The sequence below is a fragment of the Streptomyces sp. NBC_01306 genome (assembly GCF_026340465.1).
In the GTDB taxonomy this organism is placed as follows: Bacteria; Actinomycetota; Actinomycetes; order Streptomycetales; family Streptomycetaceae; genus Streptomyces.
Window position 1 is genome coordinate 3170687 of record NZ_JAPEPC010000001.1, and the last position, 114772, is coordinate 3285458.

103 protein-coding genes and 1 tRNA gene (2 of these 104 cut by a window edge) are annotated in these 114772 nt (G+C 70.9%); 32 read left to right on the forward strand and 72 right to left on the reverse strand.

Translation table 11 applies throughout. The annotated features are described in order from the left end of the window. From OG385_RS13765 to OG385_RS13775, 3 genes are all read right to left on the reverse strand, one after another. Positions 1-378 carry the 5' portion of a DUF5063 domain-containing protein gene (locus tag OG385_RS13765; RefSeq protein WP_266854897.1) on the reverse strand. It extends 279 nt beyond the left edge of the window, so 378 of the gene's 657 nt are visible here — the first part of the coding sequence; its start codon is at positions 376-378; the stop codon falls past the left edge of the window. After that, positions 371-970 (reverse strand): recombination mediator RecR, encoded by a 600-nt coding sequence (gene recR, locus OG385_RS13770; protein WP_266854898.1) that lies wholly within the window; start codon positions 968-970, stop codon positions 371-373. Before recR ends, OG385_RS13765 begins: the two co-directional genes overlap by 8 nt. 117 nt (positions 971-1087) lie before the next feature. Next, the gene (locus OG385_RS13775; protein WP_164262774.1) at positions 1088-1423 is read right to left on the reverse strand and encodes a YbaB/EbfC family nucleoid-associated protein; all 336 of its coding nucleotides are present in this window, start codon (positions 1421-1423) and stop codon (positions 1088-1090) included. 626 nt (positions 1424-2049) lie between these two features. On the opposite strand from OG385_RS13775, the gene OG385_RS13780 reads away from it, so the two are divergent. Next, positions 2050-2772 carry an SLATT domain-containing protein gene (locus OG385_RS13780; RefSeq protein ID WP_266854899.1) on the forward strand — a complete coding sequence of 241 codons (723 nt, stop codon included), beginning with the start codon at positions 2050-2052 and terminating at the stop codon, positions 2770-2772. Positions 2773-2865: 93 nt separating this feature from the next. Here the strand turns inward: OG385_RS13780 and hemC are convergent, their stop codons facing one another. Beyond that, complete coding sequence (hemC, locus tag OG385_RS13785; RefSeq protein WP_266854900.1) at positions 2866-3810, reverse strand: hydroxymethylbilane synthase; 945 nt, start codon at positions 3808-3810, stop codon at positions 2866-2868. A 98-nt stretch (positions 3811-3908) separates the two neighbouring features. On the opposite strand from hemC, the gene OG385_RS13790 reads away from it, so the two are divergent. Both OG385_RS13790 and OG385_RS13795 read left to right on the forward strand, forming a co-directional pair. Beyond that, complete coding sequence (locus OG385_RS13790; protein ID WP_266854901.1) at positions 3909-4229, forward strand: PLP-dependent transferase; 321 nt, start codon at positions 3909-3911, stop codon at positions 4227-4229. Between the two features lie 226 nt (positions 4230-4455). Further along, positions 4456-5634, forward strand: a complete 1179-nt coding sequence (locus tag OG385_RS13795) for a benzoate/H(+) symporter BenE family transporter (RefSeq protein ID WP_266860838.1) — start codon at positions 4456-4458, stop codon at positions 5632-5634. A gap of 241 nt (positions 5635-5875) precedes the next feature. Here OG385_RS13795 and OG385_RS13800 read toward each other — a convergent pair whose 3' ends face one another. The 4 genes from OG385_RS13800 to OG385_RS13815 form a co-directional block, all read right to left on the reverse strand. After that, complete coding sequence (locus OG385_RS13800; protein ID WP_266854902.1) at positions 5876-6940, reverse strand: NAD(P)-dependent oxidoreductase; 1065 nt, start codon at positions 6938-6940, stop codon at positions 5876-5878. A 114-nt stretch (positions 6941-7054) separates the two neighbouring features. Beyond that, entirely contained in the window at positions 7055-7705 is a 651-nt protein-coding gene (locus OG385_RS13805) for a hypothetical protein (protein WP_266854903.1), read from the reverse strand. 230 nt (positions 7706-7935) lie between these two features. After that, on the reverse strand, positions 7936-10374 hold the full coding sequence (locus tag OG385_RS13810; RefSeq protein WP_266854904.1) for a dolichyl-phosphate beta-glucosyltransferase: 2439 nt from the start codon (positions 10372-10374) through the stop codon (positions 7936-7938). Further along, a complete protein-coding gene (locus OG385_RS13815) occupies positions 10371-11117 on the reverse strand; it encodes a GntR family transcriptional regulator (protein ID WP_266854905.1) in 747 nt (248 codons plus the stop codon). The genes OG385_RS13810 and OG385_RS13815 overlap by 4 nt, the downstream gene beginning before the upstream one ends. 308 nt (positions 11118-11425) lie before the next feature. Between OG385_RS13815 and OG385_RS13820 the strand changes: the two genes are divergently transcribed. After that, positions 11426-12661 carry an MBL fold metallo-hydrolase gene (locus OG385_RS13820; RefSeq protein ID WP_266854906.1) on the forward strand — a complete coding sequence of 412 codons (1236 nt, stop codon included), beginning with the start codon at positions 11426-11428 and terminating at the stop codon, positions 12659-12661. 46 nt (positions 12662-12707) lie between these two features. Here the strand turns inward: OG385_RS13820 and OG385_RS13825 are convergent, their stop codons facing one another. After that, the gene (locus OG385_RS13825) at positions 12708-14096 is read right to left on the reverse strand and encodes a hypothetical protein (protein ID WP_266854907.1); all 1389 of its coding nucleotides are present in this window, start codon (positions 14094-14096) and stop codon (positions 12708-12710) included. Positions 14097-14550: 454 nt separating this feature from the next. Here OG385_RS13825 and OG385_RS13830 point away from each other — a divergent pair, with 454 nt between their 5' ends. Continuing rightward, positions 14551-15936 carry an FAD-binding oxidoreductase gene (locus tag OG385_RS13830; protein WP_266854908.1) on the forward strand — a complete coding sequence of 462 codons (1386 nt, stop codon included), beginning with the start codon at positions 14551-14553 and terminating at the stop codon, positions 15934-15936. A 79-nt stretch (positions 15937-16015) separates the two neighbouring features. On the opposite strand, the gene OG385_RS13835 is transcribed toward OG385_RS13830, so the two are convergent. Further along, entirely contained in the window at positions 16016-17008 is a 993-nt protein-coding gene (locus OG385_RS13835) for a DUF2599 domain-containing protein (protein ID WP_266854909.1), read from the reverse strand. Positions 17009-17347: 339 nt separating this feature from the next. After that, on the reverse strand, positions 17348-18715 hold the full coding sequence (locus OG385_RS13840) for an aspartate aminotransferase family protein (RefSeq protein WP_266854910.1): 1368 nt from the start codon (positions 18713-18715) through the stop codon (positions 17348-17350). A 227-nt stretch (positions 18716-18942) separates the two neighbouring features. Here OG385_RS13840 and OG385_RS13845 point away from each other — a divergent pair, with 227 nt between their 5' ends. From OG385_RS13845 to OG385_RS13865, 5 genes are all read left to right on the forward strand, one after another. Next, positions 18943-19260: a hypothetical protein gene (locus tag OG385_RS13845; protein ID WP_266854911.1), complete on the forward strand. Its 318-nt coding sequence runs from the start codon at positions 18943-18945 to the stop codon at positions 19258-19260. Positions 19261-19327: 67 nt separating this feature from the next. Then, positions 19328-19606, forward strand: a complete 279-nt coding sequence (locus OG385_RS13850; RefSeq protein WP_266854912.1) for a type II toxin-antitoxin system Phd/YefM family antitoxin — start codon at positions 19328-19330, stop codon at positions 19604-19606. Between the two features lie 35 nt (positions 19607-19641). Continuing rightward, positions 19642-20007: a PIN domain-containing protein gene (locus OG385_RS13855; RefSeq protein ID WP_266854913.1), complete on the forward strand. Its 366-nt coding sequence runs from the start codon at positions 19642-19644 to the stop codon at positions 20005-20007. A gap of 150 nt (positions 20008-20157) precedes the next feature. Further along, on the forward strand, positions 20158-20583 hold the full coding sequence (locus OG385_RS13860; protein WP_266854915.1) for an SRPBCC family protein: 426 nt from the start codon (positions 20158-20160) through the stop codon (positions 20581-20583). 20 nt (positions 20584-20603) lie between these two features. Further along, entirely contained in the window at positions 20604-21791 is a 1188-nt protein-coding gene (locus tag OG385_RS13865) for a methyltransferase (RefSeq protein WP_266854917.1), read from the forward strand. Between the two features lie 126 nt (positions 21792-21917). Here the strand turns inward: OG385_RS13865 and OG385_RS13870 are convergent, their stop codons facing one another. From OG385_RS13870 to OG385_RS13890, 5 genes are all read right to left on the reverse strand, one after another. Beyond that, positions 21918-23051 carry an NAD(P)/FAD-dependent oxidoreductase gene (locus tag OG385_RS13870; RefSeq protein WP_266854919.1) on the reverse strand — a complete coding sequence of 378 codons (1134 nt, stop codon included), beginning with the start codon at positions 23049-23051 and terminating at the stop codon, positions 21918-21920. A gap of 2 nt (positions 23052-23053) precedes the next feature. Next, positions 23054-23758 carry a TetR/AcrR family transcriptional regulator gene (locus OG385_RS13875; protein ID WP_266854921.1) on the reverse strand — a complete coding sequence of 235 codons (705 nt, stop codon included), beginning with the start codon at positions 23756-23758 and terminating at the stop codon, positions 23054-23056. A gap of 57 nt (positions 23759-23815) precedes the next feature. Beyond that, a complete protein-coding gene (locus OG385_RS13880) occupies positions 23816-24160 on the reverse strand; it encodes a DUF6191 domain-containing protein (protein WP_266854923.1) in 345 nt (114 codons plus the stop codon). A gap of 132 nt (positions 24161-24292) precedes the next feature. After that, positions 24293-25879 (reverse strand): hypothetical protein, encoded by a 1587-nt coding sequence (locus tag OG385_RS13885; RefSeq protein ID WP_266854925.1) that lies wholly within the window; start codon positions 25877-25879, stop codon positions 24293-24295. A gap of 275 nt (positions 25880-26154) precedes the next feature. Further along, positions 26155-27438 (reverse strand): adenylosuccinate synthase, encoded by a 1284-nt coding sequence (locus tag OG385_RS13890; RefSeq protein ID WP_266854927.1) that lies wholly within the window; start codon positions 27436-27438, stop codon positions 26155-26157. A 165-nt stretch (positions 27439-27603) separates the two neighbouring features. Here OG385_RS13890 and OG385_RS13895 point away from each other — a divergent pair, with 165 nt between their 5' ends. After that, the gene (locus OG385_RS13895) at positions 27604-28455 is read left to right on the forward strand and encodes a diacylglycerol kinase (RefSeq protein ID WP_266854929.1); all 852 of its coding nucleotides are present in this window, start codon (positions 27604-27606) and stop codon (positions 28453-28455) included. Positions 28456-28482: 27 nt separating this feature from the next. Here OG385_RS13895 and OG385_RS13900 read toward each other — a convergent pair whose 3' ends face one another. Beyond that, positions 28483-29007 carry a GbsR/MarR family transcriptional regulator gene (locus OG385_RS13900; RefSeq protein WP_266854931.1) on the reverse strand — a complete coding sequence of 175 codons (525 nt, stop codon included), beginning with the start codon at positions 29005-29007 and terminating at the stop codon, positions 28483-28485. A gap of 110 nt (positions 29008-29117) precedes the next feature. Between OG385_RS13900 and OG385_RS13905 the strand changes: the two genes are divergently transcribed. Then, on the forward strand, positions 29118-30101 hold the full coding sequence (locus OG385_RS13905; protein WP_266854932.1) for an ABC transporter ATP-binding protein: 984 nt from the start codon (positions 29118-29120) through the stop codon (positions 30099-30101). Positions 30102-30223: 122 nt separating this feature from the next. Further along, entirely contained in the window at positions 30224-31738 is a 1515-nt protein-coding gene (locus tag OG385_RS13910; protein WP_266860839.1) for an ABC transporter permease, read from the forward strand. Positions 31739-31772: 34 nt separating this feature from the next. On the opposite strand, the gene OG385_RS13915 is transcribed toward OG385_RS13910, so the two are convergent. The 15 genes from OG385_RS13915 to OG385_RS13985 form a co-directional block, all read right to left on the reverse strand. Beyond that, on the reverse strand, positions 31773-32384 hold the full coding sequence (locus OG385_RS13915) for a Uma2 family endonuclease (protein ID WP_266854934.1): 612 nt from the start codon (positions 32382-32384) through the stop codon (positions 31773-31775). A gap of 89 nt (positions 32385-32473) precedes the next feature. Further along, positions 32474-33145, reverse strand: coding sequence for a response regulator transcription factor (locus OG385_RS13920; RefSeq protein ID WP_266854935.1), 672 nt, complete (start codon positions 33143-33145; stop codon positions 32474-32476). Then, positions 33142-34488: a sensor histidine kinase gene (locus tag OG385_RS13925; protein ID WP_266854936.1), complete on the reverse strand. Its 1347-nt coding sequence runs from the start codon at positions 34486-34488 to the stop codon at positions 33142-33144. Before OG385_RS13925 ends, OG385_RS13920 begins: the two co-directional genes overlap by 4 nt. A gap of 216 nt (positions 34489-34704) precedes the next feature. Next, entirely contained in the window at positions 34705-35571 is an 867-nt protein-coding gene (locus tag OG385_RS13930) for an alpha/beta hydrolase (RefSeq protein ID WP_266854938.1), read from the reverse strand. Between the two features lie 55 nt (positions 35572-35626). Continuing rightward, the gene (locus OG385_RS13935; protein ID WP_266860841.1) at positions 35627-36793 is read right to left on the reverse strand and encodes a kynureninase; all 1167 of its coding nucleotides are present in this window, start codon (positions 36791-36793) and stop codon (positions 35627-35629) included. A 166-nt stretch (positions 36794-36959) separates the two neighbouring features. After that, positions 36960-37862 carry a tryptophan 2,3-dioxygenase family protein gene (locus OG385_RS13940; RefSeq protein ID WP_266854940.1) on the reverse strand — a complete coding sequence of 301 codons (903 nt, stop codon included), beginning with the start codon at positions 37860-37862 and terminating at the stop codon, positions 36960-36962. 158 nt (positions 37863-38020) lie between these two features. Then, positions 38021-38434: a DUF3151 domain-containing protein gene (locus OG385_RS13945; protein WP_266854942.1), complete on the reverse strand. Its 414-nt coding sequence runs from the start codon at positions 38432-38434 to the stop codon at positions 38021-38023. A 112-nt stretch (positions 38435-38546) separates the two neighbouring features. After that, entirely contained in the window at positions 38547-39707 is a 1161-nt protein-coding gene (locus OG385_RS13950) for a MalY/PatB family protein (protein WP_266854944.1), read from the reverse strand. Positions 39708-39863: 156 nt separating this feature from the next. Then, positions 39864-40895 (reverse strand): class II fructose-bisphosphate aldolase, encoded by a 1032-nt coding sequence (fbaA, locus tag OG385_RS13955; protein WP_266854946.1) that lies wholly within the window; start codon positions 40893-40895, stop codon positions 39864-39866. 170 nt (positions 40896-41065) lie between these two features. Next, entirely contained in the window at positions 41066-41608 is a 543-nt protein-coding gene (gene pyrE, locus OG385_RS13960; RefSeq protein ID WP_266854948.1) for an orotate phosphoribosyltransferase, read from the reverse strand. Positions 41609-41673: 65 nt separating this feature from the next. Further along, positions 41674-42477, reverse strand: a complete 804-nt coding sequence (locus OG385_RS13965; protein WP_266854950.1) for an aldose 1-epimerase — start codon at positions 42475-42477, stop codon at positions 41674-41676. 31 nt (positions 42478-42508) lie between these two features. Beyond that, positions 42509-43411 carry an SRPBCC domain-containing protein gene (locus tag OG385_RS13970; protein ID WP_266854952.1) on the reverse strand — a complete coding sequence of 301 codons (903 nt, stop codon included), beginning with the start codon at positions 43409-43411 and terminating at the stop codon, positions 42509-42511. Between the two features lie 137 nt (positions 43412-43548). Continuing rightward, positions 43549-45102 (reverse strand): polyamine aminopropyltransferase, encoded by a 1554-nt coding sequence (locus OG385_RS13975; protein ID WP_266854954.1) that lies wholly within the window; start codon positions 45100-45102, stop codon positions 43549-43551. A gap of 54 nt (positions 45103-45156) precedes the next feature. Further along, complete coding sequence (locus OG385_RS13980) at positions 45157-45675, reverse strand: DUF2617 family protein (RefSeq protein WP_266854956.1); 519 nt, start codon at positions 45673-45675, stop codon at positions 45157-45159. Positions 45676-46243: 568 nt separating this feature from the next. Then, positions 46244-46546, reverse strand: coding sequence for a hypothetical protein (locus OG385_RS13985; RefSeq protein WP_266854958.1), 303 nt, complete (start codon positions 46544-46546; stop codon positions 46244-46246). A 150-nt stretch (positions 46547-46696) separates the two neighbouring features. Between OG385_RS13985 and OG385_RS13990 the strand changes: the two genes are divergently transcribed. Both OG385_RS13990 and OG385_RS13995 read left to right on the forward strand, forming a co-directional pair. Then, positions 46697-47893 (forward strand): pyridoxal phosphate-dependent aminotransferase, encoded by a 1197-nt coding sequence (locus OG385_RS13990; RefSeq protein WP_266854959.1) that lies wholly within the window; start codon positions 46697-46699, stop codon positions 47891-47893. Positions 47894-48192: 299 nt separating this feature from the next. Further along, positions 48193-49257, forward strand: coding sequence for a hypothetical protein (locus OG385_RS13995; RefSeq protein ID WP_323183759.1), 1065 nt, complete (start codon positions 48193-48195; stop codon positions 49255-49257). Between the two features lie 85 nt (positions 49258-49342). Here OG385_RS13995 and OG385_RS14000 read toward each other — a convergent pair whose 3' ends face one another. Then, positions 49343-49879 (reverse strand): YbjN domain-containing protein, encoded by a 537-nt coding sequence (locus tag OG385_RS14000; RefSeq protein WP_266854961.1) that lies wholly within the window; start codon positions 49877-49879, stop codon positions 49343-49345. Positions 49880-50183: 304 nt separating this feature from the next. Next, the gene (clpB, locus tag OG385_RS14005; RefSeq protein ID WP_266854962.1) at positions 50184-52784 is read right to left on the reverse strand and encodes an ATP-dependent chaperone ClpB; all 2601 of its coding nucleotides are present in this window, start codon (positions 52782-52784) and stop codon (positions 50184-50186) included. A 256-nt stretch (positions 52785-53040) separates the two neighbouring features. Between clpB and OG385_RS14010 the strand changes: the two genes are divergently transcribed. Next, positions 53041-53445 (forward strand): pyridoxamine 5'-phosphate oxidase family protein, encoded by a 405-nt coding sequence (locus OG385_RS14010; RefSeq protein WP_266854964.1) that lies wholly within the window; start codon positions 53041-53043, stop codon positions 53443-53445. 112 nt (positions 53446-53557) lie between these two features. On the opposite strand, the gene OG385_RS14015 is transcribed toward OG385_RS14010, so the two are convergent. Further along, positions 53558-53887 carry a (2Fe-2S)-binding protein gene (locus OG385_RS14015; protein WP_266854966.1) on the reverse strand — a complete coding sequence of 110 codons (330 nt, stop codon included), beginning with the start codon at positions 53885-53887 and terminating at the stop codon, positions 53558-53560. Positions 53888-54286: 399 nt separating this feature from the next. Here OG385_RS14015 and OG385_RS14020 point away from each other — a divergent pair, with 399 nt between their 5' ends. After that, a complete protein-coding gene (locus tag OG385_RS14020; RefSeq protein ID WP_266854968.1) occupies positions 54287-55264 on the forward strand; it encodes a helix-turn-helix transcriptional regulator in 978 nt (325 codons plus the stop codon). A 196-nt stretch (positions 55265-55460) separates the two neighbouring features. Further along, positions 55461-56444, forward strand: coding sequence for a LuxR C-terminal-related transcriptional regulator (locus OG385_RS14025; protein ID WP_266854969.1), 984 nt, complete (start codon positions 55461-55463; stop codon positions 56442-56444). Between the two features lie 52 nt (positions 56445-56496). Here OG385_RS14025 and OG385_RS14030 read toward each other — a convergent pair whose 3' ends face one another. The 4 genes from OG385_RS14030 to dnaK form a co-directional block, all read right to left on the reverse strand. Continuing rightward, entirely contained in the window at positions 56497-56964 is a 468-nt protein-coding gene (locus OG385_RS14030) for a helix-turn-helix domain-containing protein (RefSeq protein ID WP_266854971.1), read from the reverse strand. A 1-nt stretch (position 56965) separates the two neighbouring features. After that, a complete protein-coding gene (gene dnaJ / locus OG385_RS14035; protein ID WP_266854973.1) occupies positions 56966-58156 on the reverse strand; it encodes a molecular chaperone DnaJ in 1191 nt (396 codons plus the stop codon). Positions 58157-58227: 71 nt separating this feature from the next. Further along, positions 58228-58881, reverse strand: a complete 654-nt coding sequence (grpE, locus tag OG385_RS14040) for a nucleotide exchange factor GrpE (protein ID WP_266854975.1) — start codon at positions 58879-58881, stop codon at positions 58228-58230. After that, positions 58878-60740, reverse strand: coding sequence for a molecular chaperone DnaK (gene dnaK, locus OG385_RS14045; protein WP_266854977.1), 1863 nt, complete (start codon positions 60738-60740; stop codon positions 58878-58880). Before dnaK ends, grpE begins: the two co-directional genes overlap by 4 nt. 424 nt (positions 60741-61164) lie before the next feature. On the opposite strand from dnaK, the gene OG385_RS14050 reads away from it, so the two are divergent. Further along, positions 61165-61458: a chaplin gene (locus tag OG385_RS14050; protein WP_266854979.1), complete on the forward strand. Its 294-nt coding sequence runs from the start codon at positions 61165-61167 to the stop codon at positions 61456-61458. Positions 61459-61599: 141 nt separating this feature from the next. Here the strand turns inward: OG385_RS14050 and OG385_RS14055 are convergent, their stop codons facing one another. Beyond that, positions 61600-62460, reverse strand: a complete 861-nt coding sequence (locus tag OG385_RS14055; RefSeq protein WP_266854981.1) for a tyrosinase family protein — start codon at positions 62458-62460, stop codon at positions 61600-61602. A gap of 19 nt (positions 62461-62479) precedes the next feature. Beyond that, the gene (locus OG385_RS14060; RefSeq protein ID WP_266854983.1) at positions 62480-62989 is read right to left on the reverse strand and encodes a tyrosinase family oxidase copper chaperone; all 510 of its coding nucleotides are present in this window, start codon (positions 62987-62989) and stop codon (positions 62480-62482) included. Positions 62990-63305: 316 nt separating this feature from the next. Here OG385_RS14060 and OG385_RS14065 point away from each other — a divergent pair, with 316 nt between their 5' ends. Beyond that, positions 63306-64595, forward strand: coding sequence for a cytochrome P450 (locus tag OG385_RS14065; protein WP_266854985.1), 1290 nt, complete (start codon positions 63306-63308; stop codon positions 64593-64595). Between the two features lie 44 nt (positions 64596-64639). Here the strand turns inward: OG385_RS14065 and OG385_RS14070 are convergent, their stop codons facing one another. Then, complete coding sequence (locus tag OG385_RS14070) at positions 64640-65134, reverse strand: DUF5949 family protein (RefSeq protein ID WP_266854987.1); 495 nt, start codon at positions 65132-65134, stop codon at positions 64640-64642. Positions 65135-65470: 336 nt separating this feature from the next. Here OG385_RS14070 and OG385_RS14075 point away from each other — a divergent pair, with 336 nt between their 5' ends. After that, on the forward strand, positions 65471-66745 hold the full coding sequence (locus tag OG385_RS14075) for a glycoside hydrolase family 26 protein (RefSeq protein WP_266854989.1): 1275 nt from the start codon (positions 65471-65473) through the stop codon (positions 66743-66745). A 57-nt stretch (positions 66746-66802) separates the two neighbouring features. On the opposite strand, the gene OG385_RS14080 is transcribed toward OG385_RS14075, so the two are convergent. The 8 genes from OG385_RS14080 to OG385_RS14115 all read right to left on the reverse strand — a co-directional run bounded on the left by OG385_RS14080 (position 66803) and on the right by OG385_RS14115 (position 76587). After that, complete coding sequence (locus OG385_RS14080; RefSeq protein WP_266854991.1) at positions 66803-68020, reverse strand: GNAT family N-acetyltransferase; 1218 nt, start codon at positions 68018-68020, stop codon at positions 66803-66805. Beyond that, positions 68020-68715: a lipopolysaccharide biosynthesis protein gene (locus OG385_RS14085; protein WP_266854993.1), complete on the reverse strand. Its 696-nt coding sequence runs from the start codon at positions 68713-68715 to the stop codon at positions 68020-68022. Before OG385_RS14085 ends, OG385_RS14080 begins: the two co-directional genes overlap by 1 nt. A gap of 84 nt (positions 68716-68799) precedes the next feature. Further along, complete coding sequence (locus OG385_RS14090) at positions 68800-69963, reverse strand: glycosyltransferase (protein ID WP_266854995.1); 1164 nt, start codon at positions 69961-69963, stop codon at positions 68800-68802. Continuing rightward, positions 69960-70751, reverse strand: a complete 792-nt coding sequence (locus tag OG385_RS14095) for a polysaccharide deacetylase family protein (protein ID WP_266854997.1) — start codon at positions 70749-70751, stop codon at positions 69960-69962. The genes OG385_RS14090 and OG385_RS14095 overlap by 4 nt, the downstream gene beginning before the upstream one ends. Further along, positions 70741-72444 carry a murein biosynthesis integral membrane protein MurJ gene (murJ, locus tag OG385_RS14100; protein ID WP_266854999.1) on the reverse strand — a complete coding sequence of 568 codons (1704 nt, stop codon included), beginning with the start codon at positions 72442-72444 and terminating at the stop codon, positions 70741-70743. The genes OG385_RS14095 and murJ overlap by 11 nt, the downstream gene beginning before the upstream one ends. A gap of 5 nt (positions 72445-72449) precedes the next feature. Continuing rightward, a complete protein-coding gene (locus OG385_RS14105; protein ID WP_266860845.1) occupies positions 72450-73895 on the reverse strand; it encodes an O-antigen ligase in 1446 nt (481 codons plus the stop codon). 29 nt (positions 73896-73924) lie between these two features. Further along, entirely contained in the window at positions 73925-75418 is a 1494-nt protein-coding gene (locus tag OG385_RS14110) for a sugar transferase (RefSeq protein WP_266855001.1), read from the reverse strand. Continuing rightward, positions 75415-76587, reverse strand: a complete 1173-nt coding sequence (locus OG385_RS14115; RefSeq protein ID WP_266855003.1) for a glycosyltransferase family 4 protein — start codon at positions 76585-76587, stop codon at positions 75415-75417. Before OG385_RS14115 ends, OG385_RS14110 begins: the two co-directional genes overlap by 4 nt. A gap of 773 nt (positions 76588-77360) precedes the next feature. Here OG385_RS14115 and OG385_RS14120 point away from each other — a divergent pair. The 3 genes from OG385_RS14120 to OG385_RS14130 all read left to right on the forward strand — a co-directional run bounded on the left by OG385_RS14120 (position 77361) and on the right by OG385_RS14130 (position 78786). Further along, positions 77361-77774 (forward strand): rodlin, encoded by a 414-nt coding sequence (locus tag OG385_RS14120; protein WP_266855005.1) that lies wholly within the window; start codon positions 77361-77363, stop codon positions 77772-77774. 244 nt (positions 77775-78018) lie between these two features. Continuing rightward, the gene (locus OG385_RS14125) at positions 78019-78252 is read left to right on the forward strand and encodes a chaplin (RefSeq protein ID WP_323183760.1); all 234 of its coding nucleotides are present in this window, start codon (positions 78019-78021) and stop codon (positions 78250-78252) included. A gap of 240 nt (positions 78253-78492) precedes the next feature. Beyond that, positions 78493-78786 (forward strand): hypothetical protein, encoded by a 294-nt coding sequence (locus tag OG385_RS14130; protein WP_266855007.1) that lies wholly within the window; start codon positions 78493-78495, stop codon positions 78784-78786. A 123-nt stretch (positions 78787-78909) separates the two neighbouring features. Here OG385_RS14130 and OG385_RS14135 read toward each other — a convergent pair whose 3' ends face one another. After that, the gene (locus tag OG385_RS14135) at positions 78910-79149 is read right to left on the reverse strand and encodes a chaplin (protein ID WP_266855009.1); all 240 of its coding nucleotides are present in this window, start codon (positions 79147-79149) and stop codon (positions 78910-78912) included. 270 nt (positions 79150-79419) lie between these two features. On the opposite strand from OG385_RS14135, the gene OG385_RS14140 reads away from it, so the two are divergent. After that, complete coding sequence (locus tag OG385_RS14140; RefSeq protein WP_266855011.1) at positions 79420-79833, forward strand: rodlin; 414 nt, start codon at positions 79420-79422, stop codon at positions 79831-79833. Between the two features lie 138 nt (positions 79834-79971). Here the strand turns inward: OG385_RS14140 and OG385_RS14145 are convergent, their stop codons facing one another. Continuing rightward, positions 79972-81189 carry a WecB/TagA/CpsF family glycosyltransferase gene (locus tag OG385_RS14145; protein ID WP_266855013.1) on the reverse strand — a complete coding sequence of 406 codons (1218 nt, stop codon included), beginning with the start codon at positions 81187-81189 and terminating at the stop codon, positions 79972-79974. A gap of 282 nt (positions 81190-81471) precedes the next feature. Between OG385_RS14145 and OG385_RS14150 the strand changes: the two genes are divergently transcribed. The 3 genes from OG385_RS14150 to OG385_RS14160 all read left to right on the forward strand — a co-directional run bounded on the left by OG385_RS14150 (position 81472) and on the right by OG385_RS14160 (position 86563). After that, the gene (locus tag OG385_RS14150; RefSeq protein WP_266855015.1) at positions 81472-83739 is read left to right on the forward strand and encodes a (Fe-S)-binding protein; all 2268 of its coding nucleotides are present in this window, start codon (positions 81472-81474) and stop codon (positions 83737-83739) included. Between the two features lie 280 nt (positions 83740-84019). Continuing rightward, positions 84020-85468 (forward strand): FG-GAP-like repeat-containing protein, encoded by a 1449-nt coding sequence (locus OG385_RS14155; protein WP_266855017.1) that lies wholly within the window; start codon positions 84020-84022, stop codon positions 85466-85468. 138 nt (positions 85469-85606) lie between these two features. After that, entirely contained in the window at positions 85607-86563 is a 957-nt protein-coding gene (locus OG385_RS14160; protein ID WP_266855019.1) for a Yip1 family protein, read from the forward strand. A 137-nt stretch (positions 86564-86700) separates the two neighbouring features. Here OG385_RS14160 and OG385_RS14165 read toward each other — a convergent pair whose 3' ends face one another. The 12 genes from OG385_RS14165 to OG385_RS14220 all read right to left on the reverse strand — a co-directional run bounded on the left by OG385_RS14165 (position 86701) and on the right by OG385_RS14220 (position 100904). Further along, positions 86701-88134: a zinc ribbon domain-containing protein gene (locus OG385_RS14165; protein ID WP_266855021.1), complete on the reverse strand. Its 1434-nt coding sequence runs from the start codon at positions 88132-88134 to the stop codon at positions 86701-86703. Then, complete coding sequence (locus tag OG385_RS14170; RefSeq protein ID WP_266855023.1) at positions 88131-88706, reverse strand: phage tail protein; 576 nt, start codon at positions 88704-88706, stop codon at positions 88131-88133. Before OG385_RS14170 ends, OG385_RS14165 begins: the two co-directional genes overlap by 4 nt. Then, entirely contained in the window at positions 88703-90661 is a 1959-nt protein-coding gene (locus tag OG385_RS14175) for a putative baseplate assembly protein (RefSeq protein WP_266855025.1), read from the reverse strand. The genes OG385_RS14170 and OG385_RS14175 overlap by 4 nt, the downstream gene beginning before the upstream one ends. Beyond that, positions 90661-91098, reverse strand: coding sequence for a GPW/gp25 family protein (locus OG385_RS14180; RefSeq protein ID WP_266855027.1), 438 nt, complete (start codon positions 91096-91098; stop codon positions 90661-90663). The genes OG385_RS14175 and OG385_RS14180 overlap by 1 nt, the downstream gene beginning before the upstream one ends. Position 91099: 1 nt before the next feature. Further along, the gene (locus tag OG385_RS14185) at positions 91100-92983 is read right to left on the reverse strand and encodes a VgrG-related protein (RefSeq protein ID WP_266855029.1); all 1884 of its coding nucleotides are present in this window, start codon (positions 92981-92983) and stop codon (positions 91100-91102) included. Then, the gene (locus OG385_RS14190; RefSeq protein WP_266855030.1) at positions 92983-93720 is read right to left on the reverse strand and encodes a LysM peptidoglycan-binding domain-containing protein; all 738 of its coding nucleotides are present in this window, start codon (positions 93718-93720) and stop codon (positions 92983-92985) included. The genes OG385_RS14185 and OG385_RS14190 overlap by 1 nt, the downstream gene beginning before the upstream one ends. Before the next feature lie 12 nt (positions 93721-93732). Then, on the reverse strand, positions 93733-94158 hold the full coding sequence (locus OG385_RS14195) for a phage tail protein (RefSeq protein WP_266855031.1): 426 nt from the start codon (positions 94156-94158) through the stop codon (positions 93733-93735). A 217-nt stretch (positions 94159-94375) separates the two neighbouring features. Further along, the gene (locus OG385_RS14200; RefSeq protein ID WP_266855032.1) at positions 94376-95533 is read right to left on the reverse strand and encodes a hypothetical protein; all 1158 of its coding nucleotides are present in this window, start codon (positions 95531-95533) and stop codon (positions 94376-94378) included. Positions 95534-98071: 2538 nt separating this feature from the next. Next, positions 98072-98230: a DUF6760 family protein gene (locus OG385_RS14205; RefSeq protein WP_266855033.1), complete on the reverse strand. Its 159-nt coding sequence runs from the start codon at positions 98228-98230 to the stop codon at positions 98072-98074. Further along, a complete protein-coding gene (locus OG385_RS14210; RefSeq protein WP_266855034.1) occupies positions 98227-98706 on the reverse strand; it encodes a hypothetical protein in 480 nt (159 codons plus the stop codon). Before OG385_RS14210 ends, OG385_RS14205 begins: the two co-directional genes overlap by 4 nt. After that, entirely contained in the window at positions 98706-99149 is a 444-nt protein-coding gene (locus OG385_RS14215; protein WP_266855035.1) for a phage tail protein, read from the reverse strand. The genes OG385_RS14210 and OG385_RS14215 overlap by 1 nt, the downstream gene beginning before the upstream one ends. 162 nt (positions 99150-99311) lie before the next feature. Then, positions 99312-100904 carry a phage tail sheath family protein gene (locus OG385_RS14220; protein WP_266855036.1) on the reverse strand — a complete coding sequence of 531 codons (1593 nt, stop codon included), beginning with the start codon at positions 100902-100904 and terminating at the stop codon, positions 99312-99314. A 451-nt stretch (positions 100905-101355) separates the two neighbouring features. On the opposite strand from OG385_RS14220, the gene OG385_RS14225 reads away from it, so the two are divergent. Beyond that, positions 101356-102792 carry an RICIN domain-containing protein gene (locus OG385_RS14225; protein WP_266855037.1) on the forward strand — a complete coding sequence of 479 codons (1437 nt, stop codon included), beginning with the start codon at positions 101356-101358 and terminating at the stop codon, positions 102790-102792. Between the two features lie 130 nt (positions 102793-102922). On the opposite strand, the gene OG385_RS14230 is transcribed toward OG385_RS14225, so the two are convergent. The 5 genes from OG385_RS14230 to dcd all read right to left on the reverse strand — a co-directional run bounded on the left by OG385_RS14230 (position 102923) and on the right by dcd (position 108469). Beyond that, a complete protein-coding gene (locus tag OG385_RS14230; RefSeq protein ID WP_266860847.1) occupies positions 102923-105097 on the reverse strand; it encodes an ATP-binding protein in 2175 nt (724 codons plus the stop codon). A gap of 170 nt (positions 105098-105267) precedes the next feature. Then, positions 105268-106005 carry a DUF4255 domain-containing protein gene (locus OG385_RS14235; RefSeq protein ID WP_266860848.1) on the reverse strand — a complete coding sequence of 246 codons (738 nt, stop codon included), beginning with the start codon at positions 106003-106005 and terminating at the stop codon, positions 105268-105270. Between the two features lie 231 nt (positions 106006-106236). Next, a complete protein-coding gene (locus OG385_RS14240; RefSeq protein WP_266855038.1) occupies positions 106237-106890 on the reverse strand; it encodes a response regulator transcription factor in 654 nt (217 codons plus the stop codon). A gap of 496 nt (positions 106891-107386) precedes the next feature. Continuing rightward, positions 107387-107884 carry a phosphoribosyltransferase gene (locus OG385_RS14245; RefSeq protein WP_266855039.1) on the reverse strand — a complete coding sequence of 166 codons (498 nt, stop codon included), beginning with the start codon at positions 107882-107884 and terminating at the stop codon, positions 107387-107389. A gap of 9 nt (positions 107885-107893) precedes the next feature. Beyond that, on the reverse strand, positions 107894-108469 hold the full coding sequence (gene dcd / locus OG385_RS14250) for a dCTP deaminase (protein ID WP_164262529.1): 576 nt from the start codon (positions 108467-108469) through the stop codon (positions 107894-107896). A 726-nt stretch (positions 108470-109195) separates the two neighbouring features. Between dcd and OG385_RS14255 the strand changes: the two genes are divergently transcribed. After that, positions 109196-109269 (forward strand) — tRNA-Gly (locus OG385_RS14255). Positions 109270-109891: 622 nt separating this feature from the next. Beyond that, complete coding sequence (locus OG385_RS14260; RefSeq protein ID WP_266855040.1) at positions 109892-110806, forward strand: 2OG-Fe(II) oxygenase family protein; 915 nt, start codon at positions 109892-109894, stop codon at positions 110804-110806. A gap of 129 nt (positions 110807-110935) precedes the next feature. Here OG385_RS14260 and OG385_RS14265 read toward each other — a convergent pair whose 3' ends face one another. The 3 genes from OG385_RS14265 to OG385_RS14275 all read right to left on the reverse strand — a co-directional run bounded on the left by OG385_RS14265 (position 110936) and on the right by OG385_RS14275 (position 113010). Then, positions 110936-112084, reverse strand: coding sequence for a tyrosine-type recombinase/integrase (locus tag OG385_RS14265; protein ID WP_266855041.1), 1149 nt, complete (start codon positions 112082-112084; stop codon positions 110936-110938). Further along, positions 112084-112302, reverse strand: a complete 219-nt coding sequence (locus OG385_RS14270) for a helix-turn-helix domain-containing protein (RefSeq protein ID WP_266855042.1) — start codon at positions 112300-112302, stop codon at positions 112084-112086. The genes OG385_RS14265 and OG385_RS14270 overlap by 1 nt, the downstream gene beginning before the upstream one ends. Before the next feature lie 183 nt (positions 112303-112485). After that, positions 112486-113010, reverse strand: a complete 525-nt coding sequence (locus OG385_RS14275; RefSeq protein ID WP_266855043.1) for a helix-turn-helix transcriptional regulator — start codon at positions 113008-113010, stop codon at positions 112486-112488. Between the two features lie 348 nt (positions 113011-113358). Between OG385_RS14275 and OG385_RS14280 the strand changes: the two genes are divergently transcribed. Continuing rightward, positions 113359-114772, forward strand: partial view of a DnaB-like helicase N-terminal domain-containing protein gene (locus OG385_RS14280; RefSeq protein WP_266860849.1) — the 5' portion only. Its footprint extends 89 nt past the window's final position; the window shows 1414 of its 1503 coding nt (coding positions 1-1414); its start codon is at positions 113359-113361; its stop codon lies off the right edge, out of view.

Sequence of the window (114772 nt, forward strand, 5' to 3'; positions counted from 1 at the left end):
GAGGATGTCCGCGAGGTCGTCGCTGATACGGCAGGCCACGGGGGCCTTGCGCGGCTCGTACGGGTCGAACACCTCGGAGTACACGTCGACCGGCTCCAGGAGCTGCGCGAAGCGCTCCCGCAGGTCGTCGGCATCGGGTTCCGGGCCGAGGTCGGGCTCGTACCGGTCGGCCGGGAGGATGTCCTCGTGCGCGCCGAGGCGCCCGCCGGCCAGGAGGAGCTGGGAGATCTCCAGCAGCAGGAAGGGCACCGCGCTGTCCGGCTCGTCGCCCTTGGCCACCTCGGTGACGGCGACGATGAAGGACTCGACCTGGTCGGCGATCTGGACGTCGAAGTCGTTCGGGTCTTCCGTGACCTTGTTCAGCGTTGCGTCAGACATCGAGTAGTCGTCTCCCCTCAAAGGCACGACCGAGCGTGACCTCGTCCGCGTATTCCAGATCTCCACCAACAGGAAGACCACTCGCCAGGCGGGTGACCTTCAAACCCATGGGTTTGATCATGCGCGCGAGGTACGTCGCCGTGGCCTCGCCCTCCAGATTCGGGTCGGTCGCCAGGATCAGCTCAGTGACGGCGCCGTCCGCGAGCCTGGCCAGCAGTTCCCGGATCCGCAGATCGTCCGGGCCGACGCCCTCGATGGGGCTGATGGCGCCGCCGAGCACGTGGTAGCGGCCCCGGAACTCACGGGTCCGCTCGACTGCCACGACATCCTTCGGCTCCTCGACGACACAGATGACCGTCTGATCGCGGCGGGTGTCCCGGCAGATCCCGCAGAGCTCGGCCTGCGCGACATTGCCGCACACCCCGCAGAACCGGACCTTGTCCTTCACTTCGAGCAGCGAGTGCGCCAGGCGGCGCACGTCGGTGGGCTCGGCCTGGAGGATGTGGAAGGCGATCCGCTGCGCGCTCTTGGGACCGACGCCGGGCAGCCTGCCCAATTCGTCGATGAGGTCCTGGACCACGCCTTCGTACAACGGAGCGCCTCTTTCGTTCTGCTGTGGAACGTACGGTAGTTGGTGCGAGGTTCCGTTAGAACCTCGGGAGCGTGAAGACCTTCGGAAGCTCTCGCGTCACGCGACGCCCCGCACGCCTCAGATACCGAGACCCGGCATACCGCCGAGCCCCTGGGCGAGCGGGCCGAGCTTCTGCTGCTGGAGCGCCGAAGCGTTCTCGTTGGCGGCGTGGACCGCGGCGACGATCAGGTCCGCCAGGGTCTCCGTGTCCTCGGGATCGACGGCCTTCGGGTCGATCACCAGGCCGCGCAGCTCACCGGAGCCGGTGACGGTGGCCTTGACCAGACCGCCGCCCGCCTGGCCGTCGACCTCGGTCCGTGCCAGTTCCTCCTGAGCCTGCGCGAGATCCTGCTGCATCTTCTGGGCCTGCTGAAGCAGCTGCTGCATATTGGGCTGGCCACCACCGGGAATCACGGGTCACTCCGAGGCTGTTCGACGACATTCCGACTGCGCCAGGACTGTGCTCCTGCCGCGTTTCCACTGCTTGCTCACTGCGTACCCATGGGGTACTTGCTGCTTTCCGCCGCGTTGCCGCAACGTTCCGGCGGGGGTGCTCCGGGCCTTTCCGATGCTCCTCAGCCGGTAAAACGAGCCTACGTGGTCCCCGGGCGGCCCGCCCTCCGCCGTGAGGACCAACTCTTTCGGGTGAGAGTACGACGGCTCATATACCTGATCACAGCCCGCTTACAGTCGTAAACCCTGGCATAACGGCGCCATCGCCCACCATTCGGCGGTATGAAGGGCACTCGCATCGGCAGCGTTCGGTACGGCCGGTGCCCAGCGGCCGGTGTCCAGCACGGTCCAGCACGGTCCGGCGCGGCCCGGTAGGCACGCGCGCACCGTACGTGACGGAGGGGAGAAGTCTGGTGGGCCAGCCGGAGATGCCGCAGCCCGAGGAGGACGCCGTACGGCCCGGGGGCGGCCCCGGCGCGGGCCCCCGGGCGGATACGGGGCCGGACACGGGGGCCTCCGCCCCGGGGACGGAGCCTGATCACGCGGCCGGTCCGCGCACGGATACGGACACAGCCGCGGATCCGGGCATGGACACGGGCGCGGACACAGCCACGGGCGCCCTCGCCGGTCCGGGTGCGGACCTGACCGGTGAACCGTTTCCGGCGGGCGACTGGGGTGAGCCCGTCGAGCGCCTGGACGAGCTGTACCGGTGGGTGGAGTCGGCCGCGCTGCGGACCGCGGGCTGGTATCTGGCCGACCGGGCCTGGAAGCGCCGGGGGGCGCGGGCCCTCCGGGCGGGATCGGCCGGGGGTGCGCTCGTGGGGGCGTTACTGCCGCTGCTCGACCTGGCGGCCGGTCTGCACGGTGCGGCGGAGTGGGGCTATCCGGCGCTGCTGGCCGGAGTGGCGTGCGCGGCGGGCGACCGCTGGTTCGGGCTGACCGCCGGCTGGATGCGCGACGTGGCGACGGCGCAGGCGGTGCAGCGGCGGCTCCAGGTGCTCCAGTTCGACTGGGCTTCGGAGAGCGTCCGCGAGGTGCTCGGCCCGGCGGAGGGCACGGCGAGCGAGGCGACCGAACGCTGCCTGGGCGTGCTGCGCAGGTTCTCCGACGACGTGACGGATCTCGTACGGGGTGAGACGGCGGAGTGGATGGTCGGATTCCGTACGGGCGGCGCGGTGCCCGTATCGGTGCGGGGCCCCGGAGAAGCACGCGGCGGCGGCGAGCCGATGTCCGTGGGCCGCGCGGTGCCGGCGATGGGCGTACGCCCGAACATGCCGCGCCAGCGCCCACCGGAATCGCCGTCGCGGTAACCACGACGGCGCGGTGCCCGGGTCGCCCGCGCGGTGACCGCGCGTTCGCCGCAGTCGCCCGCGCGCCGTGGTCGGCGCGCGGCGCCCGGAAGATCAGGCGCCGCCGCCGGCCGTGACGGCCCGCACCGCGTCGAGCAGGGGCAGCGCGCCCTGGTCGACGAGCAGAGCGGCCAGGGCGGCTCCGAGCTTCTCCGGTTCGGCGACCGAGCCCGTGAGCGTCGCCGAGATCTGCTCCGTGCCGTCCAGTGACGTCACCTGGCCGGACAGCCCGAGGCTGCCGTCCGGAAGGCGTTCGGCGTACGCGCCCACCGGGACGCTGCAACCCCCGTGCAGCTCGGCGAGCAGGGAGCGCTCCGCCCGTACGGCCGCGTCCACGGTGAGGTCGCCCGCGGTGGCGAGGATCTCGCGCAGAGCCGTGTTGTCCTCACGCACCTGGATCCCCAGCGCTCCCTGGCCGGGGCTCGGCGGAAACCGGTCGAGCGGCAGCAGTTCACCGATCGCGTCCCCGAGGCCGAGCCGGTGGATCCCCGCGGCGGCGAGGACCACGGCGTCCAGGCCCATCGTTTCGATCTTCTTCAGCCGGGGCGGGACGTTCCCCCGGATCGGCACCAGTTCGAGATCGGGCCGCACGGCGAGCAGTTGGGCGATACGGCGCGGCGCACCGGTACCCACGCGGGCCCCCTTCCGGAGCCCCGCGAGGGTGGAGCCGCAGAGCGCGTCCCGCACGTCCTCGCGCGCCGACGGGGGCAGCAGGACGAGTCCGGGCGGATTCGCCGTGGGAAGGTCCTTGAGCGAGTGAACGACGACGTCCACGTCACCCCGGACCAGGGCCGCTTCCTGCTCGGTGCTGAAGGCAGAACCACCGCTGGCGGCGCTCACACTGGACATCCGCGACGTGCGGTCCTTGTCGCCCCCTTCGAGGATCACCCGGTGGGTGAAGGAGACGTCGGGATACCGCTCCCGCAGGGGCTTCAGATATCCGCGGACCTGAGCTTTGGCCAGATTGCTCGCGCGCGAGCCGACGAAGTACTGCGCCACGGTGATCACTCTCCAAGCTGACGGGGTGCCGTCAGGCTAGGACGCGCGGAGGGGCGCTCATACAGACACGGGGTCGGCATGGCACGGCCCGCGAGGCGGTGTGGGAACGGCTGCGGCTGCACCGCAGGCTGACCGGGCCCATACTCGGCCCGCTGGAGACGTATCTGCTGGTGCGCGGGATGCGTACGCTCTTCCCCCGGATGCGCCAGATCTCGGCCACCGCGATGACCGTCGCCGAGCACTTCGACGGCCACCCGCTAATCAGGAGGGTCGCCTACCCGGGCCTTCCGTCGGACCCCGGCCACCGGATCGCGGCCCGCCAGATGACCGGCGGATTCAGCGGGATGCTGTCCCTGCATGTGGCGGGAGAGTGGCAGACCTCGTCGCCGACCTCGAACAGGCCCTGGAACGGGCCGTGAAGGAAGACCATTGAGCCACCCCACCCCCACCCCACGCGACGGCGCGCCACCGGCGGACCTCACGCCGCCCGGGGACGCCGCCGGGCCCGGGTCCGTACCGGAGCAGGAGACGGCCCCGGCACAGGAGACAGCCCCGGAGCAGGAGACCCCGGAGCAGGAAGCGGACGGCGGCACGGGTGAACCCGCCGGTCCCCCGGGCCAGTTCACGGGCCGCCGGTTCACCGGTCTGTTCCGCGACGCCTCGGTGTCCGCCGTGCTGGCCGGACTCGTGGCGGTCGTCGTGTCGTACTCGGGACCGCTGGTCATCGTCCTCTCGGCGGCGTCCAACGGGCATCTGACCGCCGCGCAGACCAGCTCCTGGGTCTGGGCGATCTCCATCGGCAGCGGTGTCACCTGCATCGGCCTGAGCCTGTGGACCAGGATGCCGGTGATCACGGCCTGGTCCACACCGGGTGCGGCGCTGCTGGTCACCAGCCTGGGCTCGTACTCGTACCCGGAGGCCATCGGGGCCTTCCTCGTCAGCGGAGTGGTCATCGCGCTCGTCGGGATGACCGGTGTGTTCGGATGGCTGATGCGGCAGATCCCGGGCGCGGTCGTCTCCGCGATGCTCGCGGGCATCCTGTTCTCGTTCGGCACCGGGGCGTTCAGCTCGCTCAAGTCCGCCCCGTACATCGCCGGTTCGGTCCTCATCGGCTATCTGCTGGCGAAGCGCTGGCTGCCCCGTTACGCGGTTCTGACGGCCCTGGCCGCGGGGGTGATCGCCGCCGCGGCCGGCTCTCGGCTCCATGCCCACCTCGGCGGACTGGAGCTGGCACGGCCGGTGTTCACCACACCGCACTTCTCGGCGGCCTCGCTCGTCGGCATCGCGGTGCCGCTGATCCTGGCGACGCTCGCCTCGCAGAACGCGCCGGGCATGGCGGTGCTCAGCGCCTCCGGGTACGAGCCCGAGGACCGGCTGCTGATCGGCTCGACCGGCGCCGTCTCCACCGTGCTGGCCCCGTTCGGTGCGCACGCGATCAATCTGGCCGCGATCACCGCCGCGATCTGCACCGGCCCCGAGGCCCACCGCGACCCGCGGCGCCGGTATGTGGCGGGCGTGTCGTGCGGGGCGTTCTACCTCATCGTCGGCTCGTTCGGCTCGGCGCTGGTGGCCCTGTTCGCCGGGCTGCCCAAGGAACTGGTGGCGGCGATCGCCGGAGTGGCCCTGCTGGGGGCGCTGGCCGGGAGCCTCACGGGTGCGGTGAAGGAGGAGAAGGACCGCGAGGCGGCCCTGATCACCTTCCTCGCCACGGCTTCAGGCCTCACCCTCTTCGGTATCGGCTCGGCGTTCTGGGGGCTCCTCTTCGGGGTCGTCACCCACCTCGTGCTGACCTACCGGCGGAAGGCGGCAGTGGCGGCCGCGTAACCGGCAGCCGTACGGCGGAGCCCCGTCCGGCAGCCGCCCGGACGGGGTTCTGCCACGCCCGGACGGGGTTCTGGCACGCCCGGACGGGGTTCTGGCACGCCCGGACGGGGTTCTGGCACGCCCGGCTCACGCCGGAGCGGGCACCGGAAGCGGGCACCGGAGCGCACACCGGAGCAGGCGGCGCCGCGGCCTGGCCGGTGCCTCAGACCGGTGCCTCACAGCTGAGCCTCAGACCGGTGCCTCAGGCCGGAGCCACGGCCGACGGCCGCATCGACGCATGGGCGAACTCCGCCACCCCGTCGGCGAACGGCACCGAAGGCAGCCAGCCCAGTTCGGACCGGATCCGCGCGGAGGACGCGGTGATGTGGCGGACGTCCCCCAGCCGGTACTCCCCGGTGACCAGCGGGGCAGGCCCCGGATACGCCGTGGCGAGCTGCTGTGCCATGTCCAGGATCGTGTGCGGTTCCCCGCTGCCCACGTTGTACGCGCGCAGCTCCCCGGCCGCGCGGCCCGGGACTCCTTCCAGCGCCGCCGTGTTGGCGGACGCGATGTCCCGCACATGGACGAAGTCCCGCCGCTGCCCGCCGTCTTCGAACACGACCGGTGCCGTGCCGCGTGCCAGGGCCGAGCGGAAGAAGGACGCCACCCCCGCGTACGGGGTGTCCCGGGGCATTCCGGGCCCGTACACGTTGTGGTAGCGCAGCGCGACCGCCCGGCCGCCGGTCGCCCGCGCCCACGCCGCGGCCAGATGCTCCTGGGCGAGCTTCGTCGTCGCGTACACGTTCCTCGGGTCGACCGGCGCCTCCTCGGTGACCAGGCCCGGCGCCACGTCGTCGCCGCACTGCGGGCAGACGGGCTCGAACCGGCCCGCTTCGAGATCGGCGGGCGAGCGCGGGCCCGGGCGTACGACGCCGTGCCGGGCGCAGTCGTAACGGCCCTCCCCGTACACCACCATGGACCCGGCAAGCACCAGGTCGCGTACGCCCGCGCTCTCCATGGCCGCGAGCAGCACAGCGGTACCGAGGTCGTTGCAGCTCACATAGTCCGGCGCGTCCGCGAAGTGCTTGCCGAGCCCCACCATCGCCGCCTGGTGGCAGACCGCGTCCACACCGCGCAGGGCCTTCTCCACCGCGGCCCTGTCCCGGACGTCGGCCTCGATCCACTCCGCGCCGGTGGGGGACGGCCGCTGGGCGTGCGCAGCGGCCAACAGGGCGTCGAACACCACCGGTTCATGACCCCGGGCGGTCAGGTCGGCGACAATGTGCGAGCCGATGAAACCCGCGCCTCCAGTGACAAGTACACGCATGTCCTGAAGCGTACGTCCGGCCGGGCTGAAGGCGATGGTCAGCCCGGCCGGGTGAAGACGACGGCGGTCCGGACGCCCCGCCGGCGGTGGAGCCGAGCTCCGGTGTGGATGAACTCAGCTGAAGACGATCATCGACCCCTGCGCGAGGCTGCGGGTGGCCGCCGCGTGCAGTCCCAGCCATACGTGCCGTTCCCGGGCGAACGGGCTGTCGTCCGGCGGGACCGGGCCTGCCGGTTCCTCCAGCGATGTCGGACGGGACGGAGCCTGCGGGGTCGCCGGAGGGTTCGCCGCGTCGATACCGATGGACCCGGCCACCACCTCCAGCTCCCGGAGCAGGCCGTGGGCGGAGCCCAGCGGGCCGCCGCCTTCGAGGAGTTCGTCGTTGGACAGCGGTGCGGCGAAGTCGACCGGGACATAGGCCCCCGCGTGGTCGTAGTGCCACACCAGGTGGGACTGCTGCGCCGTGGACTCGAACATCTCCAGGAGCTGTTCGTAGTCGCCGCCCAGGTGATCGACCGGCGCGACCTCCAGGCCGCAGATCTTCAGGAGGTACGCGCGCCGCAGGAAGTGCAGGGCGTCGTAGTCGAAACCGGCCACCGGGGCCACGTCGCCCGAGAGGCCCGGCATATAGGCGTAGACGGGTACGGACGGCAGACCGGCTTCGCCGAGTGCCTTGTCGTAGACGGCTATCTCTTCCGCGAAGGGGTTGTCGGGGCTGTGGCACAGCACATCGACGAGGGGGACCAGCCACAGGTCACAGGCCAACGGGGCTCCTAGCGGGGTTCGGGGGTCACCCCCCGAGCGGGCTTGTCCGGCCAGCGTAATGCGCGGTTCACTCTGCGCGAAGACCCCCGGTCGTCCTGGCCTCTCCCGGCGCGGAAGACCTCAGGTCGTCATGGGCGCTTCCCGCCCGGAAGACCGCCGGTCGTCGCGGACGCTCCCCGCCGGAAGACCCCCGCTCGTCCTGGGCGCCCCCGCCCCGCCGCCGTGCAGGGTCAGCTGCTGCCCTTGCCCACCGGCCAGACCCACGCGCCGCCGATCCGCTGCCCCGGCCGGCCGAGCAGTTTCTCCACCGTGACGTACAGCGCCGCGTCGTTGTCCTCGGGCGGTATGACGACCACGCCGGCCTTCCAGTACGCCAGGTCGTAGCGCGCCTGCGCCTGCCAGTTGGGGCCGATCGCCGGGATCTTCGCGCCGTAGCGGACGTCCCGGAAGAGGTTCGACGTGTAGCGGGGCGGCGCTCCGTAGATGCCGGTGCGGTCCGGCCCGTACGGCCCGTTGAAGTAGCCGCCGGGCACCGGGAAGTGGACGCCGGTGGCCGACTGCCAGTGCAGGGCTTCCGCGCTGCCCGGGTCGGGCAGCGGCACCGGGACCACGGACTCGCCGGGGCCCACGTACTTCTTCCACATACCGTCGGCGATGAACGCCGGGACGTCCGGGCGGCTCTGCACCGGCATCGAGGTGGGCACGATCGGGACCAGCGCCGCCGCGACGGCCAACCCCCCGAAGGCGCGGTACGCGCGAACACGGGTGCGGATCAGCCGGTCGGCCGCCAGCGCGACCAGCACGCCGAGCGCGGGGGCGCAGATCATCGCGACCCGGCCCTCGATCACCGACTCGAAGAGCGGCCGGTGCGCCAGCAGCCGCCACGGGCCGGGGAGCACCACATGCGTGTACGGGATACGGATCTTCTGGCCCAGCGAGAGGACCGCGGCGGCCACCGCGGTGAACGCCAGTGCCTTGACCAGCGGGTGCCGCCACAGCCGTACCGTGATCGCGAAGGCCAGCGCCACCAGCGGCCAGCCGTAGAAGGCGTTCTGCTCGGTCCGGTTGAGCGCCAGTTTGTCGGCCGTCGCGTCGCTGCCGAACAGGGCGCGCCCGGAGAACTCCAGGAGGGCGCGCGGGCTGTTGCCCGCGTTGTTCCCGTGCAGCACGCTGTGGTAGCTCTGCGCGCCGAAGAACTGCCAGCCCAGCGGGTACGCGACCAGCGGCAGCGCGGTCAGCGCGGCGACCCCGAGCCCCTTGAGCAGCGGGCGCCACGCCGCCCGCGCCACGTCCCTGCGCAGCAGCCCGTAGGCGAGCGCGAAGAGCAGCATCCCGAGGGCCGCGAGCAGGAACGGCTCCTCGCCGAGGAAGACCTGGTACGTGGCGAAGAGGCCGAGCAGCACCCCGTCCCGTACGACGTCTTCCCCCTCGCAGAGCCGCAGCGCCCGGTCGATGATGACCGGGATCATGAACAGCACCAGGAAGTTGGGGTGCGCGTTGCCGTGCGAGATCATCGGCGGCGCGAAGGCGGCGAGCGCGGCGCCGAGCGCGGCTGCCCACCGGTTGCGGACCAGCCGCCTGGCGATCAGCCAGTACCAGGCGGCGGCCGTCGCGGCGAGCCCGCCGGTCAGCACCAGCGCCCAGGTCACGGTCGGCCCGAACGCCAGCGTCACCGGGGTGAGCGGGACGGAGAGCCCGAGCATGGGGGTGTTGCCCATGAGGTTCACCCCGGCCGGGAAGTTCTGCGCGGTGGTGAAGAGCGGGTTGTGCAGATGGGCGACGTTGTCCGCGGTGACCGCGAAGAACCACTCCCACTGGTTCTGGTCCTGGAGCGAGTCGCGGAGGTAGCCGTGTCCGAGGTCGGCCCAGAGGTTCTTGTAGAGCAGCACGGACGCCAGCAGGAAGAGGCCGCAGACCGCCAGGTCGGTGCCGCGCACCGCGCGGGCCTTCAGCCGGATCAGCTCGGCGAGGACCCGCAGATAGTCGAGCGGCCCGACCTTGGAGCCCTCCTGGTGCGACCAGCGGACCGGGACCTCGGCGACCGCCCATCCCTGGCGCCGGAAGTACTGGAGGATCTCGACGTCGATGCCCCAGCCGTCGAGCCGCGCGTCGGCGAACGCCTCGCGTGCCTTGTCGCCGTCCAGGAGCTTGAACCCGCACTGGGTGTCGCGGATGCCGGGGACGGCGACGGCCCGTATGAGCCGGTTGCCCATCCGCCCCATCGACTCGCGCAGCCGCCCCTGGTGCACCTCGACGGTGGAATCGGGGTGCGCCCGCGAGCCGACCGCGGCCTCGTACCCGGTCTCCAGTTCCTGGGTGAGCCGGTCCAACTCCTCGATGGGCGTGGCCAGATCGGCATCGGTGACCAGCACCCGTACGCCCTTCGACGCGGCCACACCGAGCCGCAGGGCGTGCCCCTTGCCGCGGTTGCCCGGGCTGCTGACCAGCCGGACCCGGGGGTCGGCTGCGGCGGCCTCGCGGGCGATGCGCGCGGTGCCGTCCGCCGAACCGTCGTCGACGACCACCAGCTCCCAGCTGCCGGACCGCCCGTCCAGATACGTACGGACGGCCTCCAGCGTGGGGCCGAGCCGCCCCTCCTCGTTGTAGGCGGGCACGACGACGGACAGCGCCACCGTCAGCTCCGCCGCCTGCGGCTCCACGACGCTCACCGGGCATCCTCGTCGGTCGTACGGTCACCGTCGGACGGGCTGTCCCCGCCGGACGCGCTGTCCTCGCCGGGGGCCGGGGCGGTGGCGCGCAGCTGCTCCGCCCAGCGGACGGCGTGTGCGTTGTACGCGTCGATCACCGCATGCGCCTGTTCGCCGTCGCCGCTGGTCACAGCATCGACCAGCTCCTCGTGGCCCTGCCACAGCGCGTCGGCCAGTTCTGCGCGGCCGCGCAGGTACGGCACGGCGAACACCCAGCACTGCACGCGCAGCCGGTGCAGGAAGTCGGAGATGTAGCGGTTACCGGTGAGCGCACCGAGCTCACGCCAGAACCGCAGGTCGTACCCGATGAGGATCTCCAGACTGCCGGTCCGCGCCGCCTGCCCGGCCTCCTCGGCCCGGCGGCGCACGGACAGCAGCGCCTCACCCGCCACACCCCGCAGCGTGAGCCGCCGGAAGATCCCGTCGATGATCAGCGACCGGGCCTCGACCATGGAGCAGTAGTCGTCGACCGAGAACTGGTGGACCCGGAACCCCTTGTGCTGGTCCGAGTCGAGCAGCCCCTGCGCGGACATCTCGACGAGCGCCTCACGGACCGGGGTCGCCGAGACCCCGTACCCTTCGGCGATCTGCTTGACGGTGAAGATCTCGCCCGGCTGAAGACGGCCCGCAAGCACTTCGTCACGCAGCGCGTCGGCGATCTGCTGCCGCAGAGTACTGCGGGTCACCGCTCCGCTCGCGGGCATGGTCTTGTTTCCCCTCGTCCGACTCTGGGACACCCTACGGCCGACCGGGCCTTCCGATCGGCTCAGCCCGGATCGGAGACGGGCCCCGGCGGTACTGGCCGACGGGGCCGGCCGGCGGTGCTGCCCCACAGGGTTGTGACGCAGGGTTGTTGAAGAAAGTTCGTTGACGAAAGCTCGTTGACGCAGGTTCGTTGACGCAGGTTTGTTGATCAGGTTTGTTGACGCGGCCGCATCTTCTCTAACCCCTTAACTATCTCTATGCTCGACGCGTCCGTCGCCTCCACGCCCGCCTGCCGAGGACTGGTCCCATGACACCTGATCGAGGCCGCAGCCAAGACCGCCGCCAAGACCGCTCCGATCCGTCCGGCGAGGACCGGCCCCGCACCGCGGACGGGCCCCTCTCCCGACGTCAACTGCTGGGCGCCTCCGCCGCGGTGCTCGCCGCGGGCGGGACCGCCGCGACCGCCCTCGGCACGGAAACGGCTGAGGCGGACACGGCCCGAGCGGCCGAGGTCTCCCCGGCGTCGAACGCGCGCCCCGCGCGGGTCTCCCCCGCCGGAACCGAAGTGTTCCTGCTGGGCACCGCAGGTGGCCCACCACCGGTCACCACCCGGGCCGGAACCGCCTCCGCGCTCTCCGTCCGCGGAAAGGTCTACGTCGTCGACTGCGGGCGCTCCGCCGTCACTCAGTACGGCAGGACCGGACTGAGGTTCCAGGACCTGACGTCGGTCTTCATCACCCACCTGCACATCGACCACATAGCCGACTACGCCAACTTCGTGCTGCTGGCCGCGCACGGAGTCAACGACGTGGGCGACGCCGTCCTGTCCCCGTTCGACGCCTACGGCCCCGGCCCGGCGGGCGCACTGCCGGACGCCTACGGCGGCGGGCAGCCGGGGACCGTCGACCCGGCCGATCCGACGCCCGGTCTCAAGGACCTGACGGAGAAGTCACTCGAAGCCACCGCGTACAGCAGCAACATCTTCATGCGCGAGTCCGGCCGCCCCGACCCGCACACGCATGTCGACGTGCACGAGATCGAACTGCCTCCCGGGACAGGTGCCGACCCGGTCGGGAACACCGCGCCGGACATGGAACCGTTCCTGGTCATGGACGACGGAACGGTTCGCGTCAGCGCGGTCCTGGTCCCGCACGGGCTGGTCTTCCCGTGCTTCGCGTACCGCTTCGACACCCCGGACGGCTCGGTGGTCTTCTCCGGGGACACCGCGCTCTCCGACAACATGGTCCGCCTGGCGCGGGGCGCCGACATCCTCGTACACGAGGTGATCGACCTCGACTTCTACCGCAACAGCACCGGCTACAGCGAAGCGCTGCTGCACCACATGGCGGCGGCACACACCGACGTCACCGAGGTCGGCCCGCTGGCCCGGCGCTGCGGGGTGCACACGCTGGTGCTCACGCACATCACCCCGGCCGACACCTTCCTGGTCCCCCACGACTCCTGGCGGCACAGGGCCCAACAGGGCTTCCACGGCCGGGTACTGGTCGGCAACGACCTCGACCGGATACGGCTGGGCAGGTAGCGCTGCTCAGCAGGTGAAACGCAGGCAGCTCGGACCCGCCCTGCGGTCAGGTGGGCGGGCAGCCTCCGGGACGGGCGTAGACGGTGATCAGGGCCGAGGTGATCTCCCGGCTGCCGCAGCTCACGAAGTACGTGCGCAGCGTGCGGCGCTTCACTGCCTCCCGGGCGTCGGTGTCCAGCGGCTGGCCGGGCAGGTCGGAGACGACCACGATCCGCGGGGCGGCGAGGATCCGGTCGCGGATCCGGTCCGGCGGAAGCTCGGTGCCGGACAGCGTGTGGGAGGAGCGTGGCGCGCGGCCGAGGGAGAGATCGGTCAGCCCGCGGAAGTCGGCGGGCCGCCACAGCGTCCACACCCGGCGCCTCGCGGGGGTGAAGAGCAGCCCGTCCCCGGCGTGCCCGGCAGCTTCGACCGCCGCGGACACCGCCGTCACGTCGTTCTTCCGGCTCTGCGGGGTCCGCAACTCCAGACTCACGGGAAGCAGCGCACCCAGAGCGGCGACGACCGCCACGAGCGCGACCGCCCGCGACCAGCAGTGGTCCAGGACCGCACGGTCCGGGCAGGAACGGTCCAGGAAGGAACGGTCCAGGACCGCACCGGTCAACAGCGCGAGTCCGGCGGAGCAGAAGAGGACATAGCGGTCGACGTACAGCGGGTGGATGTACGACACCGCCAGCAGCAGCCAACTGGGGACGAGCAGCAGCGGAAGCGCGAGTGCCCGTACGCCGGGAGCCGGCCGGAAGCGGCGGCAGACCAGCGCGGCGGCGGTCAGTGCCGCGTACCCGGCGAGCGTGCTGACACCGGGTCTGCCGATCCATTCGACCTGGGCGGACTGCGTGGTGGAGAATACGGCGAGCGGCGCGAGACCGGCCGCCACACCTCCGGCCGCCCAGGTGAACGCCCGCCGCGACAGCGGGAACCCACGCTGCCCGGCCCGCCGCGCGAACACCGTCACACCGTGCGCGACCACCGCCAGCACCGCGAACTCGTGCAGCAGACAGGCCGCCAGCATCACCGCGCCGTATCCGGTCCAGCGTTCCGCGAGCAGCAGCCACGTCGCCCAGACGACCAGGGCGCAGACCAGCGCGTACGAACGGCCCTCCTGCGCGTACCGCTGCACGGCCGGGAGCAGCGGCATGACGAGCCCGGCGAACAGCCCCGCGCGCGGCCCGGCCACCCGGTGCCCGATGAGCCCGACGCCGGCGGCGGCAGCGGACGTGGCGAGCACGGACGGCAGCCGCAGCGTGGTGAGGCCGCCGTCATGGAGCGCGAACAGGGCGTGCATCAGCAGGTAGTAGAGGCCGTGGACGGCGTCCACGGTGCCGAGCGTCCGCCAGATCCCGGCGACGCTGCGGTGCGCCATCTCGTAGGTCACCGCCTCGTCGCCCCAGAGCGTGCCCTCGCGCCTGATCCCCCACAGCCCGACGGCGAGCGCCACCAGCGCCGGGACGACGGCGGCGGCGATGGGCCACCACCGTGACGACGGACGGGGTGCACCCGTGATCGGGGCCGGGGCAGTGGCAGTGGCAGTGGCAGTGGCAGTGGCAGTGGCCGGGCTGACGGCCCGCAGAGCGGTGGCGATGACGGGCTCCGTTGTTCGGGAGGGCTACGTAGTGCCAGCTCAACCCCACCAGCGTTGATGGGCAGCCCCCTCCCGCCACGCACATCAATGACCTGAGCCGGCACCGTCGGCAGTGAACGAAGCCACCGCGGCCCGTGCGGGGATGCGACGCCCGCCCTCCGGAGGGAAAATAGGGGCGTCAGCCCTGTGGCGGCCGGCCGCTGCGCGGTCACGGCACCGGGGCACTGGCGAGCACCTGTACACCCGGTGTCCAGCAGGGGGCAGGCCCGGACGGTCACCGAACCGTTCCGGGCTCCGCGAGGAGTGCACCATGGACAACACCGTGCTGGAGGGGATGCGGGACGCACTGCGTGGCCCGGTCATCACCCCACCGGACGACGAGTACGAGGAGTCCCGGAAGATATACAACGGAATGATCGACCGGCGCCCGGCCGCCTTCGTACGGTGTGCGGACGCCGGGGACGTCATGGACGCGGTGGACTTCGTCCGTGCCCACGGCCTGGCCCCCGCGGTCCGCGGCGGCGGCCACAGCGGCTCCGGTCTGTGCCTGGTGGACAACGGCATCACCATCGACCTGTCACCGATTCACGGAGTGCGGGTGGACCCTGCCGCCAGGACCGCCCAGGTCGGCGGCGGCAGCCTGCTCGGTGAACTCGACCACGCCGCCCACGCCTTCGGCCTCGGTACCCCTTCGGGCATCGTCTCGACGACCGGCGTCGGGGGCCTCACCCTCGGCGGCGGCCACGGCCACCTGACGCGCAAGTACGGGCTGAGCGTGGACAATCTGCTCTCCGCCGATGTGGTGCTGGCCGACGGCAGCTTCGTCACCGCGAATGAGCACGATCACCCGGACCTGTTCTGGGCGCTGCGCGGCGGCGGCGGGAACTTCGGCATCGCCACCTCGTTCACGTTCCGGCTGCACCCGGTACACACCGTGACGCTGGCGATCACCCTCTGGTCGCTGGAACACATCCGTGAAGTGCTGCAGTGGTACCGCGACTTCCTGCCGGACGCTCCCGACGACCTGAACGGCTTCTTCGCGGAACTCACCGTTCCGCCGGCCCCGCCGTTCCCCGAGGAGATCCACGGGCAGCCGATGTGCGGTGTTGTCTGGTGCTGGACGGGGGACCAGGACCGCGCGGAGGACATGTTCGCCCCCGTCGGCGAACCGGCCGCTCCGGCCTTCCACTTCACCGCGCCGATGCCCTACCCCGCGGTGCAGACGATGTTCGACGCACTGCTGCCCTCCGGCCTGCAGTGGTACTGGCGCGGTGACTTCTTCGACCGCATCACCGACGACGCCATCGACGTACACACGAAGTACGCCCAGGCCCTGCCCACCGGCCTGTCGACCATGCACATGTATCCGGTCGACGGCGCCGCCGGCCGGGTGGGCCGGGACGACACCGCGTGGAGCTACCGGGATGCCCACTGGTCGGGCATCGTCGGCGGTATCGACCCCGACCCGGCCAACGCCGGGGCCATCAGGCAGTGGTGTGTCGACTACTGGGAGGAGCTGCACCCGCATTCGATGGGCGGCGGCTACGTGAACTTCATGGGCTCGGGCGAGGGCCAGGACCGGGTCCGGGCCACCTACGGCGACCACTACGACCGGCTGGCCGCCATCAAGAGAACCTACGATCCGCAGAACCTCTTCCGCGCCAATCAGAACATCGCGCCTGCCGCGCTGGCATGACGCAGGGCCGGGTTCTCCGTCGCCGGGCCGGCGCCGGTCAGCGACATGCGGCTGACCGGCCCCCCGCGTCTCCCGTGCGTCAGTTCCAGTTGCACTTGGAGTCAGTGAGCGGGTCCATGGCCTTCACCCATGAAATGTCCGGCCGCCAGGACTCCAAGTCCCACGACGGGCCGCCGAGCCACTGGCCGGGCTTCTTGGGCAACGTGAAGACGGCATGACAGGCGAACTGCTTGTACAGCGAACTGCGTTCGGTGGTGGTCATCGCCCACGGCGTGGGCACCCGGCTCATCATCTGGTCCCAGCCCAGCTTGAAGTCCGCCTTGGAGGCGGCGCGTCCCTTCAGCGTGGGCCATGCGCGGATGACGAACTTGGTGTTCCAGGCGTCCATCGGGATCTCGACGCGAGTTTCGTTGATCAGGTCTGTTGCCTGGTCACCTGAGCTGTCCCCCACCACCCCGTAGTAGCCCGCGCACGCACTTTCGCATCCCTCGATGCCGTTGCCGTTCGGGTTGGAGAAGATCGTCAGGTTCTTGTTCGCGAACCTCTGGTAGTTCTCCTTGTTGTCCTTGTCCCAGGACACGTCGGACGTCGGGTAGCCGAAGTCTCCGGACTCCCAGTTGTACGCCGACCACACCGAGCCGATAGTGCCCGAGACCGCGTGGGCGCCGTGGGACAAGGTGGGGTGCCAGTAGATGGTGCCGTGCTGGAACTGCTGGCGCTTGCCCACCCCGTCGGGGTTGGTCAGCTCGTCTCCGGCGGGAAAGCCGAGGGAGCCGGCCTCCCAGCCCATGGTTCCCCACTTGTCGCCGATGGTCCCCCACACGGGGTGGGCGCCCGTATCGGGGCTCCAGTAGATCGATCCGCCGACGAAGGTGTTGTAGCGGCCGACCCCGTTCGGGGTGGTCAGCTCATCGGTCTTCGGGCAGCCGAGAGGCGACTTCTCCCCTCCCAGCTCCTGGTACTTCGCCAAGATCGCGCCCTGGACGTGGTGCCCGCAGATCACGGCGTCGTGGTCGTCGGCGGCGGCCCGCGGAACCTGGACGGCCAGAGCGAGAAGCATCGAAGTGAACACGGCACCTGCCGCCTTGCGCAGCGCACCCCGCCGGGGTGCGCGCTGCAGCGGTCCCTCTGAATGAGGACTTGTGTGTTGAGTCACAGCCGACACGCTAACGACGCCGCCACAACAGCAAAGAGGCGTGATCCGGCCACGCTGTGTGCAGATCCTGCGTCCAATCGCCCCGCACATTCACGGCTGGGGACACAGTTCCTCCCCCCTGACGGCGGGCAGGCCCGGAGCGTCGCCGAACCGTTCCGTGCGGGGGACGCTGAGACGCCGAGCGCCCCCGCGTCCCCCTCTCTGCTGCCCGCCGGCTAGGTCCTGTCCGGCCCACGAAGACCGGCCGGACAGGACCTACGCGACCACGTGCTCGTCGGCCACCGAGAGCGCCGCGTCCAGGGCCGCCAGGCCCTCCTTCGCCTCCGCGTCGGTGATGTTGCACGGGGGCACCACGTGCGTGCGGTTCATGTTGATGAAGGGCCAGAGGCCGTGCTTCTTCGCCGCCGCGCCGAACGCCGCCATCGGGGCGGCGGCCTCGCCCGTCGCGTTGTACGGGACCAGGGGCTCGTGCGTCTCCCTGTTCCGTACGAGGTCCAGCGCCCAGAAGGCGCCCACACCGCGCACCTCGCCGACCGACGGGTGCCGTGCGGCCAGGTCCGCGAGGGCCGGGGCCAGGACGTCGGTGCCGAGGCGGGCGGCCTGGCCGACGATGTCCTCCTCCTCCATGGCCTTGATCGTCGCGACGGCTGCCGCGCAGGCCAGCGGGTGGCCCGAGTAGGTGAGCCCGCCCGGGTAGGGACGCTTGGCGAAGGTCTCGGCGATCTCGCCGGAGATCGCGACGCCGCCCAGCGGGACGTACCCCGAGTTGACGCCCTTCGCGAAGGTCAGCAGGTCGGGGGTGACGTCGAAGAGGTCGGCGGCGAACCAGGTGCCGGTCCGGCCGAAGCCCGCCATCACCTCGTCGAGGATGAAGACGATGCCGTACCGGTCGCAGATCTCCCGGACGCCCGCGAGGTAGCCGGGCGGCGGGGTCATGATGCCCGCGGTGCCCGGAATGGTTTCGAGGATGATCGCGGCCACCGACTGCGGACCCTCGAAAGCGATGGTGTCCTCAAGGTGCTGGAGGGCGCGGGCGCTCTCCTCGGCCTCGGTGCTCGCATAGAACGGCGAACGGTAGAGGAACGGCGCCCAGAAGTGCACCACACCCGCCGTCGCGGTGTCGGAACCCCAGCGGCGCGGGTCGCCGGTGAGGTTGATCGCGGTGGCGGTGCCGCCGTGGTACGAGCGGTAGGCGCTCAGCACCTTCGCGCGGCCGGTGTGCAGCCGGGCCATCCTGGCGGCGTTCTCGACGGCCTCGGCGCCGCCGTTGGTGAAGAAGATCTTGTCGAGGTCGCCGGGGGTGCGCTCGGCGATGAGGCGTGCGGCCTCGGAGCGCGACTCGACCGCGAAGGCGGGGGCGAAGGTGGTCATCTTCGCCGCCTGCTCCTGGATCGCGGCGACGACCTTCGGGTGCTGGTAGCCGATGTTGGTGAAGACGAGACCGCTGGTGAAGTCGAGGTACCGGTTGCCCTCGTAATCCCAGAAGTACGAACCCTCGGCGCCGGCGACGGCGAGCGGGTCGATCAGGTCCTGGGCGGACCAGGAGTGGAAGACATGCGCACGGTCGGCGGCCTTGACGGCCGCACCTGCACGGGGATCGGGCTGCGGGATCTGAGGGGTCATACATCCCAGCGTAGGGATCCGCAGGTCGGGACGGACATGGCCATCTTGTATGTACTCGGCGGGATTCGTCGGCAGAGTGTCACACTGCCCGGCGAGGTGGCCGCCGGCCGTTACGGAATGGCCGGCAGAACCGGTTCTCCTGGCCATACCGGGCCTCGCACGGGCGCACTATCCTCGCCTCCAGCGGGCCCGCGCGGTGGCGCGGCCACGGGGGAGGCGGCACAGCCATGAAGAAGCTCCAGCCGGGCGATCCACACCACACCGGCGCAGAGAGTGCCGCCGCCGGTACGGGCGACCCCGAACCGGGCCCGCCGTTGCCCGGGTACAGCTACTACACCCCCGCGCCGGCGCCCGGACCACCGGACCGCAGCCGTCGCTGGACGCTCGCGCTGATCCTGGTAGCCCTGATAGTGGCGGTGGGCGCGGGCGGATCGGTGTACGCGGTCATGAACACGGGCAGCGCATCGAAGACCCCGGCACCTCACACCACCACCGTCTCCCCGCACCCGGCCCCGGCCCATCGGGATACAACCAAGCAGGGCTGACCGAGGCCGCCGGACGGGCCGGAGCAACTCCGTAGCGCGACGCATTACGCTGCAATACACTGAAGAGATGAAGACCATCACCCAACGGGAACTCGCCGCGCGTTCCAAGGCAGTGCTCGACGACGTCGAGGCAGGTGAGACGTACCACGTCACTCGTAACGGCAACGAGATCGCCGAGGTGCGGCCGCTCGCCGCCCGACGCCGCTTCGTCCCGGTCGAGGAGCTCCAGCGGAAGTGGCGCCATGCTCCGCAGGTCGACGCCGCTCGGATGCGTGCGGAGGCCGATGAGTTCTTCGGTACCGAGGAACGTGTCGGTGACGATGAGAATCCCTGGGAGCGCGCGTGACCCACAGGCGCCCGCGTGGGCTGCTGGACACGTGTGTGGTCATCGATCTGCCGGTGATCGATCCGGCCTTGCTGCCTGTGGAGGCGGCTGTCTCCTCGATCGTCCTCGCAGAATTGGCCCAGGGCGTGGCGATGACCAAGGACCCGGTGGAGATGATGGCGCGAGCGCAGCGCCTTGCCGACGTCGAGGCAGAGTTCGCGGCCGTTCCCTTCGATCGGGAGGCGGCCCGCAGATTCGGCACGCTGGTCGCTCTCACCATCCGGGCGAAACGCGATGTCCGTCCCCGCCGGATGGACCTGATGATCGCTGCCACAGCCGCAGCACAGGGGCTCCCGCTCTATACGCGGAACACCGACGGCTTCAAGGGGCTGGAAGAGGGCGTCGACGTCATCCCCGTGTGAACGCAGTCCGCACAGTCCGCACTCGCCGGGAAGACGGCCGCCTCGCGCGTACGGCCGTTTTATGTGGCCGACCCGTCGTTCCGTGTGGCCGATCAGTCTCCGGGTAGCCGGTCCCGTGAAGAACGAGCCCACGAACGAAGAGAGGCACGCATGTCGTCATCGCTGATCGAAACTGTGGACATCAACGCCCCGGTCGCCGTGAGCTGGGCCCTGTGGAGCGACGTCACCCGCTGGCCCGCCTTCCTGAGCCACGTACGCCTCGTCGAGCCGATCGACGAAAAGCGCTTCGCCTGGCAGCTCTCGCTGCCCGGCGCCGACAAGAACTTCGTCGCCGAGCTGACCGAGGTCGTACCGGAGGACCGGATCGCCTGGCGGACCATCGAGGGCGTCCACCATGCCGGTGTGGTCACCTTCCACCACCTCACCGACACGACGAGCCGGGTGACGCTCCAGATCGAGTACGACCCCAAGGGCTTCGTCGAGCACCTGGGCGCACTCACCAACCTCGATTCCACCCTGGCACATTACGACCTGGGCGAATTCCAGAAACTGGCCGAGAAGACGGTCGCCTCCTGAGGCGGCTAGCCTGGTCGGCAATGAACCATTTGCCGACGTCATCAGGCTCGCTCGCCCTCACCCGGTTCCCCGAGGACCCCCGCGACCAGCTGCGCGCCTGGGACGCCGCTGACGAATATCTCCTGCGCCATCTTGAGGAGAACGGGACCGCCGCCGCGGGGACCGTCCCGGGAACCACCGTCGTGGCCGGTGACCGGTGGGGCGCCCTCACCACCGCACTGGCCGGGGCGGCGGACCCGGAGGGCGGGGCCGGCGAGGTCGTCCAGATCACCGACTCCTTCCTCGGGCAGGAGGCGACCCGCGCCAATCTGGAGCGGAACCGGACCGGCTCCGGCTCCGGCTCCGTGCGGCTGCTCTCCACGCAGGACGCGCCCCCGGAGCGCATCGATGTGCTGATCGTCCGGGTGCCGAAGAGTCTCGCGCTCCTTGAGGACCAGCTGCACCGGCTCGCGCCCGCCGTGCATGCCGGGACCGTCGTCGTCGGCACCGGCATGGTCAAGGAGATCCACACCTCGACCCTGAAGCTCTTCGAGCAGATCATCGGGCCCACGAAGACGTCCCTCGCGGTGAAGAAGGCCCGGCTGATCTTCTGCACCCCCGACCCGTCACTCACCCCGGGTCCCAGCCCCTGGCCGCGCAGTTACGAACTGCCGTCCGGCATCGGCGCCGCGTCGGGACGGACCGTCGTCAACCACGCCGGAGTCTTCTGCGCCGAACGCCTCGACATCGGCACCCGGTTCTTCCTGCCGCACCTGCCGCAGTACGAGGGCCCGCAGCGGGTGGTGGACCTGGGCTGCGGCAACGGCGTCGTCGGCACGGCCGTCGCGCTGGCGAACCCGCGGGCCGAAGTGGTCTTCACCGACGAGTCGTTCCAGGCGGTCGCATCGGCCGAGGCCACCTTCCGGAAGAACCTGGGCCCGGACGCCCCGGCGGAGTTCCGCATCGGCGACACCTTCGCGGGTGTCGAACCGGGCTCGGTCGACCTCGTACTGAACAACCCGCCGTTCCACACCCACCAGGCGACCAGCGACCAGACGTCCCGGCGGATGTTCCGCGGCGCACGTGAGGCGCTGCGGACCGGGGGCGAACTGTGGGTCGTCGGCAACCGGCACCTCAGCTACCACGTCATGCTCCAGCGCACGTTCGGCAACTGCCGGGTCGTGACGAGCGACCCGAAGTTCGTGATCCTGCGGGCCGTGAAGCGGTAACCGACGCCCACCCGGAAGGCCACTCCCACCCGTGTCCCGCAACTCCCGGGCGGGGCACGGGAGTTGCTCCGGGCCGGTCCCGCCCGCCGGGACGTGCCGGGGCGTGCCGGGGCGTGCCGGGGCGAATCAGTGTGCGTTCGGCTTGGTGAAGAAGTCGACCAGAGCCTTGGGCGCTTCCTCGTTGAACATCATGTCGAGCCCATACGCGGACTGGAGCGCCGATTCGGCACCGCGGGGGAACATGGTCCGCTCGTACGCGGCGACAGCCTGCTCCAGGTCGTCGTTCGCGATGATGGCGCGGGCCAGATCGGCGCCGTCGATGAGGGCGATGTTGGCGCCCTCGCCGGCGAACGGGGACATGAGGTGGGCGGCGTCGCCCACGAGCGTGATCCCCGGGACGCGGTCCCAGGTGTGTCCGGTGGGGAGCGCGTGGATCGGCCGCGGGACGATCGTGTCGTCGCAGTGCCGGATCAGGTCGGTGAGCGAGGGCGCCCAGTCCGCGTACATGCCGAGCAGTGCCTCTCGGCCGGCTGTGGGGTCCTCCGCCCAGTCGACTCCACTCGTGGTCGCCCAGTCCTCGGGGACCCGGAGGCCCAGGCCGAGCCAGATGTGGTCACCGCCGTGTCCGCCGATGAACTTGTTGTCGGACACGGCGAAGAGCGAGCCGCGCCCGACCAGCGCCAGCGCATCCGGGTGCTTGGCCGGAGCGTCGTCGAGGTGGATCTCGACCATGGTGATGCCGGTGTAGAACGGCTTCACCGGGGTCAGTGCGGCACGGGCCTTCGACCACGCACCGTCCGCGCCGACGACCAGGTCCGCCTGCGCGGTGGTTCCGTCCGCGAACTCCAGGACGGGTCCCGATTCCGTGGGGCTGACGCCGACGACCTTGCTGCCCCAGCTGATCGCGCCGGGCTCCAGTGAGTCCACGAGCATCTTCCGCAGCATCGAGCGGTCGATCTCCGGGCGTCCGCCCGAACCCGTGTCACCCTCGTCGATGAAGACCCGTGCCGACTTGTCCAGGACACGCATCGCTTCACCGCCCTCGTGGGTGTGGCGCAGGAACGTCTCGTAGAGGCCCGCCTCTTCGAGCGCGATCTGGCCGGTGTCGTGGTGGATGTCGAGCGAGCCGCCCTGCTGACGGGTCCCGGCATCCGCGTCGCGTTCGTAGACCGTGCACGGGATGCCGTGGAGCTGGAGGATACGGGCGCAGACGAGACCGCTGAGCCCGGCGCCGATGACGGCGATACGGGGTGTGGGCATGGTCAGTTCCTTCCGTCAGTGGTACGCGAAGTCGCGGCGACAAGGCCGTCGATGAGCACGTTGAGGGCCCACTCCGAGCGGGACTCCGGGGTGCCCGAGAAAAGCTGATCGGCGAGGGCGGCAATGTGCGGATACCTGTCCGGGGCCGCCGTAAGGCCCGGCGCTGCCGGCTGTTGGGCGCGGGCCGGGACTGCGGTGTCCGGTGTGGCGCCCCCGTGCTCGGCCGCCACGGCGGCCGGATACTGCAGCAGGATGTCGACGCCCCACGCCGCGGCCTGCCCCGTCACGCCGCCCCGGTCCAGCTGTCGGAGCACCGCCTCGACGAGGGCCACGTAGTGCGGGCCGTCGGGGCGCGTCCGGATCGCCATCCGGGCGATCTCGGCATGCGAGAGCAGGACCCGGCCGTAGTCGAGGAGAAGCGCCACGAGACTTGCGCGCCATGGCCGGGAGTCATCGGGAAGGGCGACGGAGCCCAACTCGACGTCGAGCACCTGAGCGTGCAGGTCCTCGGTGTTCCGGACGTAGACGTACAACGACGCATGGCCGGTGTCCAAGGCCTTCGCCACGCTGCGCATGGTGACCTTGGCCAGGCCTTCCGAGCGGAAGATCGCCGCTGCGGTCGCCACGATCCCGTCACGGGTCAGGGCGGGCTTGGCGGGCCGCTCGCGGCGGCTCCTGCCGGTCTCGGGGGTTCCGATGTCCTCCATGTATTCACGGTAACACGACCACGGTCGTTACGACCATGGTCGTTACGACCATGGTCGTTACGGGGAAGCCGGAGCGCCCGCAGCGTCCTGGTCCGGCGGTATCCGGACGACCGCGGTCCCGCTCTCCAGGTCGATCATCGTCCGGTTCGGCGGCGCACCGTCGTCCTCGTCGTCCCGCATGACCAGCGACGACTGCCGCTCCTTCAGTTCGTTCTGCTTCCCCGCCGAGAGGGTCGCGTGCAGCTGCTCGAACCCGGTGGCCGATATCTGACCCTGCCGGGCCCAGTTGCGCCACGGCAGCACACCGGCCCGCCCGGCGCGCAACAGCAACTGATCGACGAAGGCCACTCCGGTCAGCAGGATGACCAGCCCGGGCAAGGTCATGAAAACGACGAATCCCATACCGGCAGTATGGCGAGACCGCGGAACGCCTGGCGTGCCCCCGTTCGAGATCATGCGGGCCTGCATCCCACTGCCGGCGTACGCCGAAGCAGCCCGGTGGCCGCCGAGGAGCAGTCCGTCCTCGCCAGGAGCTCAGGCCGAGGACAGCTGTTCCGCTATCTCCTTGACCCAAGCGGCGCTCTTCGTCGGGTCGTTGAGGGAATGTGCCCACTCGTCCGGGGTCAGCCGATGGTTGGCGGGGCCTGCTTTGAGAGCGATGAGAAGGGCTCTGGCCGAGTCCCGCATTTCGGCCGTTGTGTCGCCGCTCCCGTTGATGTCCGCGCCCGCGGCGAGTCCGTACAGTTTGCGGGCCATGGCCTGGCGTTCACCGTTCTGCACCTTCTTCCATAACTTCAGGGCCTCCTTCAGCGCGTCCTCGCGGGAGGCGGGCTCCGCCGGGGCCCCGTCGGCCGCCCAGCGTTCGGGGTGGCGGGCCCCCTCGTAGCGCTTCATCCCCGCGCGGCCTGCCTTGTAGGCGGTGACGCCGAGGACGAGACCGGCCGCACCCGCGGCAAGACCCCAGCCGACCGGGTTGCTCGCCAGTCCGGCTCCTCCCGCTGTGGCGGCGACCGCCGTCACGATGCCGCCCGCGGCCTTGGTGGACTCGCCCACGGCGGTGAGAGCCTGCTTGCCCATCTTGTTGCGCTGCTTGCCGAGCGCGTACGTGTGCACCGTGTCCATCGTGTTCCTGTCTTCGGCACGCCTGACGTCTCTGGCGGCGTCACGGGCTTCACCCATCGCCGCCCAGGCCGCGTCGATGGCCTCGGAGACACGCTCCAGCCGGTCATCGCCCTCGTGGTCCCAGTGGGCGTCCAGCGCGACGTATGCCTCGGCCGCTGCCCATTCGGCTGCCTGCCGGCTCTCGTTCAGCCGGGCCAGCGCATCGTCGTCGGTGCGGTCGGGCTTTGTGAGCGCCTTCAGGGCACGGTGTTTACGGGCCGTCATGCCGAAGCGGCCCGCCGCACGGGCGCCCTTCGCCGCGCCGAAAGCGCTGGAGCCGATACCGCTCGCCTCGGCCGTTGTCATGGCGTGCGCCGCCAGCTGGGCTTTAGTCAGCTCCTTGGCGATACCGAGGGCGTAGTTTCCCGCGCCGGCGGCGCTGACGACCGCGTCCGCCGTTTTGGAGTTGGACTTCTTGTCCGCTCCGTGGAAGGCGGCCCCGCTCTTGTACTTCTGGGCGTCCTTCCTGGCTTTGGCCGCCTCCATGCCACTGAGCACGGCGCCGGCGGCCTCCGTGACGAGGTTCTCCGACGCGGCGGCGGCCCCCGATGAGCCGGCGGAGTGTTTGAGGCCGTCGTTGACCGTGGCGGAGGCCTGCTGGGAGAAGCCCGCGTTGGCGGGGACCTGGACGCCCTTGACGAAGGTGTCGATGAATTCGAGATTCTTCTTGAGCCTGTCGAGGACCGCGGCGATCCGGTCGCGGTAACTCTTCCGTCCGGTGGTCGCGTTGCCCTTCTCCGGCGCCTTCTGCGGTGCCTTTTCCTTCGCCGCGCCCCTGGCGCGCTGCACGGCCGCGGTCGCGGCCCGGTTGCCGGCGCTGGACTGGATCTGGAGGAGGGCGCGCTCCGCCGAACTCCGGGCCGGGCTCCCGGCCCGGCTCCGGTCCCGGCTCCGGTCCCGGCGCTGCGTCAGGGCAGCGACGGGCTGCCGAGTTGAGGTGCGGTGGACGGGGGCGCTCATGAACGTGCCTCTCCTGTGCCGGGCCGGGGCGAGTGGAGAGTAGCCAGGCAGGGCGAACAGAAAGGGCACAGCGGGGAAATTCTTCACGGAGCGCACGAAACGGGTCGTGGTCGGTTCAATGGCGGCTCAACCGGGGGGACTCACGCGCGACGGCGGCCGACCCGTCACTACAGGTCGGCCGCCGTCCAGTGCCGCGGTGTCTCTCAGGCCCGTCAGACCTCTCGGGCCTCTCGGGCCTCTGGGGCCTCTCGGGCCTCTCGGGCCTCTCGGGTCTCTCAGATGAACGAGTTGATCTCGATCGTCTCGGTCCGGCCCGGGCCCACGCCGATCGCCGAGATCGGTGCGCCGGACATCTCCTCCAGCGCCTTCACATACGCCTGCGCGTTCTTCGGCAGGTCGGAGAAGGTCTTCGCCTTGGTGATGTCCTCGGTCCAGCCGGGCAGGTACTCGTAGACCGGCTTCGCGTGGTGGAAGTCCGTCTGGCTGAACGGCAGCTCCTCGACGCGCTTGCCGTCGATCTCGTACGCCACACACACCGGGATCTGCTCCCAGCCCGTGAGGATGTCGAGCTTGGTGAGGAAGAAGTCGGTCAGCCCGTTCACCCGCGTCGCATAGCGCGCGATGACCGCGTCGAACCAGCCGCAGCGGCGGTCGCGGCCGGTCGTGACGCCGTACTCGTGGCCGATCGAACGCAGCTTGTCGCCGTCCTCGTCGAAAAGCTCGGTCGGGAAGGGGCCCGCGCCCACCCGCGTGGTGTAGGCCTTGAGGATCCCGATGACCCGGGTGATCTTCGTCGGGCCGACGCCGGTACCGGTGCAGGCGCCGCCGGCGGTCGGGTTGGACGACGTGACGAAGGGGTACGTGCCGTGGTCGACGTCCAGGAGCGTGCCCTGTCCGCCCTCCATGAGGACGACCTTGTTCTCGTCCAGCGCCTTGTTCAGGACGAGCGCGGTGTCCGCGACGTACGGGCGGATCTGCTCGCCGTAGCCGAGCAGCTCCTCGACGATCTGGCCGGCCTCGATCGCGCGCCGGTTGTAGAGCTTGGCGAGGATCTGGTTCTTGCCGTCGAGCGCGGCCTCGACCTTCTGCTCCAGGATCGACTCGTCGTAGAGGTCCTGGATACGGATACCGACACGGTTGATCTTGTCGGCGTAGGCCGGGCCGATGCCCCGGCCGGTGGTGCCGATCTTCCGCTTGCCGAGGAACCGTTCCGTCACCTTGTCGACGGTGGTGTGATACGGCGTGATCAGATGCGCGTTACCGCTGACCAGCAGCTTGGACGTGTCCACGCCGCGGTCGTTCAGCCCGCTCAGCTCGGAGAGCAGGACCGCTGGGTCGACGACGACTCCGTTACCGATCACCGGAGTGCACTCCGGCGAGAGGATTCCGGAAGGGAGGAGGTGGAGCGCGTACTTCTGGTCGCCTACGACGACCGTGTGGCCGGCATTGTTGCCGCCCTGGTAGCGCACCACGTAATCCACGGATCCACCGAGGAGGTCGGTGGCCTTTCCCTTGCCCTCGTCACCCCACTGAGCACCGAGCAGCACAAGTGCGGGCACAGGCGTACACCCCTTCCGGGCGGGGCATGTCCAAGGTCAGGGGGCGCACGTCTGGCGTACGCCGATACCTGAACCGTCGAACCGGCTGCCCCGGAATAGACGAAGCCCCTGGCGCAATAGCGCAAGGGGCTCTTGCACAAAGATGCTACCCGAGGAAGGACCGAGGTGTCGGCTCCAGATCCCCCAGCGAGCACCGAGCATCAGCTGCTGGTGGTCATCGACCCGGTCGCCCGCCGCGCGGACGGCGAATCCGTACGGATCGCGAAGGACGTGCTGTGCGCCGGAGCGCACGCCAAGATCTGCCTGCCCGAGGGGCCGGAGGAGTTCGCGCGGGCGCTCGCGAGACGCGGCCACCGGCGCCTCGTGGTGGTCGGCGACGACCGGGCGCTGCTCAGAGCGGTGACCCTGCTGCACCGGGAGCGTGACCGGGCACGCGGCGCCCTGTCCCTGGTGCCGGTCGGTCCGGCGCCCGCGCTGGAGCTGGCGCGGTCGCTGGGTGTCCCGGTGGGCGCGGTGGCCGCGGCGCGGTCGGTGCTCGACGGCGCGGTGCGCTGGCTGGACCTGCTGGTGGACGACAGCGACGCGGTGGTGCTGGGCGATCTGCGGATCCCGGTGCCGGGCCCGCGTTCCGGGGCGCCGGGCGCGGACGGCGAAGGGCCGCAGTCGGTGTGGGGCACCTGCCGTTCGCTCGTACGGACGCTCGTCGGCCCGGTCCCCACGCCGGGGGCGCCCCGGGTGCAGCGGCTGCGGGTGGAGGCGGACGGCGTCCTGCTGGCCGATCTGGACCGGCCGGTGGCAGGGGTCCGGGTCTCGTCGCGGGGCGGCGCGGGGAAGGCGGAGGTGGCCATCGAGCTGCCGTCCGGCGACCGGCTGACGGCTGAGGCGCTGGCCGTGACGGTCTCCGGGGCGGATTTCCGGTACCGCAGGGACGGCCTGGTGGGCGGTCCGGTGCGGACCCGGACGTGGATGGTGCGGGCGGGGGTGTGGGGGCTGACGCTGCCGGCAGTCGCGGTGTAGGACGGTGCGGGGGCCGCCCGTGGTGCGTCAGCCGAAGCGCTTCTCGCGCTCCACGTTCCAGCGCTCCATCAGCGCCGCCAGCTCCCCGTGCAGGAACTCGAAGAAGGCCAGCGTCTCCCCCAGCCGCTGCCCCTGCGGGGAGTCGGGCCCCAGGTTCGCGACGCCTTCGCGCAGGGCGTCCTCCCAGCGCTTGATGACCATGTCGCGGCTGGTCAGCGCCTCGTACCACTGGTCGCTGTGCACCCGGAAGCGGTCCCGGCGCGATCCCGGTTCGCGTTCGCGGGTGACCATGTTGACCTGCGCGAGGTAGCGGACGGCGCCGGAGATCGCCGCAGGGCTGACCTTGAGCTGTGCGCCCAGTTCGGCCGAGGTCAGCGCGCCGGACTCGGAGGCGAGCAGCGCGGCGAAGATACGGGCCGGCATCCGCTGCATCCCGGCGTCGGCGAGCTGCGCGGCGAACCGCTCGACGAAGCGGGAGACCGCCGCCCCGTCCACAGGCTGTGCGCCGCCCGTGCCGCTTCCGCTCTCCGGGCCGGTGTCTTTCTGCGTCATCCTTGGATCTTCTCCCCAGCGTTCCCGGTCCCTGCCACCCGTAGGAGTTTATACGTTTCCTTAACTTCCTTAAGTTCACAACTTTGTGAAATCACTGTACTTTCAGAAGCATGACCAAGGCACGCACAGCCAAGGCATCCACAGCCAAGGCACTCACAGCCGCCGGACTGCACAAGTCGTTCGGCCGGACACCCGCACTGGACGGCCTCGACCTCACCGTCGAGGCCGGCGAGGTCCACGGCTTCCTCGGGCCCAACGGCTCCGGCAAGTCCACGGCCATCCGGATCCTGCTCGGGCTGCTGCGCGCTGACTCGGGCGCCGCGCAGCTGCTGGGCCGCGACCCGTGGCGCGACGCGGTCGAGCTGCACCGGCGCATCGCCTATGTGCCGGGCGACGTCACCCTCTGGCGGAACCTGAGCGGCGGCGAGGTCATCGATCTGTACGGGCGGCTGCGCGGCGGCGGCCTCGACGCTGCGCGCCGGGCGGAACTGCTCGACCGGTTCGAGCTGGACCCGACGAAGAAGGGCCGTACGTACTCCAAGGGCAACCGGCAGAAGGTGGCCCTGGTCGCCGCGTTCGCGTCCGACGTGGATCTGCTGATCCTCGACGAGCCGACCTCCGGGCTCGACCCGCTGATGGAGGGGGTCTTCCAGCAGTGCGTGGCGGAGCAGCGCGACCGGGGGCGGACGGTGCTGCTCTCCAGCCACATCCTGAGCGAGGTCGAATCGCTCTGCGACCGGGTGAGCATCATCCGCGCCGGGCGCACGGTGGAGACCGGTTCGCTCGCCGAGCTGCGGCATCTGACCCGCACCAGCATCGTCGCCGAACTGGCCTCGGCACCGAGCGGCCTCGACCGGCTGCCCGGCGTGCACGGCCTCGACGTCCAGGGCACCCGGGTGAAGCTCCAGGTCGAGACGGACCGGCTGGACGCGGTGCTCGGATCGCTCGGCGCCTCCGGCGTGCGGTCGCTGACCAGCACACCGCCGACGCTGGAGGAACTCTTCCTGCGCCACTACGCGACACCGGACACGGCTCCGGACGGAACCCGCACGGCAGCGGCCGGACCGGCGCAGACCCCGGCGGTGCCCCGGTGACCGCCACCACGACCGGCCGCCCCGGCACCGGCGGCGGCCCCGCCGCCGGGCCGCCGCGTTCCGCACACCCATGGGCGGGCACCGGCGTCCTGCTGCGGCTCGCCCTGCGCCGCGACCGGCTCATGATGCCGCTCTGGATCCTGCTGCTCGGCGGCTCGTTCGCGTCCGTCGCGCGGTCCTTCGCCGCGCTGTACGGCACGGCGGCCGGCCGCGCGGAGCTGGCCCGCTCGATGAACGGCAACAGCTCGCTGCGGGCGCTGTACGGGCCCGTGTTCAGCGACTCGGTCGGCGGGCTCACCGCCTGGCGCATGAGCGGCTTCGGTGCCGTACTCGCCGCCGTGATGAGCCTGGTCGTCGTCGTACGCCACACCCGCGAGGAGGAGGAGACCGGGCGTCAGGAGCTGCTCTCGTCGGCCGGGGTCGGCCGGCCGGCGCCGCTCACGGCCGCGCTGCTGGCAGCCGGGGCCGCCAACGCCGGGCTGGCCTGCGTGATCGCCGCCGGGCTCACCGCGTCCGGCGAGCCGGGCGGCGGTTCGGTGGCGCTCGCGCTGTCGGTGGCGGGCACCGGGATGCTCTTCGCGTGCACGGCGGCCGTCGCCGCCCAGCTCACCGAGAGCGCCCGCGCGGCGAAGGGGATCGGCGCGGCCGCGATCGGCGCCGCGTACGTCCTGAAAGCGGCGGGCGACGCGGTGTCGGGCGCCGGCTCGTCCGTGCTGACCTGGCTGTCCCCGGTCGGCTGGGCCGAGAACGTACGGCCCTACGCGGCCGAGCGCTGGTGGGTGCTGCTGCTCCTGGCGGCCGCCGTCGCCGCGCAGGCCCTCGTCGCGTACACCCTGGCCGGGCGCCGTGACCTCGGCATGAGCTTTCTGCCCGCCCGGCCGGGACCGGCGCGGGGGCGGATGGGCACGGCGGGCGCGCTCGCCGTGCGGCTCCAGCGGGGCAGCCTGTACGGGTGGATCGCCGGGTTCCTGGTCACCGGGGCGGTCTTCGGCAGCATCACGGACGGCGCGGGGGATCTGGTCGGCGACAACGCGGCCGCCCGGGAGATCTTCCAGCGGATGGGCGGCCACTCCGGCCTCACCGAGGCGTTCCTCGCAGCGATGACCGGGGTGCTCGGTACGGTCGCCGCGCTGTACGTGGTCGCATCGGTGCTGCGGCTGCACGGCGAGGAGACCGCCGGCCGCGCCGAACCCCTGCTGGCGGGCGCGGTCGGCCGGCTGCGCTGGGCGGCCGGTCATCTCACGGTCGCCTTCGCGGGATCGGCGGCTGTCGTACTGGCGGGCGGCGTCGGCCTGGCCCTGGGCTACGGCCACGAACCGGGCCCGGTCATCGGCGCCGCCCTGGCCCAGCTCCCGGCGGTCTGGGTGTTCGGCGGCCTCACGGTCCTGCTGTACGGGGCGGCCCCGAAGGCCGCACCGGCGGCCTGGGCCCTGGCCGGTCTCGCCCTGGCCCTGGGGTGGATCGGCCCGGCACTGAAACTCCCGCAGCCGGTCCTGGGCCTGTCACCCTTCGGCCATCTCGCCAAACTGCCGGGCGCGGAGATGGCCTGGACACCGGTGGTGATCCTGCTGCTGCTCACGGCGGCACTGGTGGCAGCGGGGCTGACGGCACTGCGGCGGAGGGACATGAACGGGTGAGGGGGGTGAGCCCCCTGCCTCACCCGGGGGGGGCTCAGCGCACGTAGTTCTGGAGCACCTCGGTGTCGAGCTCGATACCCACCGGGTCGGGCAGCATGAGCACTTCGCCGAACTTGACGGTGTGACTGTCGCGGTAGCCGCCGCCTTCCGGGTCCGGCGCACTGAACACCGTGACGGCACCGGCCTCGCGGTCGACCAGCAGATAGACCGGGATCCCGGCGCCGGCGTAGGCGACCGGCTTCTCCTTGCGGTCCCGGCGGTCGGTGTCGGAGTCGGAGTCGGAGTCGTACGACGTGACCTCGACGGTCATCAGCACGCCCTGAGGTGAAGCCCAGTCTCCCTGGCCTGCGAAGTTTCCATCCGCCGCAAGGACCGCATCTGGTTTTGCCCGCCCCTTGCGGTATCCCTCAACCTTCAGACCGAGTTCGCCTCCGGCATACAGCCACAGGTCGGCGCGCGTCTGCATGCACCGCTTCTGCAACCACCTGACGATCTCCGAGTGGTCCCCGTCCGTCACGCCTTTGACCTCAATCCGCCCGTCGATGAACTCAAACCCGACGGCATCGGACTCAGCTGCGGCGAACTTGGCGATCTTCTCGAATTCCTCGACCGTCATCTGAGACATGCGCTCTGCCATAACCGTCATCTTGCACCCCCTTCTGTGCGAGCACCAGTGTCGCCAGGCGGACGCCGATCCGGGCCCGAACCCGCGACGATCACCCGTCCGAGTGGTCGCTACCCCGGCCTGACCAGCCCCGTCTCGTACGCGAAGACCGCCGCCTGGGTCCGGTCCCGCAGGCCGAGTTTCACCAGGATCCGGCTCACGTGCGTCTTGATGGTGGACTCGGCGACGATCAGCCGGGAGGCGATCTCCGCGTTCGACAGGCCCTGCGCGATCAGTACGAGCACCTCGCTCTCGCGCTCCGTGAGTTCATCGACGCGGGCGAGCGCGGGCTGCCTCGGGGTGTCCGACAGCCGGGAGAACTCGACGATCAGGCGCTTGGTGATCGTGGGGGCGAGCAGTGCCTCGCCGGCCGCCACCACCCGTACTCCGTCGGCCAGTTGGCGAGCCGACGCGTCCTTCAGCAGGAAGCCCGACGCGCCCGCGCGCAGCGCCTGGTAGACGTACTCGTCCAGGTCGAAAGTGGTCAGGACCAGGACCTTCGCCGCCTCGTCCGCCGCGACGATCTCGCGGGTCGCCTCGATGCCGTTCAGCTCGGGCATCCGGATGTCCATCAGGACGACGTCCGGGCGCAGGGCCGCCACCTGGGCCACCGCCTCGACACCGTTGACCGCCTCGCCGATCACCTCGATGTCCGGCATGGCGTTGAGCAGGACCGAGAACCCCTCACGGACCATCATCTGGTCGTCGACGACCAGGACCCTGATCACCGGTGCGGCCGTCATTCGGACTCCTCCGCGGAACGCGGCACCGGGATGAACGCCGCGATCTCGTAACCGCCGTCCTCCGTGCTGTCCGTGGTGATCTCACCGTTCAGCATGGTGACCCGCTCCCGCATCCCGGTGATGCCGTGCCCGGCACCCGGAATGGGGTATCCCCTGCTCGAACTCGGTTGAGAGCTTGGGGAAGGCTTGGCCAGGCCCTGCGGCGGTCCGTTGACCACGCGCAGACCGAGCCCGCCCAGGACGTAGCTGATCTCCACCCGGGCCTGTGAACCAGGCGCATGGCGCAGGGCGTTGCTCAGCGCCTCCTGGATGATGCGGTACGCCGACAGCTCGACGCCCTGCGGGAGTTCACGCACCGCGCCGGTCACCGTCTTCTCCACGGCCAGGCCCGCCTCCCGGACATTGGTCAGCAGCCCTTCGAGTTCGGCGAGGGTGGGCTGTGGGGCGTCCGGGGCCTCGTAGTCCTCGGCCCGTACGACACCGAGCACCCGGCGCAGCTCCGTGAGGGCCGCCACCGCGTTCTCCCGGATCACCTCGAACGACCGGGTCAGCTCGGGCGGCGGATCCGTCACCCGGTACGGGGCGGCCTCGGCCTGGATGGCGACCACCGACATGTGGTGGGCGACGACGTCGTGCAGCTCACGGGCGATGGTGGTGCGCTCCTCCAGGAGCGTGCGCCGGTCGCGTTCGATGGCGGTGACCGTCTGCTGGGCGGTGACCTCACGGTGCGCCTCCCGGCGGACCTGCACCGTCGTGGTGACGAGGAGGGCGACCGCGGCGAGGAACAGCATCATCGCCATGTCGGAGCCGTACATACCGGGGCCCGCTACCGCTTCCGCGACGAACCCGTACAGCGCCGTACCAGCCCACATCCACGCGGCGGTCCGCGGCCTGGTCCTGGCCGCGACCACGGTCAGCACCACGAGGTGCGCGAGGAAGACGCTGTCGGCCCAGGGCCAGGACCCCCAGCTGCTGCCGAGCAGGCTGACGACGGGGGCGGACACCAGCGACACCCACCAGGCGCCGACCGGCCTGACCAGGGTCATCACGACCGTTCCGGCCGAGATCAGACCGGTCACGAGAGCCAGGGGGCCCTCGAAGTCGACGCTGCCGTGGGCGGCCACCAGCAGTGTGAGCAGCGCGAAGCCCAGCACCACCGCGTGCGGGAACCACCCCGAGCGGGCCCGTATCCGGCCGGGCAACCGCCTGGTCAGCGGTCCGTCCGTCCGCATCGGCTGGAGCGGGCGATAGGCAAAGGCATCGTGGAAGAGGCCCTGGCGCAGGCCCGCCAGAACCCCCTGGGCCAGCCGGAACTCCGGGCTTCGCGTCTCTGTATCGGTCACAGGCACCACGGTAGGCGGCGGCGCTGTCCCGGTCGTCCGTACTGATGTGGAACCTGCGGGGTCCCCCTCAGGTACTACCGGCGGAGTGGAGCCGCCCTGACGAGGGCAGTCGTAAGGCCGGCGGGGCGGTCGGCCCCCACCAGGGCAGTCGTACCGCCGGCGGGGCGGACGGCCCCCACCAGGACAGTCGTCCGCCGTCGGGCGGCGGACCGGCCCTCACCAGGCCAGTTGCTCGATCTCCGCGACGACCACCGCGCAGGCGTCGGCCGCCGGGTCGATCGGCGCGTAGTGCCCGACGCCGTCGAGCAGTGTCACGCCGACCAGTTCGCCCTCCTTGGCCGCCGCGTCCGCGTACGCGTCGGCGAGCTGCGGCGGGACGGTGGCGTCGTCCCGGCCCTGGACGACCGTGATCGCGATGCCGGTGGGGAGCAGGGCGGACGGGTCCGCCCACTGCGCGCGGACCACAGCCGCGGTGTCCACCCCCGCCGTGCCCGCCGCCGCCGTGTCGGCGGACGCCAGGAACTGTTCCACCGCGCCCTCGCACACCCCCAGTTCACGGGCGAGGCCGAAGTGCGCGAGCGGTGCCAGCGCGACCACCCCGCGGAAGGGCGGCGTGGACCGGTGCCACGGCGCCTCGGGCGGCAGCACGTGCCGGGCCGCGGCCCACAGCGCGAGGTGCCCGCCGGCCGAGTGCCCGGTGAGGACCGTCCGCCGCAGGTCGGCGCGCGGAAGGCCGGACGGTACGAGATCGGGCAGTGCGTCCAGGGCGGTGGCGACGTCGTCCAGGGTGTCGGGCCACCGGCCGGCGCTCCCCTCGTCGGCACCGCCCCGCCGGTATTCGACACTGGCGACCGCGAACCCCCGGCGGGCCAGGAAGGCGGCGAACGGAGAGATGTGCGCGCGGTCGTACCGCTGCCGCCAGGAGCCGCCGTGCAGCACGACGACGAGCGGGACCGGCCCCTCGCCGCCGTGCGGGGCGTAGAAGTCCATGGTCTGGTCGGGGTGATCGCCGTACGCAGCGGTGGCATCCGGGGCGACGGCGGGATGCGCGAGGACCGAATCGGCCTCTGCGTCGTCCGACATACGGCTCCAACCTCTCTCTGTGCGGGCCGGGCTGCCCTGACCAGCGGGGACGCTATCAGGCAAGTACCTCCCCCAGAACGCGGGCGGCACGCAGCGCATCACCGAAACCGACGTAGAGCGGGGTGAATCCGAAACGCAGGATGTCCGGCGGCCTGAAGTCCCCGACGACACCGCGGGCGATCAGTTCCTTCATGACGGCCCCGGCGTTCTCGCACCTCAGCGACACCTGGCTGCCCCGCAGTTCGGGTGCGGCCGGAGTCACCGATCCGAGGCTCACGCACTCCAGGAAGAAGTCCGTCAGGACGAGTGACTTGGCCCGGACCGCCTCGACCGACACCCCTTCCCAGACATCGAGCGCCGATTCCAGAGCGAGCATCGAGAGAATGTCGGGGGTGCCGACCCGGCCCCGCGGGGCGCCGTCGGCCGGGGTGTATCCGGGCTCCATGCCGAACGGGTCCACGTGCGAGGTCCAGCCCGGCAGCGGTGAGTCGAAGGAGGCCTGGAGGTCCGGGCGCACATACAGGAAGGCGGGCGAACCCGGCCCGCCGTTCAGGTACTTGTAGGTGCAGCCGACCGCGAAGTCGACCCCGTGGGCCGCCAGCCCGACCGGCAGCGCACCGGCGCTGTGGCAGAGGTCCCAGACGACCACCGCGCCCGCCGCGTGCACGGCTGCGGTCACGGCGGGCAGATCGTGCAGCCGCCCCGTGCGGTAGTCGACATGGTTGACCAGGACGGCGGCGGTACGGGGACCGATCGGGTCGCCCGGTGCGTAGGGGACGATCCGCCGGCCGGTCATCCGGGCCGCCGACCCGGCGATATAGCCGTCCGTCGGGAAGGTCTCGGCGTCGACCAGGATCTCGTCGCGGTCGTCCCCGGCCGTCCGGACCGCGGCCACAAGTGCCTTGAAGACGTTGACGCTTGTCGAGTCGCCGACGACCACCGTGCCGGGCGCCGCACCGACGAGCGGCGCGATCCGGTCACCGATGCGCTCCGGCGCGGTCCACCAGCCGGACTCCTCCCAGGAGCGGATGCCCAGCGCACCCCACTCGTGGGTGATGACCTCCTGCATCCGCGCCGGGACGTGCCGGGGCAGGGCACCGAGGGAGTTGCCGTCGAGGTAGACCGTGCCGGGGGCGACGGTGAACAGCTCCCGGAGCGGCGCCAGTTCGTCGGCGGCGTCCAGCTCGGCGGCCCGGCGGGCCAGGGCGGACCCGTCGGACAGGTCGGGCACGGCGGACGGGCCGGGCCGGCCGGACAGGTCGGGCTCGGACTGCACCGGTGCGGGCTTCATCAGCTGGTCCTCGGTCGTCGGGGATGTCGGGGAATACGGCCCGGCTGAGGCTTCGCCGGGGATGTCCGGGGCTTTCGGGGTCACCCCGGCGGCCGGGTCAGACATGGCTGCGTGCCGTCCACAGCTCGGGGAACACGCTCTTCGCGGCACGCTTCTCCAGCCAGGAGACCCCGGCCGAGCCGCCCGTGCCGGTCTTCGACCCCATCGCCCTGCGGGTCGCGACCAGATGGTCGTTGCGCCAGCGCCACACCAGTTCGCCGACATCGGTCAGCGCCTCGCCGAGCCGGACCAGCGGGGAGTCCTGCTCCCCCGTGTACACCGCGGTCCAGACCGCCTCGACCTGAGGCGACGGCTCGTACTTCGCCGAGAGATCGCGCTCAAGCACGGTGGCGGGCACCGGCTGCCCGTGCCGGGCGATGAACCGCAGCACCTCGTCGTACAGGCTCGGCTCCTGGAGCGCCTTCTCCAGCTCGGCGTGGACCCGCGGCGCTCCGCGGTGCGGGACCAGCATCGAAGCGGACTTCTCACCCAGCAGGAATTCCAGCCTGCGGTACATCGCGGACTGGAAGCCCGACCCCTCGCCGAGCGCGCTGCGGTACGCGTTGAACTGCGCGGGGGTGAGTTGGGCCAGCGGCCGCCAGGAGTCGTTGAGCGACTGCAGTTCGTACGTCGAGCGCTTCAGGGCCGCGAGGGCGGCCGGCAGATCATCACCGCGCAGGGCTGCCGCCGCGGTCTCCCACTCGTGGACGATCACGGTGAACCACAGCTCCATGACCTGGGTGGTCACCAGGAAGACCATCTCGCCCGGATCGTCGGAACGCAGATGCTGGAGGTGGGTGAGGACATCCGCCTGCACGTAGTCCTCGTACGGGGTGGTCCCCGCGAAATCCAGATTCGGGGCGGAGTCGTCATTCGGGGCCGGGGCGTGATTCGGGGCTGAGTCCCGGCGCTGGGCCGGGTCGTGGTGGTTCGGGGCGGGGTCGTGCGAAGGCGTAGACATCGCTGTCTCCTCGGTGGTGCTCCAGGTAGCGGTCCGCCCCTTCCGTCGACAGGTGGGCCCCGGTCCCCGCCTTCATCATTGACGCGGAACCCGCTCCACGGCAAGACAAGCAAGGGCCGGACACGGTGCGTGTCCAGCCCTTGCTCCGCACGGCAGGGTCAGCCCAGCGTGTCCGCCGCGGCCGGCGAGGAGTCACGCAGGAACACCGTGCAGCGCTCGTACTCCTCGTCCTCACCGATCGACTGCGCGGCGCGGGCCAGGGCGTGCAGGGCCCGCAGGAAGCCACGGTTCGGCTCGTGGTCCCACGGCACGGGGCCGTGGCCCTTCCAGCCGGCCCGGCGCAGCGAGTCGAGGCCGCGGTGGTAGCCGGTACGGGCGTACGCGTACGACTCGACGACCCGCCCGTGCTCGAAGGCGTCGTCGGCCAGCTGCGCCCAGGCGAGCGAGGAGGTCGGGTACTTCGCCGCCACATCGGCGGGGGCGGTGCCGCCCGCGAGGAGCTCGCGGGGTTCGGGGTCGTCAGGAAGACGGGTCTCGGGAGGGCCCCCGAGCAGATTCTCGTGAATGGACATGGAAGCCAGTCTGCCTGGCCCCGGTGGATACAGCTGCCACGGGCAGCAGGATCGAGCAGCAGGACGGGCCAGCAGGACCGGGCAGCAGACCCATCCGCCCGTGGACTCTCTGCTACGGCAGCACGGCCCGGACCGCCCGCACCAGCGCGTCGGCGCCCGCCACCGTCTTGTCCCGGGGGCAGCCCACATTGAGCCGGACGAACCCCTCGGCCCGATAGACCGAGCCCGGCATGATCGCCACCTTCTCCACCTCGATCAGCTGCCGCTGGAGCGCCGCGCTGTCGATGCCCAGCGGGCGCAGATCGATCCAGGCGAGATAGCCCGCCTGCGGCGGCGCCCAGCCCAGCTCGGGGAAGGCCGTGTTCAGCCGCTCGGCGAGCACCGACAGATTCGCCGCGGTGTACGCACGCACCGCGTCCAGCCAGGCCGCCCCGTGCCGGTACGCCGCGATGTGCGCCGTCAGCGAGAGCACCGCGGGCGAGGCCAGCCCCTCGGCCGTCTCCATGCGGGTGAGGTACTCCGCCCGGTCGTCCGGGTCGCCGATCATGCCGTACGAACCGGTCAGCGCCGGGAAGTTGAACGCCTTGCTGCCGGAGGTGATGAGCGCCCAGCGGCCGCGCCCGTACCGGGTCCAGGGCAGATGCCGGTGCCCGTCGTGCACGAAGTCGGCGTGGATCTCGTCGCAGATGACCGCGGTGCCGTACCGCTCGGCGAGTGCGGCGAACCGGGTCAGCTCGTCGTGGGTCCACACCCGGCCGGTGGGATTGTGCGGCGAGCAGAGGAGCAGGACCTTGCTGTCCGGCCGGGCGAGCAGGCGCTCCAGCTCCGCGTCGTCGTCCACCGGGCAGCCGCGCAGTTCCCGGCGGAGGCCGGAGACCGCCTTGGTGAAGCCGTCATAGGTGGGGGTGTGGACCACCACACCGTCGCCCTCGCCGGTCCACATCCGCAGCAGCTGCGAGAGCTGGTTGAGCACGGAGGGCCCGTACACGATCCGGCCGGTGTCGATCCGGGTGTCGAAGCGGGTCACGTACCAGTCCCGTACCGCGTCCCGGAACTCCCCGAGCCGCCAGTCGGTGTAGCCGAACACCCCGTGGCCAATGCGCTCGTGGAGGGCCGCGAGGACCTCGGGCGGGCAGCGGAAGTCCATGTCGGAGATGGTGAAGGGCAGCAGCCCGTCCACGCCGAACCGGTCCGCGACCCCGTCCCACTGGACGCTCCAGGAGCCGCGCCGGTCGACAGCGGTGTCGAAGTCGTACTCCGCGTCGTACCCCATGTGCGGCGCCCTCTCTGATCTGACTGATCCGACGGTACGTGCGGATATGACGACGCGGGCCCGGCACCCCTGGTCGGGATACCGGGCCCGGCGTGACGGACGTGCCTGCGTGACGGACGTGCCTACGTGATGCGCGTGCCTGCGAGACGGACGTGCCTACTTGATGCGGGTGCCCGTGGAGCGCAGGTTGGCGCAGGCCTCGGTGACGCGCTTCGCCATGCCGGCCTCGGCGGCCTTGCCCCAGGTGCGCGGGTCGTAGGTCTTCTTGGAGCCGACCTCGCCGTCGACCTTCAGGACACCGTCGTAGTTGCGGAAGACGTGGTCCACCACGGGACGCGTGAAGGCGTACTGGGTGTCGGTGTCGAGGTTCATCTTCACGACGCCGTTCTCCAGCGCGGTGGCGATCTCCTCCGCGGAGGACCCGGAGCCGCCGTGGAAGACGAAGTCGAACGGCTGGCTGCCGGCGGGCTTGCCGTACTTGGCGGAGACGCCCTCCTGGAGGTCCTTGAGGAGCTCGGGGCGGAGGACGACATTGCCCGGCTTGTAGACGCCGTGCACATTGCCGAAGGAAGCAGCCAGCAGGTAGCGGCCCTTCTCACCCAGACCGAGCGCCTCGGCGGTACGCAGCGCGTCGTCGACGGTCGTGTACAGCGAGTCGTTGATCTCGTGGCTGACGCCGTCCTCCTCGCCTCCGGTCGGGGTGATCTCGACCTCAAGAATGATCTTCGCGCCGGTAGCCTGCGCCAGCAGCTCCTGGCCGATGGCCAGGTTGTCGGCGAGGGTCTCGGCGGAGCCATCCCACATGTGCGACTGGAAGAGCGGGTTGAGGCCGGCCTCGACGCGCTTGCGGGAGACCTCAAGCAGCGGACGGACATAGCCGTCGAGCTTGTCCTTGGGGCAGTGGTCGGTGTGCAGCGCGACCGTGACCGGGTACTTCTCGCCGACGATGTGCGCGAACTCGGCGAGCGCGACCGATCCGGTGACCATGTCCTTGGCGTACTGGCCGCCCAGGAACTCCGCACCGCCGGTGGAGATCTGGATGATGCCGTCGCTCTCGGCCTCGGCGAAGCCGCGCAGCGCCGCGTGCAAGGTCTGGGTCGAGGTCACGTTGATGGCCGGGTAGGCGAACTTGCCTGCCTTCGCCCGGTCGAGCATCTCGTTGTAGACCTCGGGGGTTGCGATGGGCATCTGTCCGCTCCTTGGGATGTGCGGGTGTGCGTAACTGGTCCCTGACCTGGGGGCGACGTCATCGTCGCCCCCATCTTTCCAGACTCCTGGCGCGGGTCCACCGGGCGTGGTGCCTTGACCCGGACGACGGGGTGTGGTTTCACGTGAAACCACACCCCGTGCTCAGAGCCTCACAGCCCGAGGTCGTCCTGGTTGTACACGAAGATGTACGGCACCCCCGCCTCGGCGATGATCTCGGCGGCGCCGGTGTCTCGGTCCACGATCGTGGCGACGGCGACCACCTCGCCACCGGCCTCACGTACCGCCGCCACGGCGGTCATCGGAGACCCGCCCGTCGTGGAGGTGTCCTCGACGACGAGGACGCGGCGGCCCTTGATGTCCGGGCCCTCGATGCGGCGCTGCATCCCGTGCGTCTTGGCGGCCTTGCGTACGACGAACGCGTCCAGCGTCTTTCCGCGGGCAGCCGAGGCGTGCAGCATGGCGTCCGCGATCGGGTCGGCGCCCAGCGTTAGGCCGCCGACCGCGTCGAAGTCCAGCCCGGAGGTCAGATCCAGCATCACCTGACCGACCAGGGGCGCGGCCACGCCGTCCAGGGTGATCCGGCGCAGATCGATGTACCAGTCGGCTTCGATCCCCGAGGAGAGCGTCACCTTGCCGTGCACCACGGCCTTGTCCTTGATGTGCTGGAGCAGATCAGCGCGTACGTCAGTCATGCCCCCGAGCTTAATTGCGACGGCGGGCAGTGCCTCGCGGTGGCTCGGGGGCAGCCGGGCGGGGCTCAGAGGCGGCGCCAGCTCCAGGTCGTCGTGATCTCCAGCGGGTCGAGGGCCGTCACCAGGCGGGGCAGCGTGTTCAGACCGTTCGGCGGGCCGGACTGGGGCTCGACGCAGACCGCTTCCGCCTGCTCGTCGTAGATCACGACCCACTCGTCGCGGCTGTGGACCTTCAGCTCCAGCTGCTCGGGCCAGGTGAGCGTCACATCCACACCGTCCGGCATCCCGAAGCAGTCGTCCCAGGGGCCGGGGAGGGGGTCGATCCGCTTGCCCGTGGGCAGGTGGTCGTCGCCGCGCTCCTCCTGCCAGCCGGGCTGGAAGTCGACCTGCGCATCACCACCGGCGCCCAGGTTCCGGTTGAACCAGGGGTGCCAGCCCGCCTGCGCCGGGAACGAGTCGCCGCAGGTCTCCACACCGAGGGTGAGGGTCAGGGCGGACTCGGTCAGCTCGAAGGACTGGGTGACCCGGCCGGGGTACGGCCAGGGGTCGGCCAGCTCGTAGGTGAAGACCGCCACAGCGGTTCCGTCGTTGCTGCCGGGGCGGGAGCGCTGCCAGGCCGTGTTGCGGCCGGTGCCGTGGATGGCGTGCGGCGGGGAGTTCAGCGGCAGCTGGTGCGGGATGCCGCCGCTGCTGAACCGGCCGTTCCCGGTACGGCCGCACCAGGGCACCATCGGGAAGCAGCCGAACTTGTCCCCCTGGCGCAGCAGTTCGGTGCCGCCGATGCGGAGGCTGCGGATACGGCACCCGTTCTCGGGGCTCACGGTCAACTCGACGTCGCCGGCGGCGAGCCGGACCTCTTCGCTACTCACACCCCGACCCTAACGACCCCGGCCGCCCGGTTCAGCGTCGGCGCCGCAGTGCCCGGCCCACTACGACCGCCGATGCCAGCGCCAGTGCCGCCGCAGGGGCCGCCCAGCGCAGGGTCGCTCCCGCCGTGCTCGACGACGGGGCCGGTACCGGGGCGTAGCGACCGCGCGGCGGGGCGTGGTCGACCTCCTCCGCGCTGCGGCCGATCATCGTGCGACGGGCGTGTGCGGCCTCCACGGGCGGGTCGCCCGCCGGGGTGAAGCCCGCTTCGGACACCGGGTCCAGCGACGGCGGCGGCACCTCCGCGTCGAACACCGACGCCCCGGCCTCGTCCCCGGAATCGCCGGTCGCGGACGGCCGCTCGTCAGGCGCGGGGGCCGTATCCGGCACCGCGTCCGCGTCCGCGTCCGGTCCCTGGTCCGCGCCCTGCGGCCCGGGCTGGGTTCCGGTCTGAGCCTGAGCCTCGGCCCGTACGCGGTCCCCGAACCGGTCCAACAGGCGGCGTGCGGCCGTCAGCACCGCGTCGGGGGCAAGGTGCGCCAGCCGGCCATCGGTCGCCTGAACCGTTCCCGTGCACCTCAGGGTCGTACCCGTACGGCCACCCGAATCCGCATCGGCACCCTCACCGGCCTCCGCCGCCAGGCTCAGCCTCAGTGAGAGCTTCACCGAGCCCGGTCCGCGGGCTTCCGTGCCCTCGCCGTCGACCTCGTAGCCACCGTCGCGCTCGGCGATGCGCACGGTGCCGCGGTAGGTGATCGTGTGCCCGTCGATCCGGACCTTGAGCCGGCCCGCGAGCGCGCCCTCCCGGCTGTCGCCACTGTCCGTACGGTCGGCGTCCTGTTGGAGCCCCGGTACACAGCGGGCCACACGGGCGGGGTCCGCCAGGACCCGTCGGACGGACTCTGCCGGAACCGGAACGAACACCTCATGCTCCATGGAAGTCGAGCCTACTCAGCCACGGCCGACTCGTCTGCCTTTCGGTCCCCGCCGGTACAGACCGGCCCCGGCCGGTGCGCCCGCCACCGCCGCCACCCCGTTCACCGCCCGTACCGGGTTCACCGCCCGTACCGCGTTCATCGCCCGTACCGCGGATGCACCAGCGTCGACGGCGGCACACCCGGGGGCCGGCCCGGCACACGTGACCAGGTGCCCGCAGCAGCCGGTCCCAGCCGCGGATCCCTGCGGGCCGCCAGGACGAAGCCCCAGTCGCTGGGTGTCTGCCCGGTGCCCTTCGCCCGGTCGGGGCCCGCGGCGAAGCCCGCACCACGGCCCGACGCCCGGTACGGGAGCGCCCGCAGACCGGCCGCCCGCACCGTCGCGTCGACCGTCCAGAAGCTGCCGGGACGCGTGCCGACCGGACCCGCGTGGACGGCCAGCCGGCCGCCCGGGGCCAGCACCCGGGACACCAGTCCGTAGAACTCCTCCGAGTAGAGCTTGGTGCTCGCGGTGATGCCGGGATCGGGCAGATCCGCGACGACCACGTCGTACTTCGGCCTCGACGACCGCAGCCAGTTGAAGGCGTCGCCCGTGATCACCCGCAGCCGCGGATCGCGGTACGCGTGCCCGTTGAGCGCGGCGAGCCCGGGATCGGTGCGGGCGAGCCGTTCGACGCCGGGGTCCAGCTCAATCAGCGTCACCGACGCCACACCCCGGTGTCGCAGCACCTCACGGGCCGCGAGGCCGTCGCCGCCGCCCAGGATCAGTACGTTCCGGTGCGGGCCGCGCATCGCGGGGTCGACCAGCGCCCGGTGGTACTGCCGCTCGTCCGCGCCGTCGACCCGGAGTCGGCCGTCCAGAAAGAGGTCCAGGGTGCCGTGCGCGGACCGGGTCAGGACGATCTCCTGGACGCGGGTCTGCTCGGCGACCCGCACCTGCGCCCCGTACACCGCCCGCCGCGCCGCCAGTTCGAAGTCGCCCACCAGCGCCGTCGCCGTGGCCAGCACGGCGAGCACCAGCACGTTCACCAGGATCAGCCACCCGCGGGCGCGCCTCGTCAGATCGTGCCTGAAGAGCCACAGCACCAGTGCCCCGCCTGCCACGGCGTTGACCGTGCCGGTGAGCAGCGCCCCGGTGAGCTGGCCGAGCAGGGGCAGGAGCAGGAACGGGAAGGCGAGACCGCCGACCAGCGCGCCCACGTAGTCCGCCGCGAACAGGTCGGCCACGGCGCCGCCCGCGTCCTGTCGCGACACCCGCTGGATCAGCGTCATCAGCAACGGGATCTCGGCGCCCATCAGCACACCGATCGCCAGCGAGAACCCGACCAGGGCATACCGCGAACCGCCGCCGCCCGCCCAGGCGAACGACGCGTACAGCACGAGCGCCGAACCGCCGCCGGTCAGCGCGAGTGCCGCCTCGACCAGCCCGAAGCCCACGGCGGCGCGGACCCGCAGCCGTTTGGCGAGGAGCGAGCCGATCCCCATCGCGAAGACCATGACGGACAGCACGACGGACGCCTGGGTGACGGAGTCCCCGATCAAGTACGAGGCGAGCGCGACCAGTTCGAGCTCGTACACCAGTCCGCAGGCGGCGCAGACGAAGACCGTGGCGAGCACCAGCAGCCTGCCGGTCCTCGGGCGTACGGAGAGCCGCGCGTCCTGGGCTTCGGGGGGCGCGGACTGGTCGATCACGCGACGAACGCTACGTTACGCACCGCACGCAACCTGTAACCCACGAGGGGGCGATCAGGCTTCGACGGGGATACGCACCCCAACGCGTGTACGGGTCACCACGAGTTGCCCCTCCTGTGGGTACGCATGCCAGGTGCGCCAGTGCACCTGGCCCTCGTGCCGCTGCGCGAGCATCGCGGTGAAGGCGTGCGGCGAGCCGGGGAACGTACCGGCGATGCCGTTCGGATGGTCGGCGACCAGCGCGAGCAACTCCTGTGCGCGCCCCGCGAACGAACAAGCCGAGAGCGTCTCGACGCAGGCCGCGAACTCGTACCCCCAGTCGCCGACGCGCTCCGCGATGCCGAGCGGTAAAGGGGTGCTGCTGCCCGGAATGCAGGCGACGGTCTCGGAACAATGGCCGCCCTCCTCCTCCAGAAGCACCTGATGGGAGGCGCCGAGGAGCCTCATCTGGAGCTTGGCGCCGCCGAGTTCGAGATCGAGGACCGCGAGCGCGGGCAGCGGTTCGCGGCCCAGCGCCCAGGCCAGATCGGCGGCACGGGTGTCGGTGTAGGCGGTACTGAGGGTCGTGAGCATGGGTGGGCTCCGCAACACACAATCGGCAGATGGACGGGGTTCTCCCCGGAGCAGGTGTCAGGGAAAGAGACGCCGGCATGGGCCACGGTCAGGTCTCAGGTCCGAGGACTGCTTCTTCTCACATGGAGGGAATCACGAAGTACGCGACGCTCACAGTGTTTTTACCCAACTTGACGGGGTTTCCATCCCCTCGGGGGCTCCGCTGTTCATACGTTCAACAAACCGGTGGTGAGGGGGATACGGGTGAGCCACGAGGTGAGTCGCGGGGCGAGCTGTACGGCCTGCTGCCGAGCGGCTGGGCGACCGCTCCGGCCGGGTGGAGGCACGGGGGCACAGTGGCGGAGCGAGAAAGCCCAAGCAGAGGGCAAGCAGCGGGCATTCAAGCAGCGGGCTCTCAAACAGCGGGCGCCCGCCGGGGATTGACCCGACGGGCGCCCGTGGATGCCGGCCGCAGAACGGAGTTGAGGGGACCGCGCCCGGAGACGGCCGCAGAGCGGAGTTGAGACAGGCCCGCGCCCGGAGACGGCCGCGGAACAGGACGCGGAACAGGACGCGGAGTTACCCGGCGTCAGCTGGAGCCGCAGCCGCCACCGCCGCCGCCGCACGACGAACCGCCCCCGCACGACGACCCGCCGCCGCAGGACGAGTGGCCGCCCCCGCCGCAGGAGTGGTGCCCACCGGAATGCCCGCCCGAGTGGTGACCGCTCGAACCGCTGTCCCCCGCCCACCAGCTGCCGCCCGCCGTACCGCCCGCGGTACCGCCCACGGCGGACGACCGGCCTCGGCCGCCACGGCGCCCGCCGCGCTTCCGGTCTGCGGACACCAGCGCGACCAGCACGATCACCACCACCGCCACGATGAAAATGCCCACGGCCCTCACCTCTCATCCGTCCGGCGGAGCGGGGTCCCCCGTCGGTCCCCGCCCGGCTGCCGGACTTCTCGTGTGACAGGCCAATCCCCGGTACGCGCGGCCTCAAGCAGGAGTTGAGGAAGTCCAGAGGTTCGGCGCAGGATGGCCGCCATGACCACTACGCGAAGCGCCACGGGCCAAGTCGGCGGACGGCCGCTGCTCAACCGAAGGCTGGACGGACTCGGCACGACGATCTTCGCGGAGATGTCGGCGCTGGCCACGGCCACCGGCTCGATCAACCTGGGGCAGGGTTTCCCGGACACCGACGGCCCGGAGGAAGTCCGCGAGGCGGCGGTCCGGGCGCTGCGCGACGGCCGGGGCAATCAGTACCCACCGGGCCCGGGCATCCCGGAACTCCGCTCGGCGATCGCCGACCACCAGCGCCGCTTCTACGGCATCGGCTTCGACCCCGACACGGAGGTGCTGGTCACCGCGGGCGCCACGGAGGCCATCGCCGCATCGATGCTCGCCCTGCTGGAGCCGGGCGACGAGGTCATCGCGTTCGAGCCGTTCTACGACTCGTACGCCGCCTGCATCGCCATGGCGGGCGCCGTCCGCGTACCGCTGACCCTCCGCGCCCCGGACTTCCGCCCCGACCTCGACGCGCTGCGCGACGCCATCACGCCCCGCACCCGGCTGCTGCTGCTCAACTCGCCGCACAACCCCACCGGGATGGTCCTCACCGCCGATGAGCGGGGCGCCATCGCCGCACTCGCCATCGAACACGACCTGCTCGTGGTCACCGACGAGGTGTACGAGCACCTTGTCTACGAAGGCACGCACAGCCCCATCGCGGCGCTGCCCGGGATGCGCGAGCGCACGGTGTCCATCTCGTCGGCGGGCAAGACGTACGCGTTCACGGGCTGGAAGGTCGGCTGGGTCACCGGCTCCCCGGCCCTCGTCGCGGCGGTCCGCACGGCGAAGCAGTTTCTGACCTATGTGAGCGCCGGGCCGTTCCAGTACGCCGTCGCCGAGGCCCTGCGGCTCCCGGACAGCTACTTCACCACCCTGAGGACCGATCTGCTGCGCAAGCGCGACCTGCTCGACGCGGGCCTGCGCGCCGCCGGATTCACCGTGTACGAGCCGCAGGGCACGTACTTCATCACCACCGACATCGCCCCGTTCGGCGAGAAGGACGCACTCGCCTTCTGCCGGGCGCTGCCGGAGCGCTGCGGTGTGGTGGCGGTGCCGAGTTCGGTGTTCTACGACGACCCGGAGGCGGGGCGCAGCCAGGTGCGCTTCACGTTCTGCAAGCGGGACGAGGTGCTCCGGGACGCGAGCGAACGGCTGCGCCGACTGAGCGGCTGATCCGGCTGGGCGGCTGACCCGGTCGGCCGACCCCGGTCGCGCGGGCGCCCGGTGGCGCGGAGAGTCGGAAGGACCGACCGACTCAGCGCGCACCCCGGAGGTGCCCCCTGTCCGCCGACTCGGAAGCGTCCGACGGGGAAGCCACCGACGCCGGGCCCACCGAAGCCAGCCCCGCAGCTCCCACCGCGGCCGTCTCCGAAGCTGTCTCCGCGGCTCTCTCCGCACCGGCCGAGAAGCCCCTCCCCGGGGGCGCCGCTCTGCTGCGCCGGGCCGCCCCGGCCGTCGCGCTCTTCCTCGCCGTGCGGCTCGCCGGGGTCGCGGTGCTGGCGATCTGGGCCGCGTACGAGGGGCGGGACCCGGTGGCGCTGCTCGGGGACTCCTGGGACTCCCGCTGGTACAGCTCGATCGCCGCGCACGGCTACGGCCGCACGGTCCTCGGGCCGAACGGGCGGGTCTTCAGCGACCTGGCCTTCTTCCCGCTGTACCCCGGGCTCGTGGCGGCCGTCTCCGCCGTGCTGCGGATCACCGGCGGCGGCGCCGGGCTGCTGGTCTCCTGGGCCTCGGCCGTGGCGGCTGCCTGCGGGATCCACGCGGTGGGCGAGCGGCTGTACGGGCGCCGGGTGGCGGCTCTGCTGGTGCTGCTGTGGGCGGTGCTGCCGCACTCCGTCGTGCTGTCCATGGCGTACACCGAGCCACTGCTCACGGCGTTCGCCGCCTGGTCGCTCTACGCGCTGCTGACCCGGCGGTGGCTGTGGGCCGCGGCGCTGGCCGTCGGCGCGGGGCTCACCCGGCCCAACGGGTACGCGGTCGCGGCGGCGGTGTGCGCTGCCGCGCTGTACGAGATGGCCCGGGGGCGCGCCCGCGGGAGGGTCCGCGCCGCGGCGGTGATCGCACCGCTCGGCTGGGCCGGGTACGTCCTGTGGGCCGGGGCGCGCACCGGCCATCTGCTCGGCGGGTACTTCACCGTGCAGGACGGCTGGGGATCGCGGTTCGACTTCGGCGCCGGATGGGGGCCGCTCCTGGGGCAGATCGCGCTGGGGACGCGGCCGCCGGCGGTCCTGGTCAGCGTGGTGCTCGTGGGGGCCGCCCTGGTGCTCTTCGTACGGCTCCTGCGGGACCGCTCCAGGCCGCCCCTGCCGGTGCTCGTGTACACGGGCGCGCTGCTGCTGGTGGTCCTGGGCGCCGGCGGGTTCTTCGAGTGCAGACCGCGCTTTCTGCTGCCCGCCTTCCCGCTGCTGCTGCCGGTCGCACGGTCGATGGCGAAAGCCCGGCCCGGAACCGTGATCGTGGTGATCTCGATCCTGGCCGGGCTTTCGCTCGGCTACGGCGCCTATCTCCTGACGGACGCGGACGTACCGCTCTGAGCACCGTCGCAGGCACCGTTGCAGGGGGCCGTTGCAGGCACCGTTGCAGGGGCAGTCGCAGGCGCAGGCCTTGCCGGCGCTCCGCTCAGGCGTTGTCGCCGGGCTCGTCGTCGCCCTTGCCGGACTCCAGGTCCTGCTCAAGACCGAGCTGGTCGACGAGCCACTTGTCGAACTCGATCGAGGCGCGGACCCAGCTGACCGTGGACGACACGAAGTGCTCCAGGGCCACGCCGGTGCCGATGAGCATCTGCGCCTCACCGATGAGCCGGACGCTGCCGTCGTCGTGAGTGTGCGTGTAGACCTTGGGCCACAGCGTGCGGCGGTTCCAGTCGTCGATCAGCTCCAGGAGCTGGACCTTCTCCTCGATGCCGTGCGGGCGGTCGTAGAACGTCCGCACCGAGAAGACCTGCTGGTCGTCCTCACCGCGGAACATGAAGTACGTACGGAATTCCTCCCACGGCGCGGCGAGGTCGCCCTCGTCGTCCAGGACGTACTTCAGCTCCATCTGCTCAAGGAGCTGCTTGACCAGATCCTGGTCGGGAACGACGGGGCCCGCCGGTCCTGAATCCTGCGGATCGGGCTGGCCCCCGAAGTTCGGAATGGAGGACGGGTCGATGGTCATCTTTGAATTGCCCTTCGTACGAGTTCCGCCATCCTCTCCCATAGCGGGCGGGGCGTGGCAAGCCCCGCCGGGTCTTATCCGCCAGGGGCGGACAGGTTTGCCCGATCTTGGGTGTCCGACCGCGCCGTACGGCCGGTGGTGGCGGTTCGTGTCCGCGAACAGGAACGGGTAACAGGAACGGGTAACAGGAACGGGTAACAGGAACGGGTAACAGGAACGGGTAACAGGAACGGGTAACAGGAACGGGCCCGTCACCCCCGGGGGACCCCGGAGGGGTGACGGGCCCGTCACACAGCCGTTCGCCCTACTCCGCACGCCCCACGATCAGCCCGTCGCCGACCCGGTCGACCCGGACCGTGTCGCCGTCGGTGACCTCGCCCGCGAGGATCTCCTTCGCGAGCCGGTCGCCGATCGCCGTCTGGATCAGCCGGCGCAGCGGCCGGGCGCCGTACGCCGGGTCGTTGCCCTCTTCGGCCAGCCAGGCCAGCGCGCCGGGGGTGACGTCCAGGGTCAGCCGCCGGTCGGCGAGGCGCGCGGCCAGGCGGTCGATCTGGAGGCCCGCGATGTGCGCCAGCTCGTCCCCCGACAGCGCCGAGAAGACCACCAGGTCGTCGAGGCGGTTGAGGAACTCGGGCTTGAAGGAGGCCCGTACGACGTCGAGGACCTGCTTCTTCTTCTCCTCGGGCTTGGTCAGCGGGTCGACCAGATACTGGCTGCCCAGGTTCGAGGTCAGGATCAGGATGGTGTTGCGGAAGTCCACCGTGCGGCCCTGACCGTCGGTGAGGCGTCCGTCGTCCAGGACCTGGAGCAGCACGTCGAAGACCTCGGGGTGGGCCTTCTCCACCTCGTCGAGCAGCACCACGCTGTACGGGCGCCGGCGCACCGCCTCGGTGAGCTGGCCGCCCTCCTCGTACCCCACATAGCCGGGAGGCGCGCCGACCAGACGGGCCACCGAGTGCTTCTCGCCGTACTCGCTCATGTCGATGCGGACCATGGCCCGCTCGTCGTCGAAGAGGAAGTCCGCGAGCGCCTTGGCCAGCTCGGTCTTGCCGACGCCGGTCGGGCCCAGGAAGAGGAACGAGCCGGTGGGCCGGTCGGGGTCGGCGATGCCTGCGCGGGTGCGGCGTACGGCGTCGGAGACGGCAGCGACGGCTTCGGTCTGGCCGATCAGGCGCCGGCCCAGCTCGTCCTCCATGCGGAGCAGCTTCTGCGTCTCGCCCTCCAGAAGACGGCCCGCCGGGATACCGGTCCAGGAGCCGACCACATCGGCGATGTCGTCGGAGCCGACCTCCTCCTTGACCATGGTGCTCTTCGTGTCGGCGGTCTTGGCGGCCTCCTCCTCGGCCGCGGTGGCCTCCTCCAGCTCCTGCTCCAGGCCGGGGATCTCCCCGTAGAGCAGCTTGGACGCGGTGTCGAAGTCACCGTCGCGCTGGGCACGCTCGGCCTGGCCGCGGAGCCCGTCGATGCGCTCCTTCAGCTCACCGACGCGGTTGAGGCCCTCCTTCTCCTTCTCCCAGCGTGCGGTGAGTCCGCGCAGCTCCTCCTCGCGGTCGGCGAGGTCGCGGCGCAGCTTCTCCAGGCGCTGCTTGGACGCGGCGTCCGACTCGTTCTTGAGGGCCAGCTCCTCCATCCGCAGCCGGTCGACGGAGCGCTGGAGCTCGTCGATCTCGACGGGGGACGAGTCGATCTCCATCCGCAGCCGGGACGCGGCCTCGTCCACCAGGTCGATGGCCTTGTCGGGCAGGAAGCGGGACGTGATGTAGCGGTCGGAGAGGGTCGCGGCGGCGACCAGGGCCGCGTCCGCGATCTGGACCTTGTGATGGGCCTCGTACCGGCCCTTGAGCCCGCGCAGGATCGCGATGGTGTCCTCGACCGACGGCTCGGCGACCAGCACCTGCTGGAAGCGCCGCTCCAGGGCGGCGTCCTTCTCGATGCGCTCCCGGTACTCGTCCAGGGTCGTCGCGCCGACCATGCGCAGCTCGCCGCGGGCCAGCATCGGCTTGAGCATGTTGCCCGCGTCCATCGCGGAGTCGCCGCCCGCGCCCGCGCCGACGACGGTGTGCAGCTCGTCGATGAAGGTGATGACCTGGCCGTCGCTCTCCTTGATCTCGGCCAGGACGGACTTCAACCGCTCCTCGAACTCGCCGCGGTACTTGGCACCGGCGACCATCGCACCCAGGTCGAGCGAGATCAGCCGCTTGTTCCGGAGGCTCTCCGGCACATCGCCCTTGATGATCCGCTGGGCGAGGCCCTCCACGACGGCCGTCTTGCCGACGCCGGGCTCGCCGATGAGCACCGGGTTGTTCTTGGTGCGCCGGGACAGCACCTGCACCACCCGGCGGATCTCGTGGTCCCGCCCGATGACCGGGTCGAGCTTGCCGTCACGCGCTGCGGCCGTGAAGTCCGTACCGAACTTCTCCAGCGCCTTGTACTGACCCTCGGGGTCGGGTGTGGTCACCCGGCGCCCTCCCCTGCTCGTCTCGAACGCTTCCAGCAGTTCCTTTGCACCGGCGCCCTGCTGCGTCAGCAGCTCGCCGGCGTGGCCGCCCTTGGCGGCGATCCCGATGAGCAGATGCTCGGTCGAGATGTACTCGTCCCCCAGTTCCTTGGCCCGCTTCGAGGCGTCCGCGATGACGGCGAGCACCTCGCGGTCCGGCTGCGGGGGTGCGACCGTCGACCCGGTCACGCTGGGCAGCCCGCCGAGCAGCCGCTCGGCGCCGGACCTGATGACCGCCTGGTCCGCCTCGACAGCCGCCAGCAGGTCGACGACGTTCTCGTTGTCCTGCCCCTCCAGCAGGGCGAGCAGCAGATGTACGGGGGTCAGGTCCGGGTTGCCGTCGGACACGGCGCGGCTGTTCGCCGCGGTGATCGCGTCCCGGCTCTTGTTGGTCAGCTCGGCGTCCACGTGTGCGCTCTCCTCCTCGCGGGGCGGGTCCGTCCCTGCAGTGACTCGGTGCGATGCCTGTGTGGTCCGTGTGGCGTGTGTGGCCTGTGTGCCACGACCCGGCGCAGCGACTCAGCCTGCCTAGACTCAGGCACCGTACATAAAGTTGAGTCTATGCCACTCAACATACATTTGACAGGGCCGCCACCCCCTGACCGACAGGATCTCTGCCACACCGGGGGCGGCCGGGGTCCGGGGGCCGGATAGGTTCGCGCCCATGGCCATTGACCCACGGAACCCCGATCCGCCCTACCTCAGCTTCTGGCGCGAATTCCATCGCTGCACCTTGACGACCCCGCGCCCGGACGGTTCACCGCATCTGGTGCCGGTCGGCGTGACGTGGGAACCGGAGGCCGGGATCGCCAGGGTCATCGCCAACAAGAAGTCACGGAAGGTCGCCAACATCCTGGCCGCGGGGCCCGAGGGCGCACGGGTCGCGGTCTGCCAGGTGGCGCCGGGCCGCTGGGCGACGCTGGAGGGGCGCGCGAGGATCCGTACGGAGCCGGACGCGGTCGCCGACGCGGTACGGCGCTACGCGGAGCGCTACGGGCGCACGCCGACCGAGAACCCGGACCGGGTCCTGATCGAGATCATCGTCGAGCGGGCGATGGGCCGCGCCTGACCGGCGGCGGAACCTCACGCGCGCAGCACAGCGGCGCCACCGTGTTCAGGTCACGGTGGCGCCGCTGTGTGGGGGAAGCACCTGAGCGATCTGTTACGCCGGGGGAATCGCGTCAGGCACTGCGGGGGATAGCTGTGGTCGGCTCGACGTCGAACAACTGGTGGTCACGCCGGTCGAGGTTCACGAACACCATGCCGTAGCGAACGGCACAGCGAACAGGCTGTGGGGCGCCCCGGGGCTTGCGCAGGCACCGGTAGGCGCGGACGTCACCATCGTCACCGTCGTCCTCGCGTACGACGAGGATCGGCTCACCGAACAGGGTGACCATCAACGAATCACCACGGTGCGGAATCGCCGTGACGAGGTCGATGAAATGCCACCCGGAGCGGTAAGCGACAGCCATCTCGCGCTGGAAGACTCTGTCGTCCGGTGGGACGGTCATGCTGCTGCCTGAACAGTAGTAGCCGATACCGCGCCCCAACCGCTGTCAGTGGAAGCGGCGACCCGAGAGGAGCGCCAGCCACCGTCCGCAGGAAGGATGCCCCAGCCACTATCAAGAGGGGCCGCCGCGTGCACGCTTCCCCATCCGCTGTCGGACTGCGTCGCCTTGGACGCACCGCTCGAGGCAAGGGTCACACCGACCAGGCCGCCGAACGCGACAGCAGCGGTCAGGGCTGCGGTAAGCACCGAGCGAAGCATTTTCTTGCGCATAGTCGGCTTCGTCCTCACTTGATGGTGTCTTCTCCCCCGCATGACAAGACGATGGCTCATTCCGGCACGTCAGCGCTACACGGGCGATGCATCATGTTCTTGCACGTTCAGGACCCTGGGGGGTGGAGATTTGCCGAAAAACGACACAGAACCGACGCATCCCCATGACATTAGGGAGTTGTGTGCCGAGGGGGCCCGGCTATACGCCGGCGCCCTGAGCGCCGGACGCATCGCCCGTGCCGAGGTGGAACCCGCACCCTGTCTGGTGGAATTCGCGCTGCTCCACCCCGATCCCGACGACGCCAACTGGCTGCGCCCGGTTCCGCCGTCCGTAGCACTGGCCCAGCGTCTCCACCCCATCGAACGCGACATCCAGGACCGTAGACGGCTCTCGATCGAACTGACCGAATCTTTCGAGCCGTTCATGACAATCAGTGCCCAGAATCCGGCACTGACCCACGCCATCACCGTGCTCGAAGGTGTCGAGCGGATCAATGCCGCACTCAATCTCGCCACTGCCGAGTGTCATACGGAGATGCTCACCGTCCAGCCCGGGGGCGGGCGCCGGGAGCATGTTCTCAACCAGGCCCTGGAGCGCGACAGGCCGCTGGTCGACCGGGGCGTCAGCATGCGCACGCTCTACCAGCACACCGTCAGGCACAGTCCGGGAACCCTCGCCTATGTGGACCGGGTCGCCACCGGGAAGGTCGAGATCCGCACCCTCGAGGAGCTCATCGGGAGGCTCATCATCTGCGACCGCACGGTCGCCTTCATCCCCGCCAGGGACGACCAACAGGTCGCTCTCGAACTCCGGCACCCGGGGCTGGTCAGCTATCTGGTCAAGGTGTTCGAGCAACTCTGGCAGCGCGCGATCCCACTGCTGGACGAGATCCCCTACAACCCCACGCTCGAGGGCGTCAGCGGTGTCCAGCGGTCGATAGCCCAGCTCCTCGTCGAGGGCCACGTGGACGAGGCGATAGCCCGTCGACTCGGGATGAACGTACGCACCTGCCGGGCTCACGTCGCCAAACTCTCCACCATTCTCGGCAGCGGTAGCCGGGCGCAGTTGGGCTACCTCATTGCACGGTCCGGCATCCTGGAGCACTGACTTCTGCCTTCGCGCAAAGACCCCCTCCGTGTTGGTCATCCACTGGGCACACCCATTACAAGCAATGATTCTGGTGTGTCCAAGGCGGGCCGACCACCCTCAACTTTCTGTTCTGCAACTTGATGAGGGGGGTACCTTCAAGATCCGAGAGTTACCCGCAGCAGTAGAGCGCTCCGGGGCTCGGGGAGGGGCGGAAGTGACGGCACTACAGCACACACATGGCGTGGAAGAGCTGTGCGAGACCGGCAGCCTCACATACGCGACAGCTCTGAGACAGGGATACATCGAGCGCAAGGCCGCAGACTCGACACCCTGCCTCATCGACCTGGGCCTCCTGCATCCGGACCCCGACGACACGGAACGCATGCTCCCCACTCCTCCCTCACTGGCTCTCCACGCCATGCTCTTGGACATCGAGTCAGAGATCCACAACCGCCGTTCGCGGGAAGTGAGGATCGTGGAGTCCTTGGAACGATTCATGGCGCTCGACACCGCGGGTCCATCGGACCGCGCACCCGGAGTCGTGGTGCTGGAAGGCCTCCCCCGCATCAACACCGCCATTAGTCGTGCCAGTAACGACTGTCGCACCGAGGCGTTGTGTGTCCAGCCTGGCCCGCGCAGCGAGTTCGAACTACGCACTGCCCTGCCCAGAGGCCTGCTGCTGCGTGAGCGCGGAGCCCACATGCGCACCCTCTACCAACGTGCATCGCTCCACAGCCCGGGGCTGCGCAACTACCTGGAGAAGATGGGCCATTCCCTGGAGATCCGCAGCCTGGACGACATCCCCGAGCGCCTGATGATCTTCGACCGCTCGGTCGCGTTCATCCCCGCCAGCGCGGACCGCACCACCGCCCTGGAACTGCGCCACCCCGCAATGATCGAATACCTCGCCACCGTCTTCGAACGGTTCTGGCGCCAGGGGATCCCCCTGCACGAACCCGCCCCACCCGTACCGGCCGAGGCAGGGATCTCCGAGCGCCAGTACGCCGTCGCCCGGCTCCTCAGCGAAGGACACCCCGACGAAGCCGTCGCCAAACGGCTCGGGATCAGCGTCCGCACCTGCCGCACCCACATCGCACACCTCTCCACCGTGCTCGGCACCACGAACCGGGTGCAACTGGGCGTCCGCATCGCGCAGTCCGGGATGCTCGACAGCCACAACCGCCGTGAACACGCCTGAGGGCCGCCACCCTCCGGGTAGCGGCCCTCGGACCTCACTCACACGAACTGCCCTACTCCGGCGACCGCTTCGGCTTCGGTCGCCAGACCACCAGTGCGCTGGTCTGCTGCATGTCCTGGTACGGGACCAGGTCGCGCCGGTACGAGGCGTGGACCTGTGCCTCGCGCTGCTGCATGGCCACCGCCGCGCCGTCCACCGCCGCCGAGAGTTCGGCGACCCTGGACTGGAGCGCGGCGACCTGGTGCTCCAGCTCGATGATGCGCTTGATGCCCGCGAGGTTGATGCCCTCGTCCTGGGACAGCTGCTGCACCGTACGGAGCAGCTCGATGTCCTGGGCCGAGTACCGCCGGCCCCGGCCGGCCGTCCGGCCCGGTGAAACCAGGCCGAGACGGTCGTACTGGCGCAGGGTCTGCGGGTGCAGGCCGGAGAGCTGAGCGGCGACCGAGATGACGTACACGGGGGTCTCGTCGGTCAGTTCGTAACCCATGGCAGGGTCACGTCGTCCTCGGCGGCCATTCATCTCAAGCTCCCTTCACGGCCTGGAAAAGCTCCGCGCGCGGGTCCTGCCCCGCGGTCGCTTCGCGGTACGTCTCCAGCGACTCACGTGCCTTGTCGCTGAGATCCGCCGGTACGGCGACCTCGACGGTGACCAGCAGGTCCCCCCGGGTGCCGTCCTTGCGTACGGCGCCCTTGCCCCGGGCCCGCATCGTACGGCCGTTGGGCGTACCCGCGGGCAGTTTCAGCGTGACCGGGGGCCCGCCGAGCGTCGGTACCTTGACCTCGCCGCCGAGTGCCGCCTCCGTGAAGGTGACGGGCACGGTGAGCGTGAGGTTGTCGCCCCTGCGGCCGAAGACCGGGTGGGCGTCGACATGGACGATCACATAGAGGTCACCGGCCGGGCCGCCCTGCTCGCCCGGGGTGCCCTTGCCGCGCAGCCTGATCCGCTGGCCGTCGGAGACGCCCGCCGGGATCCTTACCTGCATGGTCCGGGAGGACTTCGCCCGCCCGGAACCCTTGCAGACCTCGCAGGGGTTCTCGGCGATGAGCCCACGGCCCTTGCAGTCCACGCAGGGGTCGGTCAGTGAGAAGCCGCCGCCGCTGCCGCGCGACACCTGGCCGGTGCCGACGCAGGTCGGGCAGACCCGGGGGGTGCCGTTCTTGTCGCCGGTACCCGAACAGGCCTTGCACGGCGCCTGGCTGGACATCCGCAGCGGGACCGTGGCCCCGTCGACCGCCTCGGTGAAGCTGAGCGTCACCTCGGACTCGATGTCCTGGCCGCGGCGCGGCTGGGTGCGGGTGGTACCGGGACCGCCCCGGTTGAACAGCCCGCCGAACACGTCCCCGAGTCCGCCGCCGAAACCGCCCGCGCCGCCCGGCTGCCCCGCTCCCCCGCCCGGGGTGCCTCCGAAGAGGTCCCCCAGGTCGAAGTTGAAGGAGCCGCCGCCGGCGCCGGGCCCTGGCCGGTAGCCGCCGTTGCCGAAGAGAGCACGCGCTTCGTCGTACTCCTTGCGCTTCTTGGGGTCGCCGAGGACGTCGTTCGCCTCGGAGACCTCCTTGAACCGCTCTTCGGCTTTGGCGTCACTCTTGTTGGCGTCCGGGTGCAGCTCGCGGGCGAGCTTCCGGTACGCCTTCTTGATCTCGGCCTCGGTGGCGTCCTTCGGGACGCCGAGAACCTTGTAGTAGTCCTTCTCGACGAAGTCCTTGGTGCTCATCCCCGACGTCCCTCCTTCCGGTCGCTACTGATACTGATGCCAGCCCCTACTGATGTCAGCCTTCACTGATGTCAGCCCTCGTCCGGGCCACCGCTGTCCTCGTCCGGCGCGTCGTCCTTGGACTGCGCGCCCGGCTGGGGCTCGGCCACCGCGACCCGTGCGGGACGGATGGTGCGCTCGCCGAACCGGTACCCCGGCTGCAGGATCGCCACGCACGTGTCCTCGGTGATGTCCGGCGCGTACGAGTGCATCAGGGCCTCGTGGATCGTCGGGTCGAAGGGCTCGCCCTCTTTGCCGAACTGCTGGAGGCCCATCTTCGCCGCGACCGTCTCCAGCGACTCGGCCACCGACTTGAAGCCGCCGACCAGCTCGCCGTGCTCCCGGGCGCGACCGATGTCGTCGAGGGTCGGGAGGAGTTCGGACAGCAGGTTCGCGATGGCGACCTCCTTGACCTGGACCCGGTCCCGCTCCACCCGGCGGCGGTAGTTCTGGTACTCCGCCTGGAGCCGCTGGAGGTCCCCGGTGCGCTCACTGAGCGCGGTACGGACCTGGTCCAGCTGGGCGGTGAGTGCTGTTTCCTGACTGTTCTGACCGCTGCTCTGTGCGTCCCCTGCCGGGGCCGCCGGCTCCGACTCCTTCCCGGAGTCGGGCCCGGCGGCCTTCGACGCGGCGTCTTCGGAGGTCGCGCCGGGCTCCTCCTCGAAGCCCGGAGTCTCCTCCGTCATGCGGCGCCTCCCTGACGGCCGTCCTTCTCGTCGTCCACGATCTCGGCGTCGACCACGTCGTCAGGAGCATCGGTGGCCTGCTCCGTACCCTCGGCACCCGGCGCACCGCCTGCGGCAGCGGCGCCCTCGGCGTTCGCGTACATCGCCTGGCCGAGCTTCTGCGAGACCGCGGCGACCTTCTCGGTGGCCGTACGGATCTCGGCGGTGTCCTCACCCTTGAGCTTCTCCTTCAGCTCGGTGAGGGCCTCCTCGACCTCGGTCTTGACGTCGCCCGGGACCTTGTCCTCGTTGTCCTTGAGGAACTTCTCGGTCTGGTAGACGAGCTGCTCGCCCTGATTGCGCGACTCGGCGGCCTCGCGGCGCTTGTGGTCCTCGTCCGCGTACTGCTCGGCCTCTTCGCGCATCCGGTTGACCTCGTCCTTCGGCAGCGAGGAGCCACCGGTGACGGTCATCTTCTGCTCCTTGCCGGTGCCGAGGTCCTTGGCAGCGACGTGCATGATGCCGTTGGCGTCGATGTCGAAGGCGACCTCGATCTGCGGCACACCGCGCGGGGCCGGCGGCAGACCGGTCAGCTCGAACATCCCGAGCTTCTTGTTGTACGCCGCGATCTCGCGCTCGCCCTGGTAGACCTGGATCTGCACGGACGGCTGGTTGTCCTCGGCCGTCGTGAAGATCTCGGAACGCTTGGTCGGGATCGTGGTGTTGCGCTCGATGAGCTTCGTCATGATCCCTCCCTTGGTCTCGATACCGAGGGACAGCGGCGTCACGTCGAGGAGCAGGACGTCCTTGACCTCACCCTTGAGGACACCGGCCTGGAGCGAGGCGCCGATCGCGACGACCTCGTCCGGGTTCACACCCTTGTTGGCGTCCTGGCCACCTGTGAGCTCCTTGACGAGCTCCGCGACGGCCGGCATGCGGGTCGAGCCACCGACGAGAACGACGTGGTCGATCTCGGAGAGCTGGATGCCCGCGTCCTTGATGACGTTGTGGAAGGGGCTCTTGCAGCGGTCCAGCAGATCGGCGGTGAGCTGCTGGAACTGCGAGCGCGTGAGCTTCTCGTCCAGGTGCAGCGGGCCCTCGGCCGACGCCGTGATGTACGGCAGGTTGATCGTGGTCTCGGTCGAGGACGACAGCTCGATCTTCGCCTTCTCCGCGGCCTCGCGGAGACGCTGGAGAGCCATCTTGTCCTTGGCCAGGTCCACGCCGTGACCGTTGGCGAACTGCTTCACCAGGTAGTCGACGACGCGCTGGTCCCAGTCGTCACCACCGAGGTGGTTGTCACCGTTGGTGGCCTTGACCTCGACCACGCCGTCACCGATCTCCAGGAGCGACACGTCGAAGGTGCCGCCGCCGAGGTCGAAGACGAGGATGGTCTGGTCGTCCTTGTCGAGCCCGTACGCCAGAGCGGCGGCCGTCGGCTCGTTGACGATGCGCAGGACGTTCAGGCCCGCGATCTCGCCGGCCTCCTTCGTCGCCTGGCGCTCGGAGTCGTTGAAGTACGCCGGGACAGTGATCACCGCGTCGGTGACCTTCTCCCCCAGGTACGACTCGGCGTCACGCTTCAGCTTCTGCAGGATGAAGGCGCTCATCTGCTGCGGGTTGAAGCTCTTGCCGTCCAGGTCGATCTTCCAGTCGGTGCCCATGTGGCGCTTGACCGACCGGATGGTCCTGTCGACGTTCGTGACTGCCTGGCGCTTGGCGACCTCGCCGACGAGCACCTCGCCGTTCTTGGCGAAGGCGACGACGGACGGCGTGGTCCTGGCGCCTTCGGCGTTGGTGATGACGGTGGGCTCGCCGCCTTCGAGAACGCTGACGACGGAGTTAGTCGTGCCCAGGTCGATGCCGACCGCACGTGCCATGGTGAATCCTCCAGCTGACTACTTGAGTGGAACTGGCTCAAGAGTGCACGACAGATCCCGCGGAGTCAACCGACCTGAGCCGAGGACGCTCAACTTTTATCCCGGTCTTATGCGCAACGCAGGAAAAGCCCTGGTGGGAGTGGGTGCGGCCGGGTCCGGCCGGGGCTCACAGGGGCCCAGCGCGGGAAGCGTGGCACCGCAGAATGCCACGGCAGATGCCACGAATGAGCCTATCGCCCCGAATAGGTCATCGCCCGGCGCGATTCCGCTTCCGCGGGAACCGCCGGCCCTTCGCCCGAACCCCGGTGACTTTGATCGTGATCCGTTACCGCCGGTGCGCTGCGGCGTTGAACGACACGTCAGACCGTGAAATCGCTGCGGCTGACCCTGAATGTTCCTGTTCCAATGTTCCAAGGAGAACGCAATGTCGCGTATCGCGAAGGCCGCTGCCGTACTCGCGGGCACCGGCGCCGTCCTGGCCGGCTCCGCCGGTCTGGCCGCCGCCGACGCCGGAGCCCACGGTGCCGCTGTCGGCTCCCCGGGTGTCATCTCCGGCAACCAGGTCCAGGTCCCGGTGCACATCCCGGTGAACCTCTGCGGCAACACCGTCAACGTCATCGGTCTGCTGAACCCGGCGTTCGGCAACACCTGCGTCAACGCCGACCGCGGCCACGACCACGACCACGGTGGCTACGGCCACGACGGCTACGGCAACTGAGAGACCGGCCCACCGGTCCGACCCAGCTGAAACGGCGGGAGGCAGCGCCTCCCGCGACCTGCGGCCATCCCCTCCGAGGGGATGGCCGCAGCCGTGTCCGCAGGGTCCGCGTGTCCGCAGGGTCCCGGCTGTACCGCTCTCTCAGGCGTACCGGTAGAGCGACGCATGGCTCAGCAGCGACGACGGCTTGACGCCCCACGGCTCCATCGGCTCGTCCAGGCTGAAGATCCGGCCGCTCTGCGGATCGTTCGGGGAGAGCTTCCTGGCGGGGACGAACCCGGCGTGCGGATGCGCCTTCTGCCAGCGGTCCCACACCAGGTCGCAGAAGGAGTGGTGCAGCCAGAAGACCGGGTCGTTGGGCGAGGTCGCGGTGTTCATCGCGCCGCCCACCCAGCGGTGCACCAGGTTGTGGTTGCGCCAGGGCGGGCCGTTGCCGACCGACCAGCCCTCGAAGGTGTTGCGGAACCCGTTCGGCACGGTGGAGTCCCACGGGGCCGCGTCGTACAGCGGTTCCCTCATCGCGCGGGCCAGATCGGCCCGGCTCGGCAGCGAAACGGGGCGGGCGGGGCGGCCGAAGTTGCGGGTCAGGAACCGGTTGTCGGTCACGCCGACCGTGACCTCCCAGTTCCCCTCGCGGTACGCGAAGGGCCCGGTCATCACCTGCTCGTCCGACCTCCTGCCGTCGCCGCCGAGGAAGTCGTCTCCCCAGAGCCCGGCAGCCGGGGTGTTGTCGACCGTCCAGTCCCAGTAGGGCACGGTGACACTGGGGTCGACCGCCTGGAGGGCGCGCTCGAATTCCAGCACGAAGCGCCGGTGCCAGGGGAAGAAGGTGGGCGCCATGTGGGCGACCCGCTTCCCCCGCGAACCGTCCGGCACGTAGTACTCGCCGTGCGTGCGGACGAAGTCGTCGTACTGGCCGGAGCGCTTGACCTCCAGGACGGCGGAGACGAACCGCCTCTTCTCGGTGGCCGTGAGGTCCTTCTGGTTCTTGCGGGTGTACACGAGTCAGGAACCTCCCCGGTCAGAGCTGGTGCATGAGTGTCAACGACAGCTGAGCCGCGCCCAGTTCATCGACCGCGGCGCGCGCCGCCGCGAGGGGCGTCGGGTACGACTCGTAGTGGTCGACCATGCTGAGATAGCTGCCGTCGGCCCGCCGCATGAGGTGCAGCGGCCTGCCGTCGACGGTCACCTCGGTGTAGCCGCCCTCCGCGCGGCCCCGGATGCGCCGGCCCCGGTACATCTCGTCGAACACGTTCCGCAGCTCCTGCGGCGGCCCCGGTGACAGGACGTTCTTCCCGTCGTCGCCCTCCTGGCCCTTGGCGGCCGTTCGCACGATCGGGGCCAGCGCCACCGCCGTACCGCCGACCGCGCCCGCCGCGAACAGGGCGCGCAGCGCACCGCGACGGGACAGCAGCTCCGGCTGCTTCGTGGGTCCCTGACGACCTGTCGGGTCGGCCGGTCCTGCCTGACCCGACTGCCCTCGCGATCCCGCCCGCTCCCTCCCCGCCGTGCCGCGCGTGGACGTTCTCATCCTGGCTCCTTCCGGTTCACCCCGCTGGTCAGTGCGGTCCGCCGCGCACGCTGCACACGGGGCCGCGCCTTCGGTGACAACGACGGCACGAGGAAACAGTTATTCAGACAAGTCACAACATCGGCGCGCCGACCAGCAGCTGCGGCTCACTCCGCTGCTCCCGGCCCGGCGGCCGTTCGGCCGTACGAGGGGAATGTCCCGCGCCGGGGCGGGAACTTGTCCGCCCGGCCGGGCGGGGACGGCCGGCGCCGCCGTGGATGCGCCACGATGACGGCCGGACCAGGGCTGTTCGGCCCGGCGGGAAGGACATCGACGGATGAGGGTCCCGGCACGGCCGGCCGTGCGGCACACGGTTCACCCGGCGGAGGCGGATCTCGCCGACCCGTTGTTCTGGCAACTGCCGTGCGCCGTAAGGCTGGACGCCTTCGCCGCGCTCCGTAAGCTCGGCCGCCCCGTGTACTTCACCGAGCGTCCCGCCACCTGGCGCAGGCCCGAGCAGGGGTTCTACGCACTGGTCAGCCACGCCGACGTGGTGCGGGCCAGCCGGCTGCCCGAGGTGTTCGCCAGCGCCCCCGGTGTCACCACGCCGGAGCCCGCCCGCTGGGTCAGGTTCCTGTTCGGCGATTCCATGGTCAACCTGGACGCCCCGCACCACACCCAGCTCCGCCGGGTGGTCTCCCGGGCCTTCACACCGCGGCTGCTCGCCGCTGCCGATGAGGACATCCGCCGGGTCGCCGGGCGGATCGTGGACGACATGATCGCGCAGCGGCCCGGCGAGTTCGTGGCGTCGGTGGCTTCGCGGATGCCGTTCGAGGTCATCTGCAACCTCATGGGCATCCCGGAGCGCTACCGCGCCGACATCGCGGGCCGTGTCGACCACGCGTCGGAGAACGCGGGCGTGCGGCGCGGCATCGGCGCCCGGCTGCGCGACCCCGGGCGCGGGCTGCGGGCGCTGGCCCGGATGCATCTGATGATGGTGGCACTCGGCCGCGAGCGGCGGCGCCGGCCCACCGGTGACCTGATCTCCGCGCTGGTGCGCGCCGACGTCGACGGGCAGGGGCTCGGCGCCCGCAGCCTGGGCTCGTTCTTCTCGCTGCTGATGGTGGCCGGGGTGGAGACCACCCGGAACGCGATCACCCACGCGCTGACGCTGCTGACCGAGAACCCGGAGCAGCGTGCCCTGCTCACGTCGGACTTCGAGCGGTACGCCGACGGGGCGGTCGACGAGGTCGTACGGCACTCGACGCCGATCATCCAGTTCCGCAGGACGGTACGGACCGAGTACACGCTGGGCGGGCACCTCTTCCGGCCGGGCGACAAGGTGGTCCTCTACTACGCGTCGGCCAACCGCGACGAGGCGGTCTTCACCGACCCGGACGCCTTCGACATCACCCGCAGCCCGAACCCGCATCTGGGGTACGGCGGCGGCGGTCCGCACTTCTGCCTGGGCTCGCACCTGGCGCGGCAGGAGATCAAGGCGCTCTTCCGGGAGCTGCTGAGCCGCCCGCAGGCGCTCCGTGCGGTGGGTCTGCCCGAGCTGGCCGGCTCGAACTTCGACAACAGGGTGCGGGCGCTGCGGTTCGCCTTCGACCCGCCCGCGCAGTGACAGCGGGCGGGCCGGAGGCCACCGCGTGACAGGGCGGGGCGGGGCTACTTCCGCAGCTTGGTGACCGGCAGCATGCAGTGTGCGGAGGTGGCGAGCATGCCCTCGTCGCCGACGAAGGCGCTGAGGACCTCCTCGGAGACGGGCCTGCCCGGCACCGCCTCCGGCCACGGCTTGCTCGCGAACATGAAGTGCACCTCGCCGCGGTCGGCCACGGCCTGGAGCCACTCCGGCGGGACCGGGCACTGAGCGCTCAGATACGGCATGTTGATGGCGGCCTGGCCGCCCTCGACGAGCAGCTTGACCGGGAAGCCGGGCCGGGAGCCGTCGGCCAGCGAGCTGCCCAGCGGGATGCCGAGCTCGCCGAAGAGCGTGCGTACGGCGGCCTCGCCCGCCTCGGCACCGTCCTTGCCGTCACCGAGTGAATAGGCCAGCAGATAGGGCGTGTTGTTCGTTTCGGGGTCGCCGGACCAGGCGAGCACGGAGAGGGTGCCCAAATGGTCGCGCTGGACACTGCTTGTGGCGGTGTGGGATGCGGTCATGGCTCGGCACCCTAGTGGCGGGCCGGGACGCCCAGGGTGGCCGTTCACCCGGATGGCGGAACCGCGGGCCGCAAACCACCGGTCAGGGCGTACGCGTGTGTCACCGGCCCCCGAGCCACGGCGTGGCGTCGCGCCCTTCACCTGGATGGAGCTGACTGAGGGTCACGGAACCCACCGATGGCCCAGCGCAGCGCGCCCATGCGGCCCGTCGGGTGGACGGTTTGACCAATAGCTCACGGTTCCGAGGATTCAGATTCCGTCACCTTCACCAGTGCACGAGTTCGAAGTTCACGAGTACACGAGTTCACCGGTACACGAGTTCACGAGGAGAAGCCCATGCCGCATTCACGCCGTCGGTTGAGGGGCGCTTGCATCGCTGGTGTGGCCACCGGTCTTCTCCTGACCGGTGCGGGCGGCGCGCACGGAGCACTCAAGCCGCCGCCCCCTCCGGCCCCGTCCCCCTCCGGATCCGCTCCTGTGGCGCCGAAGGATGCGGCACCCGCGGCGAAGGACTCCGTACCCACTGCGCCGAAGGGCCCCCTGCCCGCCGTGCCGAAGGACTCCGTGCCCGCGGTGGGCGCCTACCTGGACTACGGGCCGGAGGGCATCGCACGGATGGCGGACCTCTCGCACTGGCTGGGCGGTGCGGAGCTGCGGGTGGGGCACACCTACCTGCCGGGCGACGTCTGGTCGAACATCGAGGGGCAGCCCGACTTCCTCAGCCCCTGGGCGAAGTGGCGGCGCGCCAAGCCCGACCGGATGTTCGTGCTCAACGTGCCCATGCAGGAGCACAACGAGGACAACCTGTCGGACGACGAGGTCCGGGACCTCATCGGTCAGGGAGCCCGGGGCGACTTCGACGACCACTACCGCAAGCTGGCCACCCGGCTGGTGCGGCTGGGGGTCCCCGACACGGTGATCGTGCTGGGCTGGGAGATGAACGGCACGACCTACACCCAGCGCTGCGGCCCCGACCCGCAGGGCTGGAAGACGTACTGGAACCGGATCGTCACCGCGATGCGCTCCGTCCCCGGCCAGAAGTTCAAGTTCGACTTCACGCCCAACCGCGGCCCGGACGACATCCCCTGGACGCAGTGCTACCCGGGCGACCGCACGGTGGACATCGTGGGGATGGACTCGTACGACCAGCCGCCGGGCGACACCTTCGAGGACCAGGTGAAGGGGCCGTACGGACTCCAGGCGCAGGTCGACTTCGCGACCGCGCACAAGAAGCAGATCTCCTACCCCGAGTGGGGGCTCTACAGGAACGGCGACGACACCGACTACATGCGCGGGATGCTGGCCTGGTTCGACGCGCACAGACCGCTCTACCAGACCATCACGGACTACTGCCCGCACGGTGTATGGCAGTGCGACGAGAACCCCGACGCGTCGAAGATCTTCCGGACCGCGGTGTCCCAGGAGACCGAGCAGGAGCCGGGCACCGAACCGAGCACCGAACCGAGCACGGAGCCGAAGCCGACCGGGCCGGAGCCGACGGAGCCGGAGCCGATGGGTGGGAAGCGGTGGTGCGTCCGGATCGACCTGGGCAAGTGGGCCAACCCCTGGTTCAAGCCCCGGAAGATCTGCTGGACCCTGCCGAAGGACTGACGGGCTAAGGGTTGACGGGACGGCCGGCAGGACGGCGGGCGGCGGGACGGCGGGCGATCACCGCCCGCCGTCGGGTGACCTGCCCGCCCGCCGGCCGCCGATCCGGATGCGCCACTCGCGTGCCACGGGCCCGAGGGAGCGCACCGCGTCGGCCGCCCGGTCCCGGCCCGCCAGCTGGGCCGCGTACAGGTTCAGCGCCGGGGCGAGCGCTGCCGGTGCGAGCAGCAGCCGCTGGTTGGTCACCACGGCCGGGCGCCAGTGGCTCTTGTACGGCTCGGTGCCGCGCAGCAGGCTGATGACGGTCCGGCCGCTGTCCGCCGCGTGCCGGGCGTCGCGGCGCAGCAGCATCGTCGCCACGTCGACCTTCTTCGTACGGAGCTCGGGGTCGGCGCCGTACAGATAGCCGCCGCTGAGCTGTGCGGACTGGAGCGTGACATTGGCGGCGACCACCGCGCCGTCCAGCCGGTACTCGGTGAGCGCCGCGTCGCCGTCCCTGACCATGCGCTGGGTGGCGCGTGTCAGGTGTTCGGCGAACCGGGGCCTGAGGTGCTCGGGTGTGACCCCGCGCCCGCGCCACTGGAGCTCGTGCAGCCGCAGCAACTCCCTGATGGTGCACGGCACTTCGTGCTCGGCGACGGCGCGCTCCTCGATCCGCAGCGCGTCGAGCTTGCGCAGCTTGGCCCGGACCCGCTGGGCCCGTGCGGAGGCCAGCCGCTTCACCAGCTGGTCGATGGGTTCGGCGGGCAGTTCGAGGCAGACCGAGTCACTGAGCCTGCGCCGGGCCCCCGTCCAGCGGGCGTACAGCTGCTCGGCAGCGGCTCCCGGCCGCACCTCGCGCAGGTCGATCACCGCGTACCGGGCGGCCCGGCGCAGCCCCTCGGCGAGCGCGGCGAGCGTACGGGGCGGCTGCGAGCCGTCGATGAGGACATCCGAGAAGTCGGAGATGCCGCCGCCCAACGGGACCAGCAGCGGCAGCGGGCGGTGCACGAGCATCAGCGGGGCGGCTCCCACCAGCCGTCCGCCACGCCGTACGAGCACCACCCGCAGCCGGCCCGGTGTGCCGTACGAGAGCCACCAGGAGTGCAGCCAGGGGTGGCTCTGGAACGGGGTGGCGGTGGCGCAGCCGCGGTGCAGCGCCATCCACTGGGTCTCCAGCGCCGCGAACTGCCGCTCGTCGCGGCACAACGTCACGGACAGGCCGGCACCGGCACCGGTTCCGGTCGCGGTCCCAGTTCCGGTTCCAGCCCCGGTCCCGGCCCCGGTGGCCACCGCCATCAGACGTGTTCCTTCTGCTGGGCGGGCTCGGCGAGCGCGTCGGACCCGGTGGCCTGGGCGGGCGCCGGGACCGCGGTGCCGGTGCTCCCCTGCTTGCGGCGCGGGCGGACCAGCAGCGCGAGGGCGCCGACGAGGCCGCCCGCGCAGCCGCCGACGGCGATACTGACCGGCAACGAGGGCGAGACGGCGGCCGACGGCGGGACGGCCTTGGAGAACAGGACGAGGCGGACGCCGGTGCTGTCCGAGGCGCCGTTGGCACCGGCGGTGAGCGCTCCGGCCACCGCGTTGGCGATGTGGGCGGCCGTGCCGGGGCGCGTCGCGCTGCCGGTGATGCCGATCATCGGGGACTCGGGTGAGGTCTCCGTCCTGACGTGCCGCCCCAGCGTCCGCGCCGGGACGCCCGCCGCCGGCTGCGCCGCGGCGAGGGTCGACGCACTGGTGGAGATACGGCCGTACGCCTGGGCGAAGCCGAGGGCGGTGGCCGGATCGGAGCCCTTGGCGGGCGCGGCGACGACATAGCTGGTGGCGGCGTAGTCGGGCGCCGCGAGCGCTCCGTACGACGCACCGCCGACCACACCGACGAGTGCGCAGAGCGGCAGCGGCCACCAGGCCGGCAGCGCGGCAGCGCGGCGGCGGACGGCCCGTCCGATGGTGCGGGGGATGGCGCGGTGCTCTTCGCGGGGCGAATCAGGCATGGGGCTCACTTCTCCGTCGGGATCTGCGTCGGGGGTCTGCGTCGGGGGTCTGCGTCGGCACGGGGTTACGGAACGGACCTGGGCTTACGGAACGGGCGTCACGAACGGAGGGCGTACGCGCGGAACGGCCGGGGCGGCCTCGGCGGCGCGGGCGTACACCCCGAGCAGGCTGCCGGCGCTGCGCGCGATGTCGTAGTGGCCGACCACCGCAGGCGGCTCCAGCCTCCGCACACCCAGCTCCAGTTGGTGACGGAGCGCCGCCTCGAACGCCCCGGCGCCGCCCGGCACCCGTACCGCGCCCGGCACCGGCTCCGCCGGCAGGTCGTCGAGCGCGGGGCAGGCGGCGTGCAGCACCGGAAGACCGGCGGCCAGTGCCTCGACCACCGCGAGCCCGAAGGACTCCTCCTCGGACGCGGAGACGAAGACGTCCACCGCGTCCAGGACAGCGGGGACGGTCGGCCCGGTGTGCGGCCCGTCGGGCAGCGCGTCGCACTCGCCGAGGAAGTGGACGCGGTCACCGGCCCCCAGCCGCCCGGCGAGCGCCCGCAGCGGCTCCCGCTCGGGCCCGTCCCCGGCCAGCACCAGCCGGACCCCGGGCAGTGCGGCAACCGCCCGTACCAGCAGGTCGAACCGCTTGCCCGGCACCAGCCTGCCGACACCGCCCACCACGAAGTCGCCGGCCGGGATGTCGAGCAGGGCCCGGGTGGCGGCCCGTACCTGCGGGTCGTGCCGGAACCGCGCCCCGTCGATGCCGTTCGGTACGACATGGATGCGCCGCGCCGGGACGCCCCAGCGGCGCAGCCGGTCGGCGACGGTCGACGACACCGCGACGGTCGCGGACCCCAGCCGCTCGGTGCGCAGATACAGCGCGCGGGTGGACGGGGTGAGCGGGCGGCCCTCGATGTACCGCTCGCCCAGCGAGTGTTCGGTGGCGATCGTGGTGCGGACCCCGGCCAGCCGGGCGGCGATCCTGCCGTACACACAGGCGCGGTACAGATGGGTGTGGACCAGGTCGTACCGGCCGCGCCGGATCAGCCGGGTCAGCCGGGGGAGCGCGGTGAGGTCGCGGTTGCCGCCCATCCCCAGATGGGTGACGGAGACCCCGTCGGCGCGCAGCCCGTCGGCGACCGGGCCGGGGTTGGTGAGGGTGACCACGTCGCACTCGACGGGCAACCGGCGCAGCAGCAGCCGCAGTTGCTGCTCGGCGCCGCCGACGCCGAGCCCGGTGATGATGTGCAGGACCCTCACCGGCTGCCTCCGGGCGCCGGCTGCCGCAGTTGGCGCAATTGACGCAGCTGGTGCAGCTGGTGCAGCGCCCGTTTGGTGTCCAGTCGCAGGCCTCGGTCGGCGTGGCTGATGTGGGTGCGGGCCAGCGCGTGGTCGCCGGCGAGCGGCCCGGGGGCGATGGCACAGCCGTAGGAGTATCCGGCGTCGCGCACGGCGTCGACGGTCCGCCGGTCGAGGGTGCCGTACGGGTAGCAGAAGCCCTCCGGTGCGACCCCGGTGATCCGGCGGAGCAGCTCGCGGCTCCCCCGGGTCTCCTGGCGCAGCTCGTCGTCGACCAGCTCGGTGAGGTCCTGGTGGTACAGGCCGTGCGAGCCGATCTCCATGCCGGCCGCGGCGGCGGCCCGGATGCCGTCCTCGGTGAGGAGCGGCTTGCGCGGGCCGAGCGCGTCCCAGGCGTTCTCGCCGCCCGGCCTGCCGGGCAGCACGAACAGGGTGGCCGTGCACCCGTGGAGCTTCAGCAGCGGCAGCGCGTGGTCGGTGAAGTCGCGGTAGCCGTCGTCGAAGGTGAGCCCGACAAGACCGCGCCCGCGCCCCTCGGCGCGGGCCCGCAGCAGGGCCCCGACGCCGACGCCGGTCAGCCCGCGCCGTCTGAGCCGGCGCAGCTGGTGGCCGAGGCGCTCGGGCGAGACGGTGATGCCGTACGGGTCGTCGGCCGGGTCGGCCACCGAGTGGTACATCAGGATCCACGGCTGGATACGGGACCGGGGCGCGGGCGGAGCGGCGTCACGTGACGCCGTATCAGCGGACATGGCGGAACCTTCGCTTGGTGAGATCGAGCAGGCCGACGATTTCGGGGGCGCGCAGCGCCAGTGCCGCCGCCGCGAACACACCGGGCACCAGCAGGCAGCCGGCCGCCAGGCTCGCCACCGCGCCGGGGATCAGCGGTGCGGCGAACAGGCCCACCGCGCAGGCGGCGACGGCTGCGGCGGACAGCCTGGCGAGCGTCAGGGCGACCCCGCGTACATGGATGGAGACGACCCGCGAGCCGAGCCCGCGGAGCAGCAGCACAGCGGTGACGGTGATCCCCAGGGCGTTGGACGCGGTGATGCCGTAGACCCCCCACGGGCCGACGGCGAGCGCGCCGGCGACCCCGTTGACGAGGAGTCCTGCGGCCATCGCGGCGGCCGGGAACCAGGTGGGGCGCACCGTCGAGAAGAACGGTCTGCCCAGCGCGCCCACCAGACACTGCCCGAGCAGCCCGAGGGCGTAGACCCGCATGATGGAAGCGGTGGTCGCGGTGTCGGCTGCGCTGAACGCACCGCGCTGGAAGAGGACTTCGATGATCTGCGGCGCGTAGGCGACGACGACCGCCGTACCGGCCAGCACGACGACCCCGGCCAGCGCCAGATCGCGTTCGACCCGGCGCCGCGCCTGGTCGCCCTCGCCGTCGGCGACGGCCTTGGCGACCACCGGGAAGGTGACCGTGCAGATCATCAGCGACAGCATCATCGGCACCTGCGCGACCTTCTGCGCGTAGTTCAGGTGCGAGATGGACCCGGCGGGCAGCGAAGCGGCCAGGAACCGCTCGACGAGGACCTGGGACTGACGGCAGACGGTGAAGATGAGGACGGGCGCCAGCACCCCGAGACCGAGCAGAGCGGGCCGCGCGGCGGGGACCGCGCCGATGAGCGGAGCCTCGCCGTTGAGCAGGGTCTGGCCAGTGAGTACGGTCTCGCCGCCGGACGGCCGTACGGCCAGGTGCCTGACGAAGGCGGGCAGTTGGGCCAGCACCATCAGGACGCTGCCCGCGGCGACCCCGGCCGCGGCGGCGCGTACCCCCCACAGGGAGTGCAGCACCAGCATGGTGACGATGATGCCGACGTTGTACGCGACGTAGATCGTGGCGGGCGGCAGATAGCTGCGGTGCGCCCGCAGCGCCGCGCTGAGATAGCCGGTGACCCCGAACGAGAGCACGGTGAGCGCGGTCAACCGCGTGCACTGGACGGCGACTTGCGGCTCGGCGAGGCCGGGTGCGAGCAGCTCCACGATCACCGGGGCGCCCAGCACGAGGAGCCCGGTGGTGCAGCCGAGCAGGACGAGCAGCCGCGGCAGGGTGGCCGAGACCAGACTCCGTACGGGGTCCGGGTGCTCCCCCGCGGCGCGGCGGGCCAGCGCGTGGCTGAAGGCCGGTACGAGCACCAGCGCCATCGCGTCCTCGATGAGCAGCGTGGACGCCATCTCCGGCACGGTCCAGGAGATCAGGAAGGCGTCGCTGTCGCTGCCCGCGCCGAAGAGATGCGCGATGCTCTGGTCCCGGACCAGACCGAGCACCGACCCGGCGACGGTCAGCGCCGCGGTGATCGCGGCGGCCCTGGCCAGTACCTTCCCGAGCCGTGGCGGTCCCTGCTGCGGCACGGGCGGCGTGTGGACCGCGACGGGCGGCGGCGGCACGGCGGTACGGGCCGTAGCGCGCGGGCCGGTGCCGGTGGCCGTCTCGTTCATCCGGTTCATACGGCGCCCGGCCGTACGGAGGCGGGCGTCAGGGCGGCGCCGGGGGACGCCGGGCCCGGAGTGACGGCGCCGGGAAGCGCCGGGCCCCGGGTGACAGCGCCGGGCTCCGGTCCCGTCAGTGCCCACCAGGCGATGAGGCCGAAGACGATGCCGGTGAGCGCGGTGGCGGGGCCGCCGATGTCCGCGTACAGGAAGTCGACCGTCTGCCAGAGCATCAGACCCACCGCCATGAGCCCGCAGTCGGCGGCCGCTCCGCTCCGTCTGCGCGCGGAGAAGAGGCGGCGTGCCCCGCCCGCCAGGAGAGCGGCCCAGCTGCCGGCCAGCGCGGTGATCCCGACGAGGCCCTGTTCGCTGAGGACCAGCAGATACATGTTGTGCGGCGAGAGCAGCGGCTGGCGCTGGAAGGCGTGGCCCGCGCCCGCCGTGTCGGAGCCCGACGAGAGCCCCAGTGAGGCGTGTCCGTCGCGGTAGGCGGGGAATCCCTTCAAGCCGACACCCGTCGCGGGCTCGTCGTGCCACATGCCGACCGCCGCCGCCCACATCGTGTACCGGTCGGTGACCGACTGGTCGGGGGCCGCGGTGACCTGGGTGATCGAGCCCAGCCGCTCGGTGATGAGCTGCGAGCCGACCCCGAATCCGCCGACGAGCACCACGGCGACCGCGACCGCGGCGGTCAGTGCGCGCACCGCCGTACGCAACCCGGCGAGCAGCACGACGGCGAGCACCGCGACCGCCGTGGCGATCCACGAGCCGCGGCTGAAGGAGAACGCGAGGGGCAGCACCAGCGCCACCGCGGCGGCGGTCGCGGCCGGGCGCACCCAGCGGGGCGCGCCGGGCGGCGGTCGCAGCGCGAGCCCGGTGGCCACGACCATCCCGAACGCCACGATGGTGGCCATCCCCATGACGTCGGTGGGGCCGAAGGTGCCGACGGCCCGGATGTCGGAGCCCATGTAGGAGGCGCCGCTGCGGGTCGCGTACTGCCAGACGCCGAACCCGCCCTGGACCAGGGCGAGTACGACGAAGAACCCGGCCACGAACCGGAAGTCGCGGGCGTCCCTGAGCAGCAGTACCACGGCCGCCGGCACCAGCACGAACACCTGGAGGTAGCGCACGAAGCCGGGGAGCGCGGCCACCGGGTCGGCGGCGGTCACGGTGGCGACGGCCAGCCCCACCACCGGAACGCCCAGCACGACAGCGGCGGCCGGGCTCAGCGGACGCGACCCCGGTCCCGTCCCGCGCAGCAGCCGTACCGCGCAGAACAGCACCAGGAACGCCGAAGCCATGTCGGACACGGAGATGTTGGTGGAGGTGCTCGCCCCGTTCCCGTACTCGAAGGGGACGGCCAGCAGCACGACGGGCGCGGCCACGGGCAGCACCGGCCACCAGCGGGCGAGCCGCCCGGAGAGCGGTGGGGCGGGCGGTCCGGTACGTGGCCGGGGCAGCACGGGGGCCGGGGTGAGGACCGTCACGGTCAGCTGCCCCCCAGCCGGAAGAGCGAGCCCGCGGTCCTGACCAGGATGCAGATGTCCTGCCAGAGCGACCAGCTGTCGATGTAGTGGTTGTCGAAGCGGGCCCGGTCCTCGATGGAGGTGTCCCCGCGCAATCCGCTGACCTGGGCGAGCCCGGTGATCCCGACGGGCATCCGGTGTCTGGAGCGGTAGCCGGGGTGACTGCCGGAGAACTGGGTGACGAAGTAGGGGCGTTCGGGCCGCGGCCCGACCAGGCTCATGTCCCCGCGCAGGACGTTCCACAGCTGCGGCAGCTCATCGAGCGAGGTCCGGCGCAGCAGGTTGCCGACCCCGCTCATCCGGTGGTCCCTGGCGACGCTCCACCGGGTCGCCGACTCGTGGTCGTCGGCCGGGCGCAGCGTACGGAACTTGAGCAGCGTGAAGACGCGTCCGTCCATGCCGATCCGTTCCTGCCGGAAGACGACACCCGGCCCGTCGGAGACCCGTACGGCCAGCGCGCACAGCCCCATCACGGGCGCGGCGGCGAGCAGCGCGAGGCAGGCGAGGGAGGCGTCGAGGGCGCGCTTGCCCCAGCGGCCCGTACGGTGTCCGGGCACGGCCAGCGGCCGGACGGCGAACCCCCACAGATGGTCGGCCGAGACCCTGCGGTACCCGGGCCCCGACGTCTCGACGAGCCACAGCCGCACGCCGTATCCGCCGAGCAGCCGGACCAGCGCGTGGTCGTCGGCCGCTGCCCTGCCGGGGCCGACGAACAGCGCGTGGCGGACCGTGGTCTGGATGACGGCCCGGCCGATCTCCTCATGGGTCGCGAGCACGGGCAGTGCGGAGCTCCCGTCCCCGGCAGCGGATCCGTCCTCGGCAGGGGTGCCGGGGCCGGTCTCCACCAGGCCCACCGGCCGCATCCCGTACGCCGGGTGCGCGTACAGCGCGGCACTGATCTGCTGGGCGGCGGCGCCACCGCCGACGATCAGCGCCGACTGGCTGCGCCGTGCGCCGACGGTACGCACCAGCTGGTGGACCGCGCCGCGGACCGTGCAGCCGGTGAGCGTCTGCGCGGTGACCGCGGTGGCGAGCACCGTCCAGTCGAGGACGTGCCAGGGCCCGACGGCCGCGAGGCACGCGGCCGCCGTGCACCACAGGACCAGCGCATGGCCGAGCAGCGCGGGCAGTTCGAGCAGCGCCGATGGGGAGAGCCTGCGCCGGTAGAGGCCGCCGCGGAGGTGCAGGGCCAGATGCAGCGCGAGCAGCGGTACGAGGACCAGCGGCGCCAGCCGCAGCCCCGGCACCAGCGCGCCGGTGGCGACCAGGGCGAGGGTGTCACCCGCGATGAGCGGGGCCGCGGTGCGACCCCGCCGCAGCCCGGCAGGCCGTACCGGCTCCGGCCGCGTACCGTCCGCGCTCCGCGGCGGGTGGATCGCGGGCACGGGCCGCTGCACGGCCGTGGCGGGGCCACCGCCGTGGCCCGTCCGGGAAGCAGGTGCGCTGTCCATCGTCATCGGCTGATGCGCTCCCTCGTCGTGGATTGGGGCAGACCGAGGAGCCGGCGGTACAGCTCCGAGACCCTGGTGGCCGTGTGCCGCACATCGAAGTTCGCCCGTGCGTGGGCTCCGGCCTCGCGGCCGAGCGCCTCCCGCAACGGGGCGTCGGCCAGCAGCTTCCCGACCGCGCGCGCCAGCGCGCGCGGGTCGTCCGGCGGGACGAGCCCGTGCCGGTCGTGGCCCGGCGGCAGGCTCTCCCGGGCGCCGTTCACATCGGTGAGGACGACGGGCCGCCCGCAGGCCATCGCTTCGAGCGGCGCCAGCGCCATGCCCTCCCAGCGGGACGGCAGGACGACGAGGTCGGCGGCCCACAGCCAGTCGCGCGGCCCGTCGACCGCTCCGGCGAACAGCACTCCCGGCGGCGCGGTCCTGGCCAGCGCCTCCCGGTCGGGACCGTCCCCGACCAGTACGAGCCGGGCCCCGGGCACCGCACGGAGAATCTCGGGCCAGGCCCGCAGGAGTACGTCCTGCCCCTTCTGCCGGCAGAGCCGGCCGACACAGACGACGACAGGGCCGGTGCCGGCTGCCAACGGCCCTGCGGCGGAGCCCGGTTCGGCGCCGGAACCGCCGTCGGCGCTGAACTCGCCGAGGTCGACGCCGTTACGGATCACCGCCCAGCGGGCGGCGATCCCGGCCGCCTCACCGGCCCGCCGTTCGGCCTCGCTGACGCACAGGACGCGCTCGGCCCACCGGGCCGCGTACCGCTCCCAGGCCAGCGCGAGCCGTGCGGTGCCGCCGCCGACCGCCTCGAACGACCAGGCGTGCGGCTGGAAGACCGTCGGCACGCGCCCGCGCACGGCGAGCCGCGCGGCCAGCCCGGCCTTGGAGCTGTGCGCGTGCACCACGTCCGGGCGGCAGGCGCGGATCAGCCGGGCGGCGGCAGCGGTCTCGGCGGCCAGCCCCGGCCCCGGCGCCCGCCCGGCCGGCCAGGGACGGACATGGGCGCCGGACCCGGCGAGCGCCCATGTCAGACCGGCGCCGGGGGGACAGGCCACAACTGTTCTGATTCCTTCGGCGATTTGCGCCCGCACCAGGTCGGTGACCACGCGGGCGACTCCGCCTTCCACCGGCTGCACGAGGTGAAATACCGTCAGCCGGTGTCCGGGGGAAATGTTTTCTGGCAGCACGTGTGCGGCTCTCTTAGTACCTGACCCGGAGATCGGTTTCCCCGGGGTGCGCGGAGCGGATGGCTCAGCGGCGCGAATCCGTCTGCACGAGGAGCACGCCGGGAAAAGACCCGCTGCTTTCGGCGGAGAAGTGGAAGTCCGGACGGCCGGCGCCGCAGGGGAGAACGGGCTGCGGACCGAATGCGCCGGATCCATTGCCCGTCGGACGGGAGACGGCGGAACGCGCCTCGTCCGGCGGTGCGCCCAAGCCGTACGGCACAGCGAGACCCGTCGTTTTTCGCATGACTGCTCTCCCGTCTCGACAATTGCAACCAAGCAGCCCAAGCGGCCCAAGCAGGAGTGCACTTTGTCAGAAAGCGGGGTGGAAAATCAGCCAGTACTTGCACATACCGCCGTACGGCGGATCAACCGAATGCACTGAATTCCCTTGTGGCAGTGGGCAATAGACCCCGCGTGGACCCGCGAAGCTCCCCAACGGGTGACGGCGCGTACCCCGCTGAAGAAGCATTCGTTAAACGCGTGCGGGAAACGACGGGGAAATACGGGACCACGCGAATACAGAAGACGAACTGATGGATGAGCGGCCCGTTTCCCCGCTGCCACCGCCGGCGGAACCCGCGCAGCACGGCGCACCCCGCGCACAGGGGGCTCGCTCCGACGGACCGCCGCACTCGTGCGCTACGGCAAACGAGTGAACGGGCGGAACCAAACTCGGCCCCTGGAGTTGATCAGGGTGCTCCACTTCCGGGCAAAAATGCAGAAAAGGGACCACAGTGATCAAGAAGATTCTGGCCACCGCAGCCGTCACCGCCTCGATCGTCGGCGCCGGCGCGACCCTGGCCCCGCAGGCCCTGGCCGTCGGTAACGACAACGGCACCACCTCCGCCAGCGGCAACGGCGCCGAGCAGGCCTTCGGCAACTCGGCCACCAAGGGCAGCCAGAGCCCGCAGCTCAGCCTGGTCCAGGGCTCGCTGAACAAGCCCTGCCTCGGTGTGCCGGTCAAGGCCAACGTGGGCTCCCTCATCGGCCTCATCCCGATCGCCGTTCAGGACATCCCGGTCCTGTCCTCGCCGCAGAACCAGCAGTGCACCGAGAACTCCACCCAGGCGAAGGGCGACGAGGCCCTGTCGCACATCCTGGACAACATCCCGGTCCTCTCGGGCAACGGTGCGGCGAACCGGGGCTGATCTCCTCGCTGCTCCCACGTGGCCGCCGCAGACAGGACGTTGCGGCGGCCACGCGTGTGTCCGCACGCCGCCCCGACCGGATCCCGGAGAGCATTCGGGTTGAGTTGACGCCGGGCACCCTGCACAGAGTTTCCCCAGGGCGCACCGATCGTTAGCAGTCCTGCAGTGGTGTTCATGAAAAGGCAACTGGACACGCGTCGCGATGGTCGTGGCTGCGGGAGACACCGCTGCAGGAAGGATCGACATGAAGTTCAAGAAGGCTGCTGTTCTCGCCGCCGGCGTCATGATGGCCCTGGGCGCCGCTGCGCCCGCCATGGCGGACGCGGGCGCGGAGGGTGCGGCCATCGGCTCGCCCGGTGTCCTCTCCGGCAACGTCATCCAGGTTCCGATTCACATTCCGGTGAACGTCTGCGGTAACAGCATCAACGTCATCGCGCTGCTGAACCCGGCGTTCGGCAACACCTGCGTCAACAAGTGACGTACGGCTCTCCCGCAAGGGCGAGTCGCTGAAGTGGCCCCGCCGGGTCTCCCAGGACCCGGCGGGGCCACTTCGCCGTACGCGGCTGAACAGGTGCAGAAACGTTCGCCGTCCCGGGGTTTCCCCTGCGGGCAGGGATCGTTAGCCACGGTGAAGGCGGCGTACCGGCACCCCTCCTGGACGGTGTCGTGGCGCGAGAGTCGCAGCTGTGAACAGCGCCGCCGGAGAAAGGTATTCGACATGAAGTACGCAAAGGCCGCCGCAGTCGTCGCCGGTTCCATGATGGCGATCGGCGCGGGCGCGGCCACCCCCGCGTTCGCCGCGGCGCCCCCGGCCATGCCCCCGATGAGCCTCAACGGCGGACTCGACCAGGCCACGCAGTCACTTCAGACGGGGGCAGCGGTCCCGGTGGCCGCGCTCGCCGACACCGCGACCAGCGTGGTTTCGGGCAAGGCCGACGCCCCCGAGAAGGTCATGGGCCTCGCCCGCCAGGCCACCCCGATGCTGGGTGGCGTGCAGCTGGGCAGCCAGTAGCAGCCCCGGTCCCGGCATCCTGCCGCGACACGAAAGTGGCGGTACCCGCGTCGTCCGCGGATACCGCCACTTCTGCTGTCCGGTCCGGGGACCGGGCTTCACCGGACGAGCCGGATCAGAACGTCAGCTGTTGACGCAGGTGTTGCCGAACGCCGGGTTCAGCAGACCGATGACGTTCACGGTGTTGCCGCAGACGTTGACCGGAACGTGGACGGGGACCTGGACCAGGTTGCCCGAGAGGACACCCGGCGAGCCCACGGCCGCACCCTCGGCGCCGGCGTCGGCGAACGCGGAGCCGGCGGCGCCGCCGGCGGCGAGGCCCGCGGTGGCAAGGACGAGAGCTGCCTTCTTGGCAGTGTTCATGGGAGTTGCACCTTCTCTTCGATGTTGTGCCCTGAATCAGGACTCACTCGATTCGCAACGAATAGTTGGGGGCAGCGACACGGCCGGGCGACCTACGGAACCTGTTCGGCCCAATGGGGAAGACCCCTGGCCACCGGCTGCGTCAACCCACTTGCCGCGCGCCAGCGACATGGAAGCCATATGAGTGAAGCGCCGGAACCAATCGCCGATCCGGCAGTTGATCAGAGCGCTCCGGAAGCGGGCACTCGTGCGACAACAGAAGGACGCGATATGATCAAGAAGGCTGTGGCCACTGCGGCGGCCACCCTCACGATGGCAGGCGCGGGCGCGATGATGGCGTCGCCGGCCATGGCAGTCGGCCACGACGGCGGCACCACGTCGCTGAGTGGCAACGGAGCCCAGCAGGCGTTCGGCAACTCCGCCACGTACGGCAACATGAGCCCGCAGATCGGCCTCATCCAGGGCTCGCTGAACAAGCCCTGCATCGCCCTGCCGGCCAAGGCCAACGTCGGTTCGCTCATCGGCGTGGTCCCGATCTCCGTCCAGGACATCCCGATCCTGTCCTCGCCGCAGACCCAGCAGTGCACCGAGAACTCCACCCAGGCCAAGGGTGACGAGGCGCTGTCGCACCTTCTGGACAACATCCCGATCCTCTCGGGCAACGGCGCCGGGAACGGCCGCTGATCACCGCCGCTCCTCCGACCTCCGGACACTGACGTCCTGGTGGAGCACTGAAGTGGCCCCGGTAGCAGCGCGAGCTGCCACCGGGGCTTCTTCATGTCCGTCGTCGAGTCCGTCCTCGGCCGGGGCGCCGGCGCCGCCTCACCCGCGCCGGAACAGCACCACGTCGCCGGGCACAGTCGGCGGCACCGCCGTGTACCCGGGCAGCGGGTCGCCCCGCTCGCCCCGTGTCTGGAGGCCGACGCACTCCGAGGCGTACAGCCCGGCGCCGTCGAGCAGCCGCTCCTCGTGGCCGGGTGCCCGCAGCCGTACGAACAGCCGCTCGCCCGGCGCGGTCACCGCGTCCCACAGCGCGTCGAGCCGGTGGCCCCCGTCGGGTCCGTTGCCGTCGCCCAGCGCGTACGGCAGGACGGACCACCCGGGGTCGCCCGCGGCACACCGCAGCAGTTGCTCGCGCGGCCCGGGCAGCACCTCGAACGAGACCACCCGCCCGCGGTACCCGGCACGGCGCAGCCCCGCCACATACGCGCCGGCGTCCGCGCCCGCGTCCAGGACGAGATCGATCTCGGCGTCGGCCAGCAGCTGGGCGAGTTCGCGGTACGGGCCGCGGCCCCGGTGCCGCTCCCGCGCCGCGGCCCGCAGGAAGCGTGCGTAGCTCCGCACCCCCGCCGGCCACCGCTTCCACCGCCCGCTGCCGGCGCGTTCGTGGAGGAGGGCGAAGGCCGGGCCCGCCGCGACGTACACCGCGGGGTGCAGAGCGGCGAGGCGGGCGGCCGCGCTGTGCTGCCGGGCGGCGCCGGACCCGCCGATCCAGACCAGCCGGGCGCCGCTCTCCCGGATGCGGGCCGCCAGCGCCGCCCACTCCTCGGCGGTGGCCGCCCGGCCGGGCAGCGGCTCGGCGCCCGCGACCCGCGCGTCGGGATAGCGCACCAGCAGTTCAGCGGTCGGCAGTTCGGCCACTTCGCCGGTCGGCACTTCGGCTGTCAGCAGATAGTGACTGAGCCCCGCACGCTGTGCGGCCCGGACGGTGTCGAGCAGCAGGTCGGGTCCGTACACCTGCGCCGCCGGCCGTCCGCCGGACCGCGCCGCCCGGGCCGGGCCGCGCCCGGCAGGGAGGTTGAGCGCCGCCGAGCGCAGCAGCCGCTGGAGGCCCGGGGCGCGGCCGGCGTCCGCGAGGGTGTCCGTGCCGCAGAGGTGGACATCCGCCGCCGCGCCCCGCAGCGCGAGGCGTACGAGCTCCTCAGCGGCCGGCGCGGGGGCGAGCGGGGTGAGCGGGATACCGGCGCAGCGGACCGTGCGGGGCGGGCCGCCGGCGGACGGTTCCTGGTGGCCTTCGGTACGGGGGATCGCGTGGCTCATGCGCCGCCCATCGGTTGCGGTATCGGGGTGATGCCACCGGGGCATCCAGCTCGAACGATCCACAAGCTAGTTCGTTATGCCCCACTATGCGCTGAGTAACACGATTGGACGGAAGACATCCGATGAGGAGACCCTGAGCGACGCAGATCACCACTTGATCTGGTACATCGCAGTGGGATAAGTGGGTACTCTCAGCACGGACTGCATTAAGTTACTGCTTAGTAATCACTTGAGAATCACTGTCACCACTGGATCCCCACCTCGCAGGCCCGAGGAGCCCCCATGCAACTCGCCGCGATCATTGTGTCGCTGGTACTCACCGTGGTCGGTGTCGCACTGTTCGCCCGAGCCATCGGCCAGATCTACCGCTATGTGCGGCTCGGTCAGAACGTGCCCGCGGGCACCCGTACCGCCGAGCCCGCCCAGCGGACGATCACGGTGGTCAAGGAGTTCCTCGGCCACACCCGGATGAACCGATGGGGCATCGTCGGGTTCGCGCACTGGTTCGTCGCGGTCGGCTTCTTCTCGCTGATCCTGACCCTGATCAACGCCCTCGGCCAGCTCTTCAAGGCCGACTGGGTCCTGCCGGTCATCGGCCACTGGCTGCCGTACGAGATGTTCGTCGAGTTCATCGGTGTGATGACGACGCTCGGCATCCTCGTCCTGATCGTGATCCGCCAGCTGTCGAAGCCGGACCGGCCGGGCCGCAAGTCCCGCTTCGCGGGCTCCAACTTCGGCCAGGCGTACTTCGTCGAGGCCGTCATCCTCATCATCGGCCTGGCGATCTACTCGCTGCGCGGACTTGAGGGCGCACTGGCAGGCGTGCACAGCTACGACGCCGCGTACTTCCTCTCGTACCCGCTCGTCGCGGCGTTCCGCGGGGCCGGCACCGGCACGCTGCAGAACATGATCTACCTGACCGCGATGGTCAAGATCGGGACGTCCTTCATCTGGATGATCGTGGTCGGGCTCAAGACGGACATGGGTGTCGCCTGGCACCGCTTCCTCGCCTTCCCCAACATCTGGTTCAAGCGCGACGCGCAGGGCGGTACGGCGCTCGGCGCGCTGCTGCCGATGACATCGGGCGGCAAGGAGATCGACTTCGAGGACCCGGGCGAGGACGACGTGTTCGGCGTCTCGCAGGTCGAACACTTCTCCTGGAAGGGCCTGCTGGACTTCTCCACCTGCACCGAGTGCGGCCGCTGCCAGTCGCAGTGCCCCGCCTGGAACACCGGCAAGCCCCTCTCGCCGAAGCTCCTGATCATGTCGCTGCGCGACCACGCGCACGCCAAGGCCCCGTATCTGCTCGCCGGCGGCGGCAAGAACATGGAGGGCGAGGAGCAGGCCACCGAGGAGCAGCTCAAGGACGTGCCCGCCGCGGCTCTCGCCGAGGCCGAGCGCCCGCTGATCGGCACGCTCGAAGAGAACGGCGTGATCGACCCGGACGTGCTGTGGTCCTGCACCACCTGCGGTGCGTGCGTGGAGCAGTGCCCGGTCGACATCGAGCACATCGACCACATCGTCGACATGCGCCGCTACCAGGTGATGATCGAGTCCGCGTTCCCGTCCGAGGCGGGCACGATGCTCAAGAACCTGGAGAAGAAGGGCAACCCCTGGGGGCTGGCCAAGAAGCAGCGCGTCGAGTGGACCAAGGAGGTCGACTTCGAGGTCCCGATCGTCGGCAAGGACGTCGAGGACCTCACCGAGGTCGACTACCTCTACTGGGTCGGCTGCGCGGGCGCCCTGGAGGACCGGGCGAAGAAGACCACCAAGGCCTTCGCGGAACTGCTGCACATCGCGGGCGTCAACTTCGCCATCATGGGCGGCGACGAGAAGTGCACCGGTGACTCCGCCCGCCGCCTGGGCAACGAGCCGCTCTTCCAGCAGCTCGGCCAGGAGAACGTCGCGATGCTGAACATGGCGTACGGCGAGGACGACGAGGACGAGTCGACCAAGAAGCCGAAGGCGACGAAGAAGATCGTCGCCACCTGCCCGCACTGCTTCAACACCATCGCCAACGAGTACCCCCAGCTCGGCGGCGAGTACGAAGTCATCCACCACACCCAGCTGCTCCAGCACCTCATCGACGAGGGCAAGCTCATCCCCGTCACCCCGGTCGAGGGTCTGATCACCTATCACGACCCCTGCTACCTGGGCCGCCACAACAAGGTCTACACACCGCCGCGCGAGATCATCGCCAAGGTGCCCGGCCTGCGCAGCGAGGAGATGCACCGGCACAAGGAACGCGGCTTCTGCTGCGGCGCCGGCGGCGCACGGATGTGGATGGAAGAGCGCATCGGCAAGCGCATCAACAACGAACGCGTCGACGAAGCCCTCTCCCTCAACCCCGACATCGTCTCCACCGCCTGCCCGTTCTGTCTCGTGATGCTGACCGACTCGGTCAACGGCAAGAAGAACGACGGCAAGGCCAAGGAATCGCTCCAGGTTGTCGATGTCGCGCAGCTGCTGCTCGACTCGGTGAAGCTCCCCGCCGACCCGGCGGACGACCCGGCCGACGAGGACGCACCGGAGCCCGAGCCGGTGAAGTAGCGCGAGCAGGCAGTACGCAGAGCAGTACGCAGAAAGGGCCGGGACCGCCGTTGGGCGGTCCCGGCCCTTTGCCGTGCCCCGGCTCTTCTCCTGCCGCACCCGCTCGCCCGGCATTCACCATTGGGTCACCCCGGCATCACATTTCCCTCGCATCCCGTACAACCATGCGACCCCACCGGCGGTCTCCCCTCTGCCGAACACCCGTACTCACCGCGGCCATTGCCGCATTTCCGACTCGGTGCACACCGCACCCCGTATGGCGCAGGAGAAGACGATCCGCATGCACAGACAGCTCCGTACCGCCCTTGCCACCGCCGCGGCCGCCGCCCTCACCGGCGGGCTCCTCGTGGTCACGGCGAGCACCGCCACCGCTGCCACGCCCTCGGGCACCCGGGGCGACTTCAACGGCGACGGTTACCGGGACATCGCCGTGACCGCCCCGCTCGCCACCGTGAACGGCAAGTCGGGTGCGGGCTCCGTCTCCATCCTGTACGGCTCGAAGTCCGGCGCGGGCGCCGCCAAGATCCAGACGGTCAGCCAGAACAGTGCCGGTGTCCCCGGCACGGCCGAGAAGGACGACACCTTCGGCGGGATGGTCTCCGCCGGTGACTTCAACGGCGACGGGTACGCGGACCTCGCGGTCGGCGCGCACGGCGAGGACGTGGGCTCGGACGCCGACGGCGGCTCGGTCACCATCCTCTGGGGTACGAGCAGCGGTCTCTCCGGCGGCACCAACGTCAAGGACCCGTCGGCCGGCAGCCACGACCACTTCGGGCTGCTCGTCGCTGCGGGCGACTACAACGGCGACGGCCGGGCCGACCTCGCCATCGGGTCCGACCAGAACACCGTCGACATCTACCGCGGCGGCTTCACCAAGACGGGCGGCACCGGCGGCCACTACGCCGTCACCGCGCCGGTCCAGAAGGTCCCGGGCCCGGACTTCCAGAACCTCACCCCCGGCGACGTCAACCACGACGGCCGCACGGATCTCGTCGCCAACGGCTACGAGACCGACAGCCAGGAGGGGTGGAACGCCAACTTCTACCTTCCCGGCAGCACGTCCGGGCTGACGAGCACCGGCGCCCAGAAGCTTCCGGCGGGCGTCATCTCGGACATCGGTGACGTCAACGGTGACGGCTACGGCGACATCGTGATCGGCGCCCACTGGGACAAGGACATCGCCGGTGCGCACAAGGGCGGCGTCGTCAAGGTCGTCTACGGCACACAGGCCGGCCCCGATGGCGGCCAGGACTCGGTCAACCAGGACTCCCCGGGCGTTCCCGGCTCGGGTGAGACCGCCGACGACTTCGGCTACGAACTCTCGCTCGGCGACGTCAACGGCGACGGCAAGGACGACGTCGTGGTGGGCGCCCCCGGCGAGGACCTGAACGGCATCGCCGACGCCGGCATGGTGACCGTCCTCTACGGCTCCACGGGCGGCTTCGCCTCCACCGGCGCCCAGTCCTTCGCCCAGGACAGCCCCGGCGTCCCGGGCGACAACGAGAAGGGTGACGGCTTCGGCGCGGAGGTCTACCTCGCCGACACCAACAACGACGGCAAGGCGGACCTGACGGTCGGCATCCCGCACGAGAACAACGGGGACGGCTACCTCGTGACGTTCAACTCGGACGGCTCGAAGCTGGCCGCCACCGGCAAGGGCTACGGCCTGACCGCGACCAAGGTGTCGGCGGCGGGCACCCCGCTGCTGGGCTTCGGAATGGCGGGCTGACCCCACTCGCCCGCCGGAGGCGGCCCCGCCGGGATTCCCCTGGATTCCCCTTAGGGGATGTCACAGGTCGGCCGCAAAGACCGGCCTGTTCTCCCAGGTCCGGCACCCCGCCCTCCGGAAGCAGGTACGTTCGAAAGCGTGGCTGGATTCAGGATCGGACGCGGCCGGGACAACCGCACGTCGCAACAGAACCCGCAGCGGCAGCAGCAGCGGGGACCGCAGCAGCAGCCGTACGGCAGGCAGGCACCGCCTCCGCCGTACGGCGGCTCAGCGGCGCCCCAGCCGTCGCCTCAGCGTGCGCAGCAGCACCAGTGGCCCCCGCAGGCCCAGCAGCAGCCCTACGGGGAGCCGGAGTACTTCGGGGACCCGTACCAGGGGCAGGGGCCGGGCGACCCGTACCAGGGCCGGCAGGCCGGGTACGGCGGGCCGCCGGCGGATCCGTATGCGAACAGCGCGGACAACCCCGGTCACACGCAGGCCTTCAGCATCGGCGAGGACCCGTACGGCGACGGCAACACCTACCGGGCCGGGCAGACCGCTGCCCCGCCCGTGGGACCGCGCCTGCACTGGAAGGAGCTGCTGCGGGGCATCGTGATGCGCCCGGGGCCGACCTTCTGGCAGATGCGCGACCACAAGGTGTGGGGCCCCGCTCTGACGGTCACGTTCATCTACGGGCTGCTCGCGCTCTTCGGGTTCGACCAGGCCCGTGACGACGCCGTCCACGCGACGCTGTCCAACGCCGTCCCGTACGTCCTGACGACCGCCGTCGCCTTCGTCATCGGCGGTCTGATCCTGGGCGCGGTGACCCATACGCTGGCCCGTCAGCTCGGTGGCGACGGCGCGTGGCAGCCGACCGTCGGCCTCTCCATGCTGATCATGTCGATCACGGACGCGCCGCGGCTGCTCTTCGCGGTCTTCCTGGGCGGCGAGAACGGTTTCGTCCAGGTGCTCGGCTGGGCGACCTGGATCGCGGCGGGCGCCCTGTTCACGTCGATGGTGAGCAAGTCGCACGACCTGCCGTGGCCGAAGGCGCTGGCCGCCTCGTCGATCCAGCTGATCGCGCTGCTGTCACTGCTGAAGCTCGGCACTCTCTGAGGGCTTCCCCCTGAGGGCTCTCCGAGTGCTCTCCCCCGTGCCCGCCGCTCAGCACTGAGGCCACCCGGTGTCACTCCGGGTGGCCTCAGTGCTGTGCTGGTGATGTGTCAGTGCTGTCAGGGCAGTTGCAGGACGTTTCAGGAAGCGGAGTCGGAGGAGTTGGAGCGTCCGAAGAACTCGACCTCGGCGATCGCCACCTGCTTCTTGTTCGAGATCCCGTAGCCGGTGCGCAGGACGAAGCGGACCGAGGAGACCGTCCCGACGCGGAAGTCGAGGTGCTGCGGGCCGCTGCCCTGGTCGAGGTTGAGGTGCCGCACGACCTGCTTGCCGTTCGCCTGGGTGATGACCGCGTCCATACGGTGCGGCCGGGCGGTCTTCGCGAGGTCGGTGGCCTGGATGGAGATGCCGGGGGTGACGATGATGTCGAGCAGCCGGACCGGGTCCTGGAAGCCGGCCTGGAGCCACTCGCCCCGGCCGTCCTCCGAGACACCCGGCTCCCAGTAGGTGTTGTTGAGCTCGTCGAAGGCCTTGCCCGCGCCGTGGTCGGGGAATGCCTTGGACGCGCTCCAGGTGTCGGGGGTGATGGGAGCGCGCTTCGCGAAGTGGTCGCCGATCGCCTGGATCGCCGTACCGGTGTTGAGCGCGCCCCAGATGATCAGCCCGAGGGCGGCGGCGCCCGCCACCCAGCGCACGATCCAGCCGAACCCGCTGCGCAGCCGGGGCCGGTCACCGGCCCACGGCACCTCGCCGTTCCGCGAGAACAGCCTGCGCCACCAGGGAAGCCTGGCCGGGCCCTCGGGGCGCTCCGCCATGCTCATGCCGCAGCGGCGGCAGAAGTGCCGGTCGGGCCGGTTGCCGGTGGCGCACCACGGGCAGGCGTAGCCGCCGTCGCCGTCGGGCGCGGCGGCCGGGCCCTGGACGAGCGGGCGCGCGGTCTCCGGGCGGCCCGGCAGCACGGGCGAGACGGAGGGTGCGGCCGGTGTACGCCGTTCCGGGTCGGCGACCGGGATCAGCAGGGCGCGGGCGCGTTCGTTCGCGGCCGCCTCCGCGGCGGCACGGGCCGCCTCGTCCTGCGCGGCGTGCGGGTCCCAGACGGGGGCCTGCGCGTCGGGTCCGGGCGCCGATCCACCCTGGCCCGCGTTGGCCGGACCCGAGTTGGCGGGACCCGCGTAGTCCGGGGTTCCCCGGGACGGGGTTCCCTGGGCCGGGGCGCCCTGGGACGGGATCCCGCCGGCCGGGGCCACGTAGTCCGGGCCCGGGGCTGCCGGGCCGCTGCCGCCCTGTCCCGGGGCGCCGGCGTCGCCCGCGGACCCGGCCGCCGCGTCCTGCCGCGCACTGCCGCCGTCCCGTACGACCGGGGTCGGCAGGGTGCTCGGCTCGTCGTCATCGTCGGCCGGGGCCGGGGGCGGCTCCGCAGCGGCGGCGGCCCGTTCGCCCGGGGACCAGCTGAGGACGGCGCCGCAGCCCTCGCAGAAGGAGTGGCCGGGCGTCGAAGGCGTACCGCACTCTGCGCAGGTACGGGTCCGCTCCCGCATCTGTCCAGGGTCGGCTCCTGGGGGCTGAGTGGTCATTTGCCGGGGGTCCTTTCGGCCGCGGTCACCTGGACCGTGAAGGGCATGTGGGCGGGGCGTGCGGCTTCTACGAGGCTCTCCAGCCGGTGCTGGTCGCCGGGGGCCGGGTCGGGGAGCACCAACGACACGTGCAGGCTCGGCCGCCGTCCGCCGGGGACGGGCCCGAGCGGGCGGGCGTCCCAGTCGGCCGCGCCGCTCTCGGCGATCACCGGCTCGACGCCGAACGTCAGCCGGACCGCCTCGGCGAGACCACGCCGGGTGCCGCGGATGCGGTGCAGATGGGCGGCGGCGGCCACGGCGGCCCGGAGTACGGCTTCGCCCTCCGGTCCGCCGACGCGGTCGGCGCCGTCCGTCTCGGCGCCGACCCACTCCGCGAGCCAGTGGGTGAAGTCGACGGGCGCCAGCGACGGGGTGAAGTAGGAGTCGAGGCAGTCGAGCACGTTGTGGATCGGGGCGAGCACCTCGTCGAGACCGGCGACGAAGCGCTGCGCGAGGTCGTCGTCGGCGAAGACCGCGGGGAGCATCAGGCCCAGCGGCGACGATGAGCCCAGGCCGTCGACGGAGCCCCTCATGATCCGTCCCCGATGACCCGGACCCGGTGGTCGAACGAGAAGACCAGCGCGGGGGCTTCGAGGTCGATCCGCTCGGTCGCGTCGCCGCGCTTGCCGGTCAGCGGGTCGGCCGGGTGCAGCAGCACCTGGTCCACCAGCTCCACGCCCGGCACCCGCTGGAGGACCGCGAAGATCTCGCCGGACTGCACCGGGCGCCCGAACGGCCACCCCGTGCCGTGGGCACCGCCGGTCAGCGGGTCGAGGTGCCGGTAGAGCGCCTCGTGCGCCTGCCGCCTGACCTTGTCGGTGTCGGCGCCGCGGAACGCGTGCACGGTCGCGACCACGGTGATGCCCTGGTAGTAGGGCGGACCCACGGCCAGCCGGGTGCCCAGCAGCCGCCGCTCGTCCAGGTAGCGGGTGATCCGCTCCAGCAGCGCGTCACCGGGCACGAGCTGCTCGAAGCGCAGCCAGCCGCCGGGGTCCGGCACCGCCTGCGGAACGACCAGGACGCGTACGGCATGGGCGCCGTGCTCGTCGGAGTCGCCTTCGAGGCAGGTGATACGGGCGGTCTCCGGGGCCGCGCGCCGGGCCAGCTCCTCGTAGTCCCGCAGGGTCACCGCGCGGTCCTGGGCGCGCAACGTGATCGGGGCGCGGGCCTTGGCCTCGTCGACGGTCTCCCCGTCGACGCCACCCCTGGCGGCCTCGCGGTTGATGACCTCGGAGACGTACGGGACGGAGTTGCGCAGCACCTGCACGGCGCCGCGTGCGACGTTGCCGGCCCGTCCGCCGCCGGTGCGGTAGGCGCGGGCGCGGATCACGGCACCCTTCGGCGGCACCGCACCGTACTGGCGCAGGGTGCCGTCGGCCTCGCGTACGGAGGGGCCGAAGGCGATCTCGCCGGTGGCCGCGTCGAGGGTCAGGTGCCGGTCGTCCGGGCCGGACGCGGCGAAGTGCGGGACGACGTCCCAGTCGGTCCAGCCGTCGCGTTCGGCGATCTGGAGGTTCAGCGGCGGTATGTCACCGACGACCGGGGCGGCGGCGAGCCGCAGCCGCTGGCCGGGCAGTCCGGTGGACTCCCCCAGCGCCTCGTCACGCACGGTCTCCGCGTGCACGGTGCCGGTGGTGCCGCCCATGGTGAACGCCTCGGCCGACCGCACGGTGGGCGACGTCGTGTAGAAGGGCTGCCCGGTGGCGGGTTCGGTGACCCGGCAGCGCAGCCAGCCGGCCTCGCGGCGCCCGCTGCGGGACCTGGTGTGGCCGCCGGGGATGTGCAGGACGACCTCGCCGGGGCGGTTGAGACCGCCGGTGCCGTCCCGGTCCACCTCGCAGGCGGTCCAGCCGTCCTCGGTCCACGCCTCCCAGACCAGCGGGGGCTGCCGGGGGTCGACACCGACACCGTCGACGCGGCTGTCGAGGGTCAGCGCCACGGCGCAGTGCGGCACGGCCGCGGTGAGCCCGAACATCAGGCAGTCGCCGGGCTGCGGCGACTCGGAGAAGCAGAGCAGGTCCTTGCCCTCGGCCAGCTCGGCCGTACGGTCGGCGGCGGTCTCACCACTGCGCTGGATCACCAGGTACGCCAACTCGCACGAGAATATGGTGAGTTCGCGCTCGGTGGCGAAGACGACCGCCTCCTCGCTCTCCGTACGGGCGGTGGCGACCTCGGTGCCCACGGGCAGCCGCACCGCCTCGTCCAGCGGCGCCGACAGCCAGAAGGTGACGTCGGTGCGCGCCGCCGACGGCGGGAAGAGGGTGATCCCGATCAGGTCCAGGAAGGCGAGGTGGTTCTTCTCGGGGACGCGGTTGAGCCGGTACACGATCTGGTCGGCCATGTGGGCGACCGTCTCGACGAGCGTCACCCCCGGGTCGGACACGTTGTGGTCCGTCCACTCCGGGGCGCGCTGCTGGATGTAGCGCTTGGCGTCGTCGACGAACTGCTGGAAGCGGCGGTCGTCGAGGTGGGGAGAGGGCAGTGCCATCAGCGTTCGCTTTCGGTGGCCGGTCCCGCATCCGAGGACGGCTCGTCGTGGGAGGGAATCGTGTAGAACGGGAAGACCAGGCTGCGGGGGTTGTTGGTACCGCGGATCGAGTACCGGACGTCGATGAAGAGCACGCCCTGCTGGTCCCCGGCGCTGACCTCCACATCCTCCACCTCGATGCGCGGCTCCCAGCGGTCGAGGCTCACATACACCTCGTGCTGGATCCGGCCGGCCGTCGCCTCGTTGACCGGGGCGAAGACCATGTCGTGGATGGCGCAGCCGAAGTCGGGGCGCATCGGCCGTTCGCCGGGGGCGGTGGCGAGGACGAGCCGGATGGCCTCCTCGACCTCGCGCTCCCCGCTGACCATGGCGATGCCACCGGTGGGGCCGATACGGAGCGGGAACGCCCAGCCGGTGCCGACGAATTGCTCTGCCATGTCAGACCACCGGGATGTCGTTGGCGAAGACGAGGCCCAGCAGGTCCACCCTGACGGCCTTGATGCCGATGTCCGCGATCGCGTTGATCTGGACGGTGCCCTCGCCGGAGATGGTGGTCAGACCGACGGCGTTCAGGCCCAGTTCGCCACCGGCCTCGACGTTGTACGCACCGATGGCCTTGGTGTTGATGATCGACCCCTGCATGTCGAGGACCCCGCCGCTCCTGATCGAGATCTTGCCGCCCGCCTTCAACGAAAGGTCCTTGCCCGCCTCGATGGACACCGACCGGGTGCCCTTGATGGTGACGGAGCCCTTGCTGTCGACGGTGATCTCGGTCTTGGTGCGGTCCAGGTTGATGGTCAGCCGGTCGTCGCCGCTGCTGATGCGAACGCCGCGCTTGCCGCCCACCCGTTCGTCGAGCAGGTCGACCCGGTTGCGGTTGCGGTCGCCCAGCGTGTGGCGGGTGGCCCGGCCGCTGGTGCGGTCGTACGGCTGGACGTCGTTGCTGCTGGGCTTGTCCTTGCCGTTGTAGAGGCCGCCGATCACGAATGGGTGGTCGAGGGCGCCGCGGTCGAAGCCCACCAGTACCTCGTCCCCGGCGTCGGGCGCGATGATGCCGCCGCCCTTGAACCCGCCGAACTGCACGGTACGGGTCCAGTCGCTGGTGTACATGTCGTCGAGCCACGGGAAGCGCAGCTTGACCCGGCCCTGCTTCAACGGGTCCTTGATGTCGGTGACCAGCGCGTTGGCGACGCTGGGCATCCGGGCCGACGGGCTCTGCCCGCCCGATGTGAGCCCGTACAGCGAACGCCACTGGCGGCCGCTGACCGTCAGGAACGTCTCGTAGTGCCGGCCGTCACCGAACGAGTGGCGGGCGGCGGTCACCGTGTACTTGCCTTCGAACGGGTCGCCCACATCGGCGAGCGCGACCGGGACGCCGGGCCGCAGCTTGGGGTTGCCGCGGACCGTCACCTCCAGCTCGGCGAAGGCCGCGGTGACATCGTCGGCGAGGGCCGAAGCGGCGTTCTTCACCTCGCTCTGCTTGTCGTACGGGGTGTCCGTCTCGACGATCGTCGCGGGCCCGAACTTGCTGCTGGCCTTCGCGGGCGTGGTGCCGATGGATATCCCCGGGTTGGACGTGGCGGGCGACTTGCCGACGATGTCGCGCTTGGCCGTCACGTCCCAGCCGCGCGCCTCGGCGGTGGCCACCTGGTCGGCGGAGGTGACCGCGGCGCGGCAGCGCAGGATGTCGACCCCGGCCTCCAGGACGTACGGGCTCTTCTCGCTCGGCGTGCTGACCGGCGGGGCGCCGGACGCCTTGTCGGCCTTGGCGAACTGGAACTCGCCCTCGGAGTCGACGGACAGCACCCGCTCGTTCTCGTCGGCGAGCCGGCACAGGAAGTCCCAGTCGGTGACGTTGGCCTGGGTGATGTACTCGTAGATGCTCTTGGTGGCGTCGATCTTGCCGATCTTCAGCTTGTCCTGCCCCGCGAGCTTGCGGGCGATGTCGGACGCCGTCATGTTCCGGTACCCGACCACCCGCCGCTGCCGCAGCATCCGGTGGCCGCCGTCGTAGCCGCGGATGACCGTCATGGTGCCGGTGCCGTCGTAGTCGATCTCCAGGCCGGTGATCTCACCGGTGATCAGCGGGGACTGGGCCCCCTGGCCGTCGGCGACCGGCGCGATGACGATCTTCTTGCCGATGTCGGCGCCGGAGTCGGAGAGCACCTTCTTCTTGGGGTCGCGGAAGGTGAGCTGGAAGGAACCGGGCACACCCGCACCGAAATCGATCCACCCGGCGACGAGCAGCGATGCGAGCTCCTTCGTCAACGGCGCCCCGCCGATGGTGACATGGAGGACATTGGAGTAGCCGATCTTGGTCATCAGTGGCCGACCTCTTCGGCGGCAGGGAGCATGAGTTCGGTGCCCGGGCTCAACTGCCCCGGGTTGTCGATGCCGTTGGCCTCGGCGATGGTGCGCCAGACCGTGGCATCACCGTACTCGCGCCAGGCGAGGAACTGGAGCGAGTCACCCGCGACGACCCGGTGCACCCGGCGTGCGGTGAGCGCGCCCGACGTGGGGTTCTGCCCGGCGGTCTTGCTCGGGATCTCGTGCAGATGCACCTGACAGGTGGCGCGGATCGGGACGCCCGTGGTGCTGAAGAGGCTGTACGTGGCGTCGACCGAGCTGACGTACGCGGTGAAGCGCGCGGTGGAGAACGCACCCCACTGGAAGACCACCCACGGTGTCGACGGCTGCTTCGCCGCGATGCTGGCCGAGGTCACCTCGCAGCAGGAGAAGAGCGCTTCGACGTTCTTCCGGACGTCGTTGCTGTCCGGCTCGTCGGAGGTGTCCAGGAACACCTCGACGGTCATCTCACGGGGTTCGGGCCCCATGAACTCCGGCACCGCGCCGTCGCGCACCGCCGCCGTGGGCGTCGTCTTCCACTGGGCGCGGCGGCTCAGCGCCAGCTGGGACGGGTTGAAGTCGAAGTTGAACGTGCGGATCAGCCCGCCGGGCGTCGTGCTGTAGCCGACGGGCGGCTGGTGGATCGCGAGCGTCGCACGCACCAGGCTCTTGCCCGCGCCGCCCTTACCGCCCTTGCCTCCGGTGCTCGCCATCTGCGCTGCCCCCTAGTCCGTGAATCCGTGGTGGGTGATCTCCAGGGTCTCGACGGCCACGGAGGGGTTCGACGGGTTCAGCGAAGGACCCCGCCAGCTCACCGGCAGCACATCGATGAGCCCCCAGCGTGCGACCAGCGAACCGTCGGCGCGCAGCGCGGAGATCTGCGCCGTGGGCCGGGTGACCCCGGTGGTGATGGAGGAGATCCAGGCCGCGACCTTCGAGGTGTCCGGGGTGAGCGGGCGCGTCAGCGTGATGTTGGAGAACGTGACCCGGGACGGCAGCTGCCAGACGAAGCCGTTGTTGCCGCCCTCCTGCCGCTGCTCGATCTCCACCTGGGAGGAGAGCCCTTCGCAGCCGTTGAACGTGCCCAGGCTCTCTCCGTCGATGGACAGGCTGAAGAAGATGGTGGAGCCGGGATCCTGGTCCTGGGGCATCGGGTGCGGCTTTCCTTCCTGCGGGTCGGTGCGGGTGGTGCGGTACTGCGGTGGCCGGGTGGTGCGGGCCCGGCCGGTGGTGCGGTGCTGTGCGGTTGTTGCGCGGTGGTGCGGTGCTGTGCGGTTGTTGCGCGGTGGTGCGGTGCTGTGCGGTTGTTGCGCGGTGGTGCGGTGCTGTGCGGTTGCTCGCCGTCAGCGTCGGCGGTTGCCGTCGCCGTCAGCGCCGGGGGTCCCGGAGTCTGCCGATCCGTTCGCGGTCCATGCGCAGCTCCGTCCTCAGCAGCCGGGTGAGCGGGCCCATCAGCCGGTGGGTGAGCTCATCCACCTGGCCGTCGGACAGTTCCCTGGCATCGAACCTGTTCCCGGTCGCCTCGGTGGAACCGTCGCAGCGGGGACCATTGTTGAGGTTCGGCGCTACCGCACTGTACGGCGGGGGGCTGTCGGCGTGCTCGGTGTACGGAGGCGGGGGTGCGCCCCCACCGCCGTTGCCGCTGCCACCGCCGCCCGGTGTGCTGTGGGACGTGACGTTGACGGTCGAGAGCTGCGGGGCCGCGGGGGTCGGCGGCTTGACCAGCAGGGGAGGCTTCGACCCCGGCGGGTTGGCCCGCTGCACCACCGGTAGCGCCGCGGACGCGGGCCCGGAAGCCGCGCGGCCGAGAGCGACGACGGGTGCGGTCGAGCGCCCTGCGGTGTCCGGCGCCGGTGCGGCCCCCGGGACCGGCAGCGTGGTCCGGGCCGTGAGCGGGGCCGGCGGTGCGGGCGTGACCGGGGCCGTGGGTGCGGACGGTGCGCCCTGTGGAGCGGCCGAGAGCTGCACCGGCAGGGCCGAAAAGGCCTGCGTGACACCGCTGGACGGGAGACCGCTGGACGGGAGGCCGTCGCCCCGCACCGACGCACCATCCTGGCGGAGGGAGGCCGGAGTACCGGTGACGGCTGCCGGGCCCTGCGGCACGGGAGCCACGGAGCCCGGGACCGACGCACGCTGAATGTGCAGCGGCACCGGGGGCGCGGCAGCCTGCTGGGCGGCCGGACCACCGGGAAGAGCCGCCGAAGGCACCGGCCCCGACAGGTCGGCCGAGCGCTGAACGGGGCGCGCCACCGGGGTCGTAGCGGGCACATCGGCCGATCCGGCCGTACCGGCACCGCTCGCCGGTAGTGCGGCCCCACCGGGTCCAGGCAGGGACACGGCGCGACGCTGGACCACCGGCTCACCCGAACCGGCGGGCCGGACCACGGGACGCACCGCCGCGGAACTCCCGGGCGCGGAGGCGCGGTTCGGCCCCGGCGCCGGAGCGCTGCTCGCCTCCGGAACGGCGTGCGGTACGGGCATGCCGGGCGCGGCGGAACGCTGGATGACCGGCGCGCTGCCTGCCATGGGGCGCATTGGCCGGTCGTCCGACACCAGGAGAGCCGGGGCGGGAAGAGCCGGGGCAGGGAGATCCGGAACCGTGCTGCCCGGAGCTGTGCTGCCTGGAGCTGTGCTGCCCGGAACTGTGCTGGCCGGGGCTGGGCGGTCCGTGGCTGTGCGGCCCGGAACCGGGAGGTCCGGGACTCGCGTTTCTGGCGCGACGGAGCGGAGCGGAGCGGCCGCACCCGGAGCACTCTTCCGCTGCACGGCACCCGACGCCTCGGCCGACGGCCGTACGGCGCGCGCGGGGGCCAGGGGCCGTGCGGCGGGAGCGGACGCGCGGGGGGCCCGCCGCTCCGGCGGCGCGGTGGCGGCGGGAGCCGGCCCGCCGGGGGCGCGCTGCACGGCCGGAGTAGCCGCTACGGGACCGACATCGTTGCCAGGCCCGGAAGTTGACGATGCATCAGCACTGGTCGGCCCGACCGGCATCGCGATGGACGGGGGCGTGGAAGCGGGCGTCGGTGCAGACGTGGGCGTCGGTGCAGATGCAGGTGCCGGTGCCGGTGCAGACATGGGTGCCGGTGCTGGTGCCGACGCTGCGGTGACGTCCGAGCGCCCCATACCGCTCCCGGCGGATCCGGCATCCTGGCGACCCGGAGCCGGGGCAGCCGAGGACGTGGCCGACCGCTGTACGGGCGCCGGGGCAGCCTTGCCGCCCGGAGCGCCTTCCTTCTTACGCTGCAACGGAGTTGGCCCCTTCGCCTCTCCGGCGACCGGCCGCGCCCCGTCCGGCGGCCCGGCCATCGGCGCGCCGAGCAGCGGCCTGCGACGGGGGGCGGAGGAGGACGGCGAGGCGGGAGCGGCCGTACTGCCGGTTCCGGTCCCGCTGCCGGTCGCACGCTTCTGTACGGGGGCGGACGGGGACGGCGAGCCGGCCGGGGCCTGAGCCTTCGACCCGGACTGGGACTGGGAAGCCTCACCGGACGAGCCGGATGAACCGGACGGCACCGTGGAGCCCGACCCCGTACCACCAGACGGAGAAGTACCGCTCCCCGCAGCCCGGTTGGCCGGGGTTTCGGACGGCGTCGGGCGCTGCGGCTGCGGAGCCGACGCGGGCGGTCCGAGCCTGCTGGAGCGGACCGGCTGCGGCGTCTCGGGCGCTGCGGAGCCTGCCCCCGCACTACTCCGTACCGGCGCACCGAGCGCGGACGCCCGGCCGGTTCCCTGTGTCGCCGCGCGCTGAACGGAAGCGGGGTCGTTCTGCGCCCGTACCGCACGCTCAGGAGCCATGGACCGCTGAACACCCCGGTCCGGCACGGCACTTCCGGCTGCGGGGTTCCCGGTCACCGGCGTGTTCCCGGCAGGGGAACTCCCGCCTGCGGGAGACTCCGTCACGGCACGTTCCACGGCTGCGCGCTCCGGCTCCGTACCACTGACCGATTCCGTACCACTGGCCCCGGACCCACCGGGCGTGGACACACTCCGCTGCACCGCGCCCCCGGCAACCGGCCCGACAGGACCAACCGGCGGCACAGACGGCACAGACGGCGCGGCCGACGACACAGGCCCCACAGGACCCGCCGGCGCCGCAGCAGGAGCCGAACCAGCAGCCCGGGACGACGACTTCGACGGCGACTTCGACAGCTGCACGGGAGTCTGCCGTACGGGAGCCTGCTGCGGGGGAGTCTGCGCAGGCGCGGGCCGCGCGCCCGCCGACCGCCGTACCGGTGCTCCCGGCGCTGCCGCGCTTCCCGGAACGCTCCCGGACCGCCCGGGGGCGGCGGCACCCCGAGGAGTCACAGCAGACGCAGAGGACCCAGAGGGCACAGCAGCCCTGGAAGGCACAGCACGCGAAGACTCAGACACGGCCGGAGCCGGAGATTCCGCCTCCCTGGCGGGAGGCTCACCCGCCTGTGCCGGACGGGCCGAAGCGGGCAGCACCCGTCGCTGCACCGCAGGCGGAGCCGCCTTGGTCAGCGGAGCCCGGCGGCTCGCCGCCTGCTGTACGGGTGCGACGCGGGGACCGGCCGGGCGTGCGGCGGCGACCGCCCGCTGGACCGGCGAGCCCGGCAGCAGGCCGGAGCCCTCGTACGGGCCGGGGCCCGCGTCCGCGAGGTCGGCGGCGTCGTCGGCCGGGGCAACCGGCAGCGACAGCGCGGGCAGCCCGAAGCCGGCCCCGGAGGGAGCGGCTGCGGGCGTCAGGGCGTCACGGAGCAGCCCGCCGGGGGCGCCGTCGAGCACGGCGTGCGAGAGCGACCCGGAGAAGGACGGGTTCTGCCAAGTGGCCAGCCGGGAGGCGAAGTCGGCGGTAGCCACGGCGTGCCCCGCCGTGCGGCCGGTCGCCCGCTGGATCTCGGGCAGTCCGTTCCAGTCACGCCCGGAAGCCGCCACCACGGCCGGCGCGGGGGCAGAAGAAGTGGGCGCAGAAGATGTGGGCGCAGAAGAAGCCTGCGCGGCAGGCGCCGGGCCCGAGGGCGCCGGAGCGTTATGCGCAGACGTGCCCGAGCCCGTGTCCGTACGGCCCCGGAACCTGTCGAGGAATCCCATGACGGTGCCCCCGCCCCCTTACCGCTCTGCCGACGCGCGGGTCACGAGCGCGGCGATCTGCTCCGCATACTGGCGCCGGTCGCGGTGTTCGAGGTCCAGGATGTCCTCCAGGCTCCAGTGGAAGTGGTAAGCGATGTACGCGATCTCCTCGTGGACACGTTCGGTCGCGTACGTCACGATTCCCCCAGGCGGCTCCCGCCGAGTTCGACCTCGAACGGCTGCTCACAGTGCGGACAGGTCACGCCGGCCCTGGTGTGGCCCTCGGCGTTGACCTGACGGTAGAAGTCCTGCAGGAAGGCGAGGTCGGAGGCGAACATGTTCTCCACCACGCCGTCGTGCATATGCGTCACACTGCCCAGCCGGGTGATGACCCGGCCGAGCAGGACGACCGACAGATATGCGGGGTTCTCCTGCACCCGTATGTCCCGCAACGGGATCAGCTCGTCCCGTGCGGTGGCCAGGCGCATGACACCTTCACGGTGCACGTTCCCCGCTTCGTCCACGTAGCCGCGCGGCAGCTCGAAGGCGAACTCGGTGCGCAACTCCCGCCGTGCGGGAGGTGGTTCGGCGGCCGGTACCGCGACCGGAGCCGCCGCCTCGGGGGTGACCGTGGCGGCGGCCGGTGCGGGCTGGGCAACTGCTCCCCTGCGCATTACTCCATGATCATTTCTTCGTAGGTGATCGTGACGGTCTCGGTGAGGGCCGAGGCTTCGCCGGCCTTCACCGTGCTGGCCGCGACCTTGCTGCACCAGGCGTTGCGGAGGTGGTAACGCTTCACGGGGCTGTTCTGGTAGTCCATCACGATGATGGAGGCGTTCTTACGGGCCGAGCCCATGTCGCCGCGTACGGAGGCGTTGATCCAGTCGTTGAAGGACTTGGACTGGGTCATGCCGCGGACGACCGTGGCTTCCCCCGCCTTCTTCACGCCGGGCAGCTTCTTGGTGATGGGCTGGCCGTTCGAAGAGACCTGCTGGAACTCGATGACGTCCTGCGTCATGTCCAGGCCGTTGACCTCCTGGAGGTACTCGACCATGACGCCGTCGATCTGGAGACCGAAATTATGTGAAGTGAGCGAATCGCCGGGCATGAGGCTCATGGACGCTGTTCCTTCTGTTCGCGCTGTCCGAGGTGTCGATAGTGCCGGTGGTGCCGGTACCGGGGCCGCCCGCACCGGCCGTGATGGCCGTGGCGGGCGGACGCCCGGTGGTGCGCGGGCCGGACCCGGCGGCCAGGTCCTGGCCGCCGGGTCCGGGCGCTGCTACTCCTCCAGCTCTCCGCCACCGCTGGAGAACTGGGCCAGCCTGAAGATGACGAACTCGGCCGGCTTGACCGGTGAAACACCGATCTCACAGATCACACGGCCGAGGTCCACCGACTCCGGCGGGTTGGTCTCGGCGTCGCACTTCACGTAGTAGGCGTCCTCCGGCGTAGCGCCGAAGAGTGCGCCGTTGCGCCACTCGGTCACCATGAAGGCCGAGATGTTCCGCCGGATCCTGGCCCAGAGAGCCTGGTCGTTCGGCTCGAAGACGACCCACTGGGTACCTGTGAGGATCGACTCCTCCAGGTAGTTGAAGTACCGGCGGACGTTCAGGTAGCGCCAGGCCGGGTCGGAGGAGAGGGTGCGCGCACCCCAGATCCGGATACCGCGGCCGGGGAACGCCCGGATGCAGTTGATGCCGAGCGGGTTGAGCAGGTCCTGCTCACCGCGGGTGATCTGCATCTCCAGGTCCACGGCGCCGCGTACGACCTCGTTGGCCGGCGCCTTGTGCACACCGCGCTCGAAGTCGTTACGGGCCCAGATGCCGGAGACGTGGCCGCTCGGCGGGATCAGCCTGGTCTGGCCGCCCGCCGGGTCGAAGACCTTGATCCACGGGTAGTACAGGGCCGCGTACTTGGAGTCGTAACCAGCGGTGTCCTGGCGCCAGACACGGATCTCGCGGGCGTTGAGACCGGGCGGCGGGTCGATGACGGCCAGCCGGTCGCCCATCAGCTCGCAGTGCGCGATCAGACCGAGCTGGACGGCCTTGACGGCCTCCAGGTCGATGGCGCCGCGCTGGTAGGCGGCCATCAGGTCGGGGACCGCGACCATCGAGATCTCGTCGACCGCTTCCAGACCGCCGAAGCCGGTCCGGTCGGCGGAGTCGCCGAGGTAGTCACCGATGCGGACCTGCTCGGGCTGCTGCTGCTCCACCGGGGCCGGGGTGGCCGGGGCGGCGGGCGGCGCGGCGAGCGCGACCGTCTGGTTCTCCGGCCTCGCGACCTGCGCGGCAGCGGCGTCCTCCTGGAGGAGGATCAGCTTCGAGCGCTCCTTGACCTGCGTGACAACGTAGTTGCGGTTGCCCTTCTTGGCCGAGACGTCGAAGGTCTCCGCGACCTTCTCGCCGTCCTTGACGACCAGCTTGAAGCGGTCTGCGGGCCCCTCGGAGTCCGCGACCTCGACGCTGATGGAGCCACTCTCGCCGGGCGCGATCGCCGACACCGCGAAGGTGCCGAGCTGCTTCGGCTCGCCGGGCGGCAGCGCGGCCGGCGCACGGCGGCCGGTGACGGCCGCGGGGCTCTGCTCCTCCTCGCCGGGAACCCCACCGGGGACTCCACCGACGCGGACCACATAGGCGGCCGAGCCGCCGTTGTTGAAGAAACCGTAGACCGAGTGCGCCAGGAAATAGCCGTCGGTGAACTCACCGAACGACGCGACGTACTGCGTCCAGTTGGTCACCAGTGTCGGCTCATTCAGCGGCCCAACGGGCGCGAGACCGACAAAGGCGGCGACCGAGGTGCCCACCCCCTCGATCGGACGGGAGCCGCTGGCCACCTCCTCCACGTACACACCTGGTGACAGGTAAGACGGCATTCTCAGCTCTCCTCGGGGTACGAGACACGACCTGCTCTCCACCCTGCGACACCGGAAGCGGCGGCGAAACGTCCGCCGGTACCTATTCGAGGGCATGGCGAATGCCCCGATGGGCAGCCGGGTGCTCGCGGGGCCGCCGCCGATCCGTGGCGCGGTCCCGCACGGTGACGGTGCGGCAACGGGTGAACGGCCAGATGATTACAGGCAGATGCCGTGTTGTCACCCGTTGCTGTCCCGGTGACCCGTCGGCCGGCCGTACGGACCGCGGACGTCCGCCCGGACACCGGCACGTGCCCAGCACGGGTGCCCCCGGGAGCCTCGACCGGTGCCCGTGGAGCCCCGGCCGGTGCCCGTGACCGACACGAAGGGCAGCCGGAAAGGCCGCCCGGGGCAACCGCCCTGCCCCCCAGCCTGGTGACACGACGTCATGACGCTGACTAGTGTCCGGCGCGTGAGCATCTGGACATCTCTGGAGCCGGCGTCCACCACAGTGGATCCCGGCAGTACGGCCACCGTGCGGCTACGGCTGCGCAACACGGGCGACGTCGTCGACGAGTACCGGTGCGTACCCGTCGGTGACCTCGCCCCGTACGTGACCGTCGAACCACCGACCATCCGACTCTTCCCCGGCACCACCGGCACCGTGGACCTCACGTTCGCCCCGCCGCGCACCCCCGACGCCATCGCCGGACCCAACCCGTACGGCGTCCAGGTCATCCCCACCGAACACCCCGAGGCGACCACCGTCCCCGAGGGCAACGTCACCATCACCCCGTTCTCCGAAGTCCGCGCAGAACTCGTACCCCACACCGTCAAGGGACGCTTCCGCGGACGCCCCAAGCTCGCGATCGACAACCTCGGCAACACCAAGCTCACCGCATCGATCAACGGCAGCGAGAACGGCGACCAGCTCTCGTACGAGATCCTCCCGGCCAACGTCCAGATCGAACCCGGCCGCGCCGCCTTCGTACGCGCCACCCTCCGCCCCCGCCAGATCATCTGGTTCGGCCGCAAACAGGACCGCCCGTACAAACTCGCCATCCAGCGCTCCGGCACCAAACCCCTCGACGTCGACGGCACCTACGTCCAACGCGGAGTACTCCCCCGCTGGCTCGCCACCGTCTTCGCCATCTTCATGGCCATCGCCATCGTCTTCATCATGGCCTGGTTCACCCACAAACCCACCGTCGCCACCCGCGCCACCGCCAAGGTCGCACAAGCCGGCGACATCCCCGCCCCCACCCCCACACAGAGCCTCCCGACGCCCGCGGCCAGCGTGCCCCCGCCGCCCACGCCGTCAGCTCCGAACCCGGACGCCGGCAACAGCGGCGGCGGCAGTGGAGGCGGTGGAGGCGGCGGCGGCGCGCCCAAGAAGAAGCCCGACCCGGCGAACGCCAAGCACGTGCTGATCAAGAACGATGGGACCAAGCTCTGCGCCGAACTCCCCGGGCGGGACAAGGGCCAGATCAACGGCTGGGTCATCGAGAACGACTGCAACCCCACGGACGCGGACAACCAGATCTGGGACCTGGAGGTGCGCTACCCGCACGGCGGCCCGAACAACAACAGCCTGTTCCAGATGCGCAACATCAAGGACCGCCTCTGCATGGACCTGGGGGACATGGGCCCCAGGCCGGCCGGAACCGGGCTCGCCGAGTTCACCTGCGACGGCACCAAGGCCGACAACCAGCTGTGGTGGCTCGACAAGCAGCGCGACGATCACTACTTGATCCGCAACTACGCGAGCAACGACCTCTGCCTGAAGACGACTCAGAACGGCCCGGACAACCAGCAGGGCACCAACGACGACAACGAGCTCATGATCGGGCAGTGCGACATCCAGGACGCCCACGAATGGTCCTTCATCCAGATCCCCAAGGACTCGTGATCCCGTCCATTCCTGCCCGGTTCCATCCGGTTCCGTCCGGTCCTGTCCGGAGCCGGGCGGCACCGTGAGCGGCGGGTGACGAAAGAGCGGGCGGCTGGTGAGAACCCGCCGCCCGCCACCGTTCACCGCTTCACCAGCCGCCGTCGTCCAGGACCAGCCGCCCGGCCTTGCGGTACTCGCGCTGCGCGCCGGCCAGCAGATCGTCCGAGGTGACCGGCGAGTTCCGGCCCGCGGCCGCATACGCGGCGGTGACCACGGCGCTGCGGATCGAACCGCCCGCCAGCTCGAACTCCTTGGCGCAGGGGTCCGGATCGATGTCGTCCGCGCACGGCACATGCGTCAGGCTGTGCTGCCACAGCGCCAGCCGCTGGGCGGCGTCCGGGAACGGGAAATCGACGATCAGGTCCAGGCGCCGGGTGAACGCCTCGTCGATGTTGCCCCGCAGATTGGTGGTGAGCAGCACGATCCCGTCGAAGGACTCCAGGCGCTGGAGCAGATAGGCGCTCTCCAGGTTCGCGTAGCGGTCGTTCGAACTGGTCACCTGCGAGCGCTTACCGAAGACGGCGTCGGCCTCGTCGAAGAGCAGCACGGCGTCCGTACGGTCCGCCTCGGCGAAGATCCGTTCCAGGTTCTTCTCGGTCTCACCGATGTACTTGTCGACCACCGACGAGAGCTGCACGACGTAGAGATCGAGGCCGAGTTCGGCGGCGACCACCTCCGCGGACAGCGTCTTGCCGGTCCCCGACTCACCCGCGAACAGCGCCAGCGCGCCCCGCCCGCGCCCGCCGCCGGCACTCAGCCGCCAGTCGCCGAGGACCCGGTCGCGGTGGCGTGCCCGCAGGGCCAGCTCATGCAGCTGCGCCAGCGGCCGGTCGGGCAGCACCAGATCGTCCCAGCCCACGTCGGGCCTGATCCGGCGGGCGTGCTGCTCAAGCCCCGAAGCGGACTGCTGCCGGGCGGCGAGCCGCAGATGCGCGGCGGACAACTCCGTTCCGTCGAAGGCGGCGAGGTCCAGCGCGGCGCGCGCGGTACGGCGGATACGGTCGCCGCCCAGCCGGTACGGGGCGACGACGGGCGCCAGATCGAAGCCGAGTGAGCCCGGCCCGTCCGCCAGCCCGAGCGCCGCCGACCAGACATCGAGATCGCCGGAGCGCTGCCGGGGGGCGTCGACGACCAGCGGGTCGCGGCCGCACCAGTCAGGATCGTACGGACGCCCGCCGGCCACCAGCACGGAGACCCCTTGTGAGGTGCTGCCTTGTGAGGTGCCGCCTTGTGAAGTGCTGCCTTGTGAAGTGCCTTGTGCCATCAGCGCCCGGAGCAGCGGCCCCGGTCTCTCCGGTACCGGTGCCACCACGATGGGGCACCCACGCAGCCGCGCCTCGCGCAGCAGATCGGAGAGGAACTCCGGTGTGCCGTGCTCGCCCGGGGCCGGGTACGGAGCTGCCGGATCCGCCGCAGCGGTGTCCCCGGAGGAGCCCTGGCCCGGGTTGAAGTGCAGGGCCTCCAGACCGGCGGCGGCCAGTGCGGCGGTGGCGCAGGAGAGGCCGTCGCCGTCCCGCTGCTCGCGGAGGTACACCGTCAGCCGCCCGGCGGTCAGCCGCTCGGCCAGCTGCTCGACGAGCGGGCCGCCCGGCGGGGCGGATTCCACGGGGCGGGGCGCCAGCAGCGTGACCTGTCCGGCGAGCGCGGCGTCCGGGGTGTCGTCGCCGAGCAGATGCGCGGTGACCCGGTCCGGTACCCGCAACGACCGGCTGAGGAAGGGGCGTTCGGCCTCCTCGACCTGTATGAGTCCCAGGGCGGGCAGCGGCGCGGAGGGGTGGAAACGGGCACGGGCACCGGCATCGTGCACGGGCAGGCCGCACAGTTCGATGGCCGTCCCGACGGTCGCCCGGCGACGGCTGACGTCGTCGTTGAGGTAGCCGAACAACGGCTCGAAGGTGCGGTCGAGGTCGGGGGCGAGGGCCAACAGCAGGATCGCCTCGTCCAGCGGGCCGAGCCCGAGCCTGCGGGTGAGGCGGCGCAGCCGGTCGACGCCACCGGAGGCGCGGGGGCCGGGGGTGCTGCCCTCGCCGGCCCTCTCGTCACCGCCCCCGTCTCCGCTCTCGTCACCGCTCGCATCAGTACCAACGCCGGTACCCACGCGGGGAACGGCCCCGGTCCTGTCACGGGACCCGAGGAGATGCTGGACGGCCTCGTCGGAGAGATACAGCCCGCGCAGCGGATCGGCGGCGGTCGGGTCGGTGGCGCTGCGCGACTCCACCAGCTCCGCGACCCGCTCACGCAGCAGCCCCAGCCGGGCGATCAGCGCGTCGGCCGTCCCATCGGTGCCGTTGCCGTTGCCGTTGCCGGTGCTGGTGCCGGTGCCGGTGCTGGTGCCGGTGCCGGTGCTGGTGCCGGTGCCGGTGCCGCGACGCAGCCCGGCTGCACGGCCGCCGGCTTCCGGTCCGGCTTCGCGGCCGAGTTCGGTGTCCGACGTCACTCCGCCTGCGCTCCCGTGGCCGTACCCGTATCGGTGGCCGTGCCCGTGGCCGTACCCGTGGCCCCGCCTGCGGCGCCTGCTACGCCCGGTCGGCGGCGTGCGCTGGTCCGGGCGAAGTGGCGCGGCTGGTGATCCCGTTGCTGCGAGTCGTCGAGGGTGCCGTCCGTACCGCGGACCCGTACCCCGGCGCCCTCGGTGACCGGCGGCCCGACCTCGTACTCGGGGAACGCCGGGAAGGGCGCGGTCACGACCAGGTCCAGTGACGGCTTGAGCTCGCCGCCCAGCGCGGACCAGATCTCGGCGAACGACCGCGCGTCGGTCTGCAGCCCGGCGATCGTCATGGGCACGGTGAGCCCGAGCTCGGCCAGCGCCCCGGTCAGCTCCTCCGGCGGCAGCACCTCGCGGGGCAGCAGCGTGGCCAGTACGGCGGAGAGCATCCGGTGCTCGTCCTGGGGCTGCTTGGTCCAGGCCGTGACGAGATACGAGAGCCGGAACCAGCGCGGCGGCTGGCGCCGCTTCAGCACCACGCCGCGCTCGTCCTTGATCGCGATGGCGCCGCGTTCACGCCGCTTGACGTCCTCGCGGATGTCGTACAGATAGGCGTCGATCGTCGGTGAGTTGCGCCGGGCCGCCCAGTCGCGGGTCGGCGCCTCGAAGGCGATGTCGACTCCGGTCCCCGCCAGGGCGCCGCCGGACAGCAGCCCCTTCAGGACCTCGTCCACCTCGTGGATCACTGTCGCGCCCTTCACTGGTGCCGGTGTCACAGGCGTCACCCGCTCCGGGTCGCGGGTCCGCACCGCCATCCTGCACCTGGGGTGCATCAACACCCCAGGCGTGGGAGGGACGGTCCGGGTACAACGCCGCCGGCCCTCAGGGGCAGTACGGCGTGCCCTTGAGGACCGGCGGAATGACCGGCAGGGCACCCGGCCGGCTGAGTGCCGGAACCGGGACCCGTCCCGACATGGTCAGATATAGCCCTCCCTGAAGGCATAAGCGACGGCATGGGCCCGATTGCGAAGGTGCAGCCGGGTCGTGAGGCCGTGCATCACGTTCTTGACAGTGCGTTCCGAGTACGAGAGCTTGCGCGCGACCTCAGCCGTGTCCATGCCTTCGGCCACCAGTTGCAGCACCTCCAGCTCACGCGAGGAGAGCCCCGAAGCGGGGGCCCCCGGTGAACTGGTGGCTTTGCGCTGAAGGGCACCGACCTGGGATATCAACCGTCCGAGCAGATCGGACGGGAGGTCTCCCTCGCCCCTTGAGGCAGCGATGACTGCCTGCAGGAGCCGGTGCCCGGTGGCCTCGTGCCGCCAGACTATGGCCGCGACGCCGCTCTCAATGACCTGAAGCAGTTCAGCCTCGCGGATCAGACCGGCCACGAGGACCGCCCGGGTGCCGTCGATCCGTACCAGCCGCCGCAACTGCGACAGGGTCGGCTCGTCCAGCGCGTCCGCCAGCAGGACCGCCACCGTTCCCGGCCGTCCGCTCGCCTCGTCGACCAGCTCGATGGCCGGCTGCTGGCGTAGCTGAGTGGTAGCTCCTGCCAGCGAGAGCGGGTCGGACGCGTGAATGGCGACCGGGATCCTGGCTTCAGGTCCCGTCGAATCTAATGACGTCCGCATGGCCAACCCCTCACGTTCTCGCAGAACACCATGATGCGTCACACCGTGATCCGGCGGAATCAACGGAGTCCGCACTCCTGTGGCTGATGGTGTGTCCGCATTCGTGGGCCTACACGAGATCGGCACGAGACGGACAGCCCGGTATTAAGGCGACCACCGACCGGAAAGCCTCTCACACGTCTCTAACCGACCCGTTACACACCCGGGGCGATCGGAGACGACAGTCCGATGAACTCCCGGACCGATGGGGCGTATTCCCTCCGCGAACCGCACGGCATCCCGGCCGCATCAAGCCAGAAAGCCGGACAAACCCCGCGCAACTCGGAGCCCGGAGCGGCCCGCCGGTGGAATAGCGAGTCCATTGCGCAACGAGCAACAGGTACAGAACGGAGACAGAACAGAGACGGAGAGGGGCTCGGAGAGCCCCACCGAGAGGATTCGAGTGCCGGTCAGCACCCGAATCCTTCACCGTTCCCCCGCATTTACGATTGCGGCATCAGGCGTCCAGCACCTGGCCCTCGCGCCGCACGACGGGCGGCTCGACGCTCCAGGGGAAGTTGATCCACTCGTCGGTGCGCTTCCACACGTACTCGCATTTCACCAGCGAGTGCGACTTCTCGTAGATCACGGCACTGCGCACCTCGGCGACGGCGCCGACACAGAAGTCGTGGACCAGTTTGAGGGTCTTCCCGGTGTCGGCGACATCATCGGTGATGAGCACCTTTTTGGCCGAGAAATCGATTGCGTTGGGCACGGGCGCCAGCATGACCGGCATCTCCAACGTGGTCCCTACACCGGTGTAGAACTCGACGTTCACCAGATGAATGTTCTTACAGTCCAGGGCATAGGCGAGCGCGCCGGCCACGAATACGCCGCCGCGCGCGATGCTGAGCACGATGTCCGGCTCATAGCCGTCGTCGGCGATGGTCTGCGCGAGCTCGCGCACCGCGTTCCCGAAGCCGTCGTATGTCAGGTTCTCGCGTACGTCACTCATGGCTGGATATCACACCTGGGTCCGATGGAAATTGAGGAAGGACCGCGAGGCGGTCGGCCCGCGCTGCCCCTGGTAGCGCGACCCGTACCGCTCACTGCCGTACGGGTGCTCGGCCGGCGAGGTGAGCCGGAACATGCAGAGCTGCCCGATCTTCATCCCGGGCCAGAGCTTCATGGGAAGCGTCGCGACGTTCGACAGTTCGAGCGTGACATGCCCCGAGAAACCCGGGTCGATGAACCCGGCGGTCGAGTGCGTGACGAGCCCGAGCCGCCCGAGGCTGGACTTGCCTTCGAGACGGGACGCGAGATCGTCGGGCAGCGTGACGACCTCGTAGGTGGAGGCGAGCACGAACTCACCGGGGTGCAGGATGAACGCCTCGTCCCCGTCCGGCTCGACCTTGCGCGTCAGATCCGCCTGCTCGACCGCAGGGTCGATGTGCGGATACCTGTGGTTCTCGAACACCCGGAAGTAGCGGTCGAGCCGCACGTCGATGCTGGAGGGCTGCACCATGTATTCGTCGTACGGATCGATGCGCACGCGCCCGGCGTCGATCTCGGCCCGGATGTCCTTGTCTGAGAGAAGCACGCCCCGAGGATACGGGGACCGTGCGGCCCCGCCCCAATCGGCCGACCCGCACACCCCGCACCACGGACGACGCACCCGCCCGAAACGGCGACCGGGGCCACTCCTCCCGCCCCAGCTGATCTTGTCGCTACTACTCCCGCAGCGGGCCGGCTCCTGCCTCTGCCCCTGCTGCCGATCCTGCTGCTACTGCTGCTCCAGCCCCACCGGCACGGCATGCCGCAACCGCGCACAGCGCGGACACCGAATGAGCCGCCCGGGCCCGATCCGGTCGGTCCCGAGCTGCTGCAACGGGAACGAGGCAGTACTGAACACGTGCCCTTCGGCACAGCGGACGACGGTGCGCTCCATCGGATCCATCAAGTCCCTTCCCCATCAAGCGCGGACGAGAGAAAACACCACATTAGGGGATGTACAGGACACCGCTCCAACCGGCACTCCGATTGGCCACGGTACGCCCCAACTTCCGCACCGGGCAGCGGGATCCCCACCCGAAAGCAAGCCCGAAACCACCCAAACCGGACGACTGTACGGACGGCCACCCACCCCCCAACACGGCGTAACCGGGAAGGGCGGGGCGGGGGGTGGGGGCAACACATGGGGCAAGCCGGAAACACCCGGGGAGACGGCGGGAGCCGGCACGGCTCACAGCTCCGGGACGCGGCACCGGGTGCGGCTGGTCATGAGGTAGAGTAAGCGCGATGCGATTCCCTCCGGGAAGATCGCTGCGCGAGTGTAGTTTAATGGTAGAACATGAGCTTCCCAAGCTCAGAGCGCGGGTTCGATTCCCGTCACTCGCTCCATTACATAGCCCCAGGTCAGCGGCCTGGGGCTTCTTTGTTGTCTAGACCACTCAAGGGGCGTCGTGCCCTCAGCGTGCCCCAACTGCGGGAAATGCACTGGCCAATGGCGTTCCATCGGACCCCTCGGGCGACTCGACGGCGACACGTCTCATATATCGATACGCACTTTTCGTGACCTGCATCACTCAACACCAGTGCGGTCGTTCCGTTCCATCTGCAAATCCCAGCGTCGGCCGACTGAGACTCGTCCGGCCGGTCATGCCTCGGAGGTTCGGCGGCCAAAGCGAGACGGTGGGCGGCCGGGATGGCTGGCCGCCTCCCCCACGCTCTGTCTGTCGATGCCCGGCCCCACACGGCACTGGAACAGAAGCGGCTGGGGCCAGCCCCAAGCCGGATCCTCGGCACCGCGACGCCGCGGCTGCCCCTTGGCGCACAGGTTGAGGTGCCAGCGCCGCTGGGCTGGCCGGAAGCCGATCCTGCGGGGTTGTAGGAACGCTGCGGTGCCCTCCAGGATGGCAGGGCGGTTCGGGGTTTCTGGCTCCGAACATACTTCAAAGGTCTTCCGGTGGTCGGGGAGCCGGGCTCGGCACGTTCCGATCGGCGAGCGCACAGGAGGACATGGGTGATATCGCACATGCAGTTGCCGGGGCATGCGGCCGGCTGGACTTCGAAGGACCGGGCGGCAGTCGCTGCTGGTCTCGGCGGTCGCTTCCGGCTCCAGGGGTTCCTCTTCGTTCACAACCACGGCGTTCGCGCCGAGTTGATCAAGGACGTCTATGAGGAAACACGGCGGTTCTATCAGCTGTCCCCGACGGAGAAGAGCCGGTACGACGCCACCGAGCAGTCCCAGTTCTTGGGGTACCGCGGGCTCGGAAGGGAGCGGAGCCGCACCCACAGCGGCACGGAGGCGTGCGAGCAGTACCGGGTCGGCAACACCACCGACGAACTTCCCCCGCCCGCGTCCGTGGACTTCTACCACGCGCCGTTCCCGAAGTCCCTGGAACTCTTCGGCCACTTGACCCGGCTGGGCGACGGAATCCTCGCCGCGTGTGCCCTGGACCTCGGGCTGGAGGAGGACTCGTTCACCCCCTACCTGGCGGGCGGTCCGCTGCACCGGTTGGGCCTCAACCACTACGGCGCGAGCCACCTCACCGACACCGGCGCCACCGCGGGCTATGCGATGTCGCCGCACATCGACCTGTCCGTACTGACCATCCTGGACCAGGACGAACCGGGCCTGGAGGTCCGTGACGCGGATGGGCAGTGGCTGCAGGTTCCCACCGTTCCCGGCGCGCTGTTCCTCTTCCTCGGCGACTACGTCCAGCGGTGGTCCAACGGGCGCCATCGGGCAGCACCGCACCGGGTCAGGACGGTGCATCGCGACCGGATGTCGATCCAGTACAAACACCGGCCCGACTACGGCGTTGCCGTCCGGCCACTGGACGCGCTCACCAGCCCTGCCGATCCGCCCGCATATGGACCGTTCAATACCGGCCCCGAATACGTGGCCGTGCTGAAGTCCATTCTCGGCAAGTGACCTTGCCGGTCACTATCGATGAACTTGGTGCGGCTTCACGCTATAGCGCAGGTACGCCTAGCAAGCCAGTCGGGCCGGCACCGCAGAAGGCGGGTCGGGCACCTACCCGACCCGCCTTCGAGGGATCCACTACGCGTCGCGGGTGGCCTTCTCCTCGTCCGCACGCCGCCGCTGCTCACGCACCCTGACGTCGATGCCGTCGGCCACCTCCTGCTGACGTTCGTCGTCGGAGTGCTGGTAGATCATGGCGGCCTTCTCCGAGGACTGCCCCGCGCGAACCATCGTGTCCTTCAGGGTGGCTCCGGACTGCGTTGACAAGGTGTGCCCTGTGTGGCGCAGGTCGTAGAAGCGGAAGCCCTCCGGCAGACCGACCTTCGTGCGGGCCTTTGCCCACTTGCGGCCAAAGGTCGAGCGCCGGAACGGTGCTCCCTTCTCCCCTACAAACAGGAGCCCGGCGGGCTCCTTCTCCGCGAACCAGTCGAGGTGGTGCTTGACCTCGGCGTACAGGAACTCAGGGAGGTGGACGACCCTCACGCCAGCCGCCGACTTGGTGTCTCCCTCGGCCCGGCGGCCCGTGGTCAGCTCAGGTGCGGCTTCGGTGATCTTCACTGCGAGCGGGGCCAGCGAGACGGAGCCCCGGCGCAGAGCCGCCAACTCCTCCGGGCGCATCGGCCCGTAGGCGCCGAAGTAGACCATCAGCCGCCAGCGCGGTCCCATCGCCTCGGCGAGCGCATCGACCTGGGCGACGGTCGCCGTCGAGCGTTCCTTGGCCTGCTCGGTGCCCGCGCCCTTGATCCTGCAGGGGTTCCGGCGGATCAGTTCATCATCAGTTGCTGTCCCCATGATGGCCTTGAGTAGCCGGTAGGACTTGGCGACCGTGGTGGCACCCGTGGCCGACAGGCGTTCCGTCCGCCAGGTCCGCACCGCCGGCGCGGTGATCTCGTCCAGGTCCAGGCCGCCGAAGGCGGGCAGGACGTGCAGTCGCAACAGGCGACGGTACAGCTCGTCCGTGGTAGCGGAGAGTCCGCGTTCGTCGATCCATTTCACGGCGTACGACTCGAAGTTGACCGCGCCCACGTTGGGGTCGACCCAGTGATTGCGCTGGATGTCGGCCTTGGTGAGGGTCAGCCAGTCCTGCGCGTCGGTCTTCGTCGCGAAGGTCTCCGGGGCGGTTCGACGGCTGCCATCCGGAGCCCAATACCGTGCCTGCCAACGGCCCGAGGGAAGCTGTCGGGTGGTGCCGAACTCGCGCCGCCGCTGCGGCTTGCGGGCCGCCATCAGGCAGCCCGCCTGAAGTCGGAACGGACTTCGCGCAACGTGGGAACCGTTCGCTCGGCTATGTACGCGGCGATGGCGCTCTCGGGGATACGAACGGGCTTGCCGAGCTTGACGTAGCGGATGCGGCGCTCAGAGATGAGGCGGCGGATGAAGCGGACGCCGGTGCCGAGGCGTTCGGCGGCCTGATCCACGGTGAGGAGGATGTCGGGGGTGGTCACCTCCCGTGCCGACCGGGGGCTTGAGGTGATGGCATGTGTTATCGCCGTATGGCGCAAGTGGGGGCTCCTGGTCCGGACCGGCGAACGGGGCGGCAACCCCGGCCTGGCCGGTTGATCTGGGATGGGTGCGGTGCGTATCCCGTGCCTGGGGGTTTGCGGTCCCAGGCCGGGCGATAAGACGAGCTATGCGTCAGGGGCGGCGTCGGGGTGATCGGCGTCGGCTGACGCGCCGGGCGGGGGTCCGAACATCTGCGCGTTCATCTGCGTGACGCTTTCGTGGATGGCGTTGGAGACCATCGCCTCCGCCTCTTCGCTGATGTCGGGGTGCTCTGCGATGTAGGCGTCGAAGGTGTCGCGAGCGCGGGCGAAGGCGTGCTGGGCGCGCATGGTTTCTTGCTGGGCTGCGACGACGTTGTCGATGAGTTCCATGGCCCGGCCCTTCGCTGCGAGCTGCGGGGGGCCGGCGAAGTTCCGGAGGCCGACGCCGAAGACCTCGGCGAACCCGATGGCCTCGTCGAGGTTGATGCGGCGCTTGCGGTTCTCGATGCGCCACACCGCGGACGGGTTCATGTCGAAGCCTGCCTCGTTCAGGCGTTCCGACAGCGTGGTCGTGCTCCATCCGCGCTTGTCGCGTTCCAGCTTGATGCGTACAGCGGCGTTCTCCTCGCCGCTGAGCAGGATTCCCTCGGGAGTCTCGTCGTCCGCCATCCGCCCCTTCTTCCTGTCGCAGGGCTCTCCTGCGGTTTGCAGTCGAGCTAAAACCATAGCATGGAATCTGCGAAACGCAGAAGGGTACTGCCAATCGCACAGAACGAAGTCACCGCCTCACGCTCTGCGCATTGCAGAATGGCATTGCCTTTTGCAGATCATGTGGCATACTTGTAGTCCACCCCGACACCGACCCGGAGCCCCGCATACAAAAAACCCCTCGGTGTGCACCGAGGGGTTCAAAGCGCAAACCTCTGCAACCGCCATCCCTAGCGATCAACCTGACTGGCCGGGATTGCCGTCCCATATGGCCCGCAGGAGAGGAGCTTCGTGAATCAGGGTACGCCCCTGCCCCCGTACTCGCCATCCCCCGCCGCAGCCGCCGAGCCACCCGATACCCCGCACGCCCCGTTCAACGCCGAATGCGCGGTCCTCGGCGCCTGCATGCACGACGGAGCCATCATCGACACGGTCCGGCCCGTGCTGGGCGACGACGCCTTCTACCGGCCCGCGCACGAGACCATCTGGCGCGCGCTGCTGACCCAGCGCCGCGAGGACAAACCGACCGACCCGATCGTCCTCACCGAGCTGCTCCAGCAGCAGGGCGACCTCCAGCGCGTCGGCGGCCCTGTCTACCTGCACCAGCTCGCCAACGTGCTCTACGGCACCGGCAACGCGGAACACCACGCGGCGATCATCCGCGAGAAGGCCGACCTCCGACGCCTGCACGCCTCCGCGGTGCGCACCCTCCAGCGCGCCCAGGAACCGGGTGCCGATCCCGAGGCGATACGCAGCGAGATCGAAGCGGAAGTGCGCGCCGAGCGCGAGCGGGCGCTCGCCTCGGGCCAAGGGCGCCTGAACCGCTTCGCAAAGGACGGGTGGACCTTCGTCCAGGAGACCGGCGCGGATACCGAACCCCTGTGGGGAACCCGCGAGAAGACGGCCTGGGCCTCCGGCGAGAGCCTGATGATCGTCGGCGCTCCGGGCGTCGGAAAGACCACCCTGGCCCACCAGGTGATCTTCGCCCGCCTGGGCCTGCAGGAGACCGTCCTGGAGATGCCCGTCGCCCCCAGCAGGCGCGTGCTCTACCTGGCCATGGACCGGCCCAAGCAGATCGCCAAGGCCATGAAACGCCGCGTCTTCTCCACCGACGAAACGATCCTGCGCGAGCGGCTCGTGGTCTGGGAGGGGCCCCTGCCCGCCACCCTGGACAAGGAGCCCGACCTCCTCGCCGACCTCGCCGCAGCCCACCAGGCCGACACCATCGTGATCGACAGCCTCAAGGACTCGGTCAGCACCATGGTCGACGACGGCCTCGCCGTCGCCTTCCACAACGCCCGCAACCGGGCCCTGCGAGGCGGCGTGGAGATCCTGGAGCTGCACCACCAGCGCAAGGCCACCGCCGACACCCCACGCGGCCAACGCCCCACCCTGGACCAGGTCTACGGCTCCACCTGGTACGTCTCCGGCGCAGGCAGCGTCCTGTTCGTCACCGGCAAGGCCGGCGACCCAGCCGTCACCCTGCACCACCTCAAGACCCCCACCGGCGAGATCGGCCCGCTCGACGTCACCCACGACCACGTGCGCGGCACCACCACAGTCGACCCGACCAAGGACCCCGCCGTCCTCCTGCGCAACGCACCAGGCGGGATGACCGCCCGCGACCTGGCGACCGTCCTGATCGGCGGCGGCGATCCCGAACGCGCCGACGTGGAGAAAGCCCGACGCCACCTGGCCCGCCTCGTCGACAAGGGCCTGGCGA

What these genes read in the sequence shown, in the direction of transcription:
- OG385_RS13780 (WP_266854899.1), top strand. Translation starts at nt 2,050, where the DNA reads ATGGACACGGGCGCGGACACAGCCACGGGCGCCCTCGCCGGTCCGGGT.
- OG385_RS13800 (WP_266854902.1), bottom strand. Translation starts at nt 6,940, where the DNA reads ATGCGTGTACTTGTCACTGGAGGCGCGGGTTTCATCGGCTCGCACATT.
- OG385_RS13815 (WP_266854905.1), bottom strand. Translation starts at nt 11,117, where the DNA reads ATGCCCGCGAGCGGAGCGGTGACCCGCAGTACTCTGCGGCAGCAGATC.
- OG385_RS13820 (WP_266854906.1), top strand. Translation starts at nt 11,426, where the DNA reads ATGACACCTGATCGAGGCCGCAGCCAAGACCGCCGCCAAGACCGCTCC.
- OG385_RS13830 (WP_266854908.1), top strand. Translation starts at nt 14,551, where the DNA reads ATGGACAACACCGTGCTGGAGGGGATGCGGGACGCACTGCGTGGCCCG.
- OG385_RS13840 (WP_266854910.1), bottom strand. Translation starts at nt 18,715, where the DNA reads ATGACCCCTCAGATCCCGCAGCCCGATCCCCGTGCAGGTGCGGCCGTC.
- OG385_RS13845 (WP_266854911.1), top strand. Translation starts at nt 18,943, where the DNA reads ATGAAGAAGCTCCAGCCGGGCGATCCACACCACACCGGCGCAGAGAGT.
- OG385_RS13850 (WP_266854912.1), top strand. Translation starts at nt 19,328, where the DNA reads ATGAAGACCATCACCCAACGGGAACTCGCCGCGCGTTCCAAGGCAGTG.
- OG385_RS13860 (WP_266854915.1), top strand. Translation starts at nt 20,158, where the DNA reads ATGTCGTCATCGCTGATCGAAACTGTGGACATCAACGCCCCGGTCGCC.
- OG385_RS13865 (WP_266854917.1), top strand. Translation starts at nt 20,604, where the DNA reads ATGAACCATTTGCCGACGTCATCAGGCTCGCTCGCCCTCACCCGGTTC.
- OG385_RS13870 (WP_266854919.1), bottom strand. Translation starts at nt 23,051, where the DNA reads ATGCCCACACCCCGTATCGCCGTCATCGGCGCCGGGCTCAGCGGTCTC.
- OG385_RS13875 (WP_266854921.1), bottom strand. Translation starts at nt 23,758, where the DNA reads ATGGAGGACATCGGAACCCCCGAGACCGGCAGGAGCCGCCGCGAGCGG.
- OG385_RS13880 (WP_266854923.1), bottom strand. Translation starts at nt 24,160, where the DNA reads ATGGGATTCGTCGTTTTCATGACCTTGCCCGGGCTGGTCATCCTGCTG.
- OG385_RS13885 (WP_266854925.1), bottom strand. Translation starts at nt 25,879, where the DNA reads ATGAGCGCCCCCGTCCACCGCACCTCAACTCGGCAGCCCGTCGCTGCC.
- OG385_RS13900 (WP_266854931.1), bottom strand. Translation starts at nt 29,007, where the DNA reads ATGACGCAGAAAGACACCGGCCCGGAGAGCGGAAGCGGCACGGGCGGC.
- OG385_RS13905 (WP_266854932.1), top strand. Translation starts at nt 29,118, where the DNA reads ATGACCAAGGCACGCACAGCCAAGGCATCCACAGCCAAGGCACTCACA.
- OG385_RS13910 (WP_266860839.1), top strand. Translation starts at nt 30,224, where the DNA reads ATGATGCCGCTCTGGATCCTGCTGCTCGGCGGCTCGTTCGCGTCCGTC.
- OG385_RS13915 (WP_266854934.1), bottom strand. Translation starts at nt 32,384, where the DNA reads ATGACGGTTATGGCAGAGCGCATGTCTCAGATGACGGTCGAGGAATTC.
- OG385_RS13920 (WP_266854935.1), bottom strand. Translation starts at nt 33,145, where the DNA reads ATGACGGCCGCACCGGTGATCAGGGTCCTGGTCGTCGACGACCAGATG.
- OG385_RS13930 (WP_266854938.1), bottom strand. Translation starts at nt 35,571, where the DNA reads ATGTCGGACGACGCAGAGGCCGATTCGGTCCTCGCGCATCCCGCCGTC.
- OG385_RS13940 (WP_266854940.1), bottom strand. Translation starts at nt 37,862, where the DNA reads ATGTCTACGCCTTCGCACGACCCCGCCCCGAACCACCACGACCCGGCC.
- OG385_RS13945 (WP_266854942.1), bottom strand. Translation starts at nt 38,434, where the DNA reads ATGTCCATTCACGAGAATCTGCTCGGGGGCCCTCCCGAGACCCGTCTT.
- OG385_RS13950 (WP_266854944.1), bottom strand. Translation starts at nt 39,707, where the DNA reads ATGGGGTACGACGCGGAGTACGACTTCGACACCGCTGTCGACCGGCGC.
- fbaA (WP_266854946.1), bottom strand. Translation starts at nt 40,895, where the DNA reads ATGCCCATCGCAACCCCCGAGGTCTACAACGAGATGCTCGACCGGGCG.
- pyrE (WP_266854948.1), bottom strand. Translation starts at nt 41,608, where the DNA reads ATGACTGACGTACGCGCTGATCTGCTCCAGCACATCAAGGACAAGGCC.
- OG385_RS13970 (WP_266854952.1), bottom strand. Translation starts at nt 43,411, where the DNA reads ATGGAGCATGAGGTGTTCGTTCCGGTTCCGGCAGAGTCCGTCCGACGG.
- OG385_RS13980 (WP_266854956.1), bottom strand. Translation starts at nt 45,675, where the DNA reads ATGCTCACGACCCTCAGTACCGCCTACACCGACACCCGTGCCGCCGAT.
- OG385_RS13990 (WP_266854959.1), top strand. Translation starts at nt 46,697, where the DNA reads ATGACCACTACGCGAAGCGCCACGGGCCAAGTCGGCGGACGGCCGCTG.
- OG385_RS14000 (WP_266854961.1), bottom strand. Translation starts at nt 49,879, where the DNA reads ATGACCATCGACCCGTCCTCCATTCCGAACTTCGGGGGCCAGCCCGAT.
- OG385_RS14010 (WP_266854964.1), top strand. Translation starts at nt 53,041, where the DNA reads ATGGCCATTGACCCACGGAACCCCGATCCGCCCTACCTCAGCTTCTGG.
- OG385_RS14015 (WP_266854966.1), bottom strand. Translation starts at nt 53,887, where the DNA reads ATGACCGTCCCACCGGACGACAGAGTCTTCCAGCGCGAGATGGCTGTC.
- OG385_RS14030 (WP_266854971.1), bottom strand. Translation starts at nt 56,964, where the DNA reads ATGAATGGCCGCCGAGGACGACGTGACCCTGCCATGGGTTACGAACTG.
- dnaJ (WP_266854973.1), bottom strand. Translation starts at nt 58,156, where the DNA reads ATGAGCACCAAGGACTTCGTCGAGAAGGACTACTACAAGGTTCTCGGC.
- grpE (WP_266854975.1), bottom strand. Translation starts at nt 58,881, where the DNA reads ATGACGGAGGAGACTCCGGGCTTCGAGGAGGAGCCCGGCGCGACCTCC.
- dnaK (WP_266854977.1), bottom strand. Translation starts at nt 60,740, where the DNA reads ATGGCACGTGCGGTCGGCATCGACCTGGGCACGACTAACTCCGTCGTC.
- OG385_RS14050 (WP_266854979.1), top strand. Translation starts at nt 61,165, where the DNA reads ATGTCGCGTATCGCGAAGGCCGCTGCCGTACTCGCGGGCACCGGCGCC.
- OG385_RS14060 (WP_266854983.1), bottom strand. Translation starts at nt 62,989, where the DNA reads ATGAGAACGTCCACGCGCGGCACGGCGGGGAGGGAGCGGGCGGGATCG.
- OG385_RS14065 (WP_266854985.1), top strand. Translation starts at nt 63,306, where the DNA reads ATGAGGGTCCCGGCACGGCCGGCCGTGCGGCACACGGTTCACCCGGCG.
- OG385_RS14070 (WP_266854987.1), bottom strand. Translation starts at nt 65,134, where the DNA reads ATGACCGCATCCCACACCGCCACAAGCAGTGTCCAGCGCGACCATTTG.
- OG385_RS14075 (WP_266854989.1), top strand. Translation starts at nt 65,471, where the DNA reads ATGCCGCATTCACGCCGTCGGTTGAGGGGCGCTTGCATCGCTGGTGTG.
- OG385_RS14080 (WP_266854991.1), bottom strand. Translation starts at nt 68,020, where the DNA reads ATGGCGGTGGCCACCGGGGCCGGGACCGGGGCTGGAACCGGAACTGGG.
- OG385_RS14085 (WP_266854993.1), bottom strand. Translation starts at nt 68,715, where the DNA reads ATGCCTGATTCGCCCCGCGAAGAGCACCGCGCCATCCCCCGCACCATC.
- OG385_RS14095 (WP_266854997.1), bottom strand. Translation starts at nt 70,751, where the DNA reads ATGTCCGCTGATACGGCGTCACGTGACGCCGCTCCGCCCGCGCCCCGG.
- murJ (WP_266854999.1), bottom strand. Translation starts at nt 72,444, where the DNA reads ATGAACGAGACGGCCACCGGCACCGGCCCGCGCGCTACGGCCCGTACC.
- OG385_RS14110 (WP_266855001.1), bottom strand. Translation starts at nt 75,418, where the DNA reads ATGACGATGGACAGCGCACCTGCTTCCCGGACGGGCCACGGCGGTGGC.
- OG385_RS14125 (WP_323183760.1), top strand. Translation starts at nt 78,019, where the DNA reads ATGAAGTTCAAGAAGGCTGCTGTTCTCGCCGCCGGCGTCATGATGGCC.
- OG385_RS14130 (WP_266855007.1), top strand. Translation starts at nt 78,493, where the DNA reads ATGAAGTACGCAAAGGCCGCCGCAGTCGTCGCCGGTTCCATGATGGCG.
- OG385_RS14135 (WP_266855009.1), bottom strand. Translation starts at nt 79,149, where the DNA reads ATGAACACTGCCAAGAAGGCAGCTCTCGTCCTTGCCACCGCGGGCCTC.
- OG385_RS14140 (WP_266855011.1), top strand. Translation starts at nt 79,420, where the DNA reads ATGATCAAGAAGGCTGTGGCCACTGCGGCGGCCACCCTCACGATGGCA.
- OG385_RS14145 (WP_266855013.1), bottom strand. Translation starts at nt 81,189, where the DNA reads ATGAGCCACGCGATCCCCCGTACCGAAGGCCACCAGGAACCGTCCGCC.
- OG385_RS14150 (WP_266855015.1), top strand. Translation starts at nt 81,472, where the DNA reads ATGCAACTCGCCGCGATCATTGTGTCGCTGGTACTCACCGTGGTCGGT.
- OG385_RS14155 (WP_266855017.1), top strand. Translation starts at nt 84,020, where the DNA reads ATGCACAGACAGCTCCGTACCGCCCTTGCCACCGCCGCGGCCGCCGCC.
- OG385_RS14165 (WP_266855021.1), bottom strand. Translation starts at nt 88,134, where the DNA reads ATGACCACTCAGCCCCCAGGAGCCGACCCTGGACAGATGCGGGAGCGG.
- OG385_RS14170 (WP_266855023.1), bottom strand. Translation starts at nt 88,706, where the DNA reads ATGAGGGGCTCCGTCGACGGCCTGGGCTCATCGTCGCCGCTGGGCCTG.
- OG385_RS14175 (WP_266855025.1), bottom strand. Translation starts at nt 90,661, where the DNA reads ATGGCACTGCCCTCTCCCCACCTCGACGACCGCCGCTTCCAGCAGTTC.
- OG385_RS14180 (WP_266855027.1), bottom strand. Translation starts at nt 91,098, where the DNA reads ATGGCAGAGCAATTCGTCGGCACCGGCTGGGCGTTCCCGCTCCGTATC.
- OG385_RS14185 (WP_266855029.1), bottom strand. Translation starts at nt 92,983, where the DNA reads ATGACCAAGATCGGCTACTCCAATGTCCTCCATGTCACCATCGGCGGG.
- OG385_RS14190 (WP_266855030.1), bottom strand. Translation starts at nt 93,720, where the DNA reads ATGGCGAGCACCGGAGGCAAGGGCGGTAAGGGCGGCGCGGGCAAGAGC.
- OG385_RS14195 (WP_266855031.1), bottom strand. Translation starts at nt 94,158, where the DNA reads ATGCCCCAGGACCAGGATCCCGGCTCCACCATCTTCTTCAGCCTGTCC.
- OG385_RS14200 (WP_266855032.1), bottom strand. Translation starts at nt 95,533, where the DNA reads ATGGCAGGCAGCGCGCCGGTCATCCAGCGTTCCGCCGCGCCCGGCATG.
- OG385_RS14210 (WP_266855034.1), bottom strand. Translation starts at nt 98,706, where the DNA reads ATGCGCAGGGGAGCAGTTGCCCAGCCCGCACCGGCCGCCGCCACGGTC.
- OG385_RS14215 (WP_266855035.1), bottom strand. Translation starts at nt 99,149, where the DNA reads ATGAGCCTCATGCCCGGCGATTCGCTCACTTCACATAATTTCGGTCTC.
- OG385_RS14220 (WP_266855036.1), bottom strand. Translation starts at nt 100,904, where the DNA reads ATGCCGTCTTACCTGTCACCAGGTGTGTACGTGGAGGAGGTGGCCAGC.
- OG385_RS14240 (WP_266855038.1), bottom strand. Translation starts at nt 106,890, where the DNA reads ATGCGGACGTCATTAGATTCGACGGGACCTGAAGCCAGGATCCCGGTC.
- OG385_RS14245 (WP_266855039.1), bottom strand. Translation starts at nt 107,884, where the DNA reads ATGAGTGACGTACGCGAGAACCTGACATACGACGGCTTCGGGAACGCG.
- OG385_RS14265 (WP_266855041.1), bottom strand. Translation starts at nt 112,084, where the DNA reads ATGGCGGCCCGCAAGCCGCAGCGGCGGCGCGAGTTCGGCACCACCCGA.
- OG385_RS14275 (WP_266855043.1), bottom strand. Translation starts at nt 113,010, where the DNA reads ATGGCGGACGACGAGACTCCCGAGGGAATCCTGCTCAGCGGCGAGGAG.